Consider the following 93,502-nt stretch of genomic DNA (forward strand, 5'->3'; position numbering starts at 1 on the left):
ATCGGCCAGGCCTGCGAGTTCGACTACTCCGGCACCCAGGCCTGCCGGGTGCTGCGCGAGGAGGGCTTCCGGGTCATCCTGGTCAACTCCAACCCGGCCACGATCATGACCGACCCGGAGTTCGCCGACGCGACCTACATCGAGCCGATCACCCCCGAGTTCGTCGAGCAGGTGATCGCTCTGGAACGCCCCGACGCGCTGCTGGCCACCCTCGGCGGCCAGACCGCGTTGAACGCCGCGGTCGCGCTGCACGAGAACGGCGTGCTGGAGAAGTACGGCGTCGAGATGATCGGCGCCTCGTTCGAGGCGATCCACCGCGGCGAGAACCGCGAGCAGTTCAAGGCGATCGTCGAAGGTCTCGGCCACATCGCGGGCGGGGTGGCCGAGGTCGCGCGCAGCGTGGTCTGCCACACGATGGACCAGGTCCTCGGTGCGGCCGACGAGCTCGGCTACCCGCTGGTCGTCCGACCCAGCTTCACCATGGGCGGGGTCGGCTCCGGCTTTGCGCACACCGAGTCCGACCTGCGCCGGATCGCCGGCGCCGGCCTCAGCGCCAGCCCGACCACCGAGGTGCTGATCGAGGAGTCGATCCTCGGCTGGAAGGAGTACGAGCTCGAGGTCATGCGCGACCGGGCGGACAACGTGGTGGTCGTCTGCTCGATCGAGAACTTCGACCCGATGGGCGTGCACACCGGCGACTCCATCACCGTCGCCCCCGCGATGACCCTGACCGACCGTGAGTACCAGCAGATGCGCGACGTGGCCATCGGCATCATCCGGGCGGTCGGGGTGGACACCGGCGGCTGCAACATCCAGTTCGCCATCGACCCAGCCACCGGTCGGATGATCGTGATCGAGATGAACCCGCGGGTCTCGCGCTCGAGCGCGCTGGCCAGCAAGGCGACCGGCTTCCCGATCGCCAAGATCGCCGCCAAGGTGGCCGTCGGCTACACCCTCGACGAGATCCCGAACGACATCACCACGAGCGAGACTGAGGACGGCTCCGCCGTCGGGACCCCGGCGAGCTTCGAGCCGACGTTGGACTACGTGGTGGTGAAGGTGCCGCGGTTCGCCTTCGAGAAGTTCCCCTCGGCCGACTCGACGCTGACCACCCACATGAAGAGCGTCGGCGAGGCGATGGCGATCGGTCGCAACTTCACCGAGGCGCTCGGCAAGGCCCTGCGCAGCCTGGAGGACCCGCGGGCCCCGTTCGACTTCGTCACCCCGGTCCGGACGCCCCTTGCCGAGCTGCTGGACGCGGCAGCCCGGCCGCACGACGGCCGCATCGGGCTGGTCATGCAGGCGCTGCGGGCCGGGGCGACGCCTGAGCAGGTCTTCGAGTCGACCAAGATCGACCCCTGGTTCCTCGACCAGCTGGTGCTGGTGCTCGAGGTGGCCGACCACGTCCGCGACGCTCCCGAGCTCACGGTCGCGGTGCTCGAGCTGGCCAAGCGGCACGGCCTGTCCGACGCGCAGATCGCCGCGCTGCGGCACCTCCGCGAAGACGTCGTCCGCGGCGTGCGCTGGGCGCTGGGGGTCCGACCGGTCTACAAGACGGTGGACACCTGCGCGGCCGAGTTCGCCGCCCGGACGCCGTACCACTACAGCACGTACGAGACCGAGTCGGAGGTGCTGCCGCGGACCCGGCCGGCCGTCCTGATCCTCGGTAGCGGGCCCAACCGGATCGGTCAGGGGATCGAGTTCGACTACTCCTGCGTGCACGCGGCGATGGCGCTCTCCGCGGCGCCGGACAACGACGGCCAGGGGTACGAGACCGTGATGGTCAACTGCAACCCCGAGACGGTCTCCACCGACTACGACACCGCCGACCGGCTCTACTTCGAGCCGCTGACGCTGGAGGACGTGCTGGAGGTCGTGCACGCCGAGAGCCTGGCCGGGCCCATCGCCGGCGTCATCGTGCAGCTCGGTGGCCAGACTCCGCTGCGGCTGGCCCAGGCGCTCAAGGACGCGGGCGTGCCGATCGTCGGCACCAGCCCGGAGTCGATCCACCTGGCCGAGGAGCGCGGCGCCTTCGGTGAGGTGCTCGACACCGAGGGCCTGCCCGCACCGAAGCACGGCCTGGCCCGCTCGTTCGCCGAGGCCAAGCTGATCGCCGACGAGATCGGCTACCCGGTGCTGGTCCGGCCCTCATACGTGCTCGGCGGTCGGGGGATGGAGATCGTCTACGACGAGGGCTCGCTGTCGTCCTACATCGGCCGGGCCACCGAGGTCTCACCGGCCCACCCGGTCCTGGTGGACCGCTTCCTCGACGACGCGGTCGAGATCGACGTCGACGCGCTCTACGACGGCACCGATCTCTACCTGGGCGGCGTGATGGAGCACATCGAGGAGGCCGGCGTGCATTCGGGCGACTCGGCCTGCGCCCTGCCGCCGATCACCCTCGGCGCTGAGGTGGTGGACCGGATCCGTGACTCCACGGAGAAGATCGCCCGCGGGGTAGGGGTTCGCGGCTTGATCAACATCCAGTTCGCGCTGGCGGGGGACACCCTCTACGTCCTCGAGGCCAACCCGCGGGCGTCGCGGACCGTGCCGTTCGTCTCGAAGGCCACCGGCACCCAGCTGGCCAAGGCCGCGGCGCGGGTGATGCTCGGCACGCCGATCGCGCAGCTGCGCGCCGAGGGGATGCTGCGGGCCACCGGCGACGGATCCGACGAGGACAGCTCGGCACCGATCGCGGTCAAGGAGGCGGTGATGCCGTTCAACCGGTTCCGCACCGTCGAAGGCATCTCGGTCGACACCATCCTCGGCCCGGAGATGCGCTCGACCGGTGAGGTGATGGGGCTGGACCTCGGCTTCGGGACCGCGTTCGCCAAGAGCCAGGTGGCCGCCTTCGGCCCACTGCCGACCAAGGGCACCGTCTTCGTCTCGGTCGCCAACCGGGACAAGCGCAACGTCGTCTTCCCGGTGAAGCGGCTGGCCGACCTCGGCTTCCAGATCCTCGCCACCGCCGGGACCGCATCGATGCTGCGTCGGCACGCCGTCCAGGTCACGACCGTCCGCAAGTACAGCCAGGGACCGGGACCCGACGGGGAGAAGACCGTCGTCCAGGCCATCCTGGACGGCGAGGTCGACCTGATCTTCAACACCCCGCACGGCCTCAGCCCGGACGGCCGGCCGCGCTTCGACGGCTACGAGATCCGCACCGCGAGCGTGCTGCGCAACGTCCCCTGCATCACCACCGTGCAGGGCCTGGCCGCCGCCGTGCAGGGGATCGAGGCGATCATGGCCGGCGACGTCGGCGTCCGTTCCCTGCAGTCGTGGGCCCAGCGCCGGTGATCTCGGGCCCATGATCATCAACTGGGGCTACGAGAAGGTGCTGCGTCCGCTGCTGTTCCGCTGCGGTGGCGGCGATCCGGAGCGGGTGCACGACACCACCCTGTCCTTGATCAACTTCGTCGGGGAACGGCCGCGGCTGCGTTCGGGCGTGGCCCGGCTGCTGGCCGGTCACCGCGACCCGGTGACGGTCGCTGGGATCGACTTTCCCGGCCGGGTGGGCGTGGCCGCGGGTCTGGACAAGAACGGTCTCGGACTCAAGGCCTGGGGCGCGCTCGGCTTCGGCTACGCCGAGCTCGGCACGGTGACCGCGCAGGGCCAGCCGGGCAACGCCGCTCCGCGGCTGTTCCGGCTGGCCGAGCACGGCGCCATCCTCAACCGGATGGGCTTCAACAACCTCGGCGCGCCGGCGCTGGCGGCCCGGCTCGCCGCGGCCGGGGTGGTCCGCGGCAACGGCGCGGTCGGGATCCCGCTCGGCATCTCCCTCGGCAAGACCAGGACGACCCCGTTGGCCGAGGCGACCACGGACTACCTGTCCTCGTTCCGACTGCTGGCCGGCTACGCCGACTACGTCGCCGTCAACGTGTCCAGCCCGAACACCCCCGGCCTGCGGACGCTGCAGGACGCGACCGCCCTGGGTGAGCTGACGTCGACCCTGGTGGCCGAGGCGGACCGGCTCGCCGGGTCGTCGGTGCCCGTCCCGGTCTTCGTCAAGCTCGCGCCCGACCTCAGCGAGGACGCGCTGGAGGAGCTGCTGGACGTCTGCCTCAGCACCGGCGTCGCCGGGCTGATCGCGACGAACACCACCCTGGCGCGCACCGGGGTCGAGCAGCACCCGTACGCAGCCGAGGCCGGCGGTCTGTCCGGGGCGCCACTGGCTGCCCGGACCCGGGCCGTCGTGTCGTTCCTGACCGCCCGGACCTCGCTGCCGGTGATCGGGGTCGGCGGCATCATGAGCGCCGACGACGGCCGGGCGCTGCTGGACGCTGGGGCCGTGCTGCTGCAGGTCTACACCGGCTACATCTACGGCGGGCCGGCGCTGGTCCGCGACCTGAACCAGCTGACGGGGCGACATGGTTGAGCCGTACGGGGTCCGGCTGGCCCGCGTGGTGGCCGAGCGCGGCCCGCTGTGCGTCGGCATCGACCCGCACCCGGGTGTGCTGCGCGCCTGGGGGCTGGACGCCAACGTCGCCGGCCTGGAGGCGTGCGCTCGTGGCATGGTCGAGGCGCTCGGCGCGGAGGTTGCGGTGTTCAAGCCGCAGTCGGCCTGCTACGAGGCGTTCGGGTCGGCCGGGGTGGCCGTGCTCGAACGGGTGCTGGCCGACATCGCCGCGGCGGGAGCGCTGTCGCTGCTGGACGTGAAGCGTGGCGACATCGGCTCCACCATGGACGCGTACGCGGCGGCCTACCTGACCGACGGCTCCCCGCTCGCGGCGGACGCCGTCACCCTCAGCCCGTACCTCGGCTTCGGCTCCCTCGACGGGGCGATCGCGCGGGCGGGGGAGTCAGGCCGCGGGGTGTACGTCCTGGCCCTGACCAGCAACCCGGAAGGGCCGTCGGTGCAGCACGCCCGGACCGCGGACGGCCGGCTGCTCGGCCAGCTGGTCGTCGACGAGGCCGCCGCCCGCAACGCCGGCCACGGCCCCGGTCATGTCGGGGTGGTGGTGGGGGCGACGATCGGCCAGACCGGGGTGGACTTCAGCCAGCTGAACGGCTCGATCCTCGCGCCCGGGATCGGCGCCCAGGGCGGTACGGCGGCCGACCTGCAGGCGGTCTTCGGGTCGGCCCTCGGGCTCGTGCTGCCGACCACGAGCCGTGAGGTGATGGGCGCCGGGCCCGGTCCGGACGCCCTGCGCGCGGCGGCCCGGCGGAGCGTGGCCGCCATGCGCCACGTCGCGGCCGTGGGGTAGGTTTCCTAGTCACGAGCGGACCACCGCGAAGGGCGCGGGGCCCGTCGCCACAGGTGACCGCTGGTCGAAGATGAGGACGCGAGCCGTGACCATTCCCCCCTTGAGCGACGAGCAGCGCCAGCTCGCCAGGCATGCCGCCACCGAGGCCCGCCGCCGGCGCGCGGAGATGAAGCAGGCCCTCCGGGAGGGCCGGCGCACCCTGGCCGAGGTCCTGGAGCAGGCCGAGCAGGACGACGTCATCGCCCACACCAAGGTCCTCGACGTCCTCAAGTCGTTGCCCCGGGTCGGTACGGTGCGGGCCACGAAAGTGATGGAACGGCTCGACATCGCCGCCAACCGGCGGCTGCGCGGACTCGGCAAGCACCAGATGGCCGGCCTGGTGGCGGAGTTCCCGGCTGCGCAGTGACTGATGCGGGGGTGACTGATGCGGGGGTGACTGGTGCGAGCTCGGACGGTCCTGGGCTCACCGTCTTGTCGGGACCCACCGCCGTCGGCAAGGGGACCGTGGTGACCCGGCTGGCGGCGGACCACCCCGAGATCTTCGTCTCCGTCTCGGCCACCACCCGGCCGCCACGGCCGGGCGAGGTCGACGGGGTGCACTACCTGTTCGTGTCCGAGGCCGCCTTCGACCGGCTGGTCGCCGACGGCGACCTGCTGGAGTGGGCCGTCGTGCACGGGGTGCACCGCTACGGCACGCCGCGTGCGCCGGTGCTGGCGGCGGTCGAGACCGGCCGGCCGGCCCTGCTCGAGATCGACCTGCAGGGCGCCCGTCAGGTACGGACCGCCTGGCCCGAGGCGCGGTTCGTGTTCCTGGCGCCGCCGTCGTGGGAGGAGCTGGTGCGGCGACTGATCGGCCGGGGCACCGAGTCGGCGGCCCAGCAGGCGCGCCGGCTGGAGACGGCCCGGGCTGAGCTGGCTTCGGCTGAGGAGTTCGACCACGTCATCGTGAACGGCGAGGTGGGGCAGGCCGTGCGGGAGTTGGTAGCATTGGCCCGTCTGTGACAAACAGACGCTCTTCACCGCCAACGTTAGGCACACCTTGACTTCAACGCACGTGGTCGCCGAAGGCATCACCAACCCCCCGATCGACGAGCTCCTGACCCGGTCAGACTCCAAGTACAAGCTGGTCCTGTTCGCGGCCAAGCGCGCCCGCCAGATCAACGCCTACTACTCCCAGCTCGGCGAGGGCCTGCTCGACCACGTCGGTCCGCTGGTCGAGACCGGCGTCCAGGAGAAGCCGCTCTCGATCGCGCTGCGCGAGGTCAACGCCGGCAAGCTGAACTGCATCGACATCGACCCCGAGGTCGAGGGCACCGACGACAACGGCGGCTCCACGAAGCTCGGCGACTCCGCCTGAGCCAGGTCGTCCTGGGGGTCGCGGGCGGCATCGCGGCCTACAAGGCGTGCGAGCTGCTCCGTCGGCTGCTCGCCGAGGGTCACCAGGTCCGGGTCGTCCCGACGGCTTCGGCGCTGACGTTCGTCGGCGAGGCCACCTGGGCCGCATTGTCCGGTCAGCCGGTCCACACCGAGGTCTGGGCAGACGCGCACCAGGTGCCGCACGTCCAGCTCGGCCAGCAGGCCGACCTCGTGCTGGTAGCGCCGGCCACCGCCGACCTGATCGCCCGGGCCGCGTCCGGCAGGGCTGACGACCTCTTGACCAACGTGCTGCTGACGGCCCGCTGCCCGGTCGTGCTGGCCCCGGCCATGCACACCGAGATGTGGTCGCACGCCGCCACCCGGGCCAACGTCGCCACCCTGCGCGAGCGGGGCGTCCTCGTCGTCGACCCGGACTCCGGCCGGCTGACGGGCGCGGACTCTGGACCCGGCCGGCTACCCGACCCGGCCGAGCTGGCTGCCGTGGCCGCCACGGTGCTGGACGACCCCGGGATCGCCGTCCGGGGGGCCACGCAGGACCTGGCCGGCCTGTCGGTGGTGGTCAGCGCCGGCGGCACCCGCGAGCACCTCGACCCGGTCCGCTTCCTCGGCAACTCATCCTCCGGTCTGATGGGCTGGGCTCTGGCGCGGGCCGCCCGGCTGCGCGGCGCCGACGTCCGGCTCGTCGCCGCGAACGTCGACCGCCCGGCGCCGCCGGGGGTCACCCTGCAGCCGGTGACCTCGACCACTGACCTGGGTGCGGCGATGAGTGTCGCCGCCACCACCGCCGACCTCGTCGTGATGGCGGCCGCGCCGGCCGACTTCACCCCGGCCGCGGCCAGTGACACCAAGATCAAGAAGTCGGGGACGGGTGGTCTGCAGCTCGACCTGGTGCAGACCTCCGACGTGCTGGCCGGGCTGGTCGCCGCGCGTACCGATCCGCGTCAGGTGTTGGTGGGCTTCGCCGCCGAGACCCCGACGCCGGGCACCAGCCTGGTCGAGCTCGGTCGAGCCAAGCTCGCCCGCAAGGGCTGCGACCTGCTGGTCCTCAACGAGGTCGGGCACGGCCGGGTGTTCGGCCAGTCGACCAGCGAGATCACGGTGCTCAGCCCGTCGGGCGCCGCCGGACCGGTGACGGGCACGAAGGACCGACTCGCCCACCTGATCTGGGATGCCGCGCTTGCGGAGCGGCTGGCCCGGTAGGTTGGTCCAAGCCCGCACCCCCGCCGACGATGCAGGAGAGGCCCCGCACCATGCCGCGCAGACTGTTCACCTCGGAGTCGGTGACCGAGGGTCACCCCGACAAGATCGCCGACCAGATCAGCGACTCCGTCCTCGACGAGCTGCTCCGGCAGGACCCGAACAGCCGGGTGGCCGTGGAGTGCCTGGTCACCACCGGCCTCGTGGTCGTCGCGGGTGAGGTCACCACCGACTCCTACGTCGAGATCCCCGGCCTGGTCCGGCAGCGGATCATCGACATCGGCTACGACTCCTCGACCAAGGGCTTCGACGGCGCCTCCTGCGGCGTGACGATCGCCATCGGCCAGCAGTCGCCCGACATCGCCCAGGGCGTGGACACGGCGTTCGAGTCCCGGAGCGGCGGTTCGGCGGACGCCCTCGACGCCCAGGGCGCGGGCGACCAGGGCCTGATGTTCGGCTACGCGTGCGACGAGACGGCCTCGCTGATGCCGCTGCCCATCGACCTGGCCCACCGGCTGGCCGAGCAGCTCGCGCTCGTCCGCAAGGACGGGACCATGCCGTACCTGCGACCGGACGGCAAGACCCAGGTCACCATCGAGTACGACGGTGATCGCCCGGTCCGGCTCGACACCGTGGTGCTCTCGAGCCAGCACGCCGCCGACATCGACCTGGACGCGCTGCTGGCGCCCGATGTGCGCAAGCACGTCGTCGAGCCGGTCCTCGAGCGGTTCGCGATCGACTCGAGCGACTACCGGCTGCTGGTCAACCCGACGGGCCGGTTCGAGATCGGCGGCCCGATGGGCGACGCCGGCCTGACCGGCCGCAAGATCATCGTCGACTCCTACGGCGGCATGGCCCGGCACGGCGGCGGTGCCTTCTCGGGCAAGGACCCGTCGAAGGTCGACCGTTCCGGCGCGTACGCGATGCGCTGGGTGGCCAAGAACGTCGTCGCCGCCGGCCTGGCCCGGCGCTGCGAGGTCCAGGTGGCGTACGCGATCGGCAAGGCGCATCCGGTCGGCTTCTACGTCGAGACCTTCGGCACCGAGGCGGTGCCGACGGACCAGATCGCCGACGCGGTGCTGGCCACCTTCGACCTGCGGCCGGCCGCGATCATCGCCGACCTCGACCTGCTCCGGCCGATCTACGTGCCCACGGCCGCCTACGGGCACTTCGGCCGCGACCTGCCGGGCGTGACCTGGGAGGTCGCCGACCGCGCCGACGCCCTGGCCGCGGCCGTCAAGGGCTGAGCTTCCCGCCGACGCGTCCTAAGGACCGGGCGGTGGTCGAGCCCACGAGCAGGCCCAACGCGATGCCGCTGACCACGCCGAGGACGCCAGTCAGGGCGACGGCCGAAGCACTGGTCTGGACGGCGAGCTGAGTGGACCGCCGAGGCGCCCAAGCTGGCCGCCAAGGCGCCGGCGAAGGCGCCGATGGGGACGCCGGACCAGGCGGCCGAGTGCGGCGGTCGGGGGCAACCGTTCCCCCAGGCCGAGCCCTCCGATCGCGATGGCGATGGCGCGGTGGGGGAAGCCCCGCTAGATGGCCCCCGAGGTGCCCAGCTTTCTGCCGGCCTTGCTGACCGCATCATCTGCGGCAGCTTCGGCGTCAGAGCCGTCGAAGCCGACGGTGGTCACGCCCACGACGATGTCGCCGGACTGGACTCCGGCCTGGATGAGCTCTAGACCTTCGAGAGCTCCACTCCTGGCGCGGAACCGGGCGGCGAAGGTGTCGTCACCGATTCGAGCGAACGAGATCTCGCGCACGTCGACGTCGGAGGAACCGATCCCGGGAACGGTGACGCGGACGCTACGGCAGGCGCGGACCGAGGTGCGGTAGGTCTCGACGAAGGCACGCGCGGCGCGATTGCTGCCCATCGCGTCGAGGGTCTCGTCGATGTACGGACCGTCCTGTCCGCCCGAGAACGAGACGTCGGCCTGCTCGCGTGACCCAGGGAGCGACGCATCATTCATGAGCCGCACGAGAGGGGAGCAGGCCTTCGTGCTCGACGACATCCTGGTCCCGTCGTCGCCTCCCCCCTTGTCGACCTCGAAGCCTGCCGGCAGGTCCTTGAGGCTGAGCAGGGTCTTCGTCAGCTCGGCTCGGGTCCGCTTCACGGCCGGCGACGAAGGCGAGGTCGTCGGCGAGGGGGTTGGCAGTGGGGTCACGACCGGCGCCGACGGCGATGCGGGCGCTGAGGCGGTGGCGGCGTTGGGCGTGTCGGCGGCGCCGCCTGCCGGCCCAGGGGTGGGCCCATCTGAGCAGCCAGCCAGGGCGAGGACCAGCACGACGGGCAGGAGGCATCTTGGTCGCGGGAATTGGTGAAGCACCGGATCCATCCTTGCTGGTTGGCCCCGAGCCTGGTCGCCAGCGTACTGATCGCAGCGGGTCCACAAGGAGATGCGGGATGGGTCGTAGATGACGATCTGACGAACGATGGTGTCGTCCTACCTCGCGTGGCCCGGGCACCGTAGGCGTCGCGTCGGTCAACCGGGGGGCCTGCCTCTCATCTGCCGTGCGGAGGCGAGAAGCAGCCGTCTAGGGGCCAGGTCGGGTCCGCCAGCGACGACGCGCGGCGATGGAGTCCTTTTTGGCCTGCTGCAGAACAACGTGCTGGACCGGCAACGGTGGACCACCCGGCAGCAGCTTCGGATCGCCATCGTCACCTGAATCGAACGGACCTACCACCGTGGCCGGCGCCAACCCCGGCTCGGCCGGTTTGACCCCGATCGAGTACGAGACCTCCATGACCACCAACCAGGCCCAAGCCGCCTGACCGGGGCTAACGACTTCAGAACACCTGGAACGGTGTTGGCCGCGGTTCGAGGAGCTTGCTCAGATCCCACTTGTCATCTCCCGAGCGACACGTGATTCGGGCCCGGAACTCGGGTGGCGAGGTCGTGTTACCAACCTTGAGCAGCAGCCCGCTGGCTTCACCCAACCGAAGCGGTCCCAGCTCTACCTGGTCCTCAAAGTCAGTCATGCCCAGCCGTGCGATGGCTTAGCGAACTCGATCACTGGTCTCGGGGCGCTGCACGATCACCGATTCCAGGTCCTTAGGGCCGTCGTTGCGAATCTCGTACAGGACGTCTGGCCCTTCGGCCGGCTCGTCCTTCAGCGTCACGGTCAGGACCGGCGCGTTGATCAGTCGCAGGTCTCGTGAGCCGCGTCGGCCTGCCGGCGCGCCTCCGCGGCCTGCCGGTCGGCAGCATCAGCTTTGCGCCGGGCATAGGTCACCGCGATACCCGACGCCAGCAGCGCAAGGATCGAGACGACGAACCTAGCAACGGTCACGCCCCTAGCGTCTCGCACCTAGCTAGAGGTGCGCGGCGGCCCGTGTGAGGCTTCCGCTCAAAACCTGCTACTATCGACGACATAACGCCCCGGTGACTATTCGAGCTTCAGGCTCGGACTCCCGGGGCAACAGTCTTATTAGGGGTCCTTTTTGGATGCTGGCTCTCTCCTCGGCCTGGAGGGACTGCTGAGTGGAGCACGCCTCGCCCGCTATCTCACTCGTTACAACGGCGACCGTGCCCTCGCACTACGGCTGTACACCTGGAATCTCGCCGTCTCATCGGCCCTGTGGGGACCCATCAGCGTGGTCGAGATCTCGGTCCGCAACGCCCTCCACGACCGCCTAGCCGACCGCACCGGTCGAGGAGACTGGTGGAACGATCCGCACGTTCGCCTGTGCCGCAACGAGGATGCGGCGATTGCAACCGCCAGGACAACGCTGGTCAACCGAGGAACGGCGCAGCCGACCAGCGACCAGATCGTTGCCGCAACCTCGTTCGGGCTGTGGGTTGGCCTGACCAGCGAAGGCATCCCCCGTGACCGGGTCTACAGCTACGAGACCACCCTCTGGCAGCCGCGGCTCCAACACGCCTTCCCGCACCGAGGAGACCGACGGCGCCGGTACATTCACGCCAAGCTGGATGATATTCGGGTGCTGCGGAACCGGATTGCCCACCACGAGCCGATCTATCGATCGCCCCTCCCTGCGCTCTTCGAGGACCTGCTGGAGATCGCTGGCATGGTCCACCCTGACGCCCGCGAGTACATCGAGACCTACAGCCGCGCAGCCGAGGTCATCGGCCAGCAACGTGACGCCCTCACCACCGGCGCCATCCGGTTCTAATTGACGTCTTTACGCCGTTCACTCGGTGAGGTAGTCGAGCCGCTGGCGAAGCACGGAGGTCTGCCCTGTCGCTTTCCTGGGGTCAAGTCTCGAGGGGACGTATTGGCCGGAGGGCGTCGCGTTACCCTTCAGCGTGTGGTGTTCCCCGCGCACGTCCCCACAGTGCTGATTGCGGCGCCAAGCGACACCTCTGAGGAGTGTCGGGCAGTAGAGGCGGCTCTGTTCGGGTGGAACGGGTCGCGGGCCCGGCGGGAGCAAGTGATCTTGTTGCCTTGGCGGTACACCAGCCACGCGGTTCCGGTACTGGGCGGCAGCCCGCAGTCAATCATCAATAGTTTCGAGCGAGAGATGACACCATGAACACGTCAGGCTATGATCTTGACCTTCCCGACGGGTATGTCACCTTCCCCTTGATCGATACCGCCTCAAGGTCCGTGGGACTCCGAACGCGCTCTGGATGGCGAGCTGAGATAGTGAGCGGGGAGGTAGTTCGTGTGGCGCTATCGAACGGTATCAGCTTCGCCTGGCAGGGCGTGAGCGATCCGAAGAAAGAGATGGCGAGGGCGGTGGAGCGTTGCATATGCCTCATAGAAGCCTTCCAGAGCGACAGAATTGTAGAGAAAAAGGGTCTCTTCAGCAAGCGTCTGGGAATTCCGATGGGTGAAGAGATTGTCTGGGGTCAGTACGTGAAGTCTCCGACCTGGTTCAGTCCCGATGGACCTTGGTCACAAACGGCGACCACCGGCGCGCGGGCGTTTAAACGTGAAGGATTTGCGAGTGGTGGGTTAACACTTAGTTCCGGTTTGGGTGAATTCGACCTTGCCGACGGGACGCATGTGGACCTACATAATAGCAATTTTGTGAAGCTAAGTCGGCAATCCACACCGACTGGGGAACGGCTGACGCTCGGATTTGAAGTCAACAATGAGTTCCCGCAAGACTGGACGACATTGTGGATAACGTTAGACGAAGTCACGCTGTTCGACTGGCTGCCTGCCGATGTTTCCAGTGCGCGCAGCTCAATGTATTTGGAAGCATTCAGTTGGGACGGCGCATGGGACTTCCAACTACAATTTGCGCAATATGCGGTGGGGCTTTGCGCGCAAAGGGTGCGGGTCGAGGCAACCTAACCACCTAACCCGGACACCGGCCTCATCTCGAATGTGTCCATGCGACGGGCGAAGGACGGATCGACCTGAAAACGGCTGTAGAGGTCGGTATTGTCACCCTCGGCTTCATTTACGCGACGTTTGTATTAGCAACCCTAGGGAGACCGGCAAATTCTCAGCAACTTCTTTCAGGATGGCGAGAAAGATCATCTTTCATGGTCCAGAACTCTTGAAAGACGCGGCACTTTCTTAGTGGTCACACGTCTGTTGGTTGCCGTGGTCGGTTTTACCTCATTCGGATAAAACAGCGGCTTCCTCACGTTCGAGTTCGGAGCTTGAATGACCGCAGAGATGCGATGGATGCCCAATGAAAGCCGGTAGTCCATGGCAGTTCAGTCTGTGGCTAGGGGCTAGGCCACGCGGCGGTGCAAGCAACAGGTCATGGCTGCTCTTGTGCAGTCTAAGACAGGCACAACTGTGCCGCCCCGGGATTGATGGAGGGAATGATTCCCCGAGAGGATGAAGACATGCCAGCACCGAGAAAGAACCCGCCGGAGTTGCGGGAGCGGGCGATGCGGCTCGTAGCCGAGGCCAGGTCCACGCTGGTCCGGCACTACACCGACAGCGGCGACAACCCCACCTGGGCTACGGACAAGCGAGCCGGGACCACGACGACGACCCGCTACAACGAGCTCATCAACGCCGACCTCGGCCTCACCCTCAACACCACAGGCAGCACCACAACCGCCGAGCTCGCCCTCAACACCCGGCGCGGCGACACCGCCACCACCATCACTCTCAGTCCCTCCATGACCGGACCTGGAGCAACAGCTGCCACCGGCACCGACACCTGGACCAGCTACACCGGATACGGCCAACCCCGACAAACCACCACCAACACCCCCGGCGGCACCACCGGCATCGGCTACGGCTGGCTCGGCACCAAACAACGCGGCACCCAACACATTAGTCTCACCCTCATGGGTGCGCGCCTCCCCAACCGAACCACCGGTCTCTTTACCTCCACCGATCCTGTCAATGGCGGAAACACGACGGCCTACGGCTATCCGAACGATCCCATCAATAGCTCGGATACCGACGGCAATGAGCGAAGGTGGCGAAAGTTTTGGCGCTACGGCGCTGAAGCCACCGGGGCGGTGGCCTTCGGAGCTTGCGTCGTTGCCACACTTGGCGCGTGCGGGGAAGCAGCGGCAATCGCCGTAGGTGCATCAGCGGGCTGGAACTACTACCGTTACCGCCATCGCGAAATCTCTGGGCGACGAGCGATTCGCCATATCGCAATGGACGTAGAACTGTTTCGTTTCCACGCCGTAAGATGTGCGCGCCATTTTTCTCGGCGGGCCTATCAAGCCCGACGGGCCGCTCGTTGGGGTCGACACGCCTACCGCAGGTCATATGGATGGCATTCTCAGCCGTGGAGACGAGTCTCCTGTCGCCGAGCCGCATGGTGGCATCCATATTGGCCGGCCGTACGCTGGGGTGCACATGGGTATGGAGGATGGGGATCGTATAACAACTTCCGGAATACATAACTATGCTGATCACGATAATTCTTCTAGCGGTTGCCTTCGTCGCGTGCTCAGTAGCGCTTTACGACGTGAATGGATGGAGGATAGCTGCCTTGGTTGTGCTTGGGGCCACCTTGCTGTATGTGTACCTTCGGTCAGGGGTTATTCTTACTCTGTCGAACCGGGTCGAGTCAGACTGGGTACCAAGACTGGGTTTCGCAATTACTAGTGTCCTGGCTGTTGTCGGATTTGTCGCAGACCGAATCGAAAAAAAGAGGCTGGAGAAGACAGCTCAAGGAAAGCGCACGGCATAGTCGGCCGAATTCCTCAGCCTCCACCTTGCGAAAGGGCTGAAAAAACTGGCTCTTGCTTTAGTCAGAAGGGGATGACCCGAGGATGGAGTTGGGTACACCAGGGTGGCCGGCCCCCTCGAGCCTGCTGAGCCCTCACCGGGACGCTCGCCAACAGCGTCGTCGACGAGGCTGAGCGATCTCATCTCCGAGATCGAGAAGGATCGTCCTACCTGGCTATGTCAACTCCAGCTGGCCCCGGGAGGCTTGATCTGGCCACAACGGGAGGCTGCATGACGGAGGAGGTCGAGGCGCGATAATTACGTGTGCGGCCGTTTTCGGTCCTCTGATCGGCGGCGGCCCCTGATACTGAAATGGTGACGCTGGTCGACCTCTTCGGTATCGGACTCGCGCTCCCTTTCATTGGTGGTCTGGCATTGCGTCGAGCTGAGCCCCGTTGGCTCGAACTGGTTTCGCCGACAAGTGGATCTACGAAGGCCTTCCGAGGCGAGCTAGCCAGGTGCTTTCGTGGGCGGCGCTCGGGGCCGGTCACCTGTCTCTTGTCGTGGCAGTGGTGTGGTGGCTCTCGCTCCACTGGGCAGCAGAAGCGGTGAAGGTTCCAAAGGTGATCATCTAGTGGCCTGTCGCCGCTAATTCTGGGTTGATGTGCGGTAAATCGGTCTTGAGCAGTCTTCCCCCTGCTCGAGAGGGCTGGAGTGATGCCTGAAGCGAAAGTGTTCCCGGTGGCCCTGGCTGGGGCTGGACGTCGGACGGGTCAAAAAAACGAAACTTCGTCCTCATCTGAAGAAGTGCTGGACCATCCCGCCGCACGGCAACGCCGAGTTCGTCGCCCGGATGGAAGACGTGTTCGCCGTCTACGCCCGACCCTATGACCCCCACCGACCGGTGGTGTGCATGGACGAGAAGCCCTACCAGCTCCTCGGCCACGCCCACGGACCGATCCCCGCCGCCGCCGGCCGCGACCTAAGGATCGACAGCGAGTACGTCCGGAACGGCACCTGCTCGATCTTCGTCTGGGTCGAACCGCTCCGGGGATGGCGCCACGTCGACGCTCACCCCCGACGCACCAAGATCGACTGGGCCCACCAGGTCGACCGGCTCCTCACTCACGACTACCCCGACGCCGAGCAGGTGGTGTTGGTGATGGACAACCTCAACACCCACGGCATCGGCTCCCTCGACGAGAGGTTCGACCCGGCCAAGGCGTTCGCCATGGCCCAACGGTTGGAGATCCACCACACCCAAACACGGCTCCTGGCTCAACACCGCCGAGATCGAGCTCTCCGCGCTGACCGGGCAGTGCCTCGACCGGGGGGATCGAGGACCTCGACACCCTCAACACCGAGCTCACCGCCTGGCAGCAACAAACCAACCGCGACCAGCGCCGGGTCGACTGGCAGTTCACCACCGCCGACGCCCGGATCAAGCTCCGCCACCTCTACCCGGAGGTATGAGATGCGACAGTCATCGTTGCCCGTCGGCCCTCCAGCGAGGCCAAGAACTGTCAGTGGGCCCTGCCTATCATCTGGTGTGCCCAAGCCGAGTGCGCCGCCAGAGCTGATCGGCGGCCGAGGACCGACGCCGGCGACCCTGCTGGCCGCCCCGAGCGAGCCGGTGGCCCGGGTGCTGCTGGACGTCGGCCTGCCGCACCTGGACCGGCCCTTCGACTACGCCGTCTCGGCCGCGCAGCACGAGGAGGCGGTACCGGGGTCGCGGGTACGGGTCCGCTTCGCGGGCCGGCAGTGCGACGGGTTCCTGCTGGAGCGTCGCGACCGCAGCGAGCACGACAGCCAGCTCAGCCCGCTGGGCAAGGTCGTCTCCAGCGAGCCCGTGCTCAGCCCCGAGGTCGCCCGCCTCGTCCGCCGGGTCGCCGACCACTACGCCGGCACCTTCTCCGACGTGGTCCGGCTGGCTGTCCCGCCCCGGCACGCTGCGACCGAGAAGGCCGCTGCCCCGAGGCTGGGCGGGGCGCCCGTACGCCCGGAGCTGCCGCCGGCGCCGCCGCACGCGCTCGACGCCTACCCGACCGGCCCGGAGTTCCTGGCCGCGCTGCGCCGGGGCGAGCGGCCGCGGGCCGCCTGGCAGCTGACGCCGAGCGACGACCTCAGCGGCGACTGGGCCAGCGGGCTCGCCGCCGCCGCGCGCGCGACCGCCGAGTCCGGACGGGGCACCGTCCTCGTGGTGCCGGACCAGCGCGACCTCGGACGGCTGCAGGTCGCGCTCCAGGCAACACTGGGCAAGCCGGGGTACGCCGTGCTGGTGGCCGAGTCCGGTCCTGCCGCGCGGTACCGCGCCTTTCTCCGGGCGCTGCGGGGCGAGGTACGGGTGGTCGTCGGCAACCGGGCGGCCGCGTACGCGCCGGTGCGCGACCTCGGGCTCGTGGTGGTGTGGGACGACGGCGACGACCTGCTGTCGGAGCCGCGCGCCCCGTACCCGCACTCCCGCGAGGTGCTGGCGCTGCGGGCGACCGACGCCGGAGCCGCGGTGCTCTTCGCCGGCTACGGGCGCACGACCGAGGTGCAGGCCCTGGTGGAGCGGGGCTGGCTGCGTGACCTCGCCCAGCCGCGGGCCGTCGCCCGCCACACCGCCCCGCGGGTCCGGGTCACCGCCGACAGCGACCGCTCGATGGAACGTGACCCGGCGGCGCGGGCCGCGCGGCTGCCGCACGAGGTGTTCGAGATGATGCGGGCCGCGCTGCCGCAGGGCCCCGTCCTGGTCCAGGTGCCCCGCGGCGGTTACCTGGTGGCGCTGGTCTGCCAGGACTGCCGGGAACCGGTCCGCTGCCGGCACTGCGCGGGACCGACCCGCGTCCGCTCGAGCGACGACGGGGCCTGGGGCCGGCCCGGGGGCGTCCAGGCGGCGTGCGACTGGTGCGGTCGGCTGCAGGTCGGCTGGGAGTGCCCGATCTGCGGGTCGTCGCGCTTCCGGGCGCCGGTGGTGGGGGCGGAGCGGACGGCCGAGGAGCTCGGCCGGGCCTTCCCGCAGACCCCGGTCCGCCAGTCGGCCGCCGGCCAGATCGCCTCCAGCGTGCCGGCGGCGCCTTCGATCGTGGTGGCCACCCCGGGTGCCGAGCCGCAGGCCGAGGGCGGTTACGCCGGAGCGGTGCTGCTGGACACGCCCCTGCTGCTGCTGCGGGCCGACCTGCGGGCCTCGGAGGAGGCGCTGCGGCGCTGGTTGAACGCCGTGGCCCTGGTCCGGGGCGGCAGCGACGGCGGGACGGTCGTGGCGGTCGGGGACAGCACCGGCCGGGCGCTGCAGGCGCTGGTCCGAGTCGACCCGGCGGGCTTCGCGACCCGGGAGCTGGTCGACCGCAGCGACGCCCACTTCCCGCCCGCCGCCAAGCTGGTCACCGTCGAGGGCCGCGCGGACGCGGTGGCCGAGTTCGTCGGCCTCGCCCGGCTGCCCCCGCACGCCGAGCTGCTGGGCCCGGTCCCGGTGCTGGCGGAGCGGGGGGCGGAGACGGACCTGCAGCGGCTCACGCTGCGGGCGCCGCTGGCCGAGGGTGCCGCGCTCGTCCGTGCGGTGAAGGAGGTGACGGCGATTCGGAGCGCCCGCAAGAGCGAGGGCGGGCTGCGGGTGCGGGTCGACCCCGTCGTCATCGGCTGAGGACACTATCCTCAGCCGGTGCGCATCGTCTTCGCCGGCACGCCCGAGGTGTCGCTGGCTCCCCTGGAGGCGCTGCTCAGCTCCCGACACGAGGTCGTGGCCGTGCTGACGCGTCCGGACGCTCCGTCCGGGCGGGGTAAGCGGCTGCAGCCGAGCCCGGTCGCCGCGCGCGCCGCCGAGCTGGGTCTGGAGACGCTGACGCCTCGCCGACCCCGTGAGCCGGAGTTCGTCGAGCGGCTGCGCCAGCTCGCCCCCGACTGCGTCCCGGTCGTGGCGTACGGCGCGTTGCTACCGCAGCAGGTGCTCGACGTGCCCACACGCGGCTTCGTCAACCTGCACTTCTCGCTGTTGCCCGCCTGGCGCGGCGCGGCGCCGGTCCAGCACGCCGTGATCGCCGGGGACGCCGTGACTGGCGCCACCACCTTCCAGATCGTCCTCGAGCTCGACGCCGGACCCACCTACCTGGAGGTCCGGGAGCCGGTCGGGGCCGTCGACACCGCCGGCGACCTGCTGCAGCGGCTGTCGGTCACCGGAGCCGAGCTGTTGGTCCGGACGCTCGACGGCATCGAGGACGGCACGCTGACCGCGATCCCGCAGCCGGCCGACGGCGTCAGCTTTGCCCCCAAGCTGAGCGTCGACGACGCCCGGATCGACTGGACGGCGCCGGCGGAGGTGGTCGACCGGGTCATCCGCGGCTGCACCCCCGCTCCCGGGGCATGGACGACGTTCCGCGGCGAACGGCTGAAGGTCGGTCCCGCGCGCCCCGGTGACGTATCCCTGCCGCCCGGCGCGCTGTCTGTGACCAAGAACGCCGTCCACGTCGGCACCGGCACTGCGGCGCTGCTGCTGGGGACCGTGCAACCGGCAGGCAAGCGGGCGATGACCGCGGCCGACTGGGCCCGAGGCAGCGCGCTGGGCTCCGACGACCTGTTGGGCGCCTGATGGCGGCACCGAAGCGCCGCAAGCCTGACCGGCCGCGGCGGCTCGCCTTCGACGTGCTGCGGGCGGTGCACACCGACGGCGCGTACGCGAACCTGGCCCTGGCCGGTCTGCTCAGCGCGCGCGGGCTGACCGGCCGCGACGCCGCCTTCGCCACCGAGCTCGTCTCGGGCACCTGCCGTTGGCAGGGCAGCTACGACGAAATCGTCGCGGCGGCGGCCGGCCGGTCCCTCACCTCGTTCCAGCCGGCGGTGCTGGACCTGCTGCGGCTCGGCACCCACCAGGTGCTGGCGATGCGGGTGCCGGTGCACGCAGCCGTCGGTGCGATGGTCGACCTGGCCGCGGCCACGGTGGGGGAGCGGGTCACCGGGATCACCAACGCCGTCCTCCGCCGGGTGGCCGCCCGCGACCTCGACGACTGGCTCGACCTGCTCGCGACCGGTCGGGAGCCGCGCGACGCGCTCGCCCTGCGGACCTCCCACCCGCGGTGGGTCGTCGACGCGTTCGCCGACGTCCTGCCTGAGGACCAGCTCGAGCCGGCACTGGCCGCCGACAACGACAACCCCGACATCACCCTCGCGGTCCGGCCGGGCCTGGCCGAGGTGGGGCAGCTGGTCGACGCCGGTGCCGTCGCCACCTCCCTGTCGCCCTTCGCCGCCCGCTGGTCCGGTCCGCCGGCCGAGCTGGCCGCCGTCCGGGACGGCCGGGTCGGCGTCCAGGACGAGGGCTCCCAGCTCGTGGCGTGGGGGCTGACCCGCCCTCAGGCGCCGGCAGGTCCGTGGCTGGACCTCTGCGCCGGTCCGGGCGGCAAGACCGCGCTGCTGGCCGGGCTCGCCGCGGCGGCCGGCAGCGGGGTGGTGGCCGTGGAGCCCTCCGCGCACCGGGCTGGCCTGGTCGCGGCGAGCGTCCGCGCGTACCCCGCCGACGTCCGGCCGACCGTGCTGCAGGCCGACGGCACCCGACCGGCGTGGCGGCCCGGCACGTTCGCCCGGGTGCTCGTCGACGCCCCCTGTTCCGGGCTGGGCGCGCTGCGCCGCCGCCCCGAGTCCCGCTGGCGGCGCAGCGCCGAGGACGTGGAGCAGCTGCACGAGCTGCAGACCCGGCTGCTGACCAGCGCCCTGGCGGCGGCGTCCCCCGGCGGGCTGGTCGGCTACGTCACCTGCTCGCCGCACTGTCGGGAGACCGTCGACGTGGTCGAGGGGGTGCTGGCGGGACGGACCGACGTCGAGGTCGTCCCGGCCGCGGACGTGTTGCCCGAGGTGGCCGACGCGGAGCCGGGTCCGTACCTGCAGCTGTGGCCGCACCGGCACGGCACCGACGCGATGTTCGTCGCCTACCTGCGGGTACTAGGTTTCCGGTCGTGACCGCCCGCATCATGCCCAGCCTGCTCTCGGCCGACTTCGCCAACCTGCAGGCCGCGATCGAGACCATTCCCAGTGCGGACGCGTTGCACGTCGACGTCATGGACTACCACTTCGTGCCCAACCTGACCCTGGGGCTGCCGGTGGTGGAGGCCATCCGCGCGGTCACCCCGGCGATGCTCGACGTGCACCTGATGATCGACGACCCCGACCGCTGGGCCCCCGCGTACGCCGAGGCCGGGGCCGAGTCGGTCACCTTCCACATCGAGGCGGCCGCCGCGCCCGTCCGGCTGGCCCGCGAGCTGCGGCGGCAGGGGGCCCGGGCGGCCATGGCGCTCAAGCCGGCCACCCCGATCGAGCCGTACGCCGACCTGCTGCCCGAGCTGGACATGGTGTTGATCATGACCGTCGAGCCCGGGTTCGGTGGCCAGAAGTTCCTGGACATGTGCCTGCCCAAGATCGCCCGCACCCGCGCCCTGCTGGACGCCGTCGGCGGCGACGTCTGGCTGCAGATCGACGGCGGTGTGTCGGTCGAGACGATCGAGCGGTGTGCTGCGGCCGGAGTCGACTCGTTCGTGGCCGGATCGTCGGTGTTCGGTGCCGACGACCCGGACGCGATGATCTCCGAGCTGCGTCGGCTGGCCCAGGCGTGACCCACGCTCCTACCGGCGGCGTCGCGAGGAGGGCGGCCGAGCCGCCCCCTTCTCGCTGTTCCCGCTGGCCTGCTGGGCCTTTGGGACCTCCTTCGACCGTCGCTGTCGTTGCCGGTCGGGAGTCTCCTTGCTCGGTGCGGAGCTGATCAACGCGTTCACCCAGTTGGCCGGCACTGAGTTGTCCACCAGCACCGACTTCACGAACAGCGTGGCCGGGATCGCCAGCAGGGCGCCGAGGGCACCCAGCAGCGAGGCCCAGAAGACGAGCGAGACGAACGCGACCGTGCTGCTGATGCCCACGGCGTCACCGGTGAAACGGGGCTGGATGATCGTCTGCACGACGACGTTGATCACGGTGTAGACGATGATCACGATGATCATGCTCGTCACCCCACCGTCCAGCAGGGCGATCAGGGCCGGCGGGATCACGCCGATGATGAAGCCGACGTTGGGGATGTAGTTGGTGACGAAGGCGAGGATGCCCCAGGTCACGTAGAGCGGCACCCCGATGATGATCAAGCTCACCATGTCCAGGACGGCGACGGCGAAGCCGAAGACGGTCGTCACGATCCAGTACTTGCGCACCCGGGTGGCGAAGTTCTGCAGCCCGTCGGCGATCCGTGGCCGGGTCTGCCGGATGACGCTCAGCCGCTCGCCCATGCTGGACGCGTCGAAAGCCAGGAAGATCACCACGGTCACGATCAGCAGCAGCAACGAGGCGCCGCCGCTGACGGCGCCGAGCAGGGACTGGGCCGGCGCGGTCAGGCTGCTGAGGGAGAACGAGGACGCGAGCTTGCTGATCTGCTCCTGGCCGTAGCCGAGCCGGGTCGACAGGGCGAGCAGGGAGTCGAAGATCTGGGTGAACGCCGTCTGGTACTGCGGCAGCGTGGCCACCAGCCGGTAGATCGCGAACACGACCGAGCCGAGGATCAGGATCAGCAGCAGGTAGATGGCCAGCAGCGTCACCACGCTCGCCAGCCATGACGGCCAGCGACGCCTGAGCAGGAAGGTCCGCAGCGGCGAGACCGTGATCACCAGCGTGATGACCAGGAAGACCGGGGTGACCAGGCTCGCCATCTCCTTGAGCCCGGCACCGATGATGATCAGCCCGGCCAGGATCACGACGGCGAAGAACGGGGGACTACCGGTGAGACCTGGCCCCGGCTCCGGATCGGGAGCGGGCGGGGCGGTCGGCGCGGGGGCAGGGGACTTCGGCACAGGGAGAACCCTAGGTGACCTCGGGCCCGCCGGAAACGACCACTAGTTGCCCTGACGCCGGCGAAGGTAACGCTCGAACTCGGCGGCGATGACCTCACCACTCGCCTCGGGCAGGTCGGTGGCGTCCTGCTGCTGCTCGAGGGAGGTCACGTACTCCGCCACTTCGGAGTCCTCGGCGGCAAGCTCGTCGACGCCGCGTTCCCAGGCGCGAGCGAGCTCGGGCAGCTCGCCCAGCTCGAGGGAGGTGTCGAGCACCTGCTCGAGGGCGGAGAGCAGCGCCAGCGTCGCCTTGGGGCACGGCGGGTGCGAGACGTAGTGCGGGATCGCCGCCCACAGCGACAGCACCTGGACGCCAGTCCGCTCGAGGGCGTCCCCGAGCACGCCGACGATGCCGGTCGGCCCCTCGTAGCCCGAGGGCGCGAGTCCCATCGACGTCATCAGCTCGCGGTCACCGGTGGAGGTGGAGACCGGGATCGGCCGGGTGTGCGGGGTGTCGGCCAGCAGCGCGCCGAGCAGGTGCACCCGCTTGACGTTCGCCGACCGTAGCGCGGAGGTGATCAGGGCGCAGAACTGACGCCAGCGCAGGTTCGGCTCGAGGCCGTGCACCAGCACCAGCGGTCGGCCGTCGGCGAGCTGGGCGATCTTGACCTCGGTGGTCGGCCAGGAGAGCTCCCGCTCGTCTTCATCGTTGAGCTCGACGAGCGGCCGGTTGACCTGGAAGTCGTAGAAGTCGTCGGGGTCGATGGAGAAGACCGACTCCGCGTCGTAGGCCTCGGCCAGGTGTTCCACGGCCCCGGTCGCCGCACTTCCCGCGTCGTTCCAGCCACCGAACGCCACCACCACGACCGGGTCCACCAGGTCGCGGAGGTCACGGCTGGGCAGATCAGGCATGCCCGTCACTGTAGTCGCCGGTTCCCGCGCCTATCCTCAAAGGATGCCTGACGACCTGCGTACCGCTCTGTCCTCCCGCGTGGTGATCGGGGACGGGGCGATGGGGACGATGCTGCAGGCCTACGACCTGACGCTGGCCGACTTCGAGCAGCTGGAGGGCTGCAACGAAGTGCTGAACCGGACCCGGCCCGACGTCGTCCGAGCCATCCACGACGCCTACTTCGACGTCGGTGTCGATGCGGTCGAGACCAACACCTTCGGGACGAACCTGTCCGCGCTCGGTGAGTACGGCATCGCCGACCAGATCTTCGACTTGTCCGAGCGCGCGGCGCGGATCGCCCGGGAGTCCGCCGACGCGTACAGCACGCCGGAGCGTCCTCGCTGGGTGCTGGGCAGCGTCGGCCCGGGCACCAAGCTGCCGACGCTTGGCCACATCTCCTACGCGGCGCTGCGGGATGCCTACTCCCAGCAGGTGGAGGGCATGCTGGCCGGCGGTATCGACGCCGTGCTGATCGAGACCTCCCAGGACCTGCTCCAGACCAAGGCCGCGGCTCTCGGGGCCAGGCGAGCTCTGGCGAAGGCCGGCCGTGACCTGCCGCTGATCGTGCACGTGACCGTCGAGACGACCGGCACGATGCTGCTCGGCACCGAGATCGGCGCCGCGCTGACCGCGCTCGAGCCGCTCGGGATCGACGTCATCGGACTCAACTGCGCCACCGGCCCGGCCGAGATGAGCGAGCACCTGCGCCACCTCGCCCGCTACGCCACGGTGGGCGTCAGCTGCATGCCCAACGCCGGCCTGCCGCAGCTGACCTCCGACGGCGCCCACTACCCGCTGAAGCCGGTCGAGCTGGCTGACGCCCTCGAGCAGTTCGTCGGCGAGTTCGGCCTCGGTCTGGTCGGCGGCTGCTGCGGCACCACCCCCGAGCACCTGCGGCACGTGGTCGAACGGCTGCACGACCGACCGACCTCGCCGCGCCGGCCCAGCCACGTCGCCGCCGCCGCGTCGCTGTACGCGGAGGTGCCGTTCCGGCAGGACACCAGCTATCTCTCGATCGGCGAGCGGACCAACGCCAACGGGTCCAAGGCGTTCCGCGAGGCGCTGCTGGCCGAGAACTGGGACGGCTGCGTCGACATCGCCCGCGCCCAGATCCGCGACGGCGCGCACCTGCTCGACCTCAACATCGACTACGTGGGCCGCGACGGCGCCGCCGACATGTCCGAGCTGGCGTACCGGCTCGCGACCGCCTCGACGCTGCCCGTGGTGCTGGACTCGACCGAACCGGCCGTGCTGCAGGCCGGGCTGGAACGGATCGGCGGTCGGGCGGTGATCAACTCGGTCAACTACGAGGACGGCGACGGCCCGGACTCCCGCTTCACCAAGATCATGCAGCTGGTCGCCGAGCACGGTGCGGCGGTGATCGCGCTGACCATCGATGAGGAGGGCCAGGCGCGTACCCGGGACTGGAAGGTCGCCGTGGCCAGCCGGATCGTCACCGACCTGACCGAGAACTGGGGGATCCGGCGCAGCGACATCATCCTGGACTGCCTCACCTTCCCGATCGCGACCGGCCAGGAGGAGACCCGCCGGGACGGTATCGAGACCATCGAGGCCATCCGCGAGGTCAAGCGGCTCTATCCGGACGTGCAGACCACGCTGGGCCTGTCCAACATCTCCTTCGGGCTCAACCCGGCCGCGCGGGTGGTGCTGAACTCGGTCTTCCTGCACGAGTGCATCGAGGCCGGGCTCGACTCCGCGATCGTGCACGCGGCCAAGATCATGCCGATGGCGAGGATCGATGAGACACAGCGCAGCGTCGCGCTCGACATGGTCTACGACCGCCGTCGCCCCGCCACCGAGACCGAACCGGCTTACGACCCGCTGCAGAAGTTCCTCGAGCTGTTCGACGGTGTCACCACCGCCGACACGAAGGCCGAGCGCGCGGCCGCCCTGAGAGCGCTGCCGGTCAGCGAGCGGCTGCAGCGGCGGATCGTCGACGGCGAGGGCAAGGGCCTCGGCGACGACCTCGACCTCGCCATGGCCGACGGCAAGCCGGCGCTGGAGATCATCAACACCGACCTGCTGCAGGGCATGAAGGTGGTCGGCGAGCTGTTCGGCTCCGGCCAGATGCAGCTGCCGTTCGTGCTGCAGTCGGCCGAGGTGATGAAGACCGCGGTCGCCTACCTCGAGCCGTACCTGGAGAAGGCCGACAGCCGGGGCAAGGGCACGATCGTGCTGGCCACGGTGAAGGGCGACGTGCACGACATCGGCAAGAACCTGGTCGACATCATCTTGACCAACAACGGCTACACCGTGGTCAACCTCGGGATCAAGCAGCCGGTGAGCACGATCATCGAGGCCGCCGAACAGCACGAGGCCGACGCCATCGGCATGTCCGGACTGCTGGTCAAGTCCACGGTGGTGATGCGGGAGAACCTCGAGGAGCTGAACGCGCGCGGCGTCGCCGCCAACTACCCGGTCTTCCTCGGTGGCGCCGCCCTCACCCGCGCGTACGTGGAGCAGGACCTGCGGGCCGTGTACGCCGGCGAGGTCCGCTACGCCCGGGACGCGTTCGAGGGCCTCCGGCTGATGGACGCGCTGATGGCGGTCAAGCGCGGTGAGGTGGGTGCGGCCCTGCCCGCCCCCCGGGAGCGCCGGGTGAAGCTCAAGGCCGAGGCGCCCGCTGAGCGTGGCGACGAGCCGGGGACGGTGCAGACGCTGCCGCGCTCGGACGTGGCCCGCGACGTCGACGTGCCGACGCCGCCCTTCTGGGGCTCACGGATCGTCAAGGGCATCAAGCTGGCCGACGTCGCCTCCTACCTGGACGAGCGCGCCACGTTCATGGGTCAGTGGGGCCTCAAGGCAGGCAAGGACGGACCGAGCTACGACGAGCTCGTCGAGACCGAGGGCCGACCCCGGCTACGGTCCTGGCTGGACCGGATCCAGACCGACGGGATCGCCGAGTTCGCCGTGGTGTACGGCTACTGGCCCTGCTTCACCGAGGGGGACACGCTGACCGTGCTGCGGCCGGGCGGCGAGGTGGCCGACGCCGACGCCGTGCTGCACCGCTTCACCTTCCCGCGGCAGACCCGCGGTCGGCACCTGTGCCTGGCCGACTTCTTCCGCGACCGCGAGCTGGCCGAGCAGAAGGGACCCGACGTGATCTCGTTCCACCTGGTCACGATGGGGGCGGCGGTCGCGCGGGCGACGGCCGCGCTGTTCGAGCGGAACGCCTACCGCGACTACCTCGAGCTGCACGGGCTGAGCGTCCAGCTGACCGAGGGCCTGGCCGAGATGTGGCACGCCCGCGTCCGCAACGACCTCGGTTTCACCGCCGAGGACGGGGACGTCGAGGAGATGATCCGCGACCAGGCCTACCGCGGCTCGCGGTACTCCTTCGGCTATCCGGCGTGCCCGGACCTGGAGGACCGGGTCAAGCTGGTCGACCTGCTGCGGCCCGAGCGGATCGGGGTCGAGCTGAGCGAGGAGCTGCAGCTGCACCCCGAGCAGTCCACCGACGCGTTGATCGTGCACCACCCCGAGGCGAAGTACTTCAACGCTCGCTGACCGGTCACGGTCGTCGACATCCTCAGAGATTCGCGACTTCTCGGCCTCGGCTGGTTGGATGGCGGGGCCATGAGCACCGCCACCACCACGCCCGCCGCCGCCCTCTGGGACTTCGACGGCACCCTCGCCGACACCGAGCCGCTGTGGATCGAGGCCGAGTACGAGCTGATCGCCCGGCTCGGTGGCACCTGGAGCGAGGAACAGGCCAACGAGCTCGTGGGCAACTCGTTGCTGGACTCCGGAGCGTACATCCTGAACGCCATCGGCCGGCGTGACCTCGACCCCGCGTGGGTGGTCGACCAGCTCATCGCTCGCGTCGTCACCTTCCTCGCCGAGCGGCCGATGCCGTGGTGTCCGGGGGCTCGCGAGCTGCTGGCGTCTCTCAACGCCGCCGGAGTGCCCTGCGCGCTGGTCTCGGCCTCCTACCGGGTCCTGCTCGACGCGGCGCTGTCCCAGCTGCCCGCGGGCACCTTCGCCGTCTCGGTCGCCGGCGACGAGGTGACCCAGGGCAAGCCACACCCGGAGCCGTACGAGCGGGCCTGCGCCGCCCTGGCCGTGGACCCGCGGGACTGCGTCGTCTTCGAGGACTCCGGCAACGGCGCCCGCTCCGGCAACGCCGCCGGCGCCCTGGTGATCGCCGTCCCCAACCGGGTCGAGATCCCCGACGCCCCCCGCCGGCTGCAGGTCGGCTCTCTCACCGAGCTCGACGCTGCCGCGGTCGGCCGGCTGCTCGAGGACGCCCGTGCCCGGCGCTGAGCCTGGTCGCCGCCGGGTCGCCGCCCTGGCCGGCGCCGTGCTGGTGGTCGGGTCCCTGGTCGCCGGTTGCAGCCTGACCGGCGACTCGCCCGACCCGACGCCCTCCGGGACGGCCACGCCACGGCCCTTCACGGTGATGAGCACCGACCAGGTCCGGGTCACCGACCCGGCAGCGGTCACCGACACCGCCTCCGCGATGCTGACCGTCAATGTCTTCCAGCGGCTGATGTCGGCCGACCCCGGCCAGTCGGCGCTCAAGCCCGACGCCGCCCGGGACTGCGGCTTCATCGAGTCGCCCACCGTCTACACCTGCACGCTGAACGAGGACGAGTTCTTCCACAACGGCCATCCGCTGACCTCCAGCGACGTCGAGTTCAGCATCGAGCGCGCGGCCCGGCTGGACGTGCCGGGTTCCTCGGCCACGCTGCTGTCCTCGCTGCGCAAGATCGAGACCCCGGACCCGCTGACCGTCCGGTTCGTGCTCAGCCGGGTCGACACCCAGTTCGGCTGGGCGCTCGCGTCGCCGGCCGCCTCCCTCGTGGACGAGGAGGTCTACGACGCCGACAAGGTGCAGGCACCGGACAAGCCGATCGTCGGATCGGGACCGTTCTCGGTGACCAGCTACGCCAAGGACGAGATCGCGCTGCAGCGGTACCCCACCTACGTCGGCCGCAACCGCCCCAGCCTGGACGCCGTGGTCTACCGCAGCGTGCCCGACTCCGCGACCATCGAGGACGCGATGAACAAGGGCACCACCGACGTCGTCTGGCGGGGCCTCGACGACGCCGCGGTGACCCGGCTCAGCAGCCAGGCCGCCGCCGACGGCGACGCGAACACCGCCAACGGCTTCCACCAGTCCGTGCTCACCGGCCTCCGGGTGCTGCAGCTGGAGTGGTCACCGACCTCAGCCAGCCGTGCCGACAAGGGTCTCCGGCAGGCCATCGCGCTCGCCCTGCAAGGCGACCGGACCTCCGACTCCGTCGTGCCCGGTGGCGTGCCCGGCCACACGGCCACCTTCGCCCTCGGCGGCAAGACCACCCCCAAGGTCACCTGGAACAAGCGGATCATCCTGACTCTGGGGTATGACTCCACCGAGCCCAACGGCCAGGACATCGCCACCCAGGTCCGGACCCGGCTGGAGAACACCGGCGGCCTCAGCGTGCGGCTGCGACCCGACGAGACCGGTGACCTCACCCTGGTCGACCGCAAGGCGTGGACGGCGACGGCGCTGGCCTGGCTGCAGCCGTACCTCGCCGCCCCGCTGCCCGCCAGCGCCAAGACGGTACAGGCGACGGAGAACGCGTTCCGCCAGGTCCCGCCCACCGACGAGGCCACGGCGAACCGGCTGCTCGCGACGCTGCAGAAGCAGACGGCGACCGACCTGGTGGTGCTGCCGATCAGCCAGTCCGACGAGTACGTCTACGCCCGGATCGGGGTCCGCCTCTCCGCGACGTCGTTCGGGCCAGGCTGGCAGCTCGGGCTGTTCGGGCTCAGCCGTGGCTGAACCCGAGACCGAGCAGGTCGTCGAGGCCGACCAGAGGGCTGTCCTCTCCGGGGTCCGGATCGGCCCGTTCGTGGCGGGTGAGCGGATCACCCTGACCGACGCCAAGAACCGCCGGCACTCGATCATGCTGGCCGACGGCGGAAAGTTCCACACCACCAAGGGCGCGGTTGACCACGACGAGCTGATCGGCCGGCCCGAAGGCGTGGTCGTCGTCTCGGTGGGCGGCACGAGCTACCTGGCGATGCGGCCGCTGCTCAACGAGTACACGGTGACCATGCCGCGGGGCGCGCAGGTGATCTACCCCAAGGACGCCGCCCAGATCGCCATGACCGCCGACATCTTCCCCGGCGCCCGGGTGGTGGAGGCCGGTGCCGGCTCGGGCGCGCTGACCTGCACGCTGCTGCGCGCGGTCGGACCGACCGGACGGGTGACCTCCTACGAGCGGCGCGAGGACTTCGCCCAGCAGGCCCGGCTGAACGTCGAGAAGTTCTTCGGTGCCCCCCACCCGGCCTGGGACCTCCGGGTGGGTGACCTGGTCGAGCAGCTGAGTGATGACCTGATCGACCGGGTGGTGCTCGACATGCTGGCCCCCTGGGAGTGCGTCGAGGCGCTGGCCGCGGTGCTGGTCCCCGGCGGGGTGCTCTGCTGCTACGTCGCCACGACCACCCAGCTGGCTCGGACGGTGGAGACGCTGCGGGTGCACGGTGGCTTCACCGAGCCCGAGGCGGGGGAGACCCTGATCCGGGCCTGGCAGGCCGTTGGACTGGCCGTCCGGCCCCGGCACGACATGGTCGGCCACACCGGCTTCCTGGTCACCGCACGGCGGCTGGCGCCCGGCGTGACCGCCCCGCCGCGCAAACGGCGCCCGGCTCCTGGCGCGTATGGCGAGGATTACACCGGACCTCGTTGAAGGGCGGGTTAGGGTCGTGGCCAGGAGGTGCGACATGTCCGGACCGATCCACGACCGCTCAGCATCTGACGAGCGGGCCGCCCTGGTAGCCCAGATCAACGCGCTCAGTGACGAGCTCGACCGCTTGCGCGAGCGCGTGTCCTCGCACCCGCACGACATCGCCGTGCTGGAACGCCGTCTCGCCGACGCCCGCTCGGACGCGCGGACGACCGCGTCCAACAACGAGCGGCTCGCCAGCACGCTGCGCGAGGCCCGGGACCAGATCGTCTCGCTCAAGACCGAGGTGGACCGGCTCGCCCAGCCACCCGCCAGCTTCGGGGTCTTCCTGGCCGACACCGGTGAGAACACCGCCGACATCTACACCTCCGGCCGCAAGATGCGCGTCAGCGTGAGCCCCGAGGTCGACCTCGAGACTGTCCAGCCCGGCCGCGAGGTGATGATCAACGAGGCGATGAACGTGGTCGCCGCGCTCGAGTTCGACGAGGTCGGCGAGGTCGTGCTGCTCAAGGAGGTCCTCGAGGACGGACAGCGCGCCCTGGTGGTCGGGCACGGGGACGAGGAGAGCGTCGTCCGGCTGGCCTCCCGGCTGTTCGACGGCGACGAGAAGCTCCGGTCCGGGGACTCCCTGCTGATCGACCGGCGGGTGCACTTCGCGTACGAGCGGGTGCCCAAGATGGATGTCGAGGAGCTGGTGCTCGAGGAGGTGCCCGACATCGACTACTCGGTGATCGGCGGGCTCGGCAGCCAGATCGAGGCGATCCGGGACGCGGTCGAGCTGCCGTACCTGCACAAGGACCTGTTCCGTGAGCACGAGCTGAAGGCGCCCAAGGGCATCCTGCTCTACGGGCCGCCTGGCTGCGGCAAGACGCTGATCGCCAAGGCGGTCGCGAACTCCCTGGCCAAGAAGGTCACCGAGCGGACCGGCCAGGAGGGGCGCAGCTTCTTCCTCAACATCAAGGGCCCCGAGCTGCTCAACAAGTACGTCGGCGAGACCGAGCGGCACATCCGGCTGGTCTTCCAGCGGGCCCGGGACAAGGCGTCCGACGGGATGCCGGTGATCGTCTTCTTCGACGAGATGGACTCCCTCTTCCGCACCCGCGGCACCGGCGTCTCCTCCGACGTGGAGAACACGATCGTGCCCCAGCTGCTGAGCGAGATCGACGGAGTCGAGGGCCTGGACAACGTCATCATCATCGGCGCGTCCAACCGCGAGGACATGATCGACCCGGCGATCCTGCGGCCGGGCCGGCTCGACGTCAAGATCAAGATCGAGCGCCCCGACGTCGAGGCCGCCCGGGAGATCTTCAGCAAGTACCTGACGGCGACGCTGCCGCTGCACGCCGAGGACCTGGCCGAGTTCGACGGCGACCGGCTTGCCTGCGTCGCCGGGATGATCGACCGGACCGTTGCCCGGATGTACGAGGAGTCGGAGGAGAACCAGTTCCTTGAGGTCACCTACGCGGGCGGTGACAAGGAGGTCCTGTACTTCAAGGACTTCAACTCGGGCGCGATGATCCAGAACATCGTCGACCGGGCCAAGAAGATGGCGATCAAGGACCTGCTCGACGCCGGCGTCAAGGGCCTGCGGATCGGGCACCTGCTGCAGGCCTGCCTCGACGAGTTCGCCGAGAACGAGGACCTGCCCAACACCACCAACCCCGACGACTGGGCCAAGATCTCGGGCAAGAAGGGCGAGCGGATCGTCTTCATCCGGACGCTCATCTCCTCCAACAAGGGGACCCAGCCCGGCCGGTCGATCGACACGGTCACCAACACGGGCCAGTACCTATAGCCGGGTGATCGAACGGCTCCGGGCCCGCAGCACCAGGGAGACGATGCCGCGCCAGCCGAGCAGCAGCACACCCAGCACGATCGTGGTCACGATCACGAACGACCAGGCCGTACCGGCACCGGTGAGCGCCCGCAGGATCATGCCGCCGGCGACGGTGCCGACCCAGACCGCCGCGCCGGTGGTCCGGGCCAGCGGGGCGCGCCAGCCGCGGGCCAGGACGAGCCCGACGGCGTAACCGGCGAGGAAGGGCCAGGCGGTCTGCAGCACGCCGAGCAGGTCGGCGCTCTCGCCGTGGCTGGAGCGGCCGACGATCGCGAAGACCAGCACGCAGATGACGTCGGCGGCGAGCGCCGGCCAGATCTTCACCTCGGCAGCCTACGCTGGCTCCATGGCTGAGCGGGTTCGTCGCGGGGGGAGCACGTCAGGCGTCGACGCGGCGGCCGAACGTGGGCCCGTACGCCCACACGTCCGGGTGATGGGGGTCGAGACCGAGTACGGGATCAGCGCCCTGCCGCCGCGCACGGCCATGACGCAGGTCGAGGAGGACCTGCACCCGATGCAGCTGTCCAACCACGTCGTCAAGGCCTACGGCAGCGTCGAGGGGTCGGGAGGCACCGGCGGCTGGGACTACGAGACCGAGACCCCGCTGCGCGACATCCGGGGGTACGAGATCGCGCGCGGGAACGCCCATCCCGACCAGCTGACCGACTCCGACCTCGGCATGGCGAACATGATCTTGACCAACGGGGCCCGGCTCTACGTCGACCACGCCCACCCCGAGTACGCCAGCCCGGAGGTGACGAGCGCGCTGGACGTGGTGCGCTTCGACAAGGCCGGCGACACCGTGATGGCGATCGCCGCCCAGCGGGCAAGCCTGTCGCTGGGCCGTTCGGTCCGGCTCTACAAGAACAACACCGACGGCAAGGGCGCCTCGTACGGCACCCACGAGAACTACCTGCTCGACCGCGCCACCCCGTTCGACCGGGTGGTCACCCAGTTCACCGCCTTCCTGGTGTCACGTCAGGTGGTGACCGGGGCCGGTCGGGTCGGGATCGGCCAGAACAGCCAGCAGGTCGGGTTCCAGATCAGCCAGCGGGCCGACTTCTTCGAGGCCGAGGTGGGCCTGGAGACCACGCTGAACCGGCCGATCATCAACACCCGCGACGAGCCGCACGCCGACGCCAGCAAGCACCGCCGGCTGCACGTGATCACCGGCGACGCCAACCTGTCGGAGATCTCCACCTACCTCAAGGTCGGCACCGCCTCGTGGGTGCTGCGGGTGATCGAGGCTGGCGAGCTCGGCGCCGACCTGCGGCTGGACGCGCCGGTGGCGGCGATACGGTCGGTCAGCCACGACGTCGGCTGCTCCGGCCTGCTGACCCTCGCCGACGGGCGGCGGATGACCGCCGTCGACCTGCAGGAGGTCTACCTGGGCGCCTGCCGACGGCACCTGGACCGGATCGGCGGCGAGCTGGACGAGGCGGCCGCGACCGAGGCCAAGGACGTGCTCGGCCGCTGGCAGGACTGCCTGGACGCGCTGCGGACCGACCCGACCACCCTCGCCGACCAGCTGGACTGGGTCGCCAAGCTCAAGCTGATGGAGTCCTACCGCTCTCGCGACGGCCTGGCCTGGGACTCGCCCAAGCTCGCGCTGATCGACCTGCAGTACGCCGACGTGGACCCGCGGCGCAGCCTGTACGGCGCGCTGGTGGCCAAGGGCTTGATGCAGCGGCTGATCAGCGCCGAGGAGGTCGATCGGGCCCGTACCTCGCCGCCCGAGGACACCCGGGCCTACTTCCGGGGCCGGGTGATGGCCAAGTTCGGTGACTCGGTCGTCGCCGCGTCGTGGGACTCGGTGATCTTCGACGTCCCCGACCGGTCCGCGCTGCAACGGATCCCTCTCCTCGACCCGCTTCGCGGCACCCGCGAGCAGGTCGGGCAGATGATCGAGGAGTGCAGCACCGTCACCGAGCTGTTCGCCGCGCTGGGCCGGTAGCGCGAATGCTCGCGAGCGTCGCGCGAGCGAGTAGAAGACAGCATCTGACGGAGCGGACCGGGCGCGAGCGAGACAGAATTGTCGGTGGCACTCGTTAGGGTGGGCATCACTCGATACCTGAGCGGCGTCGAGAGGAGTGAGGAGCACACGATGGCGGAGTCAGAGCAGAGCCAGCGCAAGTCCCGGCGGTCGGAGGAGACCGAGCCGGAAGAGCTCGCGCCGGCCGACACCGCCCACAAGGCGGAGCTGGACTCCGACGTCGACTCCCTGTTGGACGCGATCGACGACGTGCTCGAGGTCAACGCCGAGGAGTTCGTCCGGTCGTTCGTCCAGAAGGGCGGCCAGTGAGGGAGTTCCTGCGGGCCGGCACCTCCTCGTTCTCCGACTTCGCGGGCGAGGTGGCGCCCAACGTGCTGCCGGGCTCCCGCACCATGACCGCCGGTATCGCTGACCTGGCGCCGCACGGCACGACCATTGTCGCGGCGACCTTCCCCGGCGGGGTGATCGTCGCGGGTGACCGCCGCGCCACCATGGGTAACGTCATCGCCCAGCGCGACATCCAGAAGGTGTTCCCGGCCGATGAGTTCTCCGTCATCGGCATCGCCGGGGCCGCCGGCATCGCTGTCGAGCTGGTCGGGCTCTTCCAGGTCGAGCTCGAGCACTACGAGAAGATCGAGGGCGCGCCGCTCTCGCTGGTCGGCAAGGCCAACCGGTTGGCCACGATGATCCGGCAGAACCTCGGGCTCGCCATGCAGGGCCTGGTGGTGGTGCCGCTCTTCGCGGGATGGGACGTCGCGACCGAGCAGGGCCGGATCTTTTCCTACGACGCGACCGGCGGCCGCTACGAGGAGCACGCCTTCTTCTCCGTCGGCTCCGGGTCGGTGTTCGCCCGGGGTGCGCTGAAAAAGCTCTACCGCCCCGACTTCGACGCCCCGTCTGCGACGCTGGCGGTGCTGCAGGCCCTCTACGACGCCGCCGACGACGACTCCGCGACCGGCGGTCCCGACCTGGCCCGGCGCATCTTCCCCGTGGTGCTGGTGGCGACCGCCGACGGTGTCCAGCGGGTCAGCGACGCCCAGATCGAGCAGATGGTGGAGCAGGTGGTCGCCAGTCGGCGGCAGCGTCCCGACGGACCGGGCGCCCCCCTGACATGACCGCCCTGACCACGCTGAACGGAACCCACGCATGAGCACGCCCTTCTACGTCGCCCCCGAGCAGCAGATGAAGGACCGGGCCGACTTCGCCCGGAAGGGGATCAGCCGCGGACGCTCGGTGGTGGTGATGCACTACGCCGACGGCATCTTGTTCCTGGCCGAGAACCGGTCCCAGGCGTTGCACAAGGTCAGCGAGATCTACGACCGGATCGGCTTCGCTGCCGTCGGCCGGTACAACGAGTTCGAGAACCTCCGGACCGCCGGCATCCGGTACGCCGACCTGCGCGGCTACAGCTACGACCGGACTGACGTCACCGGCCGCGGGCTCGCCAACTCCTACGCCCAGCTGCTCGGCACCATCTTCTCCTCCGGCGGGGAAAAGCCGTACGAGGTGGAGATCGTCGTCGCCGAGCTCGGCGTCACGGGCTCCTCCGACCAGATCTACCGGCTGACCTACGACGGCTCGGTCACCGACGAGAACGACTTCGCCGTGATGGGAGGCTCCGCCGAGGTGATCGCGCAGGCGGTCCGCCGCGGCTTCGCCCCCGAGCTCAGCCTGGCCGCGGCGGTCCGGCTGGCCGTCAGCGCACTCGCTGCCGACGGCGGCCCGTCGGCGGCCCCCCGCGAGCTGGGCGTCGAGGCGCTCGAGGTCGCCATCCTCGACCGGAACCGGGCGCTGCCGCGCAAGTTCCGCCGACTGCGACCCGACCGGCTGACCGAGCTGCTGCGCAGCGGGACCGAGCCCGCCGACGCCGGCCACGAACCACCGCCGACCTTGGCGCCGGAGCCGGTGCCCGAGGTCGAGCTGGCGCCCGGCGCCAGCCCCGACCAGCCGACCACGTGAGCGCAGACCGGCGCTGCGCCGTCGTCGTCGGTACCGGCCTGATCGGGGCCTCCATCGGGATGGCCCTGACCGCCGCCGGGTACGAGGTCCACCTGCAGGACCGCACGCTCAGCCATGCCCGGGTGGCGGCCGGTCTCGGCGCGGGCACGCTCGAGGAGCCCGACCCGGCGAGGGTCTCACTGGTCGTCGTCGCCGTGCCCCCGGCCGCGATCGCCCAGGTCGTGGTCGACAACCTCGCCGGCTACCCCCAGGCCACGGTCACCGACGTGGGGTCGGTCAAGGCCGGCGTCCTCGACTCCGTCTGGCGCCGCGGTAACGACCTCGGACGCTACGTCGGCTCGCACCCGATGGCCGGCTCGCAGCACTCCGGTCCGGTGACCGCACACGCGGAGCTGTTCGACGGCCGTACCTGGGTGGTCGCGCCGCACCGCCGTTCGGCCTCGGCGTCGGTGCAGCAGGTGGTCGAGCTGGTGCAGGACTGCCGGGCCCGGCTGGTGCTGATGGACGTGGACGACCACGACGCGGCGGTCGCCCGGGTGTCGCACCTGCCGCACCTGATGTCGGTGCTGATGGCGGGCCACCTCACCACCGTCGGCGCCGACGACCTGCTGCTGGCCGGTCAGGGACTGCGTGACGTCACCCGGATCGCCGGCAGCGACCCGGGTCTGTGGGAGCAGATCCTGGGCGCCAACGCCACCGCCGTCCTCGCCGAGCTGCGGACCGTCTCCGACGAGCTCAGCACGCTGATCAAGGCGGTCGAGGGCGGACCGGACACCGACGAGCTGCGCGAGCAGCTGGTGCGCGGCGTGGAAGGCACCCGCCGGATCCCGGGCAAGCACGGCGCCGCACCGGTCAGCTATGCCCAGGTCGTGGTCGAGATCCCCGACACCCCCGGTGCGCTCGGCCGACTGTTCGCCGACGTCGGCGAGGCCGGTGTGAACGTCGAGGACATCGCCATCGAGCACGACCAGGCGCGCCAGATCGGGTACCTCGCGCTGTCGGTCAGCCCGGCGCTCGCCCCGGCGCTGCGGGCCGCGATGCTGGCCGGCGGCTGGTCGGTCGCGAGCTGACCGGGCCGCGCGTTCAGGGGAGCTCCGCTGAGCTCCCGGTACGCTGACCCATGTGTCTGACGCAACAGGGGTCCCCCGCCCGGTCGAGGAGCGTCTCTTCGACGATCGTCTGGTGGTGGCGATCGACGGCCCCAGTGGCTCCGGAAAGTCCAGCACCGCCCGCGGCGTCGCGACCCGGCTGGGCCTGGCCTTCCTCGACACCGGCGCCATGTACCGGGCCGCGACCTGGCTCGCGGTGCACGAGGGCATCGACCTGGCCGACGCCGACGCGGTCGCCCGACTGGTCACCGACGCCGACTTCGACCTGAGCCTCGACCCGCAGGCGCCGACCGTCACCATCGACGGCCACGACGTCACCGACGAGATCCGGCTGCCGGAGGTGTCGGCCGCGGTCAGCGCGGTCGCGACCAACCTGGGGGTGCGGGCCAACCTGGTCGAGCGCCAGCGCCGGCTGATCGCCGAGACGGCCGCCGGCGTGGTGGCCGAGGGTCGCGACATCACCACCGTCGTCGCGCCGGACGCGGACGTCCGGGTGCTCCTGGTCGCCGATCCCGCCGCCCGGATCGCCCGTCGGCACGCCGAGCTGGGGGAGGAGATCGACGCCGCCGACGTGCACGACCAGGTGATCCGGCGCGACCGCGACGACTCCCACGTCGCCCAGTTCCACTCCGCCGCGCCCGGGGTGGTGGTGGTCGACTCGACCTTCCTCGATCTCAACCAGGTCATCGACGCCATCTGCGCGCTGGCCGCCGCCGAGGTGGGCTCAGCCGCCGGTCCCACGGCCGCCACGTCCTGAGGATCGCCGCGACCGGGCTACCCTTGGCGTCGAACCGCAACAGAGCTGAAGAGAATCATGACTGAGACCGTGGCCGTCGAGGCCGCGCCGATCCTGCCCGTGGTGGCCGTCGTCGGCCGCCCGAACGTCGGCAAGTCCACCCTGGTCAACCGCATCATCGGCCGCCGGGAGGCGGTCGTCCAGGACGTCCCCGGGGTGACCCGGGACCGCGTCTCCTACGACGCCGACTGGAACGGCCGGGCGTTCGTCCTCGTCGACACCGGCGGCTGGGCCCCGGACGCCCAGGGGATGGCCGCCCAGATCGCCGAGCAGGCCGAGCTAGCCATCGCCTCCGCCGACGCCGTCCTCTTCGTGGTCGACGCCACGGTCGGCACCCAGGACGTGGACGAGGCGGTCGTGCAGATCCTGCGCCGCAGCGGCAAGCCTGTGGTGCTGGCGGCCAACAAGGTCGACGACCAGCGCAGTGAGGCTGAGGCGGCGAGCATGTGGAACCTGGGGCTGGGGGAGCCGTACGCGGTGTCGGCGCTGCATGGCCGCGGTAGCGGTGACCTGCTCGACGCCATCCTGGCCGCCATCCCCGACGCCCCCCGCGAGGTCCTCGAGACCGAGCGCGGACCGCGGCGGGTGGCCATCGTCGGCAAGCCGAACGTGGGCAAGTCGAGCCTGCTCAACAAGGTCGCCCGGCAGCAGCGGGTCGTGGTCGACAACGTCGCCGGCACCACGGTCGACCCGGTCGACGAGCTGGTCGAGGTCGACGGCACGGTCTACCGCTTCATCGACACCGCCGGCATCCGGCGCCGGGTCAAAGAGGCGTCCGGGCACGAGTACTACGCCTCGCTGCGGACCCACGGGGCCATCGAGCGGGCCGAGGTGTGCGTGGTCGTGGTGGACGCGAGCGAGCCGGTCACCGAGCAGGACCTGCGCATCCTCACCTCGGTGGAGGAAGCCGGCCGGGCGCTGGTGATCGCGTTCAACAAGTGGGACCTGACCGATGAGGAACGCCGGCGCTACCTCGACCGTGAGATCGAGCGCGACCTGGTCCAGTTCGGCTGGGCGAGCCACATCAACATCTCCGCGCTCTCCGGCCGGCACGTCGACCGGCTCGGCCCGGCGATCGAAGAGGCCATCAACGGCTGGGAGACCCGGGTCTCGACCGGCAAGCTGAACGCGTTCCTCGGCCGGATCGTCGCCGCGCACCCGCACCCGGTCCGCAGCGGCAAGCAGCCGCGGATCCTGTTCGGCACCCAGGCCCAGGCCGGCCCGCCGACCTTCGTGCTGTTCACGTCCGGCCAGATCGACCCCGGCTACGTCCGCTTCGTCGAACGGCGGCTGCGCGAGGAGTTCGGCTTCGTCGGGACACCGGTGCACGTCGAGGTCCGGGCCCGCGAGAAGCGCCGCGACCGCAGCTGAGGCTCGTCCCGCCCGTCCGCCCGGTGGCTGGCCGCGCCGATGCGGCCCCGGGCGGGACGTGCAGTAGAGTCTTCCCTCGTGGTCGTTCGCCTCGGCGGACGGCCGGAGCGGGCTGTGGCGCAGCTTGGTAGCGCACCTGACTGGGGGTCAGGGGGTCGCAGGTTCAAATCCTGTCAGCCCGACTGGTAAATTGCCTAGTGAGAGGCACATTGGGCGGTAGAAGGGCGCGTCTTGCGCAACATACGCGCGACATGAGGCCGCCCGCATCGGCGTACGGGCCAGTAAACGTAACCCAGGCGACACGTTGTCGAGCTAAGCCTTCTTTCTGATCGGCGTGACCGGGGTGGGCAGGACGGGCGTGAAGAGTCCGTCGACCTCGTCCAAGTCAACCCTGATGAGGCGGGCACCATGGCGGTACGTGGTCAGATCGCCGTCGGCGAGCCACTTCCGAACAGTTCGTGGACTGACCTTGACGCGGTCCGCGGCGTCATACACCGTGCCGAGGTTCATGCTTGTGCCCTCTCCGAGACACGTGCCGCGAGTCCAGCCAGACCCGGAGCGCTCGCCTGGGTGTAGTAGATCGCCATCTTCTCGGTCGTGTGTCCGAGGAGATGCATCATTTCGGCCGCGGTGGCGCCGGCGTCGGCGTACATCGTGGCTCCGGTGTGTCGCAGGTGGTGGAAGGTCAGGTCAGGTCGACCGGCGGCGATGCGTGCCCGGTTCCACGTCTTCCAGAAGGTTGTCGAGCGCAGGTGGCCGCCCTCCTGGGCCGGAAACAGCAGACCGTCGCGCCCGAACTCGCAGAGCGGCCCGGCGAGGTGTTCGCGTAGCGCTGGGATGAGGTGCGGAGGGATGGGCAACTCACGCTTGCCGTCCTCAGTCTTCGGATCGCCCACGACCGGCTCGTGGACGCCGGTTTCCTCGTTCTTGACCCAGTAGACGGCGCGTTGGATGCTGACCACGCCTCGCTTCAGGTCGAGGTCACTTCGGCGTAGCTCGTACAGCTCTCCGGTCCGCATCGCGACCCACATCGCCAGCAGGGTCATTAGGCGGTAGCGCTCTGGCAATCGGTCGACGATGATCTTCAGTTCGTCCTGGGTACAGACCTTGACCTTCCGCTTCCGTTTCACGTTTGCAGCTCCGGACTGGCGGCAAGGAGTCTTGACGATCAAGTCTTCCTTGACTGCCGTCGCCAGAATCGCGGCCAGAAGCCCATAGGCCTTTGCCGCCGCGGTCGGCGTGTCCACCGTGGTCTCGTCGCCGTTGGGGAGCGTCACCGTGACGGTTCTTCCGGCGACGTTCCAGCGCTTCACCATTGGCACAGTTATGCCACCGGTCGGGCTGGCAGGGTCGGTCAACGGGACCTCGCCGAACTCGGGCAGGATCCGCGTCCTGAGCAGCTGTTGGTAGTTGGCGATGGTCGAGCGCTCCAGCGGCTCGCCGTTCTTCTTCAATCGCGTCGCAACCCACAACTCCGCGTACGAGCCGAAGGTCTCGGCTGGCTCAGCCCGGCCGCGTCGGCTCGGTGCCGTCCAAGCGCCTGCGGCCACTAGGCGCCGCTCGTCCTCAAGCCAGGACCGAGCGTCGAGCTTGCGACCGAAAGTGCCGAAGGGTGCACGGTGCAGGCCGCCGTCCGGGCCGAGGTACGCGGCTGCCCAGCGCCCGGACCGCTCCTGTTTCAACCGGCCCCAGCTCTCGCGGCGCTGCTTGCGGACGGGTTGAGTAGTTGTCAAGGCAGACTCCAAGGCTTCGGCGCGCAACATACGCGCAACTCGAAAGTACCTTCGATGCAACCCGGTGTCGAACGCTGCATGGTTGTTCCCGCTAGTCAGAGCACCTTTGCGCCGCCCAGCGTCTTCCTGCAACTCGCTGCGACAGCCCTCGGATCAGGTTCAAATCCTGTCAGCCCGACCAGTGGTGGTCGATATCCGAGAGCAGCGTAGGACTCGACTGTCTCGACCCATGCGCCCCTTGTCTCCTTGTGCGCCCGGTTCGCGGGGCGCATGGGTGCTCAAAGGGCGCATGACCAGTCACCGGCCCAGGGCACGCCGACGAACGTGCAGCAGAGAAGGCTCAGGCGTTCAGCCGACGGCTGATGGTGACGGCCCGGGAGACCAGGTGGTCGAGCGCGGTGTTCGCGACCTCGTCGACGGGAGCGTCGTTGGCCGGGCCGGTGACGTGGCCGACGCCGTAGGGATTGCCGTCGACGAACTTCGAGCCGTCGGTGTAGCCGGGGGAGACGATGATGCCGCCGAAGTGGTGGATCGTCGTGTACAGGTTGAGCAGCGTCGACTCCTGGCCGCCGTGCACGGTCTGGGTCGAGGTGAACCCGGCGTAGACCTTGTCGGCGAGCTGGCCCTGTGCCCACTGGGCACCGAGGGAGTCGATGAAGACCTTCAGCCGGCCGGCGACGTTGCCGAAGCGGGTCGGAGTACCGAAGAGGACGACGTCGGCCCAGACCACGTCGTCCGCGGTCGGCGGGGCGGGGTGCTCGCCAGTGGCGCTGGCGTCCTCGCCGTCGCGACCAACGGCCCGCAGGCGGACCTCGGCGCCGAGGGACTCGGCGGTGGCGGCAAGACGGCGAGCCATCGTCTCCACCGTGCCGGTCTGGGAGTAGTAGATGATGCTGAGCTTGGTGCTGGGCATGATGACCTTTCGTTTAGTTGACGGCTCAACTGTAGCCCGGCGTGTAAAGCCCGAACGCCACGGTCCGCCAGCGGCCCGGCGCTCGGACCGTTGGTCCTGGCGCGCGACCTCGTCTCCACGCAGGATGCCGCCATGCGGCAGGTGGAGGCGCTCGGCTCCTGACGCCACCGCGGGCAGGTGCTTGCCAGGCCGCACCGAGCCAGCCATGCTCAGCCCATGGCGAAGAAGCGGAGCAAGCAGCAGACGAAAATCGGCGACTCGGGAACGCGGACCCGGGACACTCCGATCGGCGACTACGGCTTCCTCAGCGACGGTGAGGTGTCGGCCCTGGTGGGGCCCAGCGGCGCGGTCGAGTGGATGTGCATCCCCCGCTTCGACTCCCCGAGCACCTTCGGCAGCATGCTGGGCAAGCTGGCCGGCTCGTTCCGGCTGGCGCCTGATGACGTGACGGTGCCTGGCGACCGGCGCTACCTGCCCGGGACGATGATCCTGGAGACCAGCTGGGGTACCCCGACGGGCTGGATCATCGTCCGCGACGCGCTGCTGATCGGGCCGTGGCGGCACGAGGACGACCGCTCGCACACCCATGAGCGCACACCGAACGACTACGAGGCTGAGCACACGCTGCTGCGGACGATCCGCTGCGTCTCCGGTGAGGTGCAGACGGTGATGGACTGCGAACCCGTCCTCGACTACGGCCGCTCCCACGTCAGCTGGGACTACACCGAGCACGGTTACCACCAGGGGGTCGCCACCGCGCCGGGTTCCGACGTGAAACTGACTCTGACCTCGGACCTGCGGATCGGCTTCGAGGGCGGTCGGGCGGCGGCCCGGACGCTGCTCAAGGAAGGCGACACCCGCTATGTCGCGCTCAGCTGGGGCGGCACGCCGCCGCCGATGACCTACGACGAGGCGTACAAGCGGCAGGTCTGGACCGCCCACCACTGGCAGCACTGGCTCGCTCGCGGTGAGTTCCCCGACCACCCGTGGCGCAGCTACCTGCAGCGCAGCGCGCTGACCCTGAAGGGCCTGACCTACGCCCCGACCGGTGCGATCGCGGCCGCCGGCACCACCTCGCTGCCGGAGACCCCAGGCGGCAGCCGCAACTACGACTACCGCTTCACCTGGATCCGGGACGCCACCTTCGCCCTGTGGGGCATGTACTCCCTCGGCTACGACTGGGAGGCGGTCGACTTCTTCTCCTTCATCGCCGACATCGCCACCCGTGACGACGAGCTGCAGATCATGTACGGGATCGGCGGCGAGCGCGACCTCGCCGAGTCCGAGCTCGACCACCTGCCCGGCTACGCCGAGTCGCGTCCGGTCCGGATCGGCAACGCCGCGTACGCCCAGCAGCAGCACGACGTCTGGGGCGCGCTGCTGGACTCGGTCTATCTGCACTCCAAGGCCGCCGACCACCTGGACGGCCGGATCTGGCCGATCCTCGACAAGCAGGTGACCCAGGCGCTCAAGCACTGGCGCGAGCCTGACGCCGGCATCTGGGAGGTCCGCGGCGAGCTGCAGCACTTCACCTCGTCCAAGATCATGTGCTGGGTCGCGGTGGACCGCGGCGCCAAGCTGGCGCTGGCGACGGGGGAGAAGGGCAAGGCGGCCGAGTGGGAGCTCGCCGCCCAGGAGATCAAGGACGACATCCTCGCCAACGGGGTGGACGAGCGCGGCGTCCTGACCCAGCACTACGGCACGAAGGCGCTCGACGCGTCGCTGCTGCTGGCTCCGCTGCTGCGTTTCCTGCCGCCGGACGACCCGCGGATCCGGGCCACCGTGCTGGCGATCGCGAACGAGCTCACCGTGCACGGGCTCGTGCTGCGCTACAAGGTCGAGGACACCGACGACGGCTTCACCGGGGAGGAGGGCAGCTTCACCATCTGCTCGTTCTGGCTGGTGTCGGCTCTGTGTGAGATCGGGGAGTACCAGCGGGCGCGCAAGCTCTGCGCCAAGCTGCTGTCGTTCGCCGGCCCGCTCGAGCTGTACGGCGAGGAGATCGACCCGCACACGGGCCAGCACCTCGGCAACTTTCCGCAGGCGTTCACCCACCTCGCGCTGATCAACGCGGTGATGCACGTGATCCGCCTCGAGGACGCCCAGCACGGTCCCAGCTCCACCAGCTGGGCCGGCTCCACCGGGCAGCCGGAGTAGCGCTTCGGTGCTCTCAGAGTATTTTGTCGCCCCTAAGCCTTGCCGCCAAGCCCAAGAATCAGGGGCGACCCTCCTAGGGTGGGCGGCATGAGCGCGGCGGAATGGGTGCCCGAAGGTGGCAATGTCGACACGCTGCGGCGGGCGGCCACGGAATGTCGGGGCTGCGAGCTGTGGGAGCCGGCCACCCAGGTGGTCTTCTCGGCCGGCAACCCGGCGGCGCCGATCATGCTGGTCGGCGAGCAGCCGGGGGACTCCGAGGACCGGCGCGGGCTGCCGTTCGTCGGACCGGCGGGCCAGCTCCTGCAGCGGGCCCTCGCCGAGGCCGGGATCGGCGTGGCCGACGTCTACGTCACGAACGCCGTCAAGCACTTCCGCTTCACCCCCCAGGGCTCCCGGCGGATCCACGCCACGCCCCAGACCACTCACCTGTTGGCCTGCCGGCCCTGGCTGGAGGCCGAGCTACGCGTCGTCGACCCGCAGCTGGTCGTCTGCCTCGGCGCCTCGGCGGCGAAGTCGCTGCTCGGCCCGACGTTCCGGCTCACCGCCGAGCGGGGTGAGGTGCGCGAACGGGACACCCCCGTCGGGGTACGCCGCGTCCTCGCCACCCTGCACCCCTCAGCCGTGCTGCGCACCCAGGGACCGGAGCGCGACGAGGCCTTCGCCGGTCTGGTGACCGACCTGCGCACAGCAGCCGCAGCCGTCGAAAAAACTTGACGCGTCAAGCGAACCTCAGGGCCACCCGCGTCGTTCTCCTCAGGGAAGAGCTCTAGTCCCCGACACCCCAGGAGAGCCCCGTGTTCGAATCGGTCGGCAACCTGCCCCTGCACCCGCTGGTCCTGCACGCGGTCGTGATCGGCATCCCGCTCGCGCTGCTCGCCTCGCTGTTCTTCGCCCTGCCGCGGACCCGGTCCTGGGCCCGGCTTGCCCTGCCGGTCGTCGCGGTCGGCGCCCTGGTCGCAACCTTCGTGGCCAAGGAGAGCGGCGAGGCTCTGCAGCGGACGCTGGCCGCCTCGCAGCAGCTGGAGCCCGGCACCCCCACGGCCGTGCTGATCCAGGCGCACGCGCACCTCGCCGGCCAGCTGATGCTGATCATGGTCGGGGTGGCGGTGCTGGCCTTGGTCAACGCCGTGGTCGTGGGCCGCGTGGGCGGCACGCCCGAGCGCCGGGGGAGCCGAGGGCGGGACGTCGTCCTGGTCGCCCTGCTCGTGGCGTCGGCGTTTGTCGCGTCGTTCTGGGTGTACCGGGTCGGTGACGTCGGGGCCCGCGCGGTGTGGAATCCTACCGGCGACGCGAACTACTCCTCCAGCACCCGCTGAGCCGACAACCACCTCTGCCGTCAATATCGTCGCGGAATTAAGCCATCATTCAAGGTGCCGATCTAAATCCGCGCTATCGATGCTGACGCGCTCGGCAGAGTACCGACCACGACCCAGAAATAGCTCGCTGACCCGGGTGTGAGGGGCCGTACTGCGACCGCGCCGGCCGGAACTGCGGCCGGCTCGATCGTCACGGGCAGGTCACGACACGCCGTCGTAACGCGCTCGCGGGCGGTCCAGGCCCAAGAACGGAGGTAGCGACGTGTGACCTCGGTCACATTTGAGCGCTCGATGGTCACGGTTGGATCACATCGTTCACGCCTGGAACGGGACCTTGGTCCTGGCCGCGAACGCCGAAGGTCCTTGACCGAGGGGTCGAAGGGCATTTGTGGGGGACCGGTGCGTTCTCTAGTGTTCGTGTCAACCCAGTCCCCAACCGGGGATCGTGAGGGTGGGTCAACCAATTCACGACTTTGGTGAATCGGTCGCACATCGTATCCATCATCAAGGAGATATCGTGTTCGCGAAAATCTCGGTCGCCCTCTGCTCCTTGGCCATGATCGTCGGCATGTCCGCCGTCAGCGCACCGGCCGACGCAGCGGCACGGCCGTCCAAGATCACCCTGGTGAAAGCCGTCGCCGGCCCGCACGCGGGTCAGGTGACCATCGCCTGGAAAACCGACGGCAAGCACACCTCCGCCTTCAAGATCGAGACGGGTCTCAACTCCTTCAGCAAGATCAGCAAGAGCATGCCGCGGGTCGGCCGGAGCGCGAAGATCTTCACCGTCGCCGGCACCCGCCGCTCGGTCACCCTCTCAGCGGCCCAGGTCCGCGCGGCCGGCGCCGGTCTGGGCACCGGCAACCACCTCTACTTCCGGATCTACGCCGTCAACGGCAGCACCACCCGCGCCTACCCGTACCTGAAGGCCGTGATGCCCAAGGCGGCGGCCACCACGGCCAGCGGGACGAGCGTCCGGCTCGCCAGCTTCAACGTGCGGACGGCCCGCGCCACCTCCGACAAGCGCAACTGGCTGAAGCGGGCGCCCGACGTGGCCAGGCAGATCCGGGACAAGAACCCGGGCGTCGTCGCCCTGCAGGAGCTCGGGCCGGGTCGGGCCGACGGTAAGAAGGGCAAGACGAACGGCCACACCCGCCAGACCGTCAGCCTGCTGAACAACCTCAAGAAGGTCGGCGCCGGCAAGTACCGTCTGGTCCGGACCACGCCGTACGTGAAGCCCGGTACCACCCACAACACCCAGGGCGCCCGGATCCTCTACGACAGCACCCGCTACCGGCTCGCCTGGGCCTGCCCGGAGAAGACTGGGAAGAAGAACTACAGCACCAGCTGCAGCCTGAACCTCCCGCTGCTGTCGAGCGACGGGGAGAGCAAGCGTCGCAGTGCCGCCTACGCGCTGCTGGAGAACAAGCGCACCGGCAAGCGCTTCTGGTTCGCCTCGGTCCACCTCGACGACCGGCACAGCAAGAGCAAGGCCAAGGAGAAGCAGTACAACGCGCTCCGCGGCCGTCAGATGAAGGCCGTCTACACCCGGCTCGCCCAGGTCAACACCAAGAAGCGTCAGGTCGTCGTGGCCGGGGACGTCAACTCCTGGCAGAACAACCGGGTCGGCAACGCCCCGCACGACTACCTGGTCGGTCAGGGCTTCTACGACACCGCCGCGGCCCGGACCCGGGTCAGGACCCAGTACACGACCATCAACCACTTCGACCGGGTTCTCCACCCGGCCTCGCAGGGCTACGGCGTCCGGATCGACGTCATCATGGTCCGCGGCCTCAAGAGCGCGCAGCGGTTCGAGAACGTGATGAAGGTCGTCGACGCCAAGCGCCCGTCGGACCACAACATGATCATCAGCGACGTCGTGCTCTAGGCCCGACACAACGAGCCACTCTGCCCTCCCGCCCGCGCCGGTCGGCAGAGGGTCGGCCCGGTCCACCAGCGACCGGCCCGACCACCCCGGAGCGGGGTGCACCTCACCGGTGCGCCCCGTTCTGCTTCACCTCAGCCGTTGGCCAGGGCGGCCGGGCCGTCCTCGCGACGGATGTCGATCACGTGCCCGGTCTGACCCGAGAGCAGCACGTCCAGGGACTTGCGGGCCACCTCCTCCGAGCTGAGCAGCGTGCCGGCCGGCTCCTCGCCGAACGCCTTGGTCCGCATCGGCGTCCCGGTGCGCTCGGGGTTGACGCAGTTCACCCGCACCCCGCTGCCGGCCCACTCATCGGCCAGCGCCTGGGTGAGGTTGACCACCGCGGCCTTGGCCGAGGAGTAGAGGGAGTACCCCGAACGGCCGCGGGTGTAGGAGGAGGAGGTGAACATCAGTAGCGACCCGCGGGACTGGGCCAGGCCCGCGTAGAACTCCTGGGCGATGAAGATCGGCGCCAGGTAGTTGATGTCGGTGGAGGAGTAGACGGTCTCCTCACTGGTCGCGGCCAGCTCACCCCGGGGCAGCACGCCGGCGGTGTTGACCACGTAGTCGATCTGCCCGGTCTCGGCCAGCAGCCGGGAGGCGACGCCGGCGATCTCGGCCCGGTTCTCCACGTGGGTGCCGGTGCTCGAACGGGAGTAGGTCCGGACGTCGGCCCCGTAGGAGGCGGCGAGGCTGGCGATGTCGCCACCGATCCCGTAGGAGCCGCCGAACACCACCAGGGTCTTGCCGGCCAGCCGCGCCCGGTACTCCTCCTCCGACAGAGCAGCCGGGGTGTCGGCCGAGGTGAGCTGGAAGAGCTTGTCGGCGATGTAGACGTCGATCGGCTCGGTCACCTTCATGTTGCGCTCGTGGCCCGGGACGACCGCGATCGCGACCTCGGGCAGGTAGCGCAGCACGACGGTGCAGTCGTCGGTCGCGGTGAAGTTCGGGTCGAGGGCGGCGTTCGCGTACGCCGCCCGGATGGTCGAGAGCCGGAACGACTGCGGCGTCTGACCGCGGCGCAGCAGGTGCCGCGGCAGCACGTCCGCGATCTGGTCGTACTCACCCGAACCCAGAGAGCGCTCGCCGGCGACCTGGATCACCGTGTCCGCTGACGGGATGGCGGTGTCGACGGCCAGGTGGGTCTTCAGAGCCGCCACGTTCGCCGCGATGATCGTCTGCGACACCAGCGGCCGGACGGCGTCGTGCAGCAGCACGTTGCACTCGTCCGCACCCAGCGCGGCGAGCGCGGTCGCCGTGGTGTCGTTGCGCGTACCGGCACCCTCCAGGATCTGGCTCACCTTGTCGTAGCCGCCACTGCGGACGATCGCCCGGACGTCGTCGAGGTAGCCCGGGGTCATCAGGACCAGGATCTCGTCGATCAGTGGGGACTGCTGCATCGCGGCGATGGTGTGCTCGATGATCGGCTTGCCGGCGATCTTGATCAGCTGCTTGGGGATGCTCAGCCCCACCCGGGTGCCGGTACCGCCCGCCAGGACGACGGCGACGTTGCGCAACGAGTTCACCACGGAACCGTAACGGTCAAAGCAACCTAGGAGTTTGTCGCCCCTAAGCCTGGTGGTTTGGCGGCGTCCAGCTGCATGCATCGCAAGGCCGACGAGGAAGGCTACCGGGTAGTAGCACGACGAGGAGAACGCCGCGAGGTGGCTGCCTGGGCAACGCAAGCCCAAGAATGAGGGGTAGTTCAATCGGACGTGTCGCCGCGGCGAAAGACCCTCTGGTCAGGTCCGCTGTCGTCGGCTCAACGTGAGCTCCCCGTCCGGGCCAAAAACACCCTCGAAGCGCGGAACCGCCGGTCGCCCGAGGAAGGTTTCCCAGCAACTGTTGCGCCAGTCAACCCGCAGCCGTAGGTGAACGTCCTCAGCGGTACCCCGGCTCCCCAGCGAGTCGAAGACCTGGTTGAGCCCGAATCGCGCCGCAACCTTGAACGTCGTTCCCGACCTCACCACCGACATCGGCACGTCGGCCAGCGAGCCGTCGGCTTCGCAGATGGCCGTCAAGGTCACGACCGCCTCGTCGATGCGTTTGCGGTTGCGGCCGACTTCGAGGTGAAGGGTGGCGGCGAAATCAACTTCGAGGTCGTCGGGGCCACCCAGGGGAGCAAACGTGACCGCTGGTTGGATCAGCAGGTCGGAGGCCTGGCTCGAGCCAACCAGCCGCTTCAGTCTTGTCGACTGTCGAACCCGGTTGAGGAGGGTCGGGGAGACCGGTCGGGACAGAGCAAGGCGACGTACGTCCAGCGAGCCCGACAGGATCTGAGTGCGTCCGGACTTGAGGGCGATCGCACCCTCGAGCACGGTCTTCCAGTCGCGGAGGAAGCGCTCGTGCCCGTGCAGGTCGGCCTTGGCGAAGGCGGCCTCGCTCATCCGCCGGGCCAGGACGGGGTCGCAGAGCAGCCGCACCGCCCGTTCCGCCATCGCGGCGACGTCACCCTTGGCTACGAGGTAGCCGTCGACCCCGTCATCGATCTGCTCGCGCGGACCATACTTGATGTCATAGGCGACCACGGGGCAGCCGTGCGCCAGACTCTCCAGCGAGGCAAGCGGGTAGCCCTCGAAGACGCTCGACATCAAGAATCCGGTCGCGGTCCACAGCGTCTCCTGGGCCAGGGTGTCGTGTCCATGCATCGTCACCGCGTCGACCAGGCCGAGCTCGCGAATCAGTCCTTCGATCAGCTTGCGCTGGGTGCCTTCACCGTAGAGGTCGAGGCAGGCGTCGGGCACCTGCTCGCGGACGAGGGCAAAAGCCTTGATGGCATCGGCCAGGCCCTTCTGCGGTTCCAATCGGGAGACGATTGCCAGCCGATGTGGATCGCGGGGCGGCAGCGGGTCAGGGCGAACGGGCGGTCGGATCGGGTTGGGCACCACGAAGCGGTGGTTGGTACGCCCCCACTTCTTGGCGATGTCCTCGCTCTGCCGTGACGTGAGGTTCACCATCGCATCGAGGTTCGGGATCTGTCGCAGGACGGCCTTGTAGTTCTCGAAGGACGGAGAGTTCCAGCGTCGTTCCTTGAAGGTGTGCTGGTTGTGCATCAGGTAGATGAGGTGGAATCGCTTGTTCTTCAGCGGCGTGATGATCGGTACCAGGAAGCGGCTGTCCATGAAGACAAAGACCCGGTCCTCGCCGGGGCAGAGCCGCACCATCCAGTTTCGGTACCAGGCACCCCTGCTGGTGAAGGAGCGGACGACCTGGCCGTCCTGGTCGACCAGCTTGACGTGGGCACCACCGTCGACAGGCGCCCTCCCAAGCTGCTCGGCGACCCGGGCGAACACGGACTCGTCCGGACGCTGATAGTCGTACGCCAGCGGTTGCCCGGTCAGGGGATCCGAGTAGACCGTGCGGTACGGCTCGCCGTTGGTGCGGAGCTCGCGCACGGACTCGGCGGTGATCGGCTTCAGCTCCTGACCATTCGCTTGGGGATCGCGGAGGTCCTCGTCGCGCACCGTGTCGTAGAGGTTGAGCACCGGCATCGACTCGGTGATCACGTTGTCCGCGACGAGCTGGGCGATGCGGTCGGGATTGTCGGGGACCGGTTGGAACGTCAGCGTTCGCGGAGTCACTCCGGCTTGTTCGTGCATGATCCGGCTGCGGGTCAGGAGCGCTCGCGTCTGACCTCCCGACCCCGGCTGGATCGTCAGGTTGCACGACAGGTACTGGCCTGTTGGCAGGTCGGCGTCGAACACGCCGCTACCCTAACCGCGTTCGACCGACGCCGGATATGGCGCCGCGCACGCACGACGAAGGAGTTCTGGATGACACCCCTGGCCCGGCGGCTGGCCCGACGCTACCTGCCACACCGCGTCCGCGCTGCTGCGCTGACCCTGGCCGGTCGCCCCGTCGGGCCGGCCACCCGAGCCAGCACGAAGGCGGCGACCGGGGCGGCGAAGCGCCCGGCCGCACAGAAGGCCGCCCGCAAGCCCGGCCCGAAGCCGGGCGCGAACCGCCCGGCGCCGGCGCCGGTGCGCCAACCGTTGGTCGAGGCGCTGTCGCGGGGCGAGGGCCTCACCCCGGGCATGGTCGCTCAGGTGCGCGCGATGGTCTCGGCGGACGAGGTCGACCGCGCCCGCGCCCTCGGCCTGGCCTTGCAGGCCGACGCGGGCACGGCCGAGCTCGGTCGGCTCGTCGTCGGGCTGGTCGCCGGTCTTCGCGGATACCACGCGCTCGCCTGGACCACCTTGTCGGGGCTGCCGGACGTCCTGGCGCTGCGGTGGGCCCCTGAGGAGTTCGTCCGCGCAGGCCTCTCGGAGGACCCGGCGGCGGTCCTGGCCCGGCTCGACGCTGTCGCCGCCGCGAACACGGCGGACCTGCCTGCGAAGAGCTGGCTGCAGATGGTCGGGCCTGTCTACGGATTCGGCGCGCTCAGCACCGCTCGGGACCTGTTCGCCCGGTTCGACGAGCGGGTCGGGGACGGCGCAGGGGTCCCCGCGGCCCTGGTCGTGCAGCGCGACTGGTGGCTGAGCTGGATCACCCGGTCCCCGGAGGGCCGGTCGGCACCACCGGTTCCCGCAGGCCGCAGGTCGTTCGCGATCATGGACTACGGCCACCCCAGCCGGACCAAGGCCTCGAACAACATCGGCGACCACATCCAGAGCCTGGCGTCGCTGGGACACCTGGTTCGGCACCAGGGCCTGACCTATCACGGCCCGTCCGACCTCACCGGTCTGGTTGGCCAGCTCCGCGGTCGGGTCCGTCCGGAGCTGGCGCTCGACGACGTCCAGGCCGAGGTCGAGCTGATCCAGATCGACCGCGACGCCTCGGCGTACTCCGACATCCCACCGGACACGTGGACCCTCGCCTTCGGCTGGTACATGCACGGGATCTTCGACATGGCCTACGGTTTCCCGTTTCACCCGAACCTGTCGCCGGTCTTCGTCTCGTTCCACTGCAGCAAGCGCGCCATGCTCACCGACGAGGCGGTCGACTACCTGCGGCGGTACGCCCCGATCGGCTGCCGGGACTGGACGACGGTCGACATCCTGCTCTCGCTGGACGTGCCGGCCTTCTTCTCGGGCTGCCTGACCACCACGGTCAACACGGTCTTCCCCGACGGTGAGCGCGCCGCCGCCGACGCCCCCGCCGGCTACGTGGATGTACCGTCCGCCGGCGTGCCGGCGGGCGGGAAGACCTACGCCCACCAGTACGACTCCGTCCGGTTCACCAGCTTCGTAGGCAACGTCTACGACGGGATCGAGCTGCTGCAGACCTACCGCCGGACCCACCGGGAGCTGGTCACCAGCCGACTGCACTGCTATCTGCCGTCCCGCTCGATCGGTGTCCCGGTCGACTTCCAGCCCAAGAACCGCTCCGACCCGAGGTTCGCAGGACTGATCGACATCACCGACGCCGAGTTCGACCGGATGCGCTCCACCATCAACGCGAAGCTGGCAGAGGTGATGAGGCTGATCCTGTCCGGCGCCGAGACACGAGCGGTGTACGCCCGGTGGCGAGAGCTGAACGCCGACGACGTCGCCGTCGCGCAGGCGCGCCGGGCAGAGGTGCACCCGCCGCGGGAGGCGCGGAGCAACCTGGTGGCCGACGTCGAACGGGTCCGCGGTCTGGTCGCGTCGGCGGCGGTGACCGATCGCGCCGAGGCGAGTCCCGAGGAGGCCGATCCAGTGCACGTCGCCGTGTTCGCCGGGCGCGCCGACCACCAGCCGCTGGCCCGGCTGCTCCGCTCCCTGGCGGCGCACGCCTCGCGCCCGGTGGACGTGGTGGTGGTGTCCCGCGACCTCGACACGCTGGGGGACCTGGCCGAGCCGGGAGGCCCGGTGTCGGTCCGCCTGGTTCGCACCGACGGCCTCGGAAACGACCTTCGCCGAGGGGACGGACGGCCGGCGACCGACCGCGACGTCGACCTGCTGGCCCTGCCTGAGGTCCTCGCCACCCTCGACCGGCTTCTCGTCCTGCCCGTCGACTCGCTCGTCCTGGGCGACGTCACGGAGATGGCCGACCTCGATCTCGGCGGTCAACTGCTGGCCGCGCCTACGGTGGTGGGCGAGCGCGCCTCGAGCGGGTTCGTCCTGATCCACACCGCCAGCAGCCGGCTCAAAGCCAAGACTCAGTCGTCGGCGGAGCTGCGCCGACGGGCCTACGCCCGGCACCGGTTCGACTTCGACGCCTACGATGTCGACGTGCTCGTGCTCGACGCGGCCGAGTTCCGTCGCCGCGGCGTGCTGGCGTCGGGGGTGCCCCTGATCGAGGAGTTCGGGCTCACCGCGCGCGAGCTGCTGCACCTGGAGACCGGGCCCCACCGGGCGACCGTGCCCCCGGCCTGGCACGTCGTGCCGTCCCGCAGCGAGGTCGAGGGCGCCTGCCTGGTCCACTGGGCGGACCGAGCCAAGCCCTGGTCGGAGATCCTCGCCCCCGCCGAGCAGCTGTGGTTCGACCCGTTGACGTGAGCGCTTCCGCAGTGTGCGGCGCCGCGCCGGTATTCTTTGCGCGGTTCGCCTCCGTCGAGGAGTTCCATGCCGAAGGCCGCCCATCGTCTCGCCCGTCCCCTGCCCGAACCGCCGCACCGCGGAACGGTCGCGGCCGGGGCGGTCGGGCGGCGCAGGTCGTCCTCGCTGACCCCGAGCGGGATCTTCCGGGCGACGGTCACGCCCGCAGTGTGGCGTGGTCGACGTCGGCGGCGGGGATGCCGTACTTGGCCTGCGGCCACGCGTTGTCGACCACCTCGTGCTTGCCCACGCCGCCGACGGCTGAGCTGCCGCTGCACCGTGGGGCCGCGACCTCGAGCTGAGGAGGGCCCAGGAGAGCGCGAGGGGACACGTCGTGGCCCGCGTGGCGAGGATGGTCGGGCAGCAATCGGCAACGGCTAAGGTCACAGTTCACCATTTGACTGATGAGGAGTGGTTCATGAGGCGCGCTTTGATACTTCTGGCTGCAGTGGCTGGCGTCGCTGCTGCCGGCCTGGCGCTCTTCTTCTCGATCGAGGCGGCGGCGGCCGCGTTCGCCGTGTCCTGGCTCTGCGGTCTTGGCTGGATGGTCCTCAGGTCTCGAGCGGAGTCGGTCAAGCTCAACCAGCTGCTGAAGCAGCAGCGAGCGAGCCGCCGCACGCTGGGGGAGCTGCAGACCACGTCCAAGGAGCTCAAGGCCACGTCCAAAGAGCTGCTGGCCCGTCGCGCGCCCGTCGATGGCCGGTCGAAGCAGCAGACCGCGCAGCAGCTGAAGCTCATCCGCAAGGAGCTCTACCAGGTGCTCGTCTGGGTCCAGCGAACGCCGAGCGTCACCCAGGAGCTGCGCCGGGCGTACGACCGGTTGGTCGACCACAACCGTCCGATGCCCGAGCTCGGCGACTGGGCGATGTCAGCGTCGACCTTGATCTGGATGCTCGACCGCCTGGAGAACCCGTCGGTGCGGACCATCGTGGAGTGCGGCTCGGGCAGCTCGACGGTCTGGTTCGCCACGGCGTTGGCCACCCGAGGTGGCGAGGGCAGGGTCATCGCCATGGAGACCAGCGCCGCCTACGCCGAGAGCACGCGGGCCGAGCTCGCCAAGCTGGGGCTCGAGGATCGGGCCGTGGTGCTGCACGCACCGCTGGTCGACACGGCCGTCCCCGGTCGGGACAACCAGCCCTGGTTCGACGTCTCGGTGCTCCCCGACCTGCCGCCGGTCGACCTGTTGTTCGTCGACGGACCAGTGGGCGGAGTCGCTCACCAGGTTCGGTACCCGGCCTTTCCTCTGCTGGCCGACCGTCTCGCGCCGGGTGCGACGGTCGTGCTCGACGACACGGGGCGGCCCGCCGAGGCCGCCATCGTCCAGGCCTGGAAAGAGGAGGTCCACTCCGGCCGTCGGCTCCGGCAGGTGCGCCGCCTCGACCGCGCGACCGCGTTCGTCAGTGAAGAGGCGCCGGACCAGGCTCGGGCCTAGGAGGGTGGTGCCGCGCAGGAGGTCGGCGTTCGACACCACCCTCCTAGTCGGAGCGCTGGTCCGACCGACCAGCGATGCCTCGTGGCTGGCACAGGAAGAACGTCCGGGTGGGCAGGTAGTACGGCGTGAGGGTGTAGACATCCCACCCGCGCTCCTCCAGCATCTGACGGAGGGAGTCCGGCGTTGCCCAGAACGAGCTGCTGTTGCCCCAGGCCGACCTTCGTGCCCCGGCGGAGTTCACCGTGTCCGGTTCCGCGTAGAGCTGGCCGTCGTAGCCGCGCTGTCGCACCACCTCAGACAGGACGAACGAGCTCGGCTCACCGGTGGCCACGTGGGTGTCCAGGATCATCGGCGTACCGGCGGCCCGGTCCAGCAGGTTGAGCTGGTCGTCCAAGGTCAGGTGGTAGAAGAGTCCGAGGTTGACGATGAGGTCATAGGCCTCGAACGACACCTCGCGGACGTCTTGATGGACCCAGGTGACGCGGGCGTCTGTGGGGAACCGGGTGGTACGGGCGTCGACGGCGGTGACGTCCCAGCCGGCCTCGGCCGCGCGGATGGAGAACGCGCCGTGGCCGGCGCCGAGGTCAACCAGTCGGCCGGGCGCGAACCACGCCAGCATGGTGTCGAAGACGCGCAGCCGAGTCTGGTTGACGCTGCCCCGCAACACCTTCGCGATGACGGCGCTTCCCTCCTGGGGCGCGGAGGTCGTCCGCCCCGGCTCCTCCGTCCTCGGCGGCGCCGGCAGCGCAGGGGTCGTCGGTTCGGACAGGGCACGGACGGCATACGGTTGCCCCTCGATCTCCAGCCAGGCGTTGGGCACCGCAACGCCAAAGCGGCTCCAGAGCTCGGTCGGGGTGGACGGCAGGGACGCGTGCCGTTCCGTGAAGGTCCGGCGGCTCGCTGGAGACCGCTTGCCGTTCCAGGTGTGCACCAGTCGCTGAACGAGCGCCGCGGGCAACAGGTCCAGTGGTGCGCCAGGCTCGAGCGCTCGGAGCCGAAGTCCGAGGTCCGTCAGCTCGAGCTCGTTGTCGAGGAACACGTCGAGGCCGCGTAGTCGGGCGAAGGTCTCGCTCCCGATGACGAAGGTCCGGCCGTCGGGGGCGCTCAGGCCAGCGGGCGCCTCGTCGCGGTCCTCCAGACGGTGACCGGTGAGGAGCGCTCCGGGCAGCCGCTGCCCTGGCCCGATCGCCGCACCGGCCGTGACCACCGCGCCCGACCCGTCCAGCGTGATCGGCTGGGCGAGGTAAGCCGTGTCCCGCCGCTCCTCGGCGTAGGCCACCAGCTGTCGGACGGCATCGGCCTGCGGCACCTCCGCGTTGCCCAGCACCAGCAGCGTCGCGCCTCGGGCGCGCCGGAATCCGACGTCGACGGCGAACGCGAACGCGACCCGCATCGGGATCCGCTCGTAGCGCACGGGCGCCGTCGTGACGACCCCGGCGAGCAGAGCGGCGAGCCGGCGGTCGGACATCTGGTCGACGACGACCGCCTCCCAGGGCCGGTCGCCCAAGGCATCGGCCACGGCTCGCAGCTGGTCGAGCACCAGCTCCGGTCGCTCGCTGCACGGCACGACCACGCTGACCAGGTCCTCGTCCCGCGGCAGCCGCTCGAGCTGCTCCCAGTCCACCCAGTAGCGCAGCTTGACGTGGTCGTACCAGGCCCACGGCTCGCGGGCACTGATGCGGTCCGCACCACTGCTGTCGTACGACGCCCCGAGCACCGGCACGTGGACCAGGTCGACGTGGTCGGCGAGGCGCACCACGAGGTCGTAGTCGACCATCCTGCGCAACGTGACGTCGAAGCCACCGACCTCCTGCAGCACCGTCGAGCGCACGACCAGAACGTTCACGTCGACGTGGTTGGCCACCCGGAGAAGGGCCGGGGTCACCTGGTTGGCGCGGTAGCGAGGGCCAGACGCGGTCCTCACCATCAACGTCGCGTACGCCGCGTCCAGGCCGCGCGTGGTCATGGCGCTGACCATCGTCTCGAGGTATCCGGGCATCCACTCGTTGTCAGAGTCGAGGAAGGCGATGAAGCCACCCCGGGCCCTCGCGATCCCCTCGTTGCGGGCCGCGCAGACACCGACGTGTTCGCGGACGACCAGCCGGATCCGCGGGTCCTCCTTGGCCAGCTCGGTGACCACCGCACGGGTGTCGTCCTCGGAGCCGTCGTCGACGACCAGCGCCTCCCAGTGTTCCCACCGCTGGGCACGCAACGACGCCAGCGCCCGTTGGAGCTTGACGGACCGGTTCCAGGTGGGGATGACGACCGAGACGAGCGTCTCCGGTGTCTGGGCGACGGGGTCGACCACCGACGGCTCGGGGTCGTGCGGGAGCTCGGTGAAGTACCGCTCCACCCGGAGCCGCTGCTGTGCCGACCAGGTCAGGGCCACATCGCGCCAGCTCTGGGCGTCGTCCCAGCGCACGGGTACCGAACCGCCCAGCCCGCGGACGTCCAGCTCCGTCGTGCTGGTGAGCCGCTCGGCCAGGTGCCCGAGAGGACCGTGGGGGTGCTCGGCGGCAGCCGGTTCGCGGCGAAGATACGCGTCCAGGTCCCACCCCGGGTGCGGGGACCGTCGCGCAGGGCCCGGCTGTGCCAGGTAGGCGCTGAGGGGGGTCTTCCCCTCGGCCGGCTTCGCGATCGTCGTCGGGTCGAACAGGGGGTGCGGCGACAGCTGCAGGGCCGCACCCTCGGTGCAGTAGTGAGCCACCGCCTCTTCGCGGTTGGAGAACGAACGACCCGACTCCCGCTCGTACCAAGCCTGGTCGAAGGCGGCAGCGCCCTCCAGCCGCTCACGCTCTTCGACGTCGGGCGCTGGTGGGGCAGGCTGCGACGGCGACGCCATCACGCCGGGGTCGGGCTCCTGGCGTTCCGGCTTGGTCGATCGCTGGGCTGGCCGCGCGATCAGGCGTCTGACCCGGCGGGCCAACGCCGTGGTCACCCGCACGTCGGGGCGCTGGCGCAGTCGGCGCTCGCGGTTGACCGCCTCGTCGCGCGCCTTCTCGGCCTTGCGGACCCGTCTGCGCAGCTGCTTGACCTGCTCGCTGAGCTTCGCCACCTTCTGGTCCTGTTTCGCGGCGGCAGCGGCCGCAGCGGCGGGTCGAGCCAGGCTCCGCTCGGTCACCAGACGGCCGAGGGCCAGCCCGACTGCAGCCCTGGCCGAGGCGGCCGAGCGTTGAGCCAGCTGCTCGACGTCCACGGCGGAGTCGGACGTGCAGAGCCAGAGCGGCTCGTCAGGCTCGATCCCGAGCAGGTCGGTCTCGATCGGACCGAAGAGGTCCTTCATCCTCACCTCGCTGACGCTGAGCCCCGCGGTGCGGAGCCGGTCCTCGAAGTCGTCGCCGTAGTAGCGCACGTGGTCACGCTGGCCGAAGCGCCTCAGCCGCTCGGCTGTCGAGGCCTCGGGGTCCTCCTCGGTCGGGATGCCCAGGCGACGTGGCACCTGCACCACCGCCACCCCGCCCGGTGCGAGCACGCGCGCCATCTCCGACATGGCCGCAGCGTCGTCAGGGATGTGCTCGAGCACGTGGAAGCAGACCATCAGGCCGACGCTCGCGTCGGGAAGTGGCAGGCTCGTCATGCTGGCCTGCACGTCGACCGCGCGCTTGTCCGCGCCCGGATCGAAATCGATGCCGACGTAGGCCATCCCGACCTCCGAGGCCAGCCCCCGGAGACGATCGGTCACCTGCCGCGACGGGGCCACGTCCACGAGAACACCCTTGGCGGCGTGGTCGCGCAGACCAGGCAGCAGAGCGATGAGTGCGCGGTGACGTTCCAGGCTGCCGCAGCGCCGGCACCGTGCGTGCGGCCGGCGGCCGCCGGGGCCGGGGACCAGGACGCTCAGGCGCCCACACGCCCCGCAGAGGACAGCAGATGCCTGCGTCACGATCTCACTCCCCCTCGCCGATGGATGGGCTGACCCTACCGGCCGGACTGACGGCACAAGCTCGGCACACGAAGGCGAGAGGCAGGGATCACCCGACGTCGACCGGGAAACCGACGGCTGGGCTCACCGGCTGGCTGTGCCGCTCTCGTGGTGATGGTCGGGATCGGTAGGGGAGGGTCGACGGCGGACGACGTGGCGCGCCCAGCGCGCTGCGCTCCGGGCCGAACGGGTGATGTCGGACCGGAGCCAGCGGCGGCGACGTACAGCGTCGAGCACGAACGGCTCCTTCAGCTCGACCTGTCCGGACCAGCCGGGCAGCTCCAACCGGGCCCGGTAGCGGCCGGTGGGCAGCAGCAGCCGGCCTGGTCCGGCTGCCACCACCCAGACGGTCTGCCGACGACCGGGCGGCCCCAGCGGCCAGGTCAGGACGCGGCCGGCCTCCGAGGTCAGCACCACGGACAGTCCGGTCGGCTGCGATGTCCACACCACGCCCAGGTCGACGCCCAGCCGGCCCTCGGCGAGGTCGATGAACCGCGCCGCGGCCAGGTTGTTCAGCACCCGGCGCGGCGGCGCGGCGACCTCCGCGCTCAGCTGCCCGCGAGCGTTCTGGTAGAGCCGGTGAACCCGCCGCTTGCGGTCGACCACCATCGGCAGCCGCAGGGCGGGGTCGGCAGGCAGTCGTCCGTTGCGGGTCAGGCCGAGCGCGTGCACCCGGACGACCAGGTCGTGGACCCCCCGACGCAGCGGCCGGCCGCCGGCAGCGCTGGCCAGGTCCAGGGTGACGACCCCGGAGACGACCACCTCGGCGTGGTCGCCCTCGACCTCCAACCGGACCTGGAGCGGGCTGGGCACGAACCACTCGTCGCGGTCGCTGCGGTGGATGACGACGAGATCGCCGCGCATCTCCTCAACCGGTTCGACCGCGCGCTCATCGTCGGTCGCGGCAGCGCCGGCGAGCTCGCGCGGCAGCAGCCAGCCGGAGGGGGCGCGCTCGAGCAGCAGCGGCCGACCCTCGACGACCAGCCTGCCCTCCACCGTGAGCGAGAACTGGTGGCCACGGCGGTACCGGACCTTCGTCAGCCGGGCCACCCCGCGGATCCGGGCAACCGCGGCTGCTTGGTCAGCGATCTCGGCGATGGTGCCCCGGCGGACCAGCGAGGCTCGCGGCCGGAGCACGGCGCCAAGGCCGTCGTCCACGCTGGAGGGAAAACGCTCCTCCATCAGCCGGCGCACCTCGTGGTGCAGGTCGCTCAGGTAGTCCTCGGGTGCGCTGGCCAGGTCGGCGCCGGAGAGCCGGCCGAGCATCTCGGTCCGGAGGAACCGTAGGTAGAAGTGGTCGCGCTGCGGGCCGGGCTCGGTGTAGGCGTCCACGACGTCGAGGACCTCACGAAGGTTGCCGTAGTAGCCGGCCGGGTCGATCTGTCGGGAGCCCGCGTTGCCACCGTCGGCGCGGCGCTGGTACCGGTAGCAGACGTAGTCCGACACGATCGTCGCCGCCCGGGCGGCGAAGTAGATCTTCGCCATGAACAGCTGGTCCTCGAGCCGTCGCCGGCCTTCGGGATAGCGGATGTCATGCTCACGGAGAAAGGCGACGCGCAGCATCTTGTGCGGCGTCAGGCTGTTCATCAGCTCCGCGGAGAAGACGTCGCAGCGCGGCCGCTGCCGCCGGTACAGCTCGTGGTGCACGCCGCGGAAGTCGCTGATCACCTTGCCGAGGACCACGTCGGCCTCGTTCGCCGCGCCCAGCCCATACATCCGGGCCAGCGAATCCGGCTGCAGCGCGTCGTCCTGGTCGACGTACATCACGTACTCGCCGGCGGCGAGGTCGGTGCCGACGTTCCGCGGTTTTCCGGGCCAGCCGGAGTTCGGGATGGTGACCACCCGGACGTGGTCGTGCCGCTCGGCGAGCTCGGCGAGCCGGGCGGGCGTCTCATCGGTCGAGCCGTCGTCGACGAAGATCAGCTCGAGCTCCTCAGGCAGCATGGACTGACCCAGCAGCGACTCGATGCAGGGGTCGAGAAAGGAGCCTGGGTTCCAGACGGGGACGACCACGCTCACCTTGGGACCCACGAACCGCTCCTCTCACCGACACTCTGTCCCGGCAGGCTAACGGGTCTGACGGGCCCCGCCGGATATAGTCGCCGTCACCGCACTGAAGGCGTCGTCAGGCGGTGGACAGCGAGAGGAACGGGCAGGTTAGCGATGACGCGCGATGACATCGGGCGCCTCGAGCGGGCCGCCCGAAACCTGGCCGGCCCCCTCGTCGCCGCAGCTCGACGGCGGCGGCGCGTTGCTGATCAGGCGAAGGCCTCTGCCCAGCCGCGCCCCCCGGTAGCCACAGCAAAGACCCCGGCCCGGACCAAGCCGCCGCTGCTCAGCGTGGTCGTGGCCGCCGAGGACGACGACCACCTCGAGGAGTGCCTGGCCAGCCTGGCGGCGCAGACCCTGTCCTCGTTCGAGGTGGTGGTAGTCGGTGCTCAGGCCGCGCTGGCGCCCTGGGTCGCGGAGCGGCCTGGAGTGCGACTGGTCGACCGGCCCGCGAGCGGCGGGCTGCCCGGGGCCCGGAACCGGGGCGTAGCGGCGGCACACGGGACCTACCTCGCCTTCCTCGACGGCGGAGACACCGTCCCCAAGGACGGTTTCGCTGCTCTGGTCCGTGTGCTGCGGCGGAGCGGCTCGGACTTCGCCGTGGGCGACAGCCGGCTGGTGCATCGCGGCCGGAGCCGTCGGACGGACCTGCCGCCCGTCGTCCACGAGCTCGACCGCATCGGGGTGACGGTCGACGCCTTCCCCATGGCCATGCGAGACGTTGCGTTGGGAAACCGCGTATTCCGGCGCTCCTTCTGGGACGACCACATCGGCGGCTTCGACGAGACCACCGGCCTCAGCGACCTCGAGGCCACCGTCACCGGCTACCTCCGGGCGCGCTCTTTCGACCTGGTCAAGAAGGTCACACACCACAGGCAGCTGCGTCGCGACACCTCGTCGCTGCTGAAGAAGACCGACAGCGCCGTCCAGCTGGCGGACCGGGTCAACGCCCTCGAGCGGCTCTGGAAGCTGGTCGCCGCCGAGGCATCGCCGGCCGTGGCCGGATCTTGGCTGGGCAGCCTGATGGAGACCGACCTCGCTCGCTGGGCGGCCCACGCGGCCACCGCGGACGAGGACTACCGACGTGAGCTGCAGCGTGCCTGCCACGACTTCTTCGACGCCGGGACCCCCGAGACCTGGCCGCACGTGCAGGTCAGCAGCCGGCTGCGGATCGGGCTGGCGAAGGAGGGACGGTGGGATGCGCTGGAGCTGCTGGTGGACCATCTCCAGGTCGCCGGCGCGACCCCGCCGACTCGGCTGGTGGACGGTCGGGTGCTCGTCGACCTGTCCTCGGCTCCCGACCTTGGCCCGGGGATCCCCGACCTCTGCTTCGAGCTCGCGGAGAGCCAGACCGGAATGGCCGCATGCGTCCGCAGTGCGTGGTTCGCCGCCGACGGCACGCTGGTCGTGGACGGCTGGGCGTTCGTACGGGCGGTCGACCTGACCGACGGACCGCCGGAGCAGCGCGCCGTCCTCGTCGACACCGAGACCGGGGACGAGGTGCCGGTGCCGCTCGAGAGCCGCCCCGACCCGCTGGCGAACCGGTGGGCGCAGGCGATCCACCACGACGTCGCGAACGGCGGTTTCCGGCTGCGGATCGACCCCGACGCGCTGCCCGCCCCTGATCCCGCAACCGGCCGCCGGTACTGGCAGCTCCGGATGGAGGTTGCCGTCGGACGGCTGGTCCGCAGCGGCGTCGTCTCCTCGGCGGTCCGCACCGGCAGTGGCCAGCGGATGCGGGCCCGGGCGCTCCGCGACCCGCTGGAGCCTGTTCGCCTGATGCCCGTCCTCGACCCGGTGCTGGGCTTCGCGCTGCAGGCCCGGGTCGACCATGTGCGGGCCCTTGAGCTCGTCGCCGATCAGGGCGGCGTGGTGCGCGGGCGGCTGCGGGTGCTCGAGAACGACGCGCCCCGGCTGGTTCGGCTGCACGCGACGGCCGGCTCGACGGTGGTCACCGCCGAGCTCGAGGACGGCCCTGGGCCGGAGCAGGTGTTCACGCTCCGGCTGCCGGACGGACCCGCCGGTGAACGGTGGACCGTGCAGGTCGTCGATGAGGCCGGCCAGCGGCACCGGGTCTCCTGGCCCGCCGAGAGCGAGGCCGGAGCCCAGGTCGCCGCCGCCGACGCGTCCGTGGTCTGGCTGCGCTCGCCCCGCGGGCTGGCGGGCCTGGAGAGCGCGCCGAGCCGGCTGGTCGCCGAGGCCGTTGACGTCGGCGCAACCACGGTGGCAGTCCGCGGCTGGGCCTTCGGGCTGGACCGACAGGCGTTGGCGGCCGCGCGGCTGACGAGCCACCGGATGAGCGTCGGGGTAGAGAACCTTGAGCTCGGCGAGGACGGCGCCGTCCGGCTGGTCTTCCCCCTGCAGGGTTCGCTGTGGGGAGGACCGACGATGCCCCTGCCGGCGGGCTCCTACACCGTTCAGCTCGACCCCATTCACGTCGACCCCATTCACGTCGACCCCGGCCAGCTCGACCCCGGCCAGCTCCCAGGGGGGCAGCCTGACCCCCAGCGCGCGCAGGTCACCGTCACCGACGCCCTGCTCGAGCGTTGCCCGGACGAGGGCGGGAGTGCCGCGCACCGCTACACCATCGGCCGGGCGGTCGGCACCGACCAGCTCGAGGTGACGCTGCGCGCGCCGCTCCTGCCCGACGAACGCGGCCGGCACTCCACCCGCCGGCTGGCCGACTGGTACGCCACGGCCGATGTCGCGCCCGTAGAGGCCGTCCTGATGTCGTGCTACCGCGGCGAGTTCGCCACCGACAGCCAGCTCGCCCTGCACCAGGAGCTGTGGCGGCGGGGGACCGGGCTGCGGTTGCTGTGGGGGGTCAGCGACTACTCGGTCGTGCTACCCGAGGGTGCCGAGCCGCTGCTGATCGGCAGCCGGGCGTGGTTCACCGCCCTGGCCAGCAGCCGCTACCTCTGCCACAACATCGACATGGAGCGCTGGTTCCGCAAGCGTCCGTACCAGCGGTATCTGCAGACCTTCCACGGCTACCCGTTCAAGTCCATGGGAGCGTCGCTGTGGCGGGCCCAGGGCAAGGGCGAGCGGCTGATCCAGCAGGAAAGCCGACGCCGGTCGGAGGCCTGGGACGCGATCGTGGTACCCGAGGACTTCTGCGTCGAGCTGTACCGACGCGAGTACGGCTTCACGGGCGAGGCGCTGGTCACCGGCTATCCGCGCAACGACGCCCTCGTCCGGGACGCCTCTGCGGCCACCCGGTCGCAGGTGTTGGCCCGGCTCGGGGTGCCGGTCGACACGACCGTGGTCCTGTACGCCCCGACCTGGCGCGACACCGCCAGCATCAGCGCCTACCGCGCAGACCTCTTCGACGGCCTGGACCTCGACGGTCTCGTCGCTCAGCTCGGGCCTGGCTACACCGTCTTGATCCGCGGCCACAACTACAACCTGCGCGGTGGCAGCCGCGCCGCCTCCAGCGCCGTCCTCGACGTGTCGGGCTACCCCGAGGTGAACGACCTGATCCTGGCCGCCGACGTCGCCGTCCTGGACTACTCCTCGCTTCGGTTCGACTGGCTGATCACCGGCAAGCCTGTCGCCTTCTACGTCCCTGATCTGGACGACTACGTCTCGTCGCGGCGGGTGCTCTTCGACTACGCCGCGACAGCGCCGGGACCCCTGGTCCGGACTCTGCCGGACCTGGTGGCCGTCCTCCAAGACCTCGACGGGCTGACCCGTGGGTACGCCGAGGAGCGGGCCGCGGCCAACCTCCGGTTCAACCGCCTGCACGACGGCCACGCGAGCGAACGGCTGGTCGATGCCTTCTTCTCCTGAGACCACCAGTACTGCCCAACGGGTGGTCGAGACCGCCGTCGACACCGTCGTCGCCATCTTGGCTCTGACTGGCACCTGGCTCGTGCTGACGGGGCGCGGCAGCGGTCTCGCACTGCTGGCCGCTGCCGCCGCCGGGGTGGCGCTCCACCTGCGGGAGCGGCGTCCCACCGCCTCCCGGTGGCAGCCCCTGGGCGTTGCGCCGGTGCTCCGGGGGCTGACCATCGCCGGCGCCGCCGTCGCTCTGGTCGTCCGGCAGGACTCCGCCGGCAGCGGCGGCATCGTGGTGGGCATCCTGGCGGCGGCCATCGTGGGTGGCAGTCTGGTCGCCGAGGAGTACATCGGCCGGTCCGCGCGGTTCAGGGTGCCGGTGGTGTCCGGCCTCCCGGGCACTGAGTCGCCACCGCCGCCGAACCGCGACCTTGGTCCACTTGCCGTGCTCGCCAGCGTCGCTGCCACCCTCGCCGGGGTGGCCCTGGCGTGGGCTCGGGCCTCGCCCTGGTGGTGGGTCGCGCTCGCGGTCGTCGCGGTGCTGCCCATCGTGGCGATGGGCTGGAACGGTCGGGCCAAGATCGTGTACGCCCGCCGGCTGCGGCGCGACCTGCCGCAGGCTGTCGCCGCGTACGCGCCGGAGATCGTCCTCTACACCTCCCGCCCCGACGACGCGTCCTACCAGGTGCGGATGTGGCTGCCCTACTTGGAGCGCAGCGGTCTGCGCATCCTGATCGTGGCTCGCAACCAGGTGCCCGCAGCCGCGCTCGCCGAGGTCACCGATCTGCCCGTGGTTGAGGCCCGACGGATGAGCGACCTGGAGAGCCTGGTGGTGCCGTCGTTGCGAGCAGCGTTCTACGTCAACGCGTCCTCGGGCAACGGCGCGTTCGTCCGGTTCCAGCACCTGACCCACGTCTACCTGGGTCATGGTGACTCTGACAAACCGCCGTCCTACAACCCGACCCACGCGATGTACGACCAGGTCTTCGCGGCCGGGCCGGCGGCGATCCGCCGCTACGCCGCCCACGGCGTCACCATCCCGCTCGACAAGTTCCGCATCGTCGGCCGGCCGCAGGTCGAGGGGGTGCGTCCGGCGCAGCGGGCGGTCGCCGACGTCACCGACCCGGTCGTGCTGTACGCACCCACCTGGCGCGGACACGTCGAGGAGACGATGTTCTACTCACTGCCGCGGGGGGAGCAGATCGTCGCGGGGCTGTTGGAGCGTGGAGCGACGGTGATGTTCCGGCCGCACCCGTTCAACTACGACTTCGCCGACGACACCGCTGTCATCCGCCGCATCCAGGGCCTGCTCGAGGCCGACGCGCGCCGAAGCGGCCGCGCCCACGTCTGGGGGCCGGCCGCCGAGACCGAGCGCGACGTCTTCGACTGCGTCAACGACTCAGACGCGATGGTCTCCGACGTCTCCGCCGTGGTCTCGGACTACCTCTTCTCGGGCAAGCCTTTCGCCATGGTCGCTGTGCCGGCCGAGCCGGTAGCCTTCACCGCCGAGTTCCCGATCGCCGCGGCGTCCTACGTGGTGCGGGGCGACCTGTCCAACCTCGGCGAGCAGCTGACCCAGATGCTGGGCGCCGACCCGAGGGCCGCCGAGCGGTTGGCTCTGCGCAGTGACTATCTGGGCGACTTCCCCGCGGACGCTTACGCCGACGGCTTCGTGGACGCGGTCCGCCGCGTCGCCCGCCAGGACCGCTCGGATCTGACCGGCGAAGAACAAGCCGAAGCTGAGGAGCCGGTCCCGCCCGGCCAGGACCACGAGAGCGGCGTGGGCCCGGAGACCGACGGTGGCGGGGAGGTAGCAGGCCGGACCCGGCCGGGGCTCGGGCGGTACTGGTCGGTGGTCCGCAGGATCGGGCTGCACCTGGCCGGGACGGCGATCGCGTTCGTGACCCTGGCTGCCGCGCTGCTGCCTGCACCGGTCTGGCTGGCCGCGCTCTTGGGCCTGCTCGCGATCGCCTCCGCACTGACCTCGGCCGGACCCTCCCTCCGACGGGCGAGTCGGCGCAGCCGGCTGCTGGCCGAGGGCGATGGGACCCGGGCGGTGCTGTTGGTGGCGCTCACTGTGCTGCTGGTCCGTACGGGTGCCGAGTCGCAGCGGGCGCTGCTGGCCGTGCTCGGAGTCGGGGTGGCGCTGGCTGCCGAACGCCGCGTCCGGAGCGCTTGGGGAAGCTTCGGTCTGATCGCGGTGAACCTGCCGAGTGCCGTCCGGTCGGTGCGGCAGCCATTCAGCCGAGGCTGGCTGACCCTGGCGAGCTTCCTGGTCCTGGCGTTCGCCCTCGTGGCCGTCTGGGTCGGGGCCACGGGCGGCTGGCGGCCGGCCGCCATCGCGACCGCTTTTTCCGCGGTCGCTGCCGTCTTGGTCGTCCTCTTCCTCGAAGTGCTCGAGCGCTCGCTACGCCGGGCGGCCCGGGCGACGACGGGTGAGCAGCGGCTGCCCGTAGCCCTGCACGAGCACGCACCGGAGTTCGCCGTCTACTTCGCCTCCACCGTCGGCGCCGGCTACCAGATCGGGATGTGGCTGCCCTACTTCGTCCGGATCGGTCGGCCGTTCGTGATCATCACCCGCACGGTGCCGATGCTGCGCCAGATCGCCCGCTTGTGCGAGGAGCAGGGCGTGGTGGTCCCGATCGTGTACCGGCCGACGCTCCGCAGCCTCGAGCAGGTCATCGTGCCGTCGATGACGACGGCGTTCTACGTCAACAACGCCGTCCGCAACACCCACTTCATCGAACGCCGCGAGCTGACGCACGTCTGGCTCAACCACGGCGACTCCGAGAAGCCGGCCTGCTACAACCCGGTGCACGCGATCTATGACCTGATCTTCGCCGCCGGCCAGGCCGGGATCGACCGCTACGCCCGGCACGGCGTCGACATCCCGAGGCCGAAGTTCCGGGTCGTGGGCCGGCCGCAGGTGGAGCAGATCGAGCCCGCCCGCGGTCCCGTCGCCGAGCAGCAGCCGCCGACCGTGCTCTACGCGCCGACCTGGCAGGGCCCCTACGCCGACACCCGGGTCTACTCGCTGCCGCTCGGACAGCAGATCGTCCAGGCGCTGCTGGACCGGGGCGTCCGGGTGGTGTTCCGCGCCCACCCCTTCAACTACCGCTACCCCGATTCTCGGGAGCTGATCGCGCGCATCGGGGCCATGTTGGACGGCGACCGGTGGCGTACCGGCCGCGAGCACCTGTGGGGCGACGCGGCCGAGCGCGAGCTGACGGTCGAGGACTGCTTCAACCTCTCCGACGCGATGGTCTCCGACGTGTCGGCGGTGGTCTCGGACTACCTGCACTCCGGCAAGCCGTTCGCCATGGTGTCGGTCGGCCGGACCAGGGAGGAGCTGGTCGTGCAGGCGCCGGCCGCGCGCGCCGCGTACGTGCTGGACGAGGACCTGTCCAACCTGTCGGAGGTCCTCGACGACCTGCTGGTCACCGACCCGCTCGTCGCGACCCGGGACGCCACCCGCGTCTACTACCTGGGCGAGTTCGACCACGACCGCTACGCCGAGGGCTTTCTCGACGAGGCCCGCCGGGTGATCGGCTCCCCGCCCCAGCAACTCCTGCCCGACTTGTCAGCGTCGGTGGCGGCTGGGGCGACCACTGACGCTGACAACTCGCACTCAGGAGAGCGTTAAGGCTCGGAGGGCGAGCGGGTAGCCGTTCACACCGAGACCGACGATCACCCCGGCGGCGACGGCAGACAGGTAGGAGTGCTGCCGGAACTCCTCGCGGGCGTGCACGTTCGAGATGTGCAGCTCGATCACGCGGACCCCCGCGCCCACGACCGCGTCGCGGAGCGCGATGGAGGTGTGGGTGTACGCACCGGCGTTCAGCACCACCCCGAGCAGCTCACCTGCGGCCTGGCGAGCGCCGGCCTCCTGCAGCCAGCCGACCAGCTCGCCCTCGAGGTTGGACTGGCGGCACTCCACGTCGATGCCGAGCTCGGCGCCGGTCGTCACGCACAGCCGCTCCACGTCGGCGAGCGTGGCGGCGCCGTAGACGCCCGGCTCCCGGCTGCCGAGCAGGTTGAGGTTCGGTCCGTTCAGGACCAGGGCCGCCGTCATGGGCAGCATCGTGCCACGGTTCTCCGATCACCTGCCGGTGGTGCCTCGTCAGTCAGACTGCGGGCTGATGCACCGAGCCAGGAATTCCACCAGGGTGGGTGTTGGCGACCAGCACCTTCCAGCACCTTCCAGCACCAGGAGACACGGTGACACCAGACGAGGCTCTCGCGGTCATAGCTGACGAGGTCGTGCGTTCAGCGTTGGAGGAGGTCATGGACAACGGGCTGTGGGACTCCTATCTAGACGCAGAACTGGCAGAGCGATCCAGCAACGCAATTCGAGCCCGCCTGCTGGAACGAGTGGCATCGAGACCAGACCCAGCTCGGCTGTCCGATGCGCTGCGGGCACACGTCCGGATCGGCCGCGAGTGAAGGTTCTCCGGGCCAAAGCGCTGACCAATGCTCCGCAGTCGAGCGCCAAGGCCAGGTAGCGGCCTGACTGACGCATCTGCGGAGCATCGGTCAGCGGCTTGGCCCGGTGCTCACCCCCGGGCGAGCGCGGCGATGACCCGGGTGGCGCTGCTGCTGAGGCCGAGCTCGTCGGTCAGGGCAGCGAAGCGGTCCGGGTCGGCCGGAGCGGTGGCCAGCAGCAGGTCGTCCTCGGACACCCCCAGCTGCGGGCGATGTCGAGCACCCGGACCTCACGGGCATCGTCGCCATGATCGAGTGCTGAAGCCGGGCGGGGTGATCCTGTGCTAATGCCCGCTCTTCTTCCCCGACCACCAGCTACCTGCAACCGCTGCTGTCGGTCACCCGGCTGCTGAGTGTCCGCTCACGGCGGCGTTCACGCGCGCTGACGTCCGCTGGCGCTACACCGCGCACGGGATGCCGAAGAACCACGTGGTGCTGGCGGTCAAACCGCTGAAGCAGCTCGGGTGCTCAGAGCCGGACGACGTGCAGCTTGGCGCGCTGCTCGAGCCGGAACTCGGGACGGTCGGCGAAGTACTCGTCCACCGCGGTCTTGCAGCCCGACCAGGCGTAGTAGTCGTCCAGCACGATCCGGCCGCCGGGGATGATCAGCGGCGCGATCCGCTGCAGGCACGTCATCGTCGACTCGTACCAGTCGCCGTCCAGGTGCGCCAGGCCGACCGGCTCGTCGAGGTCGATGGTGTCGGAGAACAGGCCCCGGACGAGCTCGACCGAGTGGGCGCCAACCTCGACGCCGCAGCGAGCGAACGACTCGGTCACCTCGCCGTAGAGGTCGTCGCGGTAGCCGTAGTAGGTGTCCCCGCCCACGCCGGCGGACCCGCCGCTGCGGATCAGCTCATAGCGCCGGTGCACGTCGTCGCCGTCCTTGTCGGTCGGCGGCGGGATCATCCCGAACACGTCGTAGACCTTCATCGGCCGCTCGGGCGACTTGGCCGCCGCCATCACGATCGCCGAGCCGCCGCGGGCCGTCCCCGCCTCGATCACCAGTCCGGGCCGGCCGCTCTGCTCCAGCTGCACCACGAGCCGGGCGAGCATCTCCAGGTCGGCGGCCTTCAGATAGCTGAGCCGCTGCTCGCGCACCCGTTCCACGGTGGCCGACACCTCGGCCGGCAGCGCGATGGTCGGGTCAGGGTCGCGGACCGAGTGCCGGGTGGCGGACAGCTCGTGCCGGACCGCGTTCAGCTCCTCGGTCAGCCGCTCAACCTGGGCTCTGGCCGTCCGGAGCCGCTTGCGGACCCGTTTCAGCTCGGCCACCTGCTGCGGGTCGGGAGTGGCTGGGACCGCTGGACTCAGCCGGCGGCGGACGCCCCGGCTGAGGCGACGGACGACGCGGGCGCCGCGCTGGACGACGTCGGACGTAGGCATCGAGGCCGCTCCTGGTGGTCTCCGTCGAGCAGGACGACGGCGATGCTAGTGCAGCCGGAGGCGCCGACCCGGGACCGCCGCGCGCTGACGGGAACGACGGTGACCGGCCGACATAGTCGCTGCGCAGAGTCGAGCTCGGTGGCCGGGCCCCCCGCTCCGTCGTAGCAGTTCCTTCGTAGCCGCTCCGTCGGTGGCGGAGCACCCCCGAGAGGACAGCAGCTGGTCAGGCGGACTGGCGCCAACCGTTCCCCCGTGGCGCGTCGGCTGGTCGACATCATCATCGACACAGTCTTCGCCAGCCTGGCTCTGGTCGGCGCCTGGCTGTCGCTGAGAGGTGCCGCGGCGGGACCGGTGCTGCTGGCGGCGGCGAGCCTGGTGGTCCCCTCGCTCCGGGCCGCCTCCTACGTCGACGCCTCCTCCGGCAACGGCGCCCTTCCCCGGTTCCAGCACCTGACCCACGTCTACCTGCGTCATGGTGACTCCGACATCCGCCGTCGTACAACCCGACGCACGCGATGTACGACGAGGTGTTCGCCGCAGGACCGTCCGCTATCCGTCGCTACGCCACCCACGGCGTCCAGATCCCGGTGGAGAAGTTCCGGATCGTCGGCCGGCCGGCGGCCGCGAGTGAAGGTTCTCCGGGCCAGAGCGCTGACCAATGCTCCGCAGTCGAGCGGTGAGGCCACGTAGCGGCCCGACGGACGCATCTGCGGAGCATGGGTCAGCGGCTTGGCCCGATGCTCACGCCCGGGCGAGCGCCGCCAGGACCCGGGTGGCGCTGCCGCTCAGCCCGAGCTCGTCGGTCAGGGCGGCGAAGCGGTCCGGGTCGGCCGGAGCGGTGGGCAGCAGCAGGTCGTCCTCGGACACGCCCAGCTGCAGGTCCCGGGCCACCCGGACGACGGTCGGCGCGACAGCGAGGTAGTCGATCGCCGCGCCCAGCTTGGACCGGACGCTGCCCGAGACCGGGCTGTCGGCCCGGCTGGCTGCGGTCAGGATGCCGTCCAGGTCGCCGTAGGAGGTGAGCAGCGAGGCCGCCGTCTTCTCCCCGATGCCAGACACGCCCGGCAGCCCGTCGGAGGCGTCGCCGCGCAGCGTGGCGTAGTCGACGTACGCGGCGGCGGGGATGCCGTACCTGGCCCGCATCCACGCGTCGTCGACCACCTCGTGCTTGCCCACCCCGCGGGCGATGTAGAGCACCCGGACCTCACGGGCGTCGTCGACGAGCTGGAACAGGTCCCGGTCACCGGTCACGACGTCGGTCGGCATCGTGCTGGTGGTCGCGAGCGTGCCGATCACGTCGTCGGCCTCGTAGTGGTCCTGGCCGACCACGGTGATCCCGAGCGCGGCCAGCACGTCGGTGATCATCGGCACCTGCGGGGCCAGCGCGTCGGGCGCGGACTCTCCGCCGCCGGAGGACGACATCTCCGCGACCACCGTGTCCCCGCCGGTCGCGACCCGGTGGGCCTTGTACGACGGGATCAGCTCGACCCGCCAGGCGGGCCGCCAGTCGTTGTCCCAGCAGCAGACCAGGTGGCTGGGGGAGTAGGTCGTGACGAGGTAGGAGATGAAGTCCAGCAGCCCCCGGACCGCGTTGACGGGCCGCCCGTCCGGCGCTCGCAAGGTGTCCGGGACGCCGTAGAACGCCCGGAAGTAGAGCGAGGCCGTGTCCAAAAGCAGCAGTCGCTGTGAGCCCATCGGGCAATCCTGGCACGATACGGCCATGGAGGACCTCGACCGGCGCATCATCGCGCTGCTGGCCCACGAGGGGCGGATGTCCTACACCGACATCGGCAAGGAGACGGGCCTGTCCACCTCGGCCGCCCAGCAGCGGGTGCGCCGGCTGGAGCAGCGCGGGGTGATCCGCGGCTACCGGGCCGTCCTGAACGCCGCCGAGCTCGGTCTGCAGGTCACCGCGTTCGTGGCCATCAAGCCTTTCGACCCCGGCCAGCCCGACGACGCGCCCGAGCGGCTCAAGCACATCCCCGAGATCATCTCCTGCTACTCCGTGGCCGGCGAGCCCAGCTATCTGCTCAAGGTGCAGGTGCCGACCATGACGGAGCTGGAGTCGCTGCTCGCCCGGATCCGTGCCGCCGGCAAGGTCTCCACCCACACCACCACCGTGCTGTCCGTGCCGTACGAGGACCGCCCGGAGATCTGGACGCCCCCGACCTGAGTACGCCAGCGCTGAGCACGGCAGACCTCAACGGCCCCGACCCGATAGCTCTCCTCGGGGGTGCCGTGCTGACCCCGGACGGCGGTCTCGACGCCACGGCCGTCGTCGTCCGGTCCGGCCGGATCGCCTACGTCGGGGACGACGCGCACGCCCGGGCGCTGGCTCCGACCGGCGCCGTCGAGATCGACCTCGAGGGTCGGCTGGTCACCCCGGCGTTCGTCGACGCCCACCTGCACACCATCCAGGTCGGCCAGGTCACCGACGGGCTCGACCTGCACGGCGCGCCCGACCGGACGGCGGTGCTCGACGCCGTCGCGGCGTACGTCCAGGACTCACCGGGCCGGCGGGTCGTGGTGGGTCAGGGCTGGGACGAGCGCCACTGGCCGGACCCCACCCCGCCGACCCGCGCCGAGCTCGACCGAGCCGCTCCGGGCGTCGCGGTCTACCTGGCCCGGGTGGACGTGCACTCCGCCGTCGTCTCCAGCGCCCTGCTCGACCGGTTGGCCGACGTCAGCGGTCTGCCGGGGTTCACTGCGGCCGGCTGGCTCACCCAGGACGCGCACCACGCCTGCCGCGGCCAGATGGACGCGCTGTTCACCGACGCCGAGCGACGGTCCGCCGCCCGGACGGCACTCGCTGCCGCGGCGGCCCTCGGGGTGGCGGCCGTGCACGAGCTGGGCGGGCCGCACCTCGGGCCGCTGGCCGACCTGGGCCGGGTCCGGGACGCGGGGGTCGAGCTGGGCGTCCGGGTGGTGGCCTACTGGGGCGAGCTGGCCGACGCCGAGGGCGAGGTGCTGGCCCGCGCCCGAGCTGCGGGCGCGGTGGGTCTGGCCGGTGACCTCTGCGTTGACGGCTCGATCGGCTCGCACACCGCCGCCCTGCGCGAGCCGTACGCGGACCATCACGGCGCCGGCGTCCGCTACCTCGACGACGACGCCATCACCGACCACCTCCTGGCCTGCACCCGGTCGGGTGTCCAGGGTGGCTTCCACTGCATCGGCGATGACGCGGTCGCGGCCACGGTGTCCGGGCTGCGGCGTGCCGCGGCCCGGCTCGGGGTCGACGCCGTCCGGGCCGTCCGGCACCGGCTGGAGCACGTCGAGATGGTCGACCCGGCCGACCTCGCCACGCTCGCGGAGCTGGGCGTGGTGGCGAGCGTCCAGCCGGCGTTCGACGCCGCCTGGGGCGGGCCCGGCGACCTGTACGGCGCCCGCCTCGGCGCCCGTGCGACGGGGATGAACCCGTTCGGCGACCTGCACCGGGCCGGGGTGCGACTGGCGCTGGGGACCGACGCCCCGGTCACCCCGCTGGCCGGCTGGGCGAGCGTCCGCGCTGCTGTCCGGCACCACCGCCCCGACCAGCGGCTGACCCTGCTGACCGCGCTGGACGCCGCCACCCGCGGCGCGCACGCCGCGGCTCGCGATGAGGAGTCCGGCCTGCTCGTCGCCGGCACCCGCGCCGACCTGGCGGTCTGGGACACCGCCGGCCTGCCCGACTTCGACGCCGACGAACCCGCTCCGGCCTGCCTGGCGACGGTCGGCGCCGGACGCGTCCTGCACGTCGACGGTGGCCTCCTGGGTAGGCTCGACCTGTGTCCGACGCCCCGATGCCCGCCCAGATAATCGGGCCAGCCCGGCTGCGTTCCCGTCCGCTGTACCGGGGCCTGGGGGCGGTGGTCGCGGGAGCGGCGCTCGGGCTGAGCTGGCAACCGTACGGCTGGTGGCCCCTGCTGTTCGTCGGGATCCCGGCGTTCACGCTGCTGGTCCGCGGCGTCCGCCCCCGCCGCTCGTTCGCGCTGGGCTACCTCTTCGGGCTGGCCCTGCTGACCGTGAGCATCAGCTGGGTGCACGTGCTCGGGGTGTGGGTGGCGGCGCTGCTGATCCTCTTCGAGGCGGTGTTCTTCGGCCTGCTGGGACTGGCGCTGAGCCTGGTCGGGCGGCTGCGGGTCTGGCCGCTGGCCGCGGCCTGCTGCTGGGTCGGGATCGAGCTCACCTACTCCCGGATCCCGTTCGGCGGCTTCGGCTGGACCCGGATCGCGTACGCGGCGGTGGACACCCCGCTCGCCGGGTTCTTCCCGCTGGTCGGCGTGGCCGGGGTCTCGTTCGTGGTGGCGCTCGCGGGCCAGCTGGTGGCTCTGGCCGTCCTGACCCTGTGGCAGCGCCGAGGACCGCTGGCGATCCGGCCCCTGTCCTGGCCGCGCACTTCCCGACGACCGGTCCTGGGTGCGCTCCTCGGTCTGCTGGCCCTGGGCCTGGCGGGCACAGCGGCGACCCGGTTCCAGGTCGAGCCGTTGGCCGGTCGCGAGGGCAGCGTCACCGTGGGCATCGTCCAGGGGAACGTCCCGGGCCGCGGGATCGAGGCCATGGGCCGGGCCCGGTCGGTCACCAACAACCACCTGGCCGAGACCATCGACCTGGCCACCAAGGCGAGGTTGGGCCAGGTGCCGCAGCCGGACTTCCTGCTCTGGCCGGAGAACTCCACCGACATCGACCCCACCCTCGACGGCCTCACCCGGGCAACCGTGCAGGCCGCCGCCGAGGTGGCGGGCGTCCCGATCCTGGTGGGCGCGGTGATGGAGGGCCCGGGCCCCGACGAACGGCAGACCACCGCACTGTGGTGGGACCCCCGCGCCGGAGTCCTCAGCCGCTACGACAAGCGCAACCTGGTGCCGTTCGGGGAGTGGATCCCCTTCCGCGCCCAGCTGCTACCGCTGGTGCCGATCCTGGCCCAGGTCGGCGCCCAGTCGATCGCCGGCACCAAGCCCGGCGTGCTCGACGTGCCCGTGGCCGGCCGGCAGATCAAGGTCGGCGACGTCATCTGCTTCGAGCTCGCCTACGACCAGACCGTCTACGAGGCCCTGACCGCGGGGGCGCAGGTCTCGATGGTGCAGAGCAACAACGCCACGTACGGCGGTACCGGTCAGATCGAGCAGCAGTTCGCGATCACCCGGGCCCGGGCGATGGAGTCGCGCCGAGAGATCGCGGTCGCCACCACGAACAGCGTCTCGGGCTACATCGACCGCCTTGGTCACGTGGTCACCCGGACCACCCAGTTCACCGCCGACGACCGGGTGGTGACCATGCCGCTGCGGACCGCGCTGACGCCGGCGGTCCGGCTCGCGCCCTGGCTCGACCGGGGCCTGTCACTGTTGGCGCTGCTCTGCTGCGCCCTGGCCGTCGTGGAGCGACGCCGAGCCGTGCGGACCGGCGGGAGCGAGGTCACACCGGCTGGCGCTGCGGGCGCCGGCGGCGAACCCCTGAAGACCGACGACGAGCTCCACCGACGAGAGGAGGCCTTGCGTGAGTGAGCCCACCCCAGCAGAGCCCACCAACCCCGAGCGGGTGCTGGTGATCATCCCGACCTACGACGAGCTCGAGAACCTGCCGCTGATCCTGGGCCGGATCCGGGCCGCCGTGCCGCAGGTCGACGTGCTGGTCGCCGACGACAGCTCCCCGGACGGTACGGGCGACCTCGCCGACGCCCTCGCGGCCGAGGACCCCCAGCTGTACGTGCTGCACCGAGCCGGCAAGGAGGGTCTCGGCGCCGCGTACCTGGCCGGCTTTGCCTGGGGTCTGGAGCGCGGCTACGACGTGCTGGTGGAGATGGACGCCGACGGCTCCCACTCACCCGAGCAGCTGCCGTCGCTGCTGGCCGCTCTCGCCGACGCCGACCTCGTGCTGGGGTCGCGGTGGGTGCCGGGTGGCTCGGTGGTCAACTGGCCGACCTCGCGCAAGATCTTGTCCCGCGGCGGCAACCTGTGGACCCGGATCTCCCTCGGCATCCCGCTGCACGACGCGACCGGCGGCTACCGCGTCTTCCGCCGCCAGACCCTGCTCGGCCTCGGTCTGGCCGACGTCGCGTCGGCGGGCTACTGCTTCCAGGTCGACCTGGCGTGGCGGGCGATCAAGGCTGGCTTCCGGGTCGTCGAGGTGCCGATCACCTTCGTCGAGCGCGAGCACGGCGTGTCCAAGATGAGCCAGCGGATCGTGGTCGAAGCGCTGCTGCTGACCACGCTCTGGGGCATCCGCCACCGCGCCGGCCAGCTGCGCCGGCTCGCCAGCCGCGCTCCCGCGGTCGCCCGGTGAAGTCCCGCAGCGGCTGGCCGTTCGTCCTGCTCGTGGTGTTGCTGATCGCCGTACCGATCCTCGAGGTCTGGCTGTTGATCCAGGTCGGTCACTGGATCGGGGTGTGGCCGACCGTCGCCGTCCTGGTCGTCGAGGCGCTGCTGGGCGCCGCACTCATGCGGCACGAGGGCCGCCGCACCTGGCGGGCCCTGTCGGAGGCTCTCGGCCGCGGCGCCGTCCCGTCCGGGGAGTTGGCAGACGCGGCGCTGGTGCTCTGCGGCGGTCTGCTGCTGATGCTGCCCGGCTTTGCCACCGACGTCCTCGGGCTGGTCTTTCTGCTGCCCTTCACCCGACCGCTGGCGCGTCGGCTGCTGACGCTGGTGCTGGCCCGCCGGCTCAGCCGGCTCGGCGTACCCGGGACGCCGCTGGCCGCTCGCGGCGACGTCATCAAGGGCGAGACGGTCGACAGCCCGCCGGCCGGTCACGACCCGACGGTCATCTCCGGGGAGATCCTCGACCGCTGAGCCCTGAGGTCTCCCACGGAACACTCGGCAGCACCCGATGCGCAACAACCGTGGCCGCCGGAGGCGACCACGGTTGTGGTTGGCCTTTGCTGAGGCTCAGGCGGTGCGCTTGCTCGGCGCGGTCCGCGAGAACGCGGTCGAGCCGAGCTCGCCGGCACGCAACAGGGTGAGCCGCTCGGCCAGCAGGTCCTCGAGCTCAGCGATGGAGCGTCGTTCCCGCAGCATGTCCCAGTGGGTGCGAACGGGCTTCTCTTCCTTCAGCACGGGACGCTCGCCGTCGGAGCGGAGCGACTCGGCTCCGCACCGCGGGCACTCCCACAGCGCCGGGATGTCGGCCTCCGCGGAGAACACCAGCGTGAAGTGGTGCTTCCGGGAGCAGTCGTACCCGACTTCCTGCCGGGCGGCGAACTCGACTCCGGCCTCGTCCTCGAAGCTCTTGGCTCCGAGTCCGGTCCCTCTCAGTGAACGATCAGCCATGACAACCTCCGTCTAGACGTCTTTTCCCCAAGCGGACAACGTCCCGGAGTGGGCCAATGTTCCACGGTCTCATCGGCCGCGTCTCCGGGCTTTCAGGCGCCCGCCGAGCTCCTCGTCGGCCGCAGCGACGACGTCGGCGGAACGACCTTCGAGAGGGCCAGCGCCCCCGCCAGCAGCACCAGTGCGATCCCCACGATACCGATCCGGTCCGAGAAGATCGCGGAGAACAACGCGAAGAGTCCCGGCGCGAGGAACGAGGCCGCGCGACCAGTGGTGGCGTAGAGGCCGAACATCTCGCCCTCCCGGCCGGGTCTGGCGACCCGGGCGAGGAACGACCGCGAGCTGGCCTGAGCCGGACCCACCCACAGGCACAGCAGCAGCCCGAAGATCCAGAACATCGTGGTGCCGGAGGCGAAGAGCAGCACGGTACAGCTGAAGAGCAGGCCGACCAGAGAGATCAGGATCACCCGCTTGGGCCCGACCCGGTCCTCGACCGCACCCATGGCCAGCGCCCCGAGCGCGGCCACCACGTTCGCGACCACGCCGAAGATCAGCACCGTCGACTGCGCCATCCCGTACACGCTGACCGCGAGGATCGCCCCGAAGGTGAACACCGCGGCCAGCCCGTCGCGGTAGAGCGCGGAGGCCAGCAGGAAGAAGACCGAGTTCCGGTCCTCGGCGTACAGCCGGCGGACGTCGGCCACCAGCAGCCGGTAGGAGCCGAGGAAGGACACCCGCCGGGTCTGCGGGCCGGCCGGCAGCTCGGGGACCGCGAAGAGGACAGGCAGCGCGAAGACGGCGAACCAGACCGCCGAGAAGACCGCGACGGTCCGGATGTTCAGGCCGCCAGCGGAGGTGACGCCGAACCAGCCGACGTCGGGAGCGATGAAGCCCACGTAGCAGATCAGCAGCAGGAAGATCCCGCCGAAGTAGCCCATCGACCAGCCGAAACCCGAGATCCGGCCGAGGGTCTCGCGGGTGGAGATCTGCGGCAGCATCGCGTTGTAGGAGACCCCGGCGAACTCCTGGAACACCGCGCCGGCCGCGAGCAGCACCAGCGCGATGAACAGGTACGACGGTTCGTTCCGGACCGAGAACAGTCCGAGCATCGTGGCCACGACCAGGCCGGTCCAGATCGCCAGGTTGCGCCGCCGGTGGCCGGACGCGTCGGAACGCTGCCCGGTGATCGGCGCGATCAGGGCGACGAGCACGCCGGCGGCGAAGCCGGAGATGCCCAGCCAGGTGTTGGCCGTCAGCCCGCCCGGTCGGGCGTCACCGACCACGCCCCGGACCACGTACGGGCCGAACACGAACGAGGTGATGACGGCGTTGAAGGCCGAAGAACCCCAGTCCCACAGCCCCCACGCCAGCACGACCCGGCGGCGAACGGGGCCTGGGGCCCGGACCGCGCCCGGAGTGACCTCCTCCACGCCGGTCACGCCCACCGCCCGCGTTCGGTGAGCACGGTCTTCAGGGTGTCGATCCGGTCGGTGAAGATGCCGTCCACGCCGAGGTCGAGCAGCCGTTCCATCTCGGCTCGGTCGTCGACGGTCCACACGTGCACCTGCTTGCCGGCCCGGTGCACGTCGGCGACCAGTCGCGGCGTCACCAGCGTCACCTCGTGGCCGCCCAGCACGTGCCGGACGGGGATCTGCAGCACCGGCGCCGGGCTCTGCAGCACCCGCGACAGCCAGGGCAGGAAGCGGTGGGCGGCGACGCCGGCCGCGCTGGCGCACGAGGCGACCGACCGCCCGGCCCGCCGCCGCAGCTCGTGCAGCCGGCGGACCCCGAACGAGCTGAGGCAGACCCGACGCTGAGCGCCGTGCTCGGCGATCGTGTCGGCCAGCAGCCGGACTGCGGCCGGGGACTTGGCGTCGATGTTGAACCGTGCGTCGGGGAAGGCGGTCAGCAGCTCGGCCAGCCGGGGGATCGGGTCGAGGCCGTGGATGCGGGCCTCGGCGATCTCGGCCGCCGACAGGTCGGAGATCTTGCCCTGGCGGTCGGTGACCCGGTCGAGACGGTCGTCGTGGAAGGCCAGCAGCACCCCGTCGGCGGTGGCGTGCACGTCGGTCTCGAAGTAGCGGTAGCCGAGCGCCGCCGCCTCGTCGAAGGCGTGCCGGCTGTTCTCCCGGTTGAGGTTGGGGGCGTAGAGAGCGCCGCCGCGGTGGGCGAAGGCCAGGAAGTCCGGACTGAAGTAGTCGTACGCGGCGGCCTGCATGGGCCCAGTATCAACCAGCGACCGCCGTCGTCGAGGGCGGTAGCCGGGTCAGACGCCGGGCAGCCTGGCCAGGACGGAGGTGACGTCGCCCGGCAGCCAGGTTGGCGCGCCCACGGCGACCAGGTAGCCGTAGCCGATGAGGCCGCAGCAGGCGAAGAACACGATCCACGCCGCCGCCTGCTGCGGGCGCGTCCAGGACCGGAAGCGGCGCAGCTGACGTTTGAACAGCTCCATCAGCCGCTGCGCCCAGACGAACTCACTCGCCCAGACGGCGAGACCGAGCAGCACGAGCGGGATCCCGCCCGGTCCGGGCAGCCAGCCGGTGGCCAGTCCGAGGCCGATCAGCAGGGCACCGAGGATGGCCACCGCGACCCGGTAGACCCGCAGCTGGTGGGCGTTACGCCGAATTCGGGCCCGCCACTTCCAGCGGTCCTCGCCCGCCTCGCGCAGCACGTGGCGGTCGGGATGGGTGCCAACGGGGTCGCCCTCGGCGACAGGTGCCTCGAGGACCGGGGAGTCCGTACGGTCGCCCGACCGCGGCTGCTCAACGTCGGGCGACATGCCACCACTCTAAGGTCGCCGGCCAAGTCGCGCCGACCAGAGCGACGGTTGTCTTGTCTTTCCCTTGCGGCAACGGAAAGTTATCAGTAGGCTTTCCATAACGGATAGGGAGTGCAGCGAGCGAGCCCTCCGGTCCGTCCCGAGGAGACACCGATGAGCCAGTCCAGCCACCCGCCGTACGACGCCGGCGACGCCCTGCGCGACGTCGACCTGGCCCGGGACGCGATCATCACCCGGGGCGCCACCCCGCCCTGGTACCACCCGGTGGTCGGGAGTGGGCTCGGCCTCCTCCTGCTGGTCGTCGGGCTCGACACGCCGCGGCTGGTGCAGGCGGTCACCCTCGCGGGCTTCACGGCCCTGCTGGGTGTCGCGGTCCGGGCCTACCGCCGCCGGAGCGGGATGCTCTTCGGTCTCCAGCAGACCACCCGCCGGGGAGCAGCGAGGCTCGCGGCGCTGGCGGTCGCGTTGTTGGTCTGCGTCGCTCTCGTCCTCGGAGGGCGCGAAGCCGGACACGCCTGGATGGTCTGGGCTGGCGCGCTGCTGGTCCCGGTGCTCTACCCGGTGCTGGGGCGGGCGTACGACCGCCAGCTCTTCCGCGACCTCCGGGCCGGTCGGGTCGAGGTCCCGAAGCAGACCGGGCGGGGCCGGTGACGGTCGAGCCGCAGTTCGACGAGGTCATCCACGCCCCCCAGCGGATCAAGGTCTGCGCCCTGCTGTCCTCGGTCGACACCCTGGAGTTCGGCGTGATCCGCGACCATCTGGGCGTCGCGGACTCGGTCGCCTCCAAGCACCTGAAGGTGCTCACCGACGCTGGGTACGTCCAGCTGACCAAGCCTCTCGGCCAGCAGGGCCGAGCGAAGACATGGGTCCGGATGACCGCCGCCGGCCGGCACGCCTTCCAGGGCCACCTGGCCGCGCTGCACCAGATGGTGGAGCAGGCCAGCGGCGCGCTGGCCCTGGACCGGCAGGATTAGCTCGCGGTCGGCGTCACGAGGGCACAATGTCGGTGGTGACGACCATCCTGTCCATCCAGTCCTCGGTCGCCTACGGCCACGTCGGCAACAGCGCCGCGACCTTTCCGCTGATGCGGATGGGGGTCGAGGTGTGGCCGGTGCTCACGGTGCACTTCTCCAACCACACGGGCTATCCGCACTGGCGGGGACCGCTGCTCAGCGCCGACGACGTGGCCGAGGTGATCCGGGGCATCGACGAACGTGGGGTGCTGGGCCGCTGCGACGCGGTGCTGTCGGGCTACCAGGGCGGTGACGACGTCGGCGCCGTGATCCTGGACGCGGTCGCGCTGGTCCGGTCCCGCAACCCGCAGGCGATCTACTGCTGCGACCCGGTGCTCGGCGACGTGGGCCGAGGGATGTACGTCCGGCCCGGTATCCCCGAGCTGATGCGCGACCGGGTGATCCGTGAGGCCCAGATCATCACGCCGAACCAGTTCGAGCTCGAGTTCCTGACCGGCCGCTCGACCACGACGATGCCGGAGGTGCTCGCCGCCGCCGACGCCGCCCGCACGCGGGGGCCCGAGATCGTGCTGGTCACCAGCGTCGTGCACACCGACGCCGACCCGGACACCATCGACATGGTCGCGGTGTCCGGCGACGGCGCCTGGGCGGTCCGGACGCCGCTGCTCGGCCGGACGTTCACCGGGGCCGGCGACCTGACCGCCGCGACCTTCCTCGCCAGCTACCTACGCTCCGGTGACGTGGCCGACGCCGTCGCCCGGACCGCGGCCGTCGTCTACGGCGTCCTGGCCGTCACCGTCGCCACCGGCGAGTCCGAGCTGCAGCTCGTGGCCGCCCAAGACGAGATCGCTCAACCCACGCGCACCTTCGAAGCGCGAAAACTCCGGTAGGCCCTACCCGACCTTCCGCGCCCGAGCGGAGCGAGGGCAGAAGACTCAGTCTCTGAAGACCTCGATGTTGGCCCCCAAGGCGTTCAGCCGGTTCGCCAGGTCCTCGTAGCCGCGGTTGATCACGTAGACGTCACGCAGCACCGACTCCCCGCGAGCAGCGAGCATGCCGAGCAGGATGCAGACGGCCGGCCGCAGCGCGGGCGGGCAGACCACCTGCGTGCCACGCCAGCGGGTCGGACCTTCGACGATCACCCGGTGCGGGTCGAGCAGCTGAACCCGAGCCCCGAGCCGGTTCAGCTCGGTCAGGTAGATGGCGCGGTTCTCGTACACCCAGTCGTGGATGACGGTCTTGCCCTCGGCGGTCGCGGCGATGACGGCGAAGAAGGGCAGGTTGTCGATGTTCAGACCGGGGAACGGCATCGGGTGGATCTTGTCGATGGGGGAGCGCAGCTTCGAGGGGCGGATGCTGAGGTCGACCAGCCGGGTGTGCCCGTTCGCGGCCACGTACTCGTCGCTGAGGGTGAAGTCCAGGCCCATCTCCTCCAGGATCGCCAGCTCGATCTCGAGGAACTCGATCGGCGCCCGCTGGATCGTCATCTCCGACTGGGTGACGATCGCCGCCGTCAGCAGGCTCATCGCCTCGATCGGGTCCTCCGACGGCGCGAACTCGACGTCGGTGTTGATGCTCTCCACCCCGTGCACCCGCAGCGTGGTGGTGCCGATGCCGTCGATCTCCACGCCGAGGTGGGTGAGGAAGACGCAGAGGTCCTGGACCATGTAGTTCGAGCTCGCGTTGCGTAGCACGGTGACCCCGCGCGACAGCGCCGCCGCCAGCAGGGCGTTCTCGGTGACCGTGTCGCCGCGCTGGGTCAAGGTGATCGGGCGGACGGGCTCGACCGTCTCGTCGACGGTGCACTGGTAGTAGCCGTCGGTCGAGACCACGTCGAGACCGAAGCGGCGCAGCACCTGCAGGTGCGGCTCGATGGTGCGCACGCCGAGGTCGCAACCACCCGCGTACGGCAGGTTGAACGACGGGTAGGAGTGCAGCAGCGGACCGAGGAACATGATCACGCTGCGGGTACGCCGCGCGGCCTCGACGTCCATGGCGCCCAGGTCCAGCTCGTCGGGACGGATCAGCTCGAGGTCGCTGCCGGCGTTCAGCCAGGTCGCCCGGACGCCGATGCTGGTCAGCACCTCGAGGATGCGGTTGACCTCCTCGATCCGGGCGATCCCGCGGATGACGGTCCGGCCGCGGTTGAGCAGGCTGGCGCAGAGCAGGGCGACGGCCGCGTTCTTGGACGAGCGGACCTCGATGGTGCCGTTGAGCTTGGCCCCGCCCTGGACCCGCAGGTGCAGCGGCCCGTTCGAGCCGACCGAGATCAGCGGCGAGTCGAGGGCCTCGGCGATCCGGTTCACCATGTCCAGGCTGAGGTTCTGGTTGCCCGCCTCGATCCGGTGCACCGCACTCTGGCTGGTCCCGAGGACGTCGGCCAGCTGGGTCTGGGTCAGACCGCGGTGCTTGCGGGCGTCACGGATCAGGCCGCCGATGCGGTCCGCGTAGGTCTCAGTCACCGAGCGACGATAACTCACATGTGAGATTATTTTCGAACTCGTCGGCGTGTCGGCCCTGCCGTCGGGTGAGTGGTCGGGCCACGTTTGTCCCCCCTACAGTTGGGGCATGACCGATCACTATGACGTTGTCGTGCTGGGTGCTGGACCCGGTGGCTACGTCGCCGCCGTCCGCTGCGCCCAGCTGGGTCTGAAGACCGCCATCATCGAGCTCAAGTACTGGGGTGGCGTCTGCAACAACGTGGGCTGCATCCCCACGAAGTCGCTGCTGCGCAACGCCGAGATCGCCCACATCTTCAACCACGAGGCGAAGACGTTCGGCATCAGCGGCGACGTCACCTTCGACTTCGGTGCCGCGTTCACCCGCAGCCGCACGGTCGCGGACCGGATGGCCAAGGGCGTCCACTTCCTGATGAAGAAGAACAAGATCACCGAGATCGACGGCTGGGCCACCTTCACCGACGACCACCACGTCAGCGTCGAGGGGCCGAAGGGCACCACTGACGTGAGCTTCGACAACCTGATCGTCGCCGCCGGCGCCACCACCCGGCTGCTGCCCGGCACGAAGGTCACCGACCGGGTGGTCACCTACGAGGAGCAGATCCTCACCGCCGAGCTGCCCGAGTCGATCATCATCGCCGGTTCGGGGGCGATCGGCACCGAGTTCGCGTACGTGCTGGCCAACTACGGCGTCAAGGTCACCATCGTGGAGTTCCTCGACCGGATGCTGCCGCTGGAGGACCCGGAGATCTCCGCCGAGCTGCAGAAGCACTACAAGAAGCTCGGCGTGAAGCTCCTGCTGAGCACCAAGGTCGAGAACATCGACGACTCAGGCGACAAGGTCAAGGTGACGGTGTCACCGGCCGTCCGGACGGAGTCCGGCTCCGCCGGCGGGGGCGGCGACTCGCAGGTGCTCGAGGCCGACAAGGTGATGCAGGCGATCGGGTTCGCGCCCCGCACGCAGGGCTACGGTCTGGACAAGACCGGGGTCGAGGTCAGCGAGCGCGGTGCGATCGTCATCGACGACCACATGCGTACGAACGTCCCCCACATCTACGCCATCGGCGACGTCACCGCCAAGCTGCTGCTGGCCCACACCGCCGAGGCGCAGGGCATCGTCGCCGCCGAGACCATCGCGGGCGTCGAGACGATGCCGATCAACTACGACATGATCCCGCGGGCCACCTACTGCCAGCCGCAGGTGGCCTCGTTCGGGTACACCGAGGCTCAGGCCAAGGACAAGGGCTACGACGTCAAGGTCGCCAAGTTCCCCTTCACCGCCAACGGCAAGGCGCACGGCCTCGGCGAGGCCGTCGGCTTCGTCAAGATGGTCGCCGACGCCAAGTACGGCGAGATCCTCGGCGTCCACATGATCGGACCGGACGTCACCGAGCTGCTGCCCGAGCTCACCCTGGCTCAGCTCTGGGACCTGACGGCCGAGGAGGTGGCGCGCAACATCCACGCCCACCCGACCCTGTCCGAGGCCATGCTCGAGGTCTCGCACGGTATCTCCGGCCACATGATCAACTTCTGATCATGATCAACTGAGCATGATCAACTTCTGACCATGATCAACTTCTGACCATGATCAACTGAGCATGATCAACGTCGCGGCGTGGGGGCTGACCCCGGCGGCCGCGGCCACTATCTGCAGGGTCGGCTGGGTCGGCGACCTGGCGGTCAGGCTACCGGGGGACCGCCCGGACCCGTCCGCCCGCAGCCCTAGAATCGGGCCAGCCGTACGGCTGGCCGGCACGACGTCGAGGAGGACCATGAGCGCGCCCGAGCGCCCGCTGCGCAAGCTCGGTTTCCTGACGATCGGCGTCTTCGACGAGCACGCCCCCGGCGCGGGCCACGAGAACACCCTGCAGGTCATCGAGCTCGGCGAGCAGCTCGGCTTTGACAGCGTCTGGCTGCGGCACCGCCATCTGCAGTTCGGCATCTCCTCACCGGTCGCGGTGCTGGCGGCGGCCTCGCAGCGGACGACGCGGATCACCTTCGGCACCGCCGTCACCCCCCTCGGCGCGGAGAACCCGTTCCGGCTGGCCGAGGACCTGGCGACGGTCGACGTGTTGTCTGGCGGCCGGCTCAACCCGGGGTTCAGCGTCGGCACGCCGATGGGCTACGAGCGCTACCGCGAGGCTCTCTATCCCGACACCTGGGAGAACGAGGACCTGAGCGCGACCCGCCTCCTCCGGCTGCTGGCCCACCTGCGGGGCGAACCGGTCACCAGCGGCCCCAGCCAGGAGGGCTTCGAGGCCTTCTCCGACCACGTCCAGCCGCACGCGCCGGGCCTCGCCGACCGGGTCTGGTACGGCGGCGCCGGCTTGGCGTCGGTCGAGTGGGCCGGCGACCACGGTCTCAACCTGTTGACCAGCAGCGTGATCCGGGCTGAGGAGGGCGGTGCTGATGGGGAGGGGTGGGACTTCGCCCGGATCCAGGCCGAGCACATCCGCCGCTTCCGCGCGCGGCACCCGCTCGGGGCCGACGCCCGGGTCTCCCAAGGCCTCGTCGTCATCCCGACCGATACCGCGACGCCCGAGCAGGCCAGGCGCTACGCCGCGTACGCCGAGGCTCGGCTGCCGCGGACCAGGCAACCGCTGGGTCCGGGCCGGATGTTGTTCGCGCCCGACCTCGTGGGCACCTCGGCCGAGATCGCCGAGGCCTTGCACGGTCATGCGGCCTTCCGCGAAGTGGAGGAGGTCGCGTTCGCGCTGCCCTTCACCTTCGAGCACGAGGACTACGTCCAGATCCTGACCGACATCGCCACCCGGCTCGGTCCGCAGCTGGGTTGGAGGCCGTCGACCGAGGACGGCGACGCCGAAGGAGAACGGTGACCGTGGGGACGTTCTGGTTGACCGGGGATCCCGCCGCCGACGAGCTGCTCGGCAGCGACGACAACGCGTTGCTCCTGGGGATGGTGCTCGACCAGCAGGTCCCGATGGAAAAGGCGTTCGCCGGCCCGGCCGTCATCGCCGAGCGCATGGGCGGCCGGCTCGACGTGGCCGCGATCGCCGCCATGGACGAGGACGCCTTCGTCTCGCTCTGCGCGGAGCGGCCCGCGATCCACCGGTTCCCCGGCTCGATGGGGAAGCGCGTCCACCAGGTCTGCCAGGTGCTGGTGGACGACTTCGACGCCGACGCCCGTCGGGTCTGGCAGCACGCCGCCACCGGGGACGACGTCAAGCGGGCCATCGCCGCGCTGCCCGGCTTCGGTGACCAGAAGGCGTCGATCTTCACCGCCGTGCTGGCCAAGCGCCGCGGGGTCCGGCCGCCCGGCTGGGCTGAGGCCGCCGGCGCGTACGGGGAGCCCGACTGCTTCCGTTCGGTCGCCGACGTGGTGGACGAGGAGTCGCTCGCCAAGGTGCGGGCGACGAAGCGCGCCGCCAAGGCCGCCGCCAAGCAGGGGAGTGCGGCGTGACCGTGTTGCTCGAGACCGACGCCGCCCGCGAGCTCAAGCTGCAGGAGCTCACCTACGCCGAACGGGGGGCGACCTCGGGCGCCAGGCTCCCGGCCGGGTACCACCACCTGCGGCTTGCGACGCCTATCGGTTACGGCCTCGGCCAGTTCGAGGCGGCGTCGGCTGCCCTGCTCGGTTGGCAGATGCACGACCGGGCCGGCCTGCACCCGCAGGTCTCCGACCTCCAGGTGCGGACCGGAACGGTCGCGGTCCTCAGGCTGCAGCTCGGTCCGGTGCGGTTCCGGGTGCCGGTCCGGGTCGGCGCCGTCATCGACGAGCCGACCCGCAAAGGCTTCGTCTACGGCACGCTGCCGGGCCACCCGGAGCGCGGCGAGGAGTCGTTCCTGGTCGAGCTGGAGACCGACGGCACGGTCCGCTTCACCATCGTCGCCTTCTCCCGCGCCGGCCGGTGGTTCACCCGCCTCGGCGGCCCGGTCGCGCGGGCCGCTCAGCTGCTGATGACCGAGCGCTACGTATCCGCGCTGCACACCCTCGCCCAGAGTGTCACCGACTCCCACGCTCCCTGAGACCACCGCGGTGCCTCCGCCAACACCCGGTCCGGTCGTCGAGATCCTCGCGCTGACCCCGGACGCCCTGGACGCACTCGCTCGGGGCGACCTGCCGGGCGCCCGGCGCGCGGCCGGGCTGCCCTTACCCGACGTCTTCGTGGCTGAGGGCTGGATCGGCCCCTGGCGCCGCCGCAGCGCCCAGGTTCGCGACGACCCCGACAGCGCGGGTTGGATCACCGGTGCCGTCCGGGACCAGACCACCGGTGCGGTCGTCGGCCGCGCCGGCTACCACGGGCCGCCCGATCCGGCCGGGATGGTCGAGGTCGGCTACGCCGTCCTGCCCGAGCTCCGCCGCCGCGGGTACGCCCGCGCGGCCCTGGAGCTGTTGCTCGCTCGGGCAGCGGCCGAACCGGCCGTCCGGGTCGTGCGGGCCACCATCAGGCCGGACAACCTGGCGTCGAGCGCGCTGGTCGAGCAGTACGGATTTGCGGCGGTCGGTGAACAGATCGATCCCGAGGACGGACGGGAGATCATCTACGAGCTCATCGTCTCAGCAAACACGGGGCCGTTGTGAGTATGCTGTGAGAAAGGCCGCCGCGGCCATCCTCTTTTCTTTCAGCTGCCGCTGCGACTAAACCCGCGAACAAGGACCGCTCAACGAATGGCGACCCGAGATTGTTCCGCTCGGCCGTGCGTTCTTTCTTTCGTTGGGTTCTGCGCCTGACCCTTCTACGCTTTTCAGATGCCCTCATCTCGTCGACGACCTCTTGGCCGTGCCGCGTCCGCCCTGACCTTCGTTGCGGTGAGCGTGCTGGCGGGTCTGCTGATCACCGGGCTGACCCTGCCCGGCGTGGGCGCGGCGACCTGGGCGTCCAAGGCGGCGGCGGACGAGCTGACCAACGTGCCGCTCGACCTCGACGCGCAGGCTCAGTCCCAACGCTCGCAGGTGCTCGACGCCAACGGGGACGTGCTCGCCTACTTCTACAGCGAGAACCGGGTCTACGTGGGGCTGGACAAGATCGCGCCCGTGATGCAGCAGGCGATCGTCTCCATCGAGGACCACCGCTACTACGAGCACGGCCCTATCGACCTGGTCGGAACGCTCCGCGCCTTTCTGCGGAACTCCGCGGCCGACGGGGTGACCCAGGGCGGGTCGAGCATCACCCAGCAGTACGTGAAGATGGTCCAGGTCGAGGCGGCGAAGAATGCCGGAAACGAACAGGCCGTGGCGGACGCACAGGCCGGGACGTACACCCGCAAGATCAAAGAGCTTCGCTACGCCATCTCGGTCGAGCGCTCCCTGACCAAGAACGAGATTCTCGAGCGTTATCTCAATATCGCCTACTACGGCGACGGCGCCTACGGCGTCGAGGCGGCGGCGGAACACTACTTCGACACCACGGCCGCCAAGCTGACGCTGCCCGAGGCCGCCATGCTGGCCGGCCTGGTACAGAACCCGGGCGGGCTCGACCCGGTCACCAACCCGAAGGGCGCGCAGGCTCGACGTGACGTCGTCCTCACCCGGATGGCCGAGCTCGGCGTCGTCTCCCAAGCCGCGGCCAGGAGCGCGAAGAAGGGTGGCTTCGACGACGACCAGGTGCAGTCGGTCCCCAACGGGTGCCAGCCCAGCGACTACCCGTTCCTGTGCGACTACGTCGAGCGGACGCTGCTGGGGATGCCCAGCCTCGGCGCCACCGAGGAGGCCCGGCGGAAGGCCGTCCGGCAGGGCGGGCTGACGATCGACACCGCCATCGACCCGAAGACCCAGGACGCCACGCAGAAGACCGTGAGCCGGGTGGTCGGGGCGACCGACCCGCTGATCTCGGCGATGGACCTGGTCGAGCCCGGCACCGGACGGATCCTGGCGATGGCGCAGAGCCGGCCGGTGATGGGTGCCGACGCGAAGGCGGGGGAGACCTACTGGAACTACTCGGTGCCGCCGGAGATGGGCGGCAACCAGGGCTTCCAGGCCGGCTCGACGTTCAAGGCGTTCACCGCCGCGGCGGCGCTCGAGCAGGGCATTCCGCTCTCGCAGCGCCTCGACGCACGCGAGACGATGAACTTCTCCGGCCAGTCGTTCGAGAGCTGCGACGGCACCCGCCAGGTCGGCGGTGACTGGAAGGTCAGCAACTCCACCGACACCAGCGGCGTGATGGACATGGTGCGGGCCGCCGAACGATCGGTCAACACCTACTTCGTGCAGCTCGCCCTGCAGGTCGGCATGTGCGACGTGACGAAGATGGCCGAGAAGGTCGGCGTCCAGAGCAGCACCAAGGGCTCACCGGTCAGCAGCTATGACGACAAGCCGTCCTTCACCCTCGGCACAGTCGAGGTCAGCCCACTGTCGATGGCCACCGCGTACGCGACCTTCGCCTCCGGCGGCATCCACTGCAACCCGGTGATCCTGGACAAGGTGACCGACAGCACCGGCACGTCGCTGACCGTGCCCGACGCCGGTTGCACCCAGGTGCTGTCCACCGACGTCGCGAACACGATGAACACGTTGCTGTCCAGCGTGATGACCGACGGCACCGGCATCCGCGCGGCCACCGCCGACGGGAGGCCCCAGGCGGGTAAGACCGGCACCATCGACAGCAACGCGGCCGTCTGGTTCGTCGGCTACACCCCTGAGGCGTCCGGCGCGGCGATGATCTCGGTCGACAACGAGCGCACGCCGTTCATCAAGGGCAAGGCGGATTACCGCACGAGCGGCGTCAAGAACTACACCGTGCCCTCGACCGGGCTGACCCTCGAAGGCTCCGGCAGCGGAGACTCCGGTCAGGAGATCTGGAAGCCGGCGATGGAGGCCTACCTCAAGGACCTGCCGCCAACCCCCTTCGACCCGGCGCCCGCCTCGCTGGTCTACGGTTCCGAAGCCCAGCAGGGACCTTTCGGGGACGAGTCCCGCTTCGGCCCGGACGCGGGTCCGGGTGCCGGCCCGGGTCGCGACGGGCGGCGCTGACCTAGCTGAGCTGTGTCGGTCGAGCAGCGCCTGGCGCGGCTGTGGGAAGGTGGGCCCAACGTCTACCACGCCAGAGATCTCGACCTGGTAGAGGAGTGCGAGACCTGGTGTGAACGCGGTGGCCTCGATGGGGGTGCCGCTGGCGTCGGCGGCTGCGCAGAGGGCCGGTGCGACGAGGGCGCGGAGGGCTCGGCCTTGACCGGTGCCGCGCTGTTGGGCGACATGGCAACAGATGTGCCACGCGTCGCGGCGGGAGGCGACGGCGAGGACGGCGTCGCGTTCGACAGTGAGGTAGTAGCGGGCGCTGGGCTGGGCGGTGAGCGCGGTCTGCAGGGGTGAGGGCGGCGGGAAGCGGCGGCCAGAACGAGGCGGCGGCGAGGCGGTTAGCGGCGCGGGTCAGGCCGGGGCGGAACTAGTGCTGCAGGGCTACGGTGCGCGCGCGCATCGTCATTCCCAGCGACGCGACGATCATCACGCCGGCTGCGACTAGAGCAACGATGAAGGCCGTCGGGGTCCGGCCGAGGGCGAGAAGAACGAGGGTGAGTGCGGCTCCGATGGCCGACTCGACTGCCACGGCCACAGCGAGGGATCGGATGGCACGGTGAGACTCCTGCCAGGCCGCCTCTGACTTCAGCGTCGAGGGGATACGGACTCCGAACCCGGTGAGCATGCTGGGCGGGCGCTCGAGGGTGCCCTTGGTGATCTGATGGCTTAGGGCCAGGTAGAGCACGCACACGAGGACGAGCACGGCGACGACTGTCAGGGTGGGGACAAGCATCTGTTTATACCTTCTCTGAGATGTTCGCTCTCGCTGATTGCTGGGCAGGTGGCGCGGGAGCAGTACTGGACGCGGCGGCTGCCTGGGTAGCTGTGGAGCGTAGCGAGGAGTGACGTTCTGGGCGGCTCGCTGAGCGGCGTACGAGGCGGGGGTGGAGGCGTAATTGGTCCCACAGCAAAGAAGAGGTTGCGCAGGTGACGGCGCCGATCATGATAAATCCGAAGCTGAAGAGCCCGATCATCACAACGATTCCTATGTGCAGTAGGAGGGTCAGAACCCAGGCCAGCAGCGCAGCGCGTGGTCGGGGTATGAGCAGGAGGCGGCGAGGGTGAGCTCGGCGATCATGGTGCCCCAGGAGAGGGCAAGGGCCAGTGCGGGGATAGCAGTTACGGCGTGGAACAGGGCGTTGAAGGTGCCGGCGGAGCCGAAGTACTCCATCCGCGTGACATAGTAGATTGCAGTCCCCTGATGCCACGCGTCGACGCTGAACTTCGACACCGAGCTGTCGAAGTAGATGAAAGCCATCTGAAGGCGAAGGGTCCACAGGCCAGCCCAGGTCACTCCGGCGAGGCGAGGGCTCGTCGACGGCTTCTGCCAATGCCAGGTGCGCCGGTCGCCGAGCAGGACCGGGATCAACAAGAAGGTGTAGCCCTGGGCGATCACGTCTCCTCCGTCCGGGAGGGTAGCAACGCTGGTGAAGGACAGTGACAGCCATGCGTGCAGGATCGCGGTGTAGCGGGGTGCGAAACCGCTTGCGACGATCAGAAGCCCTAGGCCGACCAGAGCGGTGGCCCAGGGCAAGGGCAGGCCTAAGCAGAACGCGGAGATGAAGCCTGGGTAGGCGTCGCACTTGCTGCCCAACGTGTCGTCGCCCACCTGGACGAACAGTGCACGCGGGGTAGTGAACAGCAGAACACTTAACTGCGCGAGCGCGATGATTGTGCGCCCGGCGCCAAGCATCGGGTTCACCAGTAACGGGCGGAACAAGCCGGGAGTGGTTGAGCTCCGGGGCGGGTCGGGGAGAGTCATTCGCCGCAGAGCGCGTCGACGAATATGACGGACTCGTCCAAGCGCCAGCCGTCGTAGTCGTGGCGAAACTGCCAAGGGACCGGTTTGGTCTGCGACAGGACGACCGGCCGCAGACGACGGGCACGACAGAGGAGTTGTATACCGGTAGGGAGGGTCGTTGCGTTGCTGCAACCACACAATCTTCGGTGACCGCTGCGCAGTCGTTCCAACTTGACTCCGGCACCCGGTTAGGCAAGCGCTGATCATTGCGCCATTCGGGATGGGACGTGGCTGCAGCAGGCCTGGGCGGCTGTGGACAAGCATGGAAGCCGGGAGTGGGGGGCTGGTGCCCGCCCCTTCAAGTCCCGGTTCGGACCGTCCTGGGCGGTTTCGGGCAGGCTGGCGCCACGCCGCCACCCCGGTCAGGGTGACGGCACGGGCCCGCATCAGCCAGTTCGCTGA

75 protein-coding genes, 1 tRNA gene and 2 pseudogenes are annotated in these 93,502 nt (G+C 70.3%); 54 read left to right on the plus strand and 24 right to left on the minus strand.

From position 1 onward, the window contains the following. From carB to metK, 8 genes are all read left to right on the plus strand, one after another. A partial coding sequence (gene carB / locus ACFE76_RS12475; RefSeq protein WP_375432085.1) for a carbamoyl-phosphate synthase large subunit occupies positions 1-3,297 on the plus strand: 3,297 nt, incomplete at its 5' end. 10 nt (positions 3,298-3,307) lie between these two features. Then, entirely contained in the window at positions 3,308-4,375 is a 1,068-nt protein-coding gene (locus ACFE76_RS12480) for a quinone-dependent dihydroorotate dehydrogenase (RefSeq protein ID WP_375432086.1), read from the plus strand. Next, a complete protein-coding gene (gene pyrF, locus ACFE76_RS12485) occupies positions 4,368-5,204 on the plus strand; it encodes an orotidine-5'-phosphate decarboxylase (RefSeq protein WP_375432087.1) in 837 nt (278 codons plus the stop codon). The genes ACFE76_RS12480 and pyrF overlap by 8 nt, the downstream gene beginning before the upstream one ends. 85 nt (positions 5,205-5,289) lie before the next feature. Continuing rightward, positions 5,290-5,610 carry an integration host factor, actinobacterial type gene (gene mihF / locus ACFE76_RS12490; RefSeq protein WP_375432088.1) on the plus strand — a complete coding sequence of 107 codons (321 nt, stop codon included), beginning with the start codon at positions 5,290-5,292 and terminating at the stop codon, positions 5,608-5,610. Positions 5,611-5,675: 65 nt separating this feature from the next. Further along, on the plus strand, positions 5,676-6,206 hold the full coding sequence (gene gmk, locus ACFE76_RS12495; RefSeq protein WP_375432089.1) for a guanylate kinase: 531 nt from the start codon (positions 5,676-5,678) through the stop codon (positions 6,204-6,206). A gap of 37 nt (positions 6,207-6,243) precedes the next feature. Then, a complete protein-coding gene (gene rpoZ, locus ACFE76_RS12500; protein ID WP_375432090.1) occupies positions 6,244-6,561 on the plus strand; it encodes a DNA-directed RNA polymerase subunit omega in 318 nt (105 codons plus the stop codon). An 11-nt stretch (positions 6,562-6,572) separates the two neighbouring features. Beyond that, the gene (gene coaBC / locus ACFE76_RS12505) at positions 6,573-7,781 is read left to right on the plus strand and encodes a bifunctional phosphopantothenoylcysteine decarboxylase/phosphopantothenate--cysteine ligase CoaBC (RefSeq protein ID WP_375432157.1); all 1,209 of its coding nucleotides are present in this window, start codon (positions 6,573-6,575) and stop codon (positions 7,779-7,781) included. Positions 7,782-7,831: 50 nt separating this feature from the next. Beyond that, positions 7,832-9,025 (plus strand): methionine adenosyltransferase, encoded by a 1,194-nt coding sequence (gene metK, locus ACFE76_RS12510; RefSeq protein WP_375432091.1) that lies wholly within the window; start codon positions 7,832-7,834, stop codon positions 9,023-9,025. 288 nt (positions 9,026-9,313) lie between these two features. Here the strand turns inward: metK and ACFE76_RS12515 are convergent, their stop codons facing one another. Then, positions 9,314-9,748 carry a hypothetical protein gene (locus ACFE76_RS12515; RefSeq protein ID WP_375432092.1) on the minus strand — a complete coding sequence of 145 codons (435 nt, stop codon included), beginning with the start codon at positions 9,746-9,748 and terminating at the stop codon, positions 9,314-9,316. Between the two features lie 564 nt (positions 9,749-10,312). Here ACFE76_RS12515 and ACFE76_RS12520 point away from each other — a divergent pair. Continuing rightward, positions 10,313-10,551, plus strand: a pseudogene (locus ACFE76_RS12520) (IS3 family transposase); the annotation flags it as partial. 368 nt (positions 10,552-10,919) lie between these two features. Here ACFE76_RS12520 and ACFE76_RS12525 read toward each other — a convergent pair. Then, positions 10,920-11,069 (minus strand): hypothetical protein, encoded by a 150-nt coding sequence (locus ACFE76_RS12525; RefSeq protein ID WP_375432093.1) that lies wholly within the window; start codon positions 11,067-11,069, stop codon positions 10,920-10,922. 304 nt (positions 11,070-11,373) lie between these two features. Between ACFE76_RS12525 and ACFE76_RS12530 the strand changes: the two genes are divergently transcribed. The 8 genes and pseudogenes from ACFE76_RS12530 (at position 11,374) to rpe (ending at position 21,421) form a co-directional block, all read left to right on the plus strand. Beyond that, on the plus strand, positions 11,374-11,913 hold the full coding sequence (locus ACFE76_RS12530) for a hypothetical protein (protein WP_375432094.1): 540 nt from the start codon (positions 11,374-11,376) through the stop codon (positions 11,911-11,913). 533 nt (positions 11,914-12,446) lie between these two features. Then, the gene (locus tag ACFE76_RS12535; RefSeq protein ID WP_375432095.1) at positions 12,447-13,043 is read left to right on the plus strand and encodes a hypothetical protein; all 597 of its coding nucleotides are present in this window, start codon (positions 12,447-12,449) and stop codon (positions 13,041-13,043) included. A gap of 506 nt (positions 13,044-13,549) precedes the next feature. Further along, positions 13,550-14,575, plus strand: coding sequence for a hypothetical protein (locus ACFE76_RS12540; RefSeq protein WP_375432096.1), 1,026 nt, complete (start codon positions 13,550-13,552; stop codon positions 14,573-14,575). Between the two features lie 1,181 nt (positions 14,576-15,756). Next, positions 15,757-16,077: pseudogene (locus ACFE76_RS12545) on the plus strand (transposase); the annotation flags it as partial. 315 nt (positions 16,078-16,392) lie between these two features. After that, positions 16,393-18,468, plus strand: a complete 2,076-nt coding sequence (locus ACFE76_RS12550; RefSeq protein WP_375432158.1) for a primosomal protein N' — start codon at positions 16,393-16,395, stop codon at positions 18,466-18,468. 18 nt (positions 18,469-18,486) lie between these two features. Continuing rightward, positions 18,487-19,410 carry a methionyl-tRNA formyltransferase gene (gene fmt / locus ACFE76_RS12555; protein ID WP_375432097.1) on the plus strand — a complete coding sequence of 308 codons (924 nt, stop codon included), beginning with the start codon at positions 18,487-18,489 and terminating at the stop codon, positions 19,408-19,410. Next, on the plus strand, positions 19,410-20,771 hold the full coding sequence (locus tag ACFE76_RS12560; protein WP_375432098.1) for an RsmB/NOP family class I SAM-dependent RNA methyltransferase: 1,362 nt from the start codon (positions 19,410-19,412) through the stop codon (positions 20,769-20,771). Before fmt ends, ACFE76_RS12560 begins: the two co-directional genes overlap by 1 nt. Next, on the plus strand, positions 20,768-21,421 hold the full coding sequence (gene rpe / locus ACFE76_RS12565; protein ID WP_375432099.1) for a ribulose-phosphate 3-epimerase: 654 nt from the start codon (positions 20,768-20,770) through the stop codon (positions 21,419-21,421). The genes ACFE76_RS12560 and rpe overlap by 4 nt, the downstream gene beginning before the upstream one ends. A 9-nt stretch (positions 21,422-21,430) precedes the next feature. On the opposite strand, the gene ACFE76_RS12570 is transcribed toward rpe, so the two are convergent. Together ACFE76_RS12570 and ACFE76_RS12575 are read right to left on the minus strand one after the other, a co-directional pair. Then, positions 21,431-22,639, minus strand: a complete 1,209-nt coding sequence (locus ACFE76_RS12570) for an AI-2E family transporter (RefSeq protein WP_375432100.1) — start codon at positions 22,637-22,639, stop codon at positions 21,431-21,433. Positions 22,640-22,681: 42 nt separating this feature from the next. Continuing rightward, positions 22,682-23,530: a PAC2 family protein gene (locus ACFE76_RS12575; protein ID WP_375432101.1), complete on the minus strand. Its 849-nt coding sequence runs from the start codon at positions 23,528-23,530 to the stop codon at positions 22,682-22,684. Between the two features lie 43 nt (positions 23,531-23,573). On the opposite strand from ACFE76_RS12575, the gene metH reads away from it, so the two are divergent. The 5 genes from metH (at position 23,574) to arc (ending at position 32,060) form a co-directional block, all read left to right on the plus strand. After that, positions 23,574-27,098 carry a methionine synthase gene (gene metH, locus ACFE76_RS12580; protein ID WP_375432102.1) on the plus strand — a complete coding sequence of 1,175 codons (3,525 nt, stop codon included), beginning with the start codon at positions 23,574-23,576 and terminating at the stop codon, positions 27,096-27,098. Between the two features lie 69 nt (positions 27,099-27,167). Then, positions 27,168-27,854 carry an HAD family hydrolase gene (locus ACFE76_RS12585; RefSeq protein ID WP_375432103.1) on the plus strand — a complete coding sequence of 229 codons (687 nt, stop codon included), beginning with the start codon at positions 27,168-27,170 and terminating at the stop codon, positions 27,852-27,854. Beyond that, a complete protein-coding gene (locus ACFE76_RS12590; protein WP_375432104.1) occupies positions 27,841-29,358 on the plus strand; it encodes an ABC transporter substrate-binding protein in 1,518 nt (505 codons plus the stop codon). The genes ACFE76_RS12585 and ACFE76_RS12590 overlap by 14 nt, the downstream gene beginning before the upstream one ends. Beyond that, positions 29,351-30,268, plus strand: coding sequence for a tRNA (adenine-N1)-methyltransferase (locus ACFE76_RS12595; protein WP_375432105.1), 918 nt, complete (start codon positions 29,351-29,353; stop codon positions 30,266-30,268). Before ACFE76_RS12590 ends, ACFE76_RS12595 begins: the two co-directional genes overlap by 8 nt. A gap of 34 nt (positions 30,269-30,302) precedes the next feature. Then, a complete protein-coding gene (gene arc, locus ACFE76_RS12600) occupies positions 30,303-32,060 on the plus strand; it encodes a proteasome ATPase (protein WP_375432106.1) in 1,758 nt (585 codons plus the stop codon). Here arc and ACFE76_RS12605 read toward each other — a convergent pair. Then, positions 32,055-32,426 carry a DUF3054 domain-containing protein gene (locus ACFE76_RS12605; protein ID WP_375432107.1) on the minus strand — a complete coding sequence of 124 codons (372 nt, stop codon included), beginning with the start codon at positions 32,424-32,426 and terminating at the stop codon, positions 32,055-32,057. The two genes, arc and ACFE76_RS12605, sit on opposite strands and share 6 nt — an antisense overlap. 109 nt (positions 32,427-32,535) lie before the next feature. On the opposite strand from ACFE76_RS12605, the gene dop reads away from it, so the two are divergent. The 8 genes from dop (at position 32,536) to ACFE76_RS12645 (ending at position 39,512) form a co-directional block, all read left to right on the plus strand. Then, entirely contained in the window at positions 32,536-34,056 is a 1,521-nt protein-coding gene (dop, locus tag ACFE76_RS12610; RefSeq protein WP_375432159.1) for a depupylase/deamidase Dop, read from the plus strand. 150 nt (positions 34,057-34,206) lie between these two features. Beyond that, positions 34,207-34,404: a ubiquitin-like protein Pup gene (locus ACFE76_RS12615; RefSeq protein ID WP_375432108.1), complete on the plus strand. Its 198-nt coding sequence runs from the start codon at positions 34,207-34,209 to the stop codon at positions 34,402-34,404. Next, positions 34,401-35,210: a proteasome subunit beta gene (prcB, locus tag ACFE76_RS12620; RefSeq protein WP_375432109.1), complete on the plus strand. Its 810-nt coding sequence runs from the start codon at positions 34,401-34,403 to the stop codon at positions 35,208-35,210. Before ACFE76_RS12615 ends, prcB begins: the two co-directional genes overlap by 4 nt. Before the next feature lie 31 nt (positions 35,211-35,241). Then, positions 35,242-36,054, plus strand: a complete 813-nt coding sequence (prcA, locus tag ACFE76_RS12625; protein ID WP_375432110.1) for a proteasome subunit alpha — start codon at positions 35,242-35,244, stop codon at positions 36,052-36,054. Further along, the gene (locus ACFE76_RS12630) at positions 36,051-37,124 is read left to right on the plus strand and encodes a prephenate dehydrogenase (RefSeq protein ID WP_375432111.1); all 1,074 of its coding nucleotides are present in this window, start codon (positions 36,051-36,053) and stop codon (positions 37,122-37,124) included. The genes prcA and ACFE76_RS12630 overlap by 4 nt, the downstream gene beginning before the upstream one ends. Before the next feature lie 52 nt (positions 37,125-37,176). Then, positions 37,177-37,920 carry a (d)CMP kinase gene (gene cmk, locus ACFE76_RS12635; protein WP_375432112.1) on the plus strand — a complete coding sequence of 248 codons (744 nt, stop codon included), beginning with the start codon at positions 37,177-37,179 and terminating at the stop codon, positions 37,918-37,920. A gap of 57 nt (positions 37,921-37,977) precedes the next feature. Beyond that, positions 37,978-39,330, plus strand: a complete 1,353-nt coding sequence (der, locus tag ACFE76_RS12640) for a ribosome biogenesis GTPase Der (protein ID WP_375432113.1) — start codon at positions 37,978-37,980, stop codon at positions 39,328-39,330. Positions 39,331-39,438: 108 nt separating this feature from the next. Beyond that, positions 39,439-39,512 (plus strand) — tRNA-Pro (locus tag ACFE76_RS12645). 130 nt (positions 39,513-39,642) lie between these two features. Here the strand turns inward: ACFE76_RS12645 and ACFE76_RS12650 are convergent. The 3 genes from ACFE76_RS12650 to ACFE76_RS12660 all read right to left on the minus strand — a co-directional run bounded on the left by ACFE76_RS12650 (position 39,643) and on the right by ACFE76_RS12660 (position 41,976). Next, positions 39,643-39,840, minus strand: a complete 198-nt coding sequence (locus ACFE76_RS12650) for an excisionase family DNA-binding protein (RefSeq protein ID WP_375432114.1) — start codon at positions 39,838-39,840, stop codon at positions 39,643-39,645. Next, on the minus strand, positions 39,837-41,093 hold the full coding sequence (locus ACFE76_RS12655; protein ID WP_375432115.1) for a tyrosine-type recombinase/integrase: 1,257 nt from the start codon (positions 41,091-41,093) through the stop codon (positions 39,837-39,839). Before ACFE76_RS12655 ends, ACFE76_RS12650 begins: the two co-directional genes overlap by 4 nt. Positions 41,094-41,403: 310 nt before the next feature. After that, positions 41,404-41,976, minus strand: a complete 573-nt coding sequence (locus ACFE76_RS12660) for a flavodoxin family protein (protein ID WP_375432116.1) — start codon at positions 41,974-41,976, stop codon at positions 41,404-41,406. A gap of 216 nt (positions 41,977-42,192) precedes the next feature. Here ACFE76_RS12660 and ACFE76_RS12665 point away from each other — a divergent pair, with 216 nt between their 5' ends. From ACFE76_RS12665 to ACFE76_RS12680, 4 genes are all read left to right on the plus strand, one after another. Continuing rightward, entirely contained in the window at positions 42,193-44,133 is a 1,941-nt protein-coding gene (locus ACFE76_RS12665; RefSeq protein WP_375432117.1) for a glycoside hydrolase family 15 protein, read from the plus strand. 87 nt (positions 44,134-44,220) lie between these two features. After that, complete coding sequence (locus tag ACFE76_RS12670) at positions 44,221-44,847, plus strand: UdgX family uracil-DNA binding protein (protein ID WP_375432118.1); 627 nt, start codon at positions 44,221-44,223, stop codon at positions 44,845-44,847. A gap of 80 nt (positions 44,848-44,927) precedes the next feature. Continuing rightward, on the plus strand, positions 44,928-45,449 hold the full coding sequence (locus ACFE76_RS12675; protein ID WP_375432119.1) for a DUF2231 domain-containing protein: 522 nt from the start codon (positions 44,928-44,930) through the stop codon (positions 45,447-45,449). A 517-nt stretch (positions 45,450-45,966) separates the two neighbouring features. Next, positions 45,967-47,334, plus strand: coding sequence for a hypothetical protein (locus ACFE76_RS12680; protein ID WP_375432120.1), 1,368 nt, complete (start codon positions 45,967-45,969; stop codon positions 47,332-47,334). Positions 47,335-47,465: 131 nt separating this feature from the next. On the opposite strand, the gene ACFE76_RS12685 is transcribed toward ACFE76_RS12680, so the two are convergent. Further along, positions 47,466-48,896 (minus strand): SDR family NAD(P)-dependent oxidoreductase, encoded by a 1,431-nt coding sequence (locus tag ACFE76_RS12685; RefSeq protein ID WP_375432121.1) that lies wholly within the window; start codon positions 48,894-48,896, stop codon positions 47,466-47,468. Positions 48,897-49,112: 216 nt separating this feature from the next. Then, a complete protein-coding gene (locus ACFE76_RS12690) occupies positions 49,113-51,074 on the minus strand; it encodes a glycosyltransferase (protein WP_375432122.1) in 1,962 nt (653 codons plus the stop codon). A gap of 69 nt (positions 51,075-51,143) precedes the next feature. On the opposite strand from ACFE76_RS12690, the gene ACFE76_RS12695 reads away from it, so the two are divergent. Continuing rightward, positions 51,144-53,789 carry a hypothetical protein gene (locus tag ACFE76_RS12695; RefSeq protein ID WP_375432123.1) on the plus strand — a complete coding sequence of 882 codons (2,646 nt, stop codon included), beginning with the start codon at positions 51,144-51,146 and terminating at the stop codon, positions 53,787-53,789. 196 nt (positions 53,790-53,985) lie between these two features. Here the strand turns inward: ACFE76_RS12695 and ACFE76_RS12700 are convergent, their stop codons facing one another. After that, on the minus strand, positions 53,986-54,159 hold the full coding sequence (locus ACFE76_RS12700) for a hypothetical protein (protein ID WP_375432124.1): 174 nt from the start codon (positions 54,157-54,159) through the stop codon (positions 53,986-53,988). Between the two features lie 87 nt (positions 54,160-54,246). Between ACFE76_RS12700 and ACFE76_RS12705 the strand changes: the two genes are divergently transcribed. Then, positions 54,247-55,260: an O-methyltransferase gene (locus ACFE76_RS12705; protein WP_375432125.1), complete on the plus strand. Its 1,014-nt coding sequence runs from the start codon at positions 54,247-54,249 to the stop codon at positions 55,258-55,260. Between the two features lie 43 nt (positions 55,261-55,303). Here the strand turns inward: ACFE76_RS12705 and ACFE76_RS12710 are convergent, their stop codons facing one another. Both ACFE76_RS12710 and ACFE76_RS12715 read right to left on the minus strand, forming a co-directional pair. Beyond that, positions 55,304-58,966, minus strand: a complete 3,663-nt coding sequence (locus tag ACFE76_RS12710) for a glycosyltransferase (RefSeq protein WP_375432126.1) — start codon at positions 58,964-58,966, stop codon at positions 55,304-55,306. Positions 58,967-59,266: 300 nt separating this feature from the next. Next, positions 59,267-61,213 (minus strand): glycosyltransferase family 2 protein, encoded by a 1,947-nt coding sequence (locus ACFE76_RS12715; protein WP_375432127.1) that lies wholly within the window; start codon positions 61,211-61,213, stop codon positions 59,267-59,269. Between the two features lie 132 nt (positions 61,214-61,345). On the opposite strand from ACFE76_RS12715, the gene ACFE76_RS12720 reads away from it, so the two are divergent. Together ACFE76_RS12720 and ACFE76_RS12725 are read left to right on the plus strand one after the other, a co-directional pair. After that, the gene (locus ACFE76_RS12720) at positions 61,346-65,020 is read left to right on the plus strand and encodes a CDP-glycerol glycerophosphotransferase family protein (RefSeq protein WP_375432128.1); all 3,675 of its coding nucleotides are present in this window, start codon (positions 61,346-61,348) and stop codon (positions 65,018-65,020) included. After that, positions 65,004-68,651 (plus strand): CDP-glycerol glycerophosphotransferase family protein, encoded by a 3,648-nt coding sequence (locus ACFE76_RS12725; protein WP_375432129.1) that lies wholly within the window; start codon positions 65,004-65,006, stop codon positions 68,649-68,651. Before ACFE76_RS12720 ends, ACFE76_RS12725 begins: the two co-directional genes overlap by 17 nt. Here ACFE76_RS12725 and aroQ read toward each other — a convergent pair. From aroQ to ACFE76_RS12740, 3 genes are all read right to left on the minus strand, one after another. Then, positions 68,637-69,080, minus strand: coding sequence for a type II 3-dehydroquinate dehydratase (gene aroQ / locus ACFE76_RS12730; protein WP_375432130.1), 444 nt, complete (start codon positions 69,078-69,080; stop codon positions 68,637-68,639). The genes ACFE76_RS12725 and aroQ overlap by 15 nt on opposite strands. Positions 69,081-69,561: 481 nt before the next feature. Beyond that, on the minus strand, positions 69,562-69,687 hold the full coding sequence (locus tag ACFE76_RS12735; RefSeq protein WP_375432131.1) for a hypothetical protein: 126 nt from the start codon (positions 69,685-69,687) through the stop codon (positions 69,562-69,564). 271 nt (positions 69,688-69,958) lie between these two features. Next, positions 69,959-70,873: a TylF/MycF/NovP-related O-methyltransferase gene (locus tag ACFE76_RS12740; RefSeq protein ID WP_375432132.1), complete on the minus strand. Its 915-nt coding sequence runs from the start codon at positions 70,871-70,873 to the stop codon at positions 69,959-69,961. Positions 70,874-71,388: 515 nt separating this feature from the next. Here ACFE76_RS12740 and ACFE76_RS12745 point away from each other — a divergent pair. Next, positions 71,389-71,553, plus strand: coding sequence for a hypothetical protein (locus tag ACFE76_RS12745; RefSeq protein ID WP_375432133.1), 165 nt, complete (start codon positions 71,389-71,391; stop codon positions 71,551-71,553). A 61-nt stretch (positions 71,554-71,614) separates the two neighbouring features. On the opposite strand, the gene ACFE76_RS12750 is transcribed toward ACFE76_RS12745, so the two are convergent. Continuing rightward, positions 71,615-72,568, minus strand: a complete 954-nt coding sequence (locus ACFE76_RS12750) for a 5'-3' exonuclease H3TH domain-containing protein (protein WP_375432134.1) — start codon at positions 72,566-72,568, stop codon at positions 71,615-71,617. A gap of 25 nt (positions 72,569-72,593) precedes the next feature. Here ACFE76_RS12750 and ACFE76_RS12755 point away from each other — a divergent pair, with 25 nt between their 5' ends. The 5 genes from ACFE76_RS12755 (at position 72,594) to ACFE76_RS12775 (ending at position 77,634) form a co-directional block, all read left to right on the plus strand. Beyond that, complete coding sequence (locus ACFE76_RS12755) at positions 72,594-73,046, plus strand: Lrp/AsnC family transcriptional regulator (RefSeq protein WP_375432135.1); 453 nt, start codon at positions 72,594-72,596, stop codon at positions 73,044-73,046. A 65-nt stretch (positions 73,047-73,111) separates the two neighbouring features. Then, positions 73,112-74,668, plus strand: a complete 1,557-nt coding sequence (locus ACFE76_RS12760; RefSeq protein WP_375432136.1) for an amidohydrolase — start codon at positions 73,112-73,114, stop codon at positions 74,666-74,668. Next, positions 74,638-76,353: an apolipoprotein N-acyltransferase gene (lnt, locus tag ACFE76_RS12765; RefSeq protein ID WP_375432137.1), complete on the plus strand. Its 1,716-nt coding sequence runs from the start codon at positions 74,638-74,640 to the stop codon at positions 76,351-76,353. Before ACFE76_RS12760 ends, lnt begins: the two co-directional genes overlap by 31 nt. After that, a complete protein-coding gene (locus ACFE76_RS12770) occupies positions 76,346-77,131 on the plus strand; it encodes a polyprenol monophosphomannose synthase (RefSeq protein WP_375432138.1) in 786 nt (261 codons plus the stop codon). Before lnt ends, ACFE76_RS12770 begins: the two co-directional genes overlap by 8 nt. Further along, positions 77,128-77,634, plus strand: coding sequence for an FxsA family protein (locus ACFE76_RS12775; RefSeq protein ID WP_375432139.1), 507 nt, complete (start codon positions 77,128-77,130; stop codon positions 77,632-77,634). The genes ACFE76_RS12770 and ACFE76_RS12775 overlap by 4 nt, the downstream gene beginning before the upstream one ends. 96 nt (positions 77,635-77,730) lie before the next feature. Here the strand turns inward: ACFE76_RS12775 and ACFE76_RS12780 are convergent, their stop codons facing one another. From ACFE76_RS12780 to ACFE76_RS12795, 4 genes are all read right to left on the minus strand, one after another. Then, complete coding sequence (locus ACFE76_RS12780) at positions 77,731-78,111, minus strand: RNA polymerase-binding protein RbpA (RefSeq protein WP_375432140.1); 381 nt, start codon at positions 78,109-78,111, stop codon at positions 77,731-77,733. Between the two features lie 92 nt (positions 78,112-78,203). Continuing rightward, a complete protein-coding gene (locus tag ACFE76_RS12785) occupies positions 78,204-79,550 on the minus strand; it encodes an MFS transporter (RefSeq protein WP_375432141.1) in 1,347 nt (448 codons plus the stop codon). Beyond that, positions 79,547-80,329, minus strand: coding sequence for a glycerophosphodiester phosphodiesterase (locus ACFE76_RS12790; protein ID WP_375432142.1), 783 nt, complete (start codon positions 80,327-80,329; stop codon positions 79,547-79,549). Before ACFE76_RS12790 ends, ACFE76_RS12785 begins: the two co-directional genes overlap by 4 nt. Positions 80,330-80,377: 48 nt before the next feature. Further along, a complete protein-coding gene (locus ACFE76_RS12795) occupies positions 80,378-80,890 on the minus strand; it encodes a PGPGW domain-containing protein (RefSeq protein WP_375432143.1) in 513 nt (170 codons plus the stop codon). A 153-nt stretch (positions 80,891-81,043) separates the two neighbouring features. Between ACFE76_RS12795 and ACFE76_RS12800 the strand changes: the two genes are divergently transcribed. From ACFE76_RS12800 to pdxY, 3 genes are read left to right on the plus strand one after another with little or no spacing between them, the layout of a single operon-like run. Continuing rightward, entirely contained in the window at positions 81,044-81,541 is a 498-nt protein-coding gene (locus tag ACFE76_RS12800; RefSeq protein ID WP_375432144.1) for a hypothetical protein, read from the plus strand. Then, the gene (locus ACFE76_RS12805) at positions 81,538-81,864 is read left to right on the plus strand and encodes a transcriptional regulator (protein ID WP_375432145.1); all 327 of its coding nucleotides are present in this window, start codon (positions 81,538-81,540) and stop codon (positions 81,862-81,864) included. Before ACFE76_RS12800 ends, ACFE76_RS12805 begins: the two co-directional genes overlap by 4 nt. A 26-nt stretch (positions 81,865-81,890) precedes the next feature. After that, complete coding sequence (gene pdxY / locus ACFE76_RS12810) at positions 81,891-82,754, plus strand: pyridoxal kinase PdxY (protein WP_375432146.1); 864 nt, start codon at positions 81,891-81,893, stop codon at positions 82,752-82,754. Between the two features lie 45 nt (positions 82,755-82,799). Here pdxY and ACFE76_RS12815 read toward each other — a convergent pair whose 3' ends face one another. Continuing rightward, positions 82,800-84,326: a helix-turn-helix domain-containing protein gene (locus tag ACFE76_RS12815; RefSeq protein ID WP_375432147.1), complete on the minus strand. Its 1,527-nt coding sequence runs from the start codon at positions 84,324-84,326 to the stop codon at positions 82,800-82,802. A 106-nt stretch (positions 84,327-84,432) separates the two neighbouring features. Between ACFE76_RS12815 and lpdA the strand changes: the two genes are divergently transcribed. The 7 genes from lpdA to ACFE76_RS12850 all read left to right on the plus strand — a co-directional run bounded on the left by lpdA (position 84,433) and on the right by ACFE76_RS12850 (position 91,593). Continuing rightward, positions 84,433-85,857 (plus strand): dihydrolipoyl dehydrogenase, encoded by a 1,425-nt coding sequence (gene lpdA / locus ACFE76_RS12820; RefSeq protein ID WP_375432148.1) that lies wholly within the window; start codon positions 84,433-84,435, stop codon positions 85,855-85,857. Positions 85,858-86,095: 238 nt separating this feature from the next. Next, the gene (locus tag ACFE76_RS12825) at positions 86,096-87,160 is read left to right on the plus strand and encodes an LLM class flavin-dependent oxidoreductase (RefSeq protein ID WP_375432149.1); all 1,065 of its coding nucleotides are present in this window, start codon (positions 86,096-86,098) and stop codon (positions 87,158-87,160) included. Beyond that, on the plus strand, positions 87,157-87,744 hold the full coding sequence (locus tag ACFE76_RS12830) for an HhH-GPD-type base excision DNA repair protein (protein WP_375432150.1): 588 nt from the start codon (positions 87,157-87,159) through the stop codon (positions 87,742-87,744). Before ACFE76_RS12825 ends, ACFE76_RS12830 begins: the two co-directional genes overlap by 4 nt. Then, complete coding sequence (locus ACFE76_RS12835; RefSeq protein ID WP_375432151.1) at positions 87,741-88,310, plus strand: DUF1990 family protein; 570 nt, start codon at positions 87,741-87,743, stop codon at positions 88,308-88,310. Before ACFE76_RS12830 ends, ACFE76_RS12835 begins: the two co-directional genes overlap by 4 nt. 10 nt (positions 88,311-88,320) lie before the next feature. Continuing rightward, the gene (locus ACFE76_RS12840) at positions 88,321-88,866 is read left to right on the plus strand and encodes a GNAT family N-acetyltransferase (RefSeq protein ID WP_375432152.1); all 546 of its coding nucleotides are present in this window, start codon (positions 88,321-88,323) and stop codon (positions 88,864-88,866) included. A gap of 168 nt (positions 88,867-89,034) precedes the next feature. Next, positions 89,035-91,254 (plus strand): transglycosylase domain-containing protein, encoded by a 2,220-nt coding sequence (locus tag ACFE76_RS12845; protein ID WP_375432153.1) that lies wholly within the window; start codon positions 89,035-89,037, stop codon positions 91,252-91,254. 12 nt (positions 91,255-91,266) lie between these two features. Beyond that, entirely contained in the window at positions 91,267-91,593 is a 327-nt protein-coding gene (locus tag ACFE76_RS12850) for a hypothetical protein (protein ID WP_375432154.1), read from the plus strand. A gap of 73 nt (positions 91,594-91,666) precedes the next feature. On the opposite strand, the gene ACFE76_RS12855 is transcribed toward ACFE76_RS12850, so the two are convergent. Beyond that, positions 91,667-92,002 (minus strand): SdpI family protein, encoded by a 336-nt coding sequence (locus tag ACFE76_RS12855; RefSeq protein WP_375432155.1) that lies wholly within the window; start codon positions 92,000-92,002, stop codon positions 91,667-91,669. A 300-nt stretch (positions 92,003-92,302) separates the two neighbouring features. Further along, a complete protein-coding gene (locus ACFE76_RS12860) occupies positions 92,303-93,001 on the minus strand; it encodes a hypothetical protein (protein WP_375432156.1) in 699 nt (232 codons plus the stop codon). Between the last annotated feature and the right edge of the window lie 501 nt (positions 93,002-93,502).

The sequence above is a fragment of the uncultured Friedmanniella sp. genome, assembly GCF_964244005.1.
Classification (GTDB): Bacteria; Actinomycetota; Actinomycetes; order Propionibacteriales; family Propionibacteriaceae; genus Microlunatus.

Excerpts from the sequence above, each read along its gene's own strand:
- ACFE76_RS12480 (WP_375432086.1), top strand. The coding sequence starts at position 3,308 with ATGATCATCAACTGGGGCTACGAGAAGGTGCTGCGTCCGCTGCTGTTC.
- pyrF (WP_375432087.1), top strand. The coding sequence starts at position 4,368 with ATGGTTGAGCCGTACGGGGTCCGGCTGGCCCGCGTGGTGGCCGAGCGC.
- metK (WP_375432091.1), top strand. The coding sequence starts at position 7,832 with ATGCCGCGCAGACTGTTCACCTCGGAGTCGGTGACCGAGGGTCACCCC.
- ACFE76_RS12515 (WP_375432092.1), bottom strand. The coding sequence starts at position 9,748 with ATGAATGATGCGTCGCTCCCTGGGTCACGCGAGCAGGCCGACGTCTCG.
- ACFE76_RS12540 (WP_375432096.1), top strand. The coding sequence starts at position 13,550 with ATGCCAGCACCGAGAAAGAACCCGCCGGAGTTGCGGGAGCGGGCGATG.
- ACFE76_RS12560 (WP_375432098.1), top strand. The coding sequence starts at position 19,410 with ATGGCGGCACCGAAGCGCCGCAAGCCTGACCGGCCGCGGCGGCTCGCC.
- ACFE76_RS12575 (WP_375432101.1), bottom strand. The coding sequence starts at position 23,530 with ATGCCTGATCTGCCCAGCCGTGACCTCCGCGACCTGGTGGACCCGGTC.
- metH (WP_375432102.1), top strand. The coding sequence starts at position 23,574 with ATGCCTGACGACCTGCGTACCGCTCTGTCCTCCCGCGTGGTGATCGGG.
- ACFE76_RS12585 (WP_375432103.1), top strand. The coding sequence starts at position 27,168 with ATGAGCACCGCCACCACCACGCCCGCCGCCGCCCTCTGGGACTTCGAC.
- arc (WP_375432106.1), top strand. The coding sequence starts at position 30,303 with ATGTCCGGACCGATCCACGACCGCTCAGCATCTGACGAGCGGGCCGCC.
- dop (WP_375432159.1), top strand. The coding sequence starts at position 32,536 with ATGGGGGTCGAGACCGAGTACGGGATCAGCGCCCTGCCGCCGCGCACG.
- ACFE76_RS12615 (WP_375432108.1), top strand. The coding sequence starts at position 34,207 with ATGGCGGAGTCAGAGCAGAGCCAGCGCAAGTCCCGGCGGTCGGAGGAG.
- prcA (WP_375432110.1), top strand. The coding sequence starts at position 35,242 with ATGAGCACGCCCTTCTACGTCGCCCCCGAGCAGCAGATGAAGGACCGG.
- der (WP_375432113.1), top strand. The coding sequence starts at position 37,978 with ATGACTGAGACCGTGGCCGTCGAGGCCGCGCCGATCCTGCCCGTGGTG.
- ACFE76_RS12650 (WP_375432114.1), bottom strand. The coding sequence starts at position 39,840 with ATGAACCTCGGCACGGTGTATGACGCCGCGGACCGCGTCAAGGTCAGT.
- ACFE76_RS12655 (WP_375432115.1), bottom strand. The coding sequence starts at position 41,093 with ATGTTGCGCGCCGAAGCCTTGGAGTCTGCCTTGACAACTACTCAACCC.
- ACFE76_RS12660 (WP_375432116.1), bottom strand. The coding sequence starts at position 41,976 with ATGCCCAGCACCAAGCTCAGCATCATCTACTACTCCCAGACCGGCACG.
- ACFE76_RS12665 (WP_375432117.1), top strand. The coding sequence starts at position 42,193 with ATGGCGAAGAAGCGGAGCAAGCAGCAGACGAAAATCGGCGACTCGGGA.
- ACFE76_RS12670 (WP_375432118.1), top strand. The coding sequence starts at position 44,221 with ATGAGCGCGGCGGAATGGGTGCCCGAAGGTGGCAATGTCGACACGCTG.
- ACFE76_RS12695 (WP_375432123.1), top strand. The coding sequence starts at position 51,144 with ATGACACCCCTGGCCCGGCGGCTGGCCCGACGCTACCTGCCACACCGC.
- ACFE76_RS12705 (WP_375432125.1), top strand. The coding sequence starts at position 54,247 with ATGAGGCGCGCTTTGATACTTCTGGCTGCAGTGGCTGGCGTCGCTGCT.
- ACFE76_RS12720 (WP_375432128.1), top strand. The coding sequence starts at position 61,346 with ATGACGCGCGATGACATCGGGCGCCTCGAGCGGGCCGCCCGAAACCTG.
- ACFE76_RS12725 (WP_375432129.1), top strand. The coding sequence starts at position 65,004 with ATGCCTTCTTCTCCTGAGACCACCAGTACTGCCCAACGGGTGGTCGAG.
- aroQ (WP_375432130.1), bottom strand. The coding sequence starts at position 69,080 with ATGACGGCGGCCCTGGTCCTGAACGGACCGAACCTCAACCTGCTCGGC.
- ACFE76_RS12740 (WP_375432132.1), bottom strand. The coding sequence starts at position 70,873 with ATGCCTACGTCCGACGTCGTCCAGCGCGGCGCCCGCGTCGTCCGTCGC.
- ACFE76_RS12745 (WP_375432133.1), top strand. The coding sequence starts at position 71,389 with ATGTACGACGAGGTGTTCGCCGCAGGACCGTCCGCTATCCGTCGCTAC.
- ACFE76_RS12750 (WP_375432134.1), bottom strand. The coding sequence starts at position 72,568 with ATGGGCTCACAGCGACTGCTGCTTTTGGACACGGCCTCGCTCTACTTC.
- ACFE76_RS12755 (WP_375432135.1), top strand. The coding sequence starts at position 72,594 with ATGGAGGACCTCGACCGGCGCATCATCGCGCTGCTGGCCCACGAGGGG.
- ACFE76_RS12780 (WP_375432140.1), bottom strand. The coding sequence starts at position 78,111 with ATGGCTGATCGTTCACTGAGAGGGACCGGACTCGGAGCCAAGAGCTTC.
- ACFE76_RS12790 (WP_375432142.1), bottom strand. The coding sequence starts at position 80,329 with ATGCAGGCCGCCGCGTACGACTACTTCAGTCCGGACTTCCTGGCCTTC.
- ACFE76_RS12795 (WP_375432143.1), bottom strand. The coding sequence starts at position 80,890 with ATGTCGCCCGACGTTGAGCAGCCGCGGTCGGGCGACCGTACGGACTCC.
- ACFE76_RS12800 (WP_375432144.1), top strand. The coding sequence starts at position 81,044 with ATGAGCCAGTCCAGCCACCCGCCGTACGACGCCGGCGACGCCCTGCGC.
- pdxY (WP_375432146.1), top strand. The coding sequence starts at position 81,891 with ATGTCGGTGGTGACGACCATCCTGTCCATCCAGTCCTCGGTCGCCTAC.
- lpdA (WP_375432148.1), top strand. The coding sequence starts at position 84,433 with ATGACCGATCACTATGACGTTGTCGTGCTGGGTGCTGGACCCGGTGGC.
- ACFE76_RS12825 (WP_375432149.1), top strand. The coding sequence starts at position 86,096 with ATGAGCGCGCCCGAGCGCCCGCTGCGCAAGCTCGGTTTCCTGACGATC.
- ACFE76_RS12845 (WP_375432153.1), top strand. The coding sequence starts at position 89,035 with ATGCCCTCATCTCGTCGACGACCTCTTGGCCGTGCCGCGTCCGCCCTG.